This window comes from Microbacterium sp. EB106-03-03-XG65, assembly GCF_058791955.1.
Map to the genome: position 1 here is coordinate 478,465 of NZ_JBYTEB010000001.1, position 110,043 is coordinate 588,507.

Annotated in this window: 111 protein-coding genes, 1 tRNA gene and 2 pseudogenes (2 of these 114 cut by a window edge); 59 read left to right on the forward strand and 55 right to left on the reverse strand. The window is 68.1% G+C overall.

Going from position 1 to position 110,043, the window contains the following annotated elements; genetic code table 11:
- Positions 1–90 carry the end of a gamma-glutamyl-gamma-aminobutyrate hydrolase family protein gene (locus AC3WS6_RS02290; RefSeq protein ID WP_492499452.1) on the forward strand. Its footprint begins 651 nt before the window's first position, so only the last 90 of its 741 coding nucleotides appear in the window; its start codon lies off the left edge, out of view; it ends in the stop codon at positions 88–90.
- Positions 91–101: 11 nt separating this feature from the next.
- On the opposite strand, the gene AC3WS6_RS02295 is transcribed toward AC3WS6_RS02290, so the two are convergent.
- On the reverse strand, positions 102–626 hold the full coding sequence (locus AC3WS6_RS02295) for a DUF3253 domain-containing protein (protein WP_492499453.1): 525 nt from the start codon (positions 624–626) through the stop codon (positions 102–104).
- Positions 627–705: 79 nt separating this feature from the next.
- Complete coding sequence (locus AC3WS6_RS02300) at positions 706–1,179, reverse strand: DUF4383 domain-containing protein (RefSeq protein WP_492499454.1); 474 nt, start codon at positions 1,177–1,179, stop codon at positions 706–708.
- A gap of 335 nt (positions 1,180–1,514) precedes the next feature.
- Between AC3WS6_RS02300 and AC3WS6_RS02305 the strand changes: the two are divergent.
- Positions 1,515–2,159 (forward strand): annotated as a pseudogene (locus AC3WS6_RS02305) (cytochrome c oxidase subunit I); the annotation flags it as partial.
- Here the strand turns inward: AC3WS6_RS02305 and AC3WS6_RS02310 are convergent.
- Positions 2,125–3,240, reverse strand: a complete 1,116-nt coding sequence (locus AC3WS6_RS02310) for a M24 family metallopeptidase (protein WP_492499455.1) — start codon at positions 3,238–3,240, stop codon at positions 2,125–2,127. The pseudogene AC3WS6_RS02305 and the gene AC3WS6_RS02310 sit on opposite strands and share 35 nt — an antisense overlap.
- A 41-nt stretch (positions 3,241–3,281) precedes the next feature.
- Positions 3,282–3,731: a hypothetical protein gene (locus tag AC3WS6_RS02315; RefSeq protein WP_492499456.1), complete on the reverse strand. Its 450-nt coding sequence runs from the start codon at positions 3,729–3,731 to the stop codon at positions 3,282–3,284.
- Positions 3,732–4,081: 350 nt separating this feature from the next.
- Between AC3WS6_RS02315 and AC3WS6_RS02320 the strand changes: the two genes are divergently transcribed.
- The gene (locus tag AC3WS6_RS02320; RefSeq protein WP_492499457.1) at positions 4,082–4,504 is read left to right on the forward strand and encodes an NUDIX hydrolase; all 423 of its coding nucleotides are present in this window, start codon (positions 4,082–4,084) and stop codon (positions 4,502–4,504) included.
- 16 nt (positions 4,505–4,520) lie between these two features.
- Here the strand turns inward: AC3WS6_RS02320 and AC3WS6_RS02325 are convergent, their stop codons facing one another.
- Together AC3WS6_RS02325 and AC3WS6_RS02330 are read right to left on the reverse strand one after the other, a co-directional pair.
- Positions 4,521–4,982, reverse strand: coding sequence for an aminoacyl-tRNA deacylase (locus AC3WS6_RS02325; RefSeq protein ID WP_492501438.1), 462 nt, complete (start codon positions 4,980–4,982; stop codon positions 4,521–4,523).
- Positions 4,983–5,032: 50 nt separating this feature from the next.
- Positions 5,033–5,533, reverse strand: coding sequence for a DNA helicase (locus tag AC3WS6_RS02330; protein WP_492499458.1), 501 nt, complete (start codon positions 5,531–5,533; stop codon positions 5,033–5,035).
- 144 nt (positions 5,534–5,677) lie between these two features.
- Here AC3WS6_RS02330 and AC3WS6_RS02335 point away from each other — a divergent pair, with 144 nt between their 5' ends.
- A complete protein-coding gene (locus AC3WS6_RS02335) occupies positions 5,678–6,235 on the forward strand; it encodes a peptidylprolyl isomerase (protein WP_201470507.1) in 558 nt (185 codons plus the stop codon).
- A gap of 21 nt (positions 6,236–6,256) precedes the next feature.
- Entirely contained in the window at positions 6,257–7,153 is an 897-nt protein-coding gene (locus tag AC3WS6_RS02340) for a rhomboid family intramembrane serine protease (RefSeq protein WP_492499459.1), read from the forward strand.
- A 161-nt stretch (positions 7,154–7,314) separates the two neighbouring features.
- On the opposite strand, the gene AC3WS6_RS02345 is transcribed toward AC3WS6_RS02340, so the two are convergent.
- Positions 7,315–7,554 (reverse strand): cell division protein CrgA, encoded by a 240-nt coding sequence (locus AC3WS6_RS02345; protein ID WP_492499460.1) that lies wholly within the window; start codon positions 7,552–7,554, stop codon positions 7,315–7,317.
- Between the two features lie 85 nt (positions 7,555–7,639).
- On the opposite strand from AC3WS6_RS02345, the gene AC3WS6_RS02350 reads away from it, so the two are divergent.
- From AC3WS6_RS02350 to AC3WS6_RS02360, 3 genes are read left to right on the forward strand one after another with little or no spacing between them, the layout of a single operon-like run.
- Complete coding sequence (locus AC3WS6_RS02350) at positions 7,640–8,434, forward strand: class E sortase (RefSeq protein WP_492499461.1); 795 nt, start codon at positions 7,640–7,642, stop codon at positions 8,432–8,434.
- Between the two features lie 21 nt (positions 8,435–8,455).
- On the forward strand, positions 8,456–8,611 hold the full coding sequence (locus AC3WS6_RS02355; protein WP_201470503.1) for a hypothetical protein: 156 nt from the start codon (positions 8,456–8,458) through the stop codon (positions 8,609–8,611).
- Positions 8,608–9,240 (forward strand): anthranilate synthase component II, encoded by a 633-nt coding sequence (locus AC3WS6_RS02360; RefSeq protein WP_492499462.1) that lies wholly within the window; start codon positions 8,608–8,610, stop codon positions 9,238–9,240. Before AC3WS6_RS02355 ends, AC3WS6_RS02360 begins: the two co-directional genes overlap by 4 nt.
- 5 nt (positions 9,241–9,245) lie before the next feature.
- On the opposite strand, the gene pknB is transcribed toward AC3WS6_RS02360, so the two are convergent.
- Genes pknB through AC3WS6_RS02395 form a run of 7 tightly spaced genes read right to left on the reverse strand, consistent with a single transcriptional unit; the run spans position 9,246 to position 18,266 of the window.
- The gene (pknB, locus tag AC3WS6_RS02365) at positions 9,246–10,946 is read right to left on the reverse strand and encodes a Stk1 family PASTA domain-containing Ser/Thr kinase (protein ID WP_492499463.1); all 1,701 of its coding nucleotides are present in this window, start codon (positions 10,944–10,946) and stop codon (positions 9,246–9,248) included.
- Between the two features lie 55 nt (positions 10,947–11,001).
- A complete protein-coding gene (locus AC3WS6_RS02370) occupies positions 11,002–12,864 on the reverse strand; it encodes a protein kinase domain-containing protein (protein ID WP_492499464.1) in 1,863 nt (620 codons plus the stop codon).
- Positions 12,861–14,318, reverse strand: coding sequence for a peptidoglycan D,D-transpeptidase FtsI family protein (locus AC3WS6_RS02375; RefSeq protein WP_492499465.1), 1,458 nt, complete (start codon positions 14,316–14,318; stop codon positions 12,861–12,863). Before AC3WS6_RS02375 ends, AC3WS6_RS02370 begins: the two co-directional genes overlap by 4 nt.
- Before the next feature lies 1 nt (position 14,319).
- The gene (locus AC3WS6_RS02380) at positions 14,320–15,705 is read right to left on the reverse strand and encodes an FtsW/RodA/SpoVE family cell cycle protein (RefSeq protein ID WP_492499466.1); all 1,386 of its coding nucleotides are present in this window, start codon (positions 15,703–15,705) and stop codon (positions 14,320–14,322) included.
- Positions 15,702–17,006, reverse strand: a complete 1,305-nt coding sequence (locus AC3WS6_RS02385) for a PP2C family protein-serine/threonine phosphatase (protein ID WP_492499467.1) — start codon at positions 17,004–17,006, stop codon at positions 15,702–15,704. Before AC3WS6_RS02385 ends, AC3WS6_RS02380 begins: the two co-directional genes overlap by 4 nt.
- A 7-nt stretch (positions 17,007–17,013) precedes the next feature.
- Positions 17,014–17,541: an FHA domain-containing protein FhaB/FipA gene (locus tag AC3WS6_RS02390; RefSeq protein ID WP_492499468.1), complete on the reverse strand. Its 528-nt coding sequence runs from the start codon at positions 17,539–17,541 to the stop codon at positions 17,014–17,016.
- Positions 17,538–18,266 carry an FHA domain-containing protein gene (locus AC3WS6_RS02395; protein WP_492499469.1) on the reverse strand — a complete coding sequence of 243 codons (729 nt, stop codon included), beginning with the start codon at positions 18,264–18,266 and terminating at the stop codon, positions 17,538–17,540. Before AC3WS6_RS02395 ends, AC3WS6_RS02390 begins: the two co-directional genes overlap by 4 nt.
- 316 nt (positions 18,267–18,582) lie before the next feature.
- Here AC3WS6_RS02395 and AC3WS6_RS02400 point away from each other — a divergent pair.
- Positions 18,583–18,665: transfer RNA gene (locus AC3WS6_RS02400), tRNA-Leu, on the forward strand.
- 115 nt (positions 18,666–18,780) lie between these two features.
- Here the strand turns inward: AC3WS6_RS02400 and AC3WS6_RS02405 are convergent.
- Positions 18,781–19,191, reverse strand: a complete 411-nt coding sequence (locus AC3WS6_RS02405; RefSeq protein WP_492499470.1) for a ribosomal maturation YjgA family protein — start codon at positions 19,189–19,191, stop codon at positions 18,781–18,783.
- A 136-nt stretch (positions 19,192–19,327) separates the two neighbouring features.
- Between AC3WS6_RS02405 and AC3WS6_RS02410 the strand changes: the two genes are divergently transcribed.
- The 12 genes from AC3WS6_RS02410 (at position 19,328) to AC3WS6_RS02465 (ending at position 32,464) form a co-directional block, all read left to right on the forward strand.
- Positions 19,328–20,401: a LacI family DNA-binding transcriptional regulator gene (locus tag AC3WS6_RS02410; protein WP_492499471.1), complete on the forward strand. Its 1,074-nt coding sequence runs from the start codon at positions 19,328–19,330 to the stop codon at positions 20,399–20,401.
- On the forward strand, positions 20,398–21,345 hold the full coding sequence (locus AC3WS6_RS02415; protein WP_492499472.1) for a carbohydrate ABC transporter permease: 948 nt from the start codon (positions 20,398–20,400) through the stop codon (positions 21,343–21,345). Before AC3WS6_RS02410 ends, AC3WS6_RS02415 begins: the two co-directional genes overlap by 4 nt.
- Positions 21,342–22,181 (forward strand): carbohydrate ABC transporter permease, encoded by an 840-nt coding sequence (locus AC3WS6_RS02420; RefSeq protein ID WP_492499473.1) that lies wholly within the window; start codon positions 21,342–21,344, stop codon positions 22,179–22,181. The genes AC3WS6_RS02415 and AC3WS6_RS02420 overlap by 4 nt, the downstream gene beginning before the upstream one ends.
- A 52-nt stretch (positions 22,182–22,233) precedes the next feature.
- Positions 22,234–23,526 carry an ABC transporter substrate-binding protein gene (locus tag AC3WS6_RS02425; RefSeq protein WP_492499474.1) on the forward strand — a complete coding sequence of 431 codons (1,293 nt, stop codon included), beginning with the start codon at positions 22,234–22,236 and terminating at the stop codon, positions 23,524–23,526.
- A 64-nt stretch (positions 23,527–23,590) separates the two neighbouring features.
- Complete coding sequence (locus AC3WS6_RS02430; RefSeq protein WP_492499475.1) at positions 23,591–24,766, forward strand: ADP-ribosylglycohydrolase family protein; 1,176 nt, start codon at positions 23,591–23,593, stop codon at positions 24,764–24,766.
- Positions 24,763–26,142, forward strand: coding sequence for an ADP-ribosylglycohydrolase family protein (locus tag AC3WS6_RS02435; RefSeq protein ID WP_492499476.1), 1,380 nt, complete (start codon positions 24,763–24,765; stop codon positions 26,140–26,142). The genes AC3WS6_RS02430 and AC3WS6_RS02435 overlap by 4 nt, the downstream gene beginning before the upstream one ends.
- Complete coding sequence (locus AC3WS6_RS02440; protein ID WP_492499477.1) at positions 26,139–27,071, forward strand: ribokinase; 933 nt, start codon at positions 26,139–26,141, stop codon at positions 27,069–27,071. Before AC3WS6_RS02435 ends, AC3WS6_RS02440 begins: the two co-directional genes overlap by 4 nt.
- A complete protein-coding gene (locus AC3WS6_RS02445; protein ID WP_492499478.1) occupies positions 27,068–29,002 on the forward strand; it encodes an SUMF1/EgtB/PvdO family nonheme iron enzyme in 1,935 nt (644 codons plus the stop codon). Before AC3WS6_RS02440 ends, AC3WS6_RS02445 begins: the two co-directional genes overlap by 4 nt.
- Entirely contained in the window at positions 28,999–30,186 is a 1,188-nt protein-coding gene (locus AC3WS6_RS02450; protein WP_492499479.1) for a CaiB/BaiF CoA transferase family protein, read from the forward strand. Before AC3WS6_RS02445 ends, AC3WS6_RS02450 begins: the two co-directional genes overlap by 4 nt.
- Complete coding sequence (locus AC3WS6_RS02455) at positions 30,183–31,028, forward strand: HpcH/HpaI aldolase/citrate lyase family protein (RefSeq protein ID WP_492499480.1); 846 nt, start codon at positions 30,183–30,185, stop codon at positions 31,026–31,028. Before AC3WS6_RS02450 ends, AC3WS6_RS02455 begins: the two co-directional genes overlap by 4 nt.
- Positions 31,029–31,091: 63 nt before the next feature.
- A complete protein-coding gene (locus AC3WS6_RS02460; protein ID WP_492499481.1) occupies positions 31,092–31,619 on the forward strand; it encodes a hypothetical protein in 528 nt (175 codons plus the stop codon).
- 47 nt (positions 31,620–31,666) lie between these two features.
- A complete protein-coding gene (locus tag AC3WS6_RS02465) occupies positions 31,667–32,464 on the forward strand; it encodes a siderophore-interacting protein (protein WP_492499482.1) in 798 nt (265 codons plus the stop codon).
- Between the two features lie 9 nt (positions 32,465–32,473).
- Here the strand turns inward: AC3WS6_RS02465 and AC3WS6_RS02470 are convergent, their stop codons facing one another.
- Complete coding sequence (locus AC3WS6_RS02470) at positions 32,474–33,463, reverse strand: aldo/keto reductase (RefSeq protein WP_492499483.1); 990 nt, start codon at positions 33,461–33,463, stop codon at positions 32,474–32,476.
- A 377-nt stretch (positions 33,464–33,840) separates the two neighbouring features.
- Between AC3WS6_RS02470 and AC3WS6_RS02475 the strand changes: the two genes are divergently transcribed.
- From AC3WS6_RS02475 to arr, 3 genes are read left to right on the forward strand one after another with little or no spacing between them, the layout of a single operon-like run.
- Positions 33,841–34,074 carry a hypothetical protein gene (locus tag AC3WS6_RS02475; RefSeq protein ID WP_492499484.1) on the forward strand — a complete coding sequence of 78 codons (234 nt, stop codon included), beginning with the start codon at positions 33,841–33,843 and terminating at the stop codon, positions 34,072–34,074.
- Positions 34,071–34,319 carry a hypothetical protein gene (locus tag AC3WS6_RS02480; protein ID WP_492499485.1) on the forward strand — a complete coding sequence of 83 codons (249 nt, stop codon included), beginning with the start codon at positions 34,071–34,073 and terminating at the stop codon, positions 34,317–34,319. Before AC3WS6_RS02475 ends, AC3WS6_RS02480 begins: the two co-directional genes overlap by 4 nt.
- Before the next feature lie 48 nt (positions 34,320–34,367).
- Positions 34,368–34,775, forward strand: coding sequence for an NAD(+)--rifampin ADP-ribosyltransferase (gene arr / locus AC3WS6_RS02485; protein ID WP_492499486.1), 408 nt, complete (start codon positions 34,368–34,370; stop codon positions 34,773–34,775).
- Here arr and AC3WS6_RS02490 read toward each other — a convergent pair.
- The 7 genes from AC3WS6_RS02490 to AC3WS6_RS02520 all read right to left on the reverse strand — a co-directional run bounded on the left by AC3WS6_RS02490 (position 34,768) and on the right by AC3WS6_RS02520 (position 42,463).
- Complete coding sequence (locus AC3WS6_RS02490) at positions 34,768–35,535, reverse strand: Pr6Pr family membrane protein (RefSeq protein WP_492499487.1); 768 nt, start codon at positions 35,533–35,535, stop codon at positions 34,768–34,770. The two genes, arr and AC3WS6_RS02490, sit on opposite strands and share 8 nt — an antisense overlap.
- 40 nt (positions 35,536–35,575) lie before the next feature.
- Positions 35,576–36,535 carry a sugar kinase gene (locus AC3WS6_RS02495; RefSeq protein WP_492499488.1) on the reverse strand — a complete coding sequence of 320 codons (960 nt, stop codon included), beginning with the start codon at positions 36,533–36,535 and terminating at the stop codon, positions 35,576–35,578.
- Positions 36,532–37,185, reverse strand: coding sequence for a bifunctional 4-hydroxy-2-oxoglutarate aldolase/2-dehydro-3-deoxy-phosphogluconate aldolase (locus tag AC3WS6_RS02500; RefSeq protein ID WP_492499489.1), 654 nt, complete (start codon positions 37,183–37,185; stop codon positions 36,532–36,534). The genes AC3WS6_RS02495 and AC3WS6_RS02500 overlap by 4 nt, the downstream gene beginning before the upstream one ends.
- Positions 37,175–38,401: a D-mannonate dehydratase ManD gene (gene manD / locus AC3WS6_RS02505; protein WP_492499490.1), complete on the reverse strand. Its 1,227-nt coding sequence runs from the start codon at positions 38,399–38,401 to the stop codon at positions 37,175–37,177. Before manD ends, AC3WS6_RS02500 begins: the two co-directional genes overlap by 11 nt.
- Positions 38,402–38,486: 85 nt before the next feature.
- A complete protein-coding gene (locus tag AC3WS6_RS02510) occupies positions 38,487–39,878 on the reverse strand; it encodes an MFS transporter (protein ID WP_492499491.1) in 1,392 nt (463 codons plus the stop codon).
- 51 nt (positions 39,879–39,929) lie between these two features.
- Positions 39,930–40,934 carry an L-idonate 5-dehydrogenase gene (locus tag AC3WS6_RS02515; RefSeq protein ID WP_492499492.1) on the reverse strand — a complete coding sequence of 335 codons (1,005 nt, stop codon included), beginning with the start codon at positions 40,932–40,934 and terminating at the stop codon, positions 39,930–39,932.
- Positions 40,931–42,463, reverse strand: a complete 1,533-nt coding sequence (locus AC3WS6_RS02520; RefSeq protein ID WP_492499493.1) for a mannitol dehydrogenase family protein — start codon at positions 42,461–42,463, stop codon at positions 40,931–40,933. The genes AC3WS6_RS02515 and AC3WS6_RS02520 overlap by 4 nt, the downstream gene beginning before the upstream one ends.
- A 150-nt stretch (positions 42,464–42,613) precedes the next feature.
- Between AC3WS6_RS02520 and AC3WS6_RS02525 the strand changes: the two genes are divergently transcribed.
- The 4 genes from AC3WS6_RS02525 (at position 42,614) to AC3WS6_RS02540 (ending at position 45,841) form a co-directional block, all read left to right on the forward strand.
- The gene (locus AC3WS6_RS02525; RefSeq protein ID WP_492499494.1) at positions 42,614–43,576 is read left to right on the forward strand and encodes a LacI family DNA-binding transcriptional regulator; all 963 of its coding nucleotides are present in this window, start codon (positions 42,614–42,616) and stop codon (positions 43,574–43,576) included.
- Between the two features lie 196 nt (positions 43,577–43,772).
- Positions 43,773–45,023 (forward strand): MATE family efflux transporter, encoded by a 1,251-nt coding sequence (locus AC3WS6_RS02530; protein ID WP_492499495.1) that lies wholly within the window; start codon positions 43,773–43,775, stop codon positions 45,021–45,023.
- 297 nt (positions 45,024–45,320) lie between these two features.
- Complete coding sequence (locus AC3WS6_RS02535) at positions 45,321–45,581, forward strand: type II toxin-antitoxin system prevent-host-death family antitoxin (protein ID WP_492499496.1); 261 nt, start codon at positions 45,321–45,323, stop codon at positions 45,579–45,581.
- A complete protein-coding gene (locus tag AC3WS6_RS02540) occupies positions 45,578–45,841 on the forward strand; it encodes a type II toxin-antitoxin system RelE family toxin (protein WP_492499497.1) in 264 nt (87 codons plus the stop codon). The genes AC3WS6_RS02535 and AC3WS6_RS02540 overlap by 4 nt, the downstream gene beginning before the upstream one ends.
- Positions 45,842–45,865: 24 nt before the next feature.
- Here AC3WS6_RS02540 and AC3WS6_RS02545 read toward each other — a convergent pair whose 3' ends face one another.
- Together AC3WS6_RS02545 and AC3WS6_RS02550 are read right to left on the reverse strand one after the other, a co-directional pair.
- Positions 45,866–46,492, reverse strand: coding sequence for a response regulator transcription factor (locus AC3WS6_RS02545; RefSeq protein WP_492499498.1), 627 nt, complete (start codon positions 46,490–46,492; stop codon positions 45,866–45,868).
- Positions 46,489–47,673, reverse strand: coding sequence for a sensor histidine kinase (locus tag AC3WS6_RS02550; protein ID WP_492499499.1), 1,185 nt, complete (start codon positions 47,671–47,673; stop codon positions 46,489–46,491). Before AC3WS6_RS02550 ends, AC3WS6_RS02545 begins: the two co-directional genes overlap by 4 nt.
- Positions 47,674–47,836: 163 nt before the next feature.
- On the opposite strand from AC3WS6_RS02550, the gene AC3WS6_RS02555 reads away from it, so the two are divergent.
- Positions 47,837–48,907, forward strand: a complete 1,071-nt coding sequence (locus AC3WS6_RS02555; protein ID WP_492499500.1) for an ABC transporter permease — start codon at positions 47,837–47,839, stop codon at positions 48,905–48,907.
- Complete coding sequence (locus AC3WS6_RS02560) at positions 48,904–49,599, forward strand: ABC transporter ATP-binding protein (protein ID WP_492499501.1); 696 nt, start codon at positions 48,904–48,906, stop codon at positions 49,597–49,599. The genes AC3WS6_RS02555 and AC3WS6_RS02560 overlap by 4 nt, the downstream gene beginning before the upstream one ends.
- A gap of 7 nt (positions 49,600–49,606) precedes the next feature.
- Here AC3WS6_RS02560 and AC3WS6_RS02565 read toward each other — a convergent pair whose 3' ends face one another.
- Together AC3WS6_RS02565 and AC3WS6_RS02570 are read right to left on the reverse strand one after the other, a co-directional pair.
- Positions 49,607–50,608: a hypothetical protein gene (locus tag AC3WS6_RS02565; RefSeq protein WP_492499502.1), complete on the reverse strand. Its 1,002-nt coding sequence runs from the start codon at positions 50,606–50,608 to the stop codon at positions 49,607–49,609.
- A gap of 9 nt (positions 50,609–50,617) precedes the next feature.
- Positions 50,618–52,447 (reverse strand): substrate-binding and vWA domain-containing protein, encoded by a 1,830-nt coding sequence (locus AC3WS6_RS02570; RefSeq protein ID WP_492499503.1) that lies wholly within the window; start codon positions 52,445–52,447, stop codon positions 50,618–50,620.
- A 77-nt stretch (positions 52,448–52,524) separates the two neighbouring features.
- Between AC3WS6_RS02570 and fdhD the strand changes: the two genes are divergently transcribed.
- Both fdhD and AC3WS6_RS02580 read left to right on the forward strand, forming a co-directional pair.
- A complete protein-coding gene (fdhD, locus tag AC3WS6_RS02575; protein ID WP_492499504.1) occupies positions 52,525–53,409 on the forward strand; it encodes a formate dehydrogenase accessory sulfurtransferase FdhD in 885 nt (294 codons plus the stop codon).
- Positions 53,399–55,753, forward strand: coding sequence for an FdhF/YdeP family oxidoreductase (locus tag AC3WS6_RS02580; RefSeq protein ID WP_492499505.1), 2,355 nt, complete (start codon positions 53,399–53,401; stop codon positions 55,751–55,753). The genes fdhD and AC3WS6_RS02580 overlap by 11 nt, the downstream gene beginning before the upstream one ends.
- A gap of 25 nt (positions 55,754–55,778) precedes the next feature.
- On the opposite strand, the gene AC3WS6_RS02585 is transcribed toward AC3WS6_RS02580, so the two are convergent.
- The gene (locus AC3WS6_RS02585; RefSeq protein WP_492499506.1) at positions 55,779–56,225 is read right to left on the reverse strand and encodes a MarR family winged helix-turn-helix transcriptional regulator; all 447 of its coding nucleotides are present in this window, start codon (positions 56,223–56,225) and stop codon (positions 55,779–55,781) included.
- 127 nt (positions 56,226–56,352) lie between these two features.
- On the opposite strand from AC3WS6_RS02585, the gene AC3WS6_RS02590 reads away from it, so the two are divergent.
- Positions 56,353–57,534 carry an MFS transporter gene (locus tag AC3WS6_RS02590; protein ID WP_492499508.1) on the forward strand — a complete coding sequence of 394 codons (1,182 nt, stop codon included), beginning with the start codon at positions 56,353–56,355 and terminating at the stop codon, positions 57,532–57,534.
- 160 nt (positions 57,535–57,694) lie between these two features.
- Here AC3WS6_RS02590 and AC3WS6_RS02595 read toward each other — a convergent pair whose 3' ends face one another.
- On the reverse strand, positions 57,695–58,513 hold the full coding sequence (locus tag AC3WS6_RS02595; RefSeq protein ID WP_492499509.1) for a shikimate 5-dehydrogenase: 819 nt from the start codon (positions 58,511–58,513) through the stop codon (positions 57,695–57,697).
- A 558-nt stretch (positions 58,514–59,071) separates the two neighbouring features.
- On the opposite strand from AC3WS6_RS02595, the gene AC3WS6_RS02600 reads away from it, so the two are divergent.
- Positions 59,072–59,278, forward strand: coding sequence for a cold-shock protein (locus AC3WS6_RS02600; protein ID WP_017203899.1), 207 nt, complete (start codon positions 59,072–59,074; stop codon positions 59,276–59,278).
- Between the two features lie 105 nt (positions 59,279–59,383).
- Here AC3WS6_RS02600 and AC3WS6_RS02605 read toward each other — a convergent pair whose 3' ends face one another.
- Complete coding sequence (locus AC3WS6_RS02605; RefSeq protein ID WP_492499510.1) at positions 59,384–60,049, reverse strand: HAD hydrolase-like protein; 666 nt, start codon at positions 60,047–60,049, stop codon at positions 59,384–59,386.
- Between the two features lie 27 nt (positions 60,050–60,076).
- On the reverse strand, positions 60,077–60,772 hold the full coding sequence (gene nucS, locus AC3WS6_RS02610; RefSeq protein WP_492499511.1) for an endonuclease NucS: 696 nt from the start codon (positions 60,770–60,772) through the stop codon (positions 60,077–60,079).
- 147 nt (positions 60,773–60,919) lie between these two features.
- Between nucS and AC3WS6_RS02615 the strand changes: the two genes are divergently transcribed.
- Positions 60,920–61,189 (forward strand): response regulator, encoded by a 270-nt coding sequence (locus AC3WS6_RS02615; protein ID WP_492499512.1) that lies wholly within the window; start codon positions 60,920–60,922, stop codon positions 61,187–61,189.
- 3 nt (positions 61,190–61,192) lie between these two features.
- On the opposite strand, the gene AC3WS6_RS02620 is transcribed toward AC3WS6_RS02615, so the two are convergent.
- Entirely contained in the window at positions 61,193–62,443 is a 1,251-nt protein-coding gene (locus AC3WS6_RS02620; RefSeq protein ID WP_492499513.1) for an MFS transporter, read from the reverse strand.
- A 58-nt stretch (positions 62,444–62,501) separates the two neighbouring features.
- Between AC3WS6_RS02620 and AC3WS6_RS02625 the strand changes: the two genes are divergently transcribed.
- From AC3WS6_RS02625 to AC3WS6_RS02660, 8 genes and pseudogenes are all read left to right on the forward strand, one after another.
- Positions 62,502–63,563 (forward strand): LacI family DNA-binding transcriptional regulator, encoded by a 1,062-nt coding sequence (locus tag AC3WS6_RS02625; protein ID WP_492499514.1) that lies wholly within the window; start codon positions 62,502–62,504, stop codon positions 63,561–63,563.
- 139 nt (positions 63,564–63,702) lie between these two features.
- On the forward strand, positions 63,703–66,645 hold the full coding sequence (locus tag AC3WS6_RS02630) for a Na+/H+ antiporter subunit A (protein WP_492499515.1): 2,943 nt from the start codon (positions 63,703–63,705) through the stop codon (positions 66,643–66,645).
- Positions 66,645–67,202, forward strand: a pseudogene (locus tag AC3WS6_RS02635) (Na(+)/H(+) antiporter subunit C); the annotation flags it as partial. The gene AC3WS6_RS02630 and the pseudogene AC3WS6_RS02635, both read left to right, overlap by 1 nt.
- A 224-nt stretch (positions 67,203–67,426) precedes the next feature.
- Positions 67,427–68,980 (forward strand): Na+/H+ antiporter subunit D, encoded by a 1,554-nt coding sequence (locus AC3WS6_RS02640; protein WP_492499516.1) that lies wholly within the window; start codon positions 67,427–67,429, stop codon positions 68,978–68,980.
- Positions 68,977–69,573, forward strand: coding sequence for a Na+/H+ antiporter subunit E (locus tag AC3WS6_RS02645; RefSeq protein WP_492499517.1), 597 nt, complete (start codon positions 68,977–68,979; stop codon positions 69,571–69,573). The genes AC3WS6_RS02640 and AC3WS6_RS02645 overlap by 4 nt, the downstream gene beginning before the upstream one ends.
- Positions 69,570–69,839: an MrpF/PhaF family protein gene (locus AC3WS6_RS02650; protein WP_492499519.1), complete on the forward strand. Its 270-nt coding sequence runs from the start codon at positions 69,570–69,572 to the stop codon at positions 69,837–69,839. The genes AC3WS6_RS02645 and AC3WS6_RS02650 overlap by 4 nt, the downstream gene beginning before the upstream one ends.
- Positions 69,836–70,225, forward strand: coding sequence for a monovalent cation/H(+) antiporter subunit G (gene mnhG / locus AC3WS6_RS02655; RefSeq protein ID WP_492499520.1), 390 nt, complete (start codon positions 69,836–69,838; stop codon positions 70,223–70,225). The genes AC3WS6_RS02650 and mnhG overlap by 4 nt, the downstream gene beginning before the upstream one ends.
- Before the next feature lie 17 nt (positions 70,226–70,242).
- Positions 70,243–71,058 (forward strand): DUF2510 domain-containing protein, encoded by an 816-nt coding sequence (locus AC3WS6_RS02660; RefSeq protein ID WP_492499521.1) that lies wholly within the window; start codon positions 70,243–70,245, stop codon positions 71,056–71,058.
- 167 nt (positions 71,059–71,225) lie between these two features.
- Here the strand turns inward: AC3WS6_RS02660 and AC3WS6_RS02665 are convergent, their stop codons facing one another.
- A complete protein-coding gene (locus tag AC3WS6_RS02665; RefSeq protein ID WP_492499522.1) occupies positions 71,226–71,987 on the reverse strand; it encodes an alpha/beta fold hydrolase in 762 nt (253 codons plus the stop codon).
- 105 nt (positions 71,988–72,092) lie between these two features.
- Here AC3WS6_RS02665 and AC3WS6_RS02670 point away from each other — a divergent pair, with 105 nt between their 5' ends.
- Positions 72,093–73,454, forward strand: a complete 1,362-nt coding sequence (locus AC3WS6_RS02670; protein ID WP_492499523.1) for an MFS transporter — start codon at positions 72,093–72,095, stop codon at positions 73,452–73,454.
- A gap of 14 nt (positions 73,455–73,468) precedes the next feature.
- On the opposite strand, the gene AC3WS6_RS02675 is transcribed toward AC3WS6_RS02670, so the two are convergent.
- From AC3WS6_RS02675 to AC3WS6_RS02690, 4 genes are all read right to left on the reverse strand, one after another.
- On the reverse strand, positions 73,469–76,138 hold the full coding sequence (locus tag AC3WS6_RS02675) for a penicillin acylase family protein (RefSeq protein ID WP_492499524.1): 2,670 nt from the start codon (positions 76,136–76,138) through the stop codon (positions 73,469–73,471).
- A 135-nt stretch (positions 76,139–76,273) separates the two neighbouring features.
- Positions 76,274–78,109 (reverse strand): YhgE/Pip family protein, encoded by a 1,836-nt coding sequence (locus AC3WS6_RS02680; RefSeq protein WP_492499525.1) that lies wholly within the window; start codon positions 78,107–78,109, stop codon positions 76,274–76,276.
- Entirely contained in the window at positions 78,106–78,855 is a 750-nt protein-coding gene (locus AC3WS6_RS02685; protein WP_492499526.1) for a hypothetical protein, read from the reverse strand. Before AC3WS6_RS02685 ends, AC3WS6_RS02680 begins: the two co-directional genes overlap by 4 nt.
- Complete coding sequence (locus tag AC3WS6_RS02690; protein ID WP_492499527.1) at positions 78,852–79,469, reverse strand: TetR/AcrR family transcriptional regulator; 618 nt, start codon at positions 79,467–79,469, stop codon at positions 78,852–78,854. The genes AC3WS6_RS02685 and AC3WS6_RS02690 overlap by 4 nt, the downstream gene beginning before the upstream one ends.
- A 152-nt stretch (positions 79,470–79,621) precedes the next feature.
- On the opposite strand from AC3WS6_RS02690, the gene AC3WS6_RS02695 reads away from it, so the two are divergent.
- On the forward strand, positions 79,622–80,251 hold the full coding sequence (locus tag AC3WS6_RS02695; protein WP_492499528.1) for a GntR family transcriptional regulator: 630 nt from the start codon (positions 79,622–79,624) through the stop codon (positions 80,249–80,251).
- A 73-nt stretch (positions 80,252–80,324) separates the two neighbouring features.
- On the opposite strand, the gene argG is transcribed toward AC3WS6_RS02695, so the two are convergent.
- Together argG and AC3WS6_RS02705 are read right to left on the reverse strand one after the other, a co-directional pair.
- Positions 80,325–81,758: an argininosuccinate synthase gene (gene argG, locus AC3WS6_RS02700; RefSeq protein ID WP_492499529.1), complete on the reverse strand. Its 1,434-nt coding sequence runs from the start codon at positions 81,756–81,758 to the stop codon at positions 80,325–80,327.
- Between the two features lie 50 nt (positions 81,759–81,808).
- Positions 81,809–82,213 (reverse strand): winged helix-turn-helix transcriptional regulator, encoded by a 405-nt coding sequence (locus AC3WS6_RS02705; protein WP_492499530.1) that lies wholly within the window; start codon positions 82,211–82,213, stop codon positions 81,809–81,811.
- Positions 82,214–82,311: 98 nt separating this feature from the next.
- On the opposite strand from AC3WS6_RS02705, the gene AC3WS6_RS02710 reads away from it, so the two are divergent.
- From AC3WS6_RS02710 to AC3WS6_RS02720, 3 genes are all read left to right on the forward strand, one after another.
- Entirely contained in the window at positions 82,312–83,694 is a 1,383-nt protein-coding gene (locus AC3WS6_RS02710) for an MFS transporter (RefSeq protein ID WP_492499531.1), read from the forward strand.
- 13 nt (positions 83,695–83,707) lie between these two features.
- Entirely contained in the window at positions 83,708–84,499 is a 792-nt protein-coding gene (locus tag AC3WS6_RS02715) for an NAD(P)H-dependent oxidoreductase (protein ID WP_492499532.1), read from the forward strand.
- 685 nt (positions 84,500–85,184) lie between these two features.
- On the forward strand, positions 85,185–85,889 hold the full coding sequence (locus tag AC3WS6_RS02720) for a ZIP family metal transporter (RefSeq protein ID WP_492499533.1): 705 nt from the start codon (positions 85,185–85,187) through the stop codon (positions 85,887–85,889).
- Positions 85,890–85,922: 33 nt separating this feature from the next.
- On the opposite strand, the gene AC3WS6_RS02725 is transcribed toward AC3WS6_RS02720, so the two are convergent.
- From AC3WS6_RS02725 to AC3WS6_RS02780, 12 genes are all read right to left on the reverse strand, one after another.
- Positions 85,923–86,603 carry a hypothetical protein gene (locus AC3WS6_RS02725; protein WP_492499534.1) on the reverse strand — a complete coding sequence of 227 codons (681 nt, stop codon included), beginning with the start codon at positions 86,601–86,603 and terminating at the stop codon, positions 85,923–85,925.
- Between the two features lie 7 nt (positions 86,604–86,610).
- Positions 86,611–87,414, reverse strand: a complete 804-nt coding sequence (locus tag AC3WS6_RS02730; protein WP_492499535.1) for a hypothetical protein — start codon at positions 87,412–87,414, stop codon at positions 86,611–86,613.
- Positions 87,411–87,734 (reverse strand): hypothetical protein, encoded by a 324-nt coding sequence (locus tag AC3WS6_RS02735; RefSeq protein WP_492499536.1) that lies wholly within the window; start codon positions 87,732–87,734, stop codon positions 87,411–87,413. Before AC3WS6_RS02735 ends, AC3WS6_RS02730 begins: the two co-directional genes overlap by 4 nt.
- An 8-nt stretch (positions 87,735–87,742) precedes the next feature.
- The gene (locus AC3WS6_RS02740; protein ID WP_492499537.1) at positions 87,743–88,267 is read right to left on the reverse strand and encodes a hypothetical protein; all 525 of its coding nucleotides are present in this window, start codon (positions 88,265–88,267) and stop codon (positions 87,743–87,745) included.
- Entirely contained in the window at positions 88,264–88,554 is a 291-nt protein-coding gene (locus AC3WS6_RS02745) for a WXG100 family type VII secretion target (protein ID WP_377533241.1), read from the reverse strand. Before AC3WS6_RS02745 ends, AC3WS6_RS02740 begins: the two co-directional genes overlap by 4 nt.
- A gap of 67 nt (positions 88,555–88,621) precedes the next feature.
- Complete coding sequence (locus AC3WS6_RS02750) at positions 88,622–89,731, reverse strand: hypothetical protein (RefSeq protein ID WP_492499538.1); 1,110 nt, start codon at positions 89,729–89,731, stop codon at positions 88,622–88,624.
- Positions 89,731–90,576 (reverse strand): hypothetical protein, encoded by an 846-nt coding sequence (locus tag AC3WS6_RS02755; protein ID WP_492499539.1) that lies wholly within the window; start codon positions 90,574–90,576, stop codon positions 89,731–89,733. The genes AC3WS6_RS02750 and AC3WS6_RS02755 overlap by 1 nt, the downstream gene beginning before the upstream one ends.
- On the reverse strand, positions 90,573–91,610 hold the full coding sequence (locus AC3WS6_RS02760) for a VWA domain-containing protein (RefSeq protein ID WP_492499540.1): 1,038 nt from the start codon (positions 91,608–91,610) through the stop codon (positions 90,573–90,575). The genes AC3WS6_RS02755 and AC3WS6_RS02760 overlap by 4 nt, the downstream gene beginning before the upstream one ends.
- Complete coding sequence (locus AC3WS6_RS02765) at positions 91,607–92,593, reverse strand: VWA domain-containing protein (protein WP_492499541.1); 987 nt, start codon at positions 92,591–92,593, stop codon at positions 91,607–91,609. Before AC3WS6_RS02765 ends, AC3WS6_RS02760 begins: the two co-directional genes overlap by 4 nt.
- Positions 92,584–93,075 carry a hypothetical protein gene (locus AC3WS6_RS02770; RefSeq protein ID WP_492499542.1) on the reverse strand — a complete coding sequence of 164 codons (492 nt, stop codon included), beginning with the start codon at positions 93,073–93,075 and terminating at the stop codon, positions 92,584–92,586. Before AC3WS6_RS02770 ends, AC3WS6_RS02765 begins: the two co-directional genes overlap by 10 nt.
- The gene (locus AC3WS6_RS02775; protein WP_492499543.1) at positions 93,062–93,949 is read right to left on the reverse strand and encodes a DUF58 domain-containing protein; all 888 of its coding nucleotides are present in this window, start codon (positions 93,947–93,949) and stop codon (positions 93,062–93,064) included. Before AC3WS6_RS02775 ends, AC3WS6_RS02770 begins: the two co-directional genes overlap by 14 nt.
- Positions 93,950–93,956: 7 nt before the next feature.
- Positions 93,957–94,922: an AAA family ATPase gene (locus AC3WS6_RS02780; RefSeq protein ID WP_201471665.1), complete on the reverse strand. Its 966-nt coding sequence runs from the start codon at positions 94,920–94,922 to the stop codon at positions 93,957–93,959.
- A 474-nt stretch (positions 94,923–95,396) separates the two neighbouring features.
- Between AC3WS6_RS02780 and AC3WS6_RS02785 the strand changes: the two genes are divergently transcribed.
- Positions 95,397–96,275, forward strand: a complete 879-nt coding sequence (locus AC3WS6_RS02785; RefSeq protein WP_492499544.1) for a hypothetical protein — start codon at positions 95,397–95,399, stop codon at positions 96,273–96,275.
- 120 nt (positions 96,276–96,395) lie between these two features.
- Here the strand turns inward: AC3WS6_RS02785 and AC3WS6_RS02790 are convergent, their stop codons facing one another.
- Entirely contained in the window at positions 96,396–97,106 is a 711-nt protein-coding gene (locus tag AC3WS6_RS02790) for a Pr6Pr family membrane protein (protein ID WP_492499545.1), read from the reverse strand.
- Positions 97,107–97,171: 65 nt separating this feature from the next.
- On the reverse strand, positions 97,172–98,107 hold the full coding sequence (locus tag AC3WS6_RS02795; RefSeq protein ID WP_492499546.1) for a DMT family transporter: 936 nt from the start codon (positions 98,105–98,107) through the stop codon (positions 97,172–97,174).
- Between the two features lie 209 nt (positions 98,108–98,316).
- Between AC3WS6_RS02795 and AC3WS6_RS02800 the strand changes: the two genes are divergently transcribed.
- The 8 genes from AC3WS6_RS02800 to AC3WS6_RS02835 all read left to right on the forward strand — a co-directional run bounded on the left by AC3WS6_RS02800 (position 98,317) and on the right by AC3WS6_RS02835 (position 106,150).
- Entirely contained in the window at positions 98,317–99,603 is a 1,287-nt protein-coding gene (locus AC3WS6_RS02800) for an adenylosuccinate synthase (protein ID WP_492499547.1), read from the forward strand.
- Between the two features lie 7 nt (positions 99,604–99,610).
- Entirely contained in the window at positions 99,611–100,720 is a 1,110-nt protein-coding gene (locus tag AC3WS6_RS02805; RefSeq protein WP_492499548.1) for a lactonase family protein, read from the forward strand.
- Between the two features lie 110 nt (positions 100,721–100,830).
- A complete protein-coding gene (locus tag AC3WS6_RS02810) occupies positions 100,831–102,264 on the forward strand; it encodes a dihydrolipoyl dehydrogenase family protein (protein WP_492499549.1) in 1,434 nt (477 codons plus the stop codon).
- A 199-nt stretch (positions 102,265–102,463) separates the two neighbouring features.
- On the forward strand, positions 102,464–102,766 hold the full coding sequence (locus AC3WS6_RS02815; protein WP_492499550.1) for a DUF427 domain-containing protein: 303 nt from the start codon (positions 102,464–102,466) through the stop codon (positions 102,764–102,766).
- A gap of 64 nt (positions 102,767–102,830) precedes the next feature.
- Positions 102,831–103,718 carry an ABC transporter ATP-binding protein gene (locus tag AC3WS6_RS02820; RefSeq protein ID WP_492499551.1) on the forward strand — a complete coding sequence of 296 codons (888 nt, stop codon included), beginning with the start codon at positions 102,831–102,833 and terminating at the stop codon, positions 103,716–103,718.
- A complete protein-coding gene (locus AC3WS6_RS02825) occupies positions 103,715–104,395 on the forward strand; it encodes an ABC transporter permease (protein ID WP_492499552.1) in 681 nt (226 codons plus the stop codon). The genes AC3WS6_RS02820 and AC3WS6_RS02825 overlap by 4 nt, the downstream gene beginning before the upstream one ends.
- Positions 104,392–105,180, forward strand: a complete 789-nt coding sequence (locus tag AC3WS6_RS02830) for an ABC transporter permease (protein WP_492499553.1) — start codon at positions 104,392–104,394, stop codon at positions 105,178–105,180. Before AC3WS6_RS02825 ends, AC3WS6_RS02830 begins: the two co-directional genes overlap by 4 nt.
- A 49-nt stretch (positions 105,181–105,229) precedes the next feature.
- Positions 105,230–106,150, forward strand: a complete 921-nt coding sequence (locus AC3WS6_RS02835; RefSeq protein ID WP_492499554.1) for an ABC transporter substrate-binding protein — start codon at positions 105,230–105,232, stop codon at positions 106,148–106,150.
- A gap of 309 nt (positions 106,151–106,459) precedes the next feature.
- Here the strand turns inward: AC3WS6_RS02835 and AC3WS6_RS02840 are convergent, their stop codons facing one another.
- On the reverse strand, positions 106,460–107,773 hold the full coding sequence (locus tag AC3WS6_RS02840) for an AI-2E family transporter (protein ID WP_492499555.1): 1,314 nt from the start codon (positions 107,771–107,773) through the stop codon (positions 106,460–106,462).
- 95 nt (positions 107,774–107,868) lie between these two features.
- Between AC3WS6_RS02840 and AC3WS6_RS02845 the strand changes: the two genes are divergently transcribed.
- Together AC3WS6_RS02845 and AC3WS6_RS02850 are read left to right on the forward strand one after the other, a co-directional pair.
- Positions 107,869–108,168, forward strand: a complete 300-nt coding sequence (locus AC3WS6_RS02845) for a chorismate mutase (protein ID WP_201470426.1) — start codon at positions 107,869–107,871, stop codon at positions 108,166–108,168.
- 138 nt (positions 108,169–108,306) lie between these two features.
- On the forward strand, positions 108,307–109,485 hold the full coding sequence (locus AC3WS6_RS02850; RefSeq protein ID WP_492499556.1) for an ROK family protein: 1,179 nt from the start codon (positions 108,307–108,309) through the stop codon (positions 109,483–109,485).
- A gap of 103 nt (positions 109,486–109,588) precedes the next feature.
- Here the strand turns inward: AC3WS6_RS02850 and AC3WS6_RS02855 are convergent, their stop codons facing one another.
- On the reverse strand, positions 109,589–110,043 hold the final stretch of the coding sequence (locus AC3WS6_RS02855; protein ID WP_492499557.1) for a carbohydrate ABC transporter permease. It continues 466 nt past the right edge of the window; 455 of the gene's 921 nt are visible here — the last part of the coding sequence; the start codon falls outside the window, past its right edge; the stop codon is at positions 109,589–109,591.

Sequence of the window (110,043 nt, forward strand, 5' to 3'; positions counted from 1 at the left end):
CTCCCGGCCCTCCTGCGCGTCGTACACGGCATGGGCAGAGCCCTGCCGGCCGCTGACGATCGGCGTCCAATGGTGCAGGGTGCGAGGTGAGCGAACCGTCGTCAGAGTCGAGGACCGCGCACGATGCGCACAGGGCCGCGGGCGTCTCGGATGCTCACGGCTTCGCCCTTCTGGGTGACGATGACCTCTTCTCGGTCGGCCAGCTCGGCGGCGACCCTGCGGACGTCAGGCATCAGCGCGCGCCATGATTCCCCGCCCACCGTGCGGGCCACATCGCTCGGGCAGATCGACGACTGGTTGCGCTTGCGCGTCAGCGAGCGCACGGCCGCAGCGATGCGCTCGTCGAACGCGGGGCCTGTGCGCTCCTCCCACCACGGGGCACCGCGTTCGCCGAGCGCTGTCTTCGCATCGTGCACACGGCGTCGCGCGCCGCCTTCCGACGCGTCGTCGTCCGACGATCTCACGGCCCTCCGCGCCGCCATGAGCTCGTCCACCAGCTCTTGACGGAAGCCTTCGGGGATCGACGGGTCGGTGGCACGCCAGCGCCTCCCGTCGATGACGACGTGGTGGCCGTCGTCGGTGAGCTGCGGCCGCCGTTCGGCGTCTGCGGTGCTGTCGGATCCCATGAGCACAGTCAACTCGCGGGGTGCGCGACCGCCAAGGCCCTTGACCTCAGGCGAGCATCCGTTCGTCACGACCTCTCGGTCAGACGCGCAGGGTGCTGTCGTGGGTGCGGGTCACTCGCGGACTGCGGTTGATGAAGACACCGAGGAGAATCATGCCGACACCGAGTCCGAGGTGCAGCCAGTTGTCGGCATCGTTGACCGGAATGAAGTTGAGCTGGTCGTTGCCCACCGCGATCAGCCCGTAGAGCCACACCACCAGGTAGAGGGCTCCCCCGACGATGAGGTACAGCCGCGACGCGCGAGCACGGGCGGCGAGAGCGATGCCGCCGATCGCGAAGGCGAGGTGCACGAAGTTGTGCAGCACGGACACCTGGAACACGCCGAGCAGATGAGCCTCGGATCCGGCGCCCGCACCATGGAGGTGTTCAGCGGAGTGGGTGAGTCCGGGGATGAATCCTGCGATCCCCACGAGCAGGAACACGATTCCCACGATGAGAGCCGTCTTCTGGATCGGGGATCCTGCGTAGCGTTCGGTGCGGGCGGTGTCGCTCATGATGTCCTCCGGATCGATGCGATGGTCGGTGTGCCAGAGAACGTAGCGAGGCTCGCGTGCGCAGAAAGAGACTCTTGACTCGTCGGTTCGACTCGTCGTACTCTGCCGGTTCGTTCCGCCCGATCGCGCAGACGATTCCCGCGCTCCGGATGATCGAGCAGCCTCTCGGTTTTGTCAATCCCCTCCAGTGCGTTTCGGCGCCTCCCTACCGTCATCGCAGGATCTGCGGGACGAACGAGAATTGGGACTGATGTCGAGCGCACCCCCACAGTCGACGGCGCGCCGGGCGGCTCTGATGAGCTCGTCGCGTGTGGACCAGAAGGGCAACATCGTCGGGATTTCTGGTCACCTTCGTCTTCGGGGGCCTCACCGGAGTGATCCTGGCCTCTCCGCCGCTGGACTTCCCGCTGCACGACACGTACTTCGTGGTCGCGCACTTCCACTATGTGGTGTTCGGCACTGTGGTGTTCGCGATGTTCGCGGGCTTCTACTTCTGGTGGCCGAAGTGGACGGGGAGGATGCTGAACGAACGCCTCGGCTACGTGCACTTCTGGATGCTTTTCGTGGGCTTCCACATGACATTCCTGATCCACCACTGGCTCGGGGCCGACGGCATGCCGCGTCGGTACGCCGACTACGCCGAGCAGGACCAGTTCACGTGGGCAAACCAGGTGTCGACGATCGGGGCGATGATCCTCGGAGCATCGATGCTGCCGTTCTTCCTCAACGTGTGGATGACCGCGCGCAAGGCTCCGAAGGTCACGGTCGATGACCCGTGGGGCTACGGTTCGTCGCTTGAGTGGGCGACGACCTGCCCGCCGCCGCGCCACAACCTCACGTCGATGCCGCGAATCCGCAGCGAACGGCCGGCCTTCGACATGCACCACGATGCGGTTGTCGAGCGGCCGGTCGCGGCAGCCCACGACGAGTCGTCGGAACCAGACGTCACACCGAGCGAAGTTCGTGCGGAGCCACGTTGAGTCGCTCGCATCCGTCGGCGGTCACGACCACGATGTCTTCGATGCGTGCACCCCACTCGCCCGGGAAGTAGATGCCGGGCTCGATGCTGAAGGCCATACCCTCGCGCAGCACCAGATCGTTGCCGGGCGCGATGTAGGGCTCTTCGTGCACCGAGACGCCGATGCCGTGACCGGTGCGGTGCAGGAACGCGTCTCCCAGCCCCGCCTCAGCGAGCACGGATCGCGCTGCGGCGTCGACCTGCTCGGCCGTCGCTCCGGGGCGCACGGCGTCGACCGCGGCCTGCTGGGCACGCACGAGCACGGCGATGCGATCAGCGGCCTCGCTCTGGGGCGCTCCCACGACGTAGGTGCGGGTGCTGTCGGAGTTGTAGCCGCTCGACACGGCACCCCCGATGTCGACGACCACCACCTCGCCGTCGCGGATCACCCGGTCGGACACCTCATGATGCGGGTCGGCGCCGTGGGGGCCCGACCCGACGATGACGAACTCGACGGTGCGATGCCCCTCGGCGACGATGGCCTCGGCGATGTCGGCTGCCACCTCGCGCTCGGTGCGTCCCGCGCGCAGCCACTCGGGCACACGACGATGCACCGCATCGATCGCCGAGCCGGCACGGCGCAGCTCGGCCACCTCGACGTCATCCTTGATCATGCGGCTCTCGCGCAGCACCGGCGTCGCCAGCTCGACGCGCACGCCGATCCGGTCGGCGAGCGGAATGACATGAAGTGCCGGCAGGGCATCGGAGACGCCCAGTCTCGTGACGCCGCCGATGGCCTCGGCCACGAGATCGTAGGGGTTCTCGCCGTCCACCCAGTCGGAGACGGCCAGCTCGAGCGCACCGACCGCGGTGCTCCTGACCTTCGCCAGTTCCATGCGCGGCACGACGACCGTGGGCGCGAGACCGGGCCCGAGCACGAGCGCGGTGAGTCGTTCGATCGTGTCGCCTTCGACGCCGACCAGGTACTGCAGATCGGGCCCGGGGCCGACCACGATCGCGTCGAGTCCCGCCTCGGCGGCGAGAGAGGCCGCCCGATCGAGTCGAGCGGCGTACACGGATGCGGGGAACGGCAATGTGCTCACGGCATCCACGCTACTGCGCGCGCTGCCGCCCGCATATGGCCTCAGCTCACGGCGAGGCGGATGCGATTGGCGAGAACCTCGCGGTTCGCGGCTGAGAGATCGAGCAGCGCGTAGGCGGTCGGCCACATCGTTCCGTCGTCGAGGTTCGAGAGCGGTTCGAATCCGAAGGTGCCGTAGCGCACCTTGAACTTGCTGGCCGGCTGGAAGAAGCAGAGCACCTTCCCGTCCTTGCCCCACGCCGGCATGCCGTAGTACGTGCGCGGCATGACTTCGGGGGCGACCTCGGTCACGAGCTCGTGCAGCGCCTTCGACAGCTCGCGGTCCTTGTCGTCGGGAAGCTTGGCGATCGCCGCCTCGAGGTCGGCGACACCCTCGGCACGCACCTCTTCGGGCGTCTTCTTCGCGCGCGACCTCGACTTGCGCTTGTCGGCCGCCGCCTCTTTCATCGCCTCGCGCTCTTCGGCGCTGAAGTTCTTCTCGTTGTCAGCCATGGCCGACTCCTTTCACTGTGTGAGTGCGATGAGACTCACCCTACGGATGCCGGGGCGCGTCGCGCTTCTCGATTCCTGATCGATTCCCGGCACTCGTGTGAGCCCCAGTGCCACACTCCCTCAACCCTCAGTTGGCACCTGTTGTCCCTGTGTGGGACGCGAAGCGACATGAGGTGCCAACTGAACTGGGAGCCTCAACCCTCAGTTGGCACCTGTTGTCGCTGTGTGGGACGCGAAGCGACATGAGGTGCCAACTGAACTGGGAGGCTCAACTGACAGGGAGGTGAAGTGCAGCTCGGGCGCACTGTCATCGACTCGGAGACCCTTCGTGCGCGCAGTATGGTGAACGCATGGATATGCGGGTCGCGGCATACGCGGTCGTCACCGATGACGACGGGCGCATCCTGCTGGCGCGGTGGACCGAAGGTCGACGGGTCGCGTGGACCATGCCCGGCGGGGGACTGGAAGCGGGCGAGGCGCCCGAAGACGCCGTTCGGCGCGAGCTCCGCGAAGAGACCGGGTACACGGTGAAGGTCGGTGAGCTCCTCGGCATCCACTCCCGCGTGATCCCCGCGGGTCAGCGCGTCAACGAGTCCGACGAGCCCCTGCACACCCTGCGCATCGTGTACCGCGCGGTCGTGAGCGGGGGGAAGCTGCGTTTCGAGACCGACGGATCGACAGATATGGCGGGGTGGTTCAGCCTCAAGTCCGTCTCCGAGCTGCAGAGGGTGAAGCTCGTCGACATCGCCCTGAAGATGGCCGGCATCCTCTGACGACTCGGAGTGCGCGTCAGTCGCGCGGCTCTTCGGGCACCGAGATGTCGGCGACCGTCGCCCCGTATGCCGAGATCAGGTCATCGGCCTCGACGAACAGACTGTAGCCGTGCGCACCGGCGCCCATTGCGATCCGCTGGCCGACGATCGATTCGTCGGCGTAGACGGGCCACTCGGTGCTGCTGCCGATGGGCACGATGGTTCCGCGCTCGTACCCGGTGGCTGCGAGAGCCAGCTCAGGCTCGGGAAGGCGGAGCTTGTTCACGCCGACGATCGCACGCAGCTTGGGCCAGGAGATCGACCGACCGCCCGGCACGAGCGCGAAGAGGTACGTGTCGTCGGATCTTTTGACGACCAGCGTCTTCACGATTCCGGACGGCAGGATGCCGAGCAGTTCGGCGGCTTCCGTCAGAGTGCGCGCAGCGGGCCGCTCGCGGATCTCGATATCGAGGCCACGAGCGGCAGCGGCTGTGCGCACGCGCTCATGCAGATCCCCCGGCGCAGAGGCCGAGGGATCAGTGCTCGAGGTCACGCGTCGGGAGCGGAGAGCGGGTCGTCGGCGACCCAGAGCTCGTCGTCGGCGCGCAGTGCCTGCCATGCCGCGTACAGCACTCCGGCGGCGGCGGCGACTCCGAGGATCAGTGCGACGACCGAGCCGATGCCAGGACCCTTGGGCTCAGGCTTCGTGGCCTTCTTGACCTTCTTCACGACGCCCTCGCGCTTGGCGTTCGCCACGTCCCACGCGGTGAGCGCGGTGCCGACGACACCGCCGACGATCGGAACGACCTTGTCGTCGACCACGTGGTGACCGAAGCGGACGCCACGGTCCACGACGGGCTGCACGCGGCGGTTGTACGTGTCCTGCACGACGGGACCGACCTGCTCGCGACCGAAGTGACCGAGCTGACGTCCGGCCTCTCGTGCGACATCGGCGGCGTGGCCGACGAGTACCTGCTGGTTCTCCCAGAGCTGGTTGGCGTCGGCCTGAAGACGACGCAGTTCCTTCTTCCGCTTGCGGCTGATGCTCACGATGCTCTCCTGTCGATTGGAGTACGGATTCCCCATCTTGCCACGGGAGCCTGGATGGGGGGAGGGAATCGCCGACCCTTGCGCTGAGCGGTGAACAGCGCTAGTTCACGCCGCACACATCGGAAGCTCTGCGAGAATGAACGCATGGCTCACGCTTCTCATGTCGCAACCCTGCACACCAACCACGGTGACATCGTCATCAACCTCTTCGGCGACCACGCCCCGAAGACGGTCAAGAACTTCGTCGGCCTGGCCGACGGCACCCAGGAGTGGACGCACCCCGCCACCGGCAAGCCGGGCGAGGGCGCTCTCTACAAGGACGTCATCTTCCACCGCATCATCCCGAACTTCATGATCCAGGGCGGCGACCCGCTCGGACAGGGCGTCGGGGGCCCCGGCTACAACTTCGACGACGAGATCAACATGGAGCTCAACTTCAACGAGCCCTATATCCTCGCCATGGCCAACGCGGGCCTTCGTCGCAACGCCATCACCGGCAAGCCCGAGGGAACCAACGGATCGCAGTTCTTCATCACGACCGACCCGACGCCGTGGCTGCAGGGCAAGCACACGATCTTCGGCGAGGTCGCCGATGACGCCTCGAAGGCTGTCGTCGACAAGATCGCCGCTGTGCCGACCGCCGCGGGCGACCGTCCGATCGAGCCGGTCGTGCTGCAGTCGATCGACATCGTCGCGGCCTGACGACGACGCTGGCCGATCCGGATGACCACGCCTGAGTTCGCAGACAATCGCGACAACTTCTGCTATCGGCATCCGGATCGGCAGAGCTTCGTGCTCTGCCAGCGGTGCCTGCGCACCATCTGCCCCGAGTGCCAGACGCAGGCCGCCGTGGGGGTCATCTGCCCCGAGTGCATGGCCGCAGAGCGCAAGAACCGCACACCTGCTCAGAAGCGCGCCGAGCGCCGCTGGCGCAGTCGCCCCGCGATGGCTGCCTCGGGCGGCGGCAAGCCCGTCGTCACTTATGGGCTGCTGCTGATCACCTCGATCATCGGCCTGCTGCAGATGGTGCCCGGCATGGGCAACGCCATCACCCAGCAGCTGCTCTTCGCGGCGGCCTACCTCTACCCCGACCTCTCGCTCTATCCATTCGAGCCGTGGAGATTGCTCACTGCCGTCTTCGTGCACGGCGGGTTCATCCATCTCGCACTGAACATGCTGGCGCTGTGGATGCTGGGGCAGAACCTCGAACCCATGCTGGGTCGGGTTCGCTACCTCGCGCTCTACCTCATCAGCGGTATCGGTGGCTCAGTGGCCGTCGCGCTCATCGCGCCGGGTACCGCCACGGTCGGTGCCTCCGGAGCGATCTTCGGCCTCATGGCCGCCCTGCTCATCATCGGCAGGCACCTGGGCGCGAACGTCACCGGGATCCTCGTGATCCTGGGCATCAACTTCGTCATCGGATTCTTCATCGGCGGCATCGCCTGGCAGGCGCACCTCGGCGGCGCGATCGTGGGCGCACTGGTCGCCTTCATCCTGACCCGCACCCGTCGACGAGACCAGCGCACGTTGCAGATCGTGCTGCTCTCGGCGGTCGTCGTGGCGCTGCTCGTGATCGTCGCCTTCGTGCCGCCGCTGCTCATCACCTCGGTTTACGCCTGATCGGGAGTTGTTAACAGGGTTGTTAACGGGTGTGAATAACATCTGTGTAATTCTCCCCATGTTGGGGATAACCTGTGGATAACTCCGGATGTAGGGGTCCGCGACGCAGAAGGCCCCTCTCGCAATCGCGAGAGGGGCCTTCTGTACGTGAGGGGGCGGCGTCAGCGCCAGCGGGTGGTCATCAGGAAGCCGATGAGGGCGATGCCCAGGCCGATACCCAGATTCCAGTTGCCGAGGCCCGGGATCGGGAACTGCATGCCGGAGATGTAGAAGACGAGGATCCACGCGAGACCGAGGAGCATGAAGCCGACCATCACCGGCTTGAACCACACCGCGTTGGGGGCGGTGTCGCCTTCGCTGCGGGGTGCGTCCGGTTCTTCGATCTTGCGCTCACGTGCCATTCCGACATTGTACCCAAGACTTCTTTCCAAGATGAGACCGGGTTCCACGGGCCGTTCGTTCAGTCGAGCGGGATAAGATCGCGCCATGACTGCATCCGTCGTCTCGGGGGAGCGACGCGCACGCCACCGCCGCCCTCGATCGCGAGCCACGTTCACGAGCGTCCTCGGCGAGCTCCTGCTCACCGCGGGCGTGGTCGTGCTGCTGTTCGTCGCGTGGCAGATGTGGATCGGCGACATCATCATCAGCGCGCAGAAGAACGACGAGGGCGCGCAGATGTCGCAGCAGCTGGCTGAAGCACCTGCGCCCGAGCCGCCTCCGCTCGTCGAGGCGGAGGACGGCACGACCTACTACGAACCCGTCATCCCGGCGCCGCCCGCCGACGCACAGTGGTTCGCCCAGATGCACGTGCCGCGGTTCGGCTCGGAGTACAACGTCGGTGTGTACGGCGGCACGAGCCGTGCTCGTACCCTCGATGACCTGGGTATCGGCGTCTACACCGATTCGAAGATGCCGGGAGAGGTCGGCAACTTCGCGATGGCCGGCCACCGCACCACGTGGGGGAAGCCGTTCAATCAGCTCGACAAGCTGCAGCTCGGTGACGCGATCGTCGTCGAGACGCCTGACGGATGGTTCACGTACCGGTTCCGCACGCTCGAGTACGTCAAGCCCTCGCAGACCGAGGTGCTGCTGGACGTGCCTCAGATGCCGGGCGTCGAGACGGGGGAGCGGTACATCACGCTGACTGCATGCTCTCCTCTGTACTCGCTCGCAGAGCGCATCGTGGCGTACGGCGTCTTCGAGAGCTTCCAACCCCGTGCCGAGGGACCCCCTGCGGCGCTCACCGACCCGCCGCCTCCGCCGGCTGCTCCGTCGATCTAGCCGAAGGGAACGAGCACACCCATGTATGCCGCACTCTGGCGCATCCTGCCCGGCCCCTGGTGGCTGCGACTCTTCATCGTGCTCGCGCTCGTCGCGGCCGTTCTCTACGCGCTCTTCTGGTTCGTATTCCCCTGGGTGAGTCCTCTCATCACCCCGGGCGAAGTCGACCTCGAATGACTCGCGTGCTGGTCGTGGACAATCACGACAGCTTCGTGCACACCCTCGTCGGATACTTGCGTGAGCTCGGCGCCGAGACGGTCATCGTCGAGTCCGACGCCATGGACTCGGCTCGACTCGCCGACATGCTCCCCGGGTTCGACGGCGTGATGATCTCGCCGGGGCCGGGCACCCCTCGGGGCGCGGGAGTCACGGTCGATGCCGTGCAGCACGCCGCCCGACTGCACATGCCGTTGATCGGCGTGTGCCTCGGGCATCAGGCCATCGGCGAGGCGTTCGGGGCACCGGTGAGCGAAGCACCCGAGCTCATGCACGGAATGGTGTCGACGGTCGTGCACGACGGCTCAGCGCTGTTCGACGGCATCCCCTCGCCCTTCGACGTCGGACGCTACCACTCGCTGGCGCTCGCCGAGAGCGAGCTGCCGGCCGTGCTGCGGGTGACGGCGCGCACCGACAGCGGCACCGTCATGGCCCTCGAGCACATCGAGCTGCCCATCGTCGGAGTGCAGTTCCACCCCGAGAGCGTGCTCACGCAGGGCGGATACCGGCTGCTGGCCAACTGGCTCGCGCAGTGCGGAGATGCGGATGCCGTGGCGCGCTCAGCAGAGTTGCAACCGCTGCAGCGCTGAGGCGATCAGTCCGCCGGGGCGACGCAGAAACGCAGCTCGACGGTCGAACCGACCGGGACATCACCGGGAGCCGCCGACATCGACGCCACCGTCGGCGGTGTGACCGGAGTGCAGTCGTTGAGTTCTACGGGCTGTGCCACCAGGCCGAGACTCTCCAGCTCTTCTGTCGCGGACTCGACCGTCCATCCGACCATGTTCCTGATCGTCACCCGTCCACTGGCGACCACGAGATTCACGACCGTGTTCGGTGCGACCTCGGCGTCGGCGTCTTCGCTCGCCTCGATGACCGTATCGGCGGCGAGCCCCTCGTCGTTGCGCGGGATCACGGTGCCGAGCTGAAGGCCGGCTTCTGCCAATGCCTCTTTCGCCGCCGTCAGCGACAGGCCGCTCAGAGTCGGCACGACGACCGTCTCTTTGCCCGAAGACACGTAGACCGTCACGGAGTCGCCCTCGCTCACGGCTGTGCCGGAGGTCGGATCGGTGCGCGTGACGTTTCCCTCGACGATGTCGGTGCTCGACTCGAGAACGAGTTTGGCGGTGAGGTCGAGCTCGCTGAGGTCTTCTTGAGCGCGCTCCGACGACACGTTCACGAGATCGGGCACCGTGCGCGAACTGGTCGGCACGTCGCTCGGGCGCATGCTGATGGTCCAGACCCAGAACAGCACGGAGGCGAGCAGCACGGCGAGCAGCGCCACCCCCGCCCAGATCCAGGCGACCGGCGGCCCGGACTGCGTGCGGGTCATCGTGTTGTCGGTGCTGAGCTGACGCAGAGAGCGCGCCGTCTCCTGCGCCTGGCGCGGGCTGGGGCCATACAGCTCGCTCGTCAGCGCGCCGAGTTCCTTGCGGCTCGGGGCGCGACCGGCGACGGCCGAGTCGAGGGCCGCGCGGAAGTGCGCGGCATCCGGATACCGCTGGTACGGATCCTTCGCGAGGGCGCGCAGAACGATCGGGTCGAGTGCACCCGGCGAATCCTCATTGACCTCTGTCGGAGGCACGGGGGTCTCGCTGACGTGCTGATAGGCGACAGCCACGGGCGACTCGCCGCGGAACGGCTGCCGTCCGGTGAGCAGCTCGTACAGCACGACCCCGGTGGAGTACAGATCGGCGCGCGCGTCGACGGGCTCGCCCTTCGCCTGCTCGGGCGAGAAGTACGCGGCGGTCCCGATGATCTGCGTCGTCTCGGCGACCGTCGACGAGGAGTCGGACACGGCTCGGGCGATGCCGAAGTCCATGACCTTGACCTGGCCCTTTTCGGTGACCATGACGTTGCCCGGCTTGATGTCGCGGTGCACGACGCCTGCGCGGTGGGAGTAGTCGAGTGCCTCGAGGATGCCGTCGACGTAGCGCACGGCGTCTTCGACCGGCACGGGTCCCTTGGCGATGATGTCTTTCAGCAGCGTGCCGCTGATGAGCTCCATCACGATGTAGGGCGGCTCGTCACCGGCGGCACCGCCGGCGGCTGAGGGGTCACCGGCGTCATAGACGCGAACGATCGACGGGTGCGACATGCGAGACGCGGACTGCGCCTCGAGCCGGAACCGCGTGCGGAACGCCGTGTCTCTCGCGAGTTCGGGATCGAGGATCTTGATGGCCACCTGGCGACCGAGCGTCAGATCGTAGCCCCGATACACCTTCGCCATGCCGCCATGCCCGATGAGCTCATCGACGCGGTAGCGTCCCGCGATGATGCGTGGCTCTGTCGACACGTACTGACCCCCTGATACGACCTGGTGAATGCTCTCAGACTACGGTGCCAACTTGCTAGTCGGCTGTGGCGGTGCCCGTGCCGTCCGCTCCGGTCGTGGTGGTCGCGGTTCCCGTGCCGCCGTTCGCCGTCCCGGTGCCGCCGTTCGCGGTGCCGGTGCCGCCGTTCGTCGTGCCGTTGCCGTTCGCCGTCGCCGTGCCGGCCGCCGCGTCGTCCTCTTCTTCGGCAGCGGTGATCTGCACCGCCATCTGCGGAGAGTTGCCCGAGGGACGGTCGCCGCAGAAGGCGCGGTACGTGGCGGTCACCTGCAGCGCGGGGTCATCGGCCGGAGTGATCTGGGAGTTCAGCTGGCCCTGGAAGCTCCGTGTCGTCTTGCCGTCGCTGAAGGTCGCATTCGTGATCGTGACCTCGTACGAGCTGAGCGCTGCCGCCCCGGACGGGCACGAGAACGCGGTCCAGTTCAGGGTGATCGGCTCACCCGCGACCGGCGTGCCCGAGAGCGTCGGAGCCGACGCCGGAGCGCCGATGTCGACGCGGGGGGCGTAGGCAGTCAGGGTGATCCCGTCGCCCTCCTCGAGGAGGCCGCGGGGCTCAACGGCTTCGACGACGTCGACGAGTTCGTCAGAGGGTGCAGGAGTGGTGCCCACGCGGCACTGCGGCACGAGGCCGGCCTCGGTGGCCACGGCCAGTGCCTCCTGGCAGGGGAGGCCGATCAGGCCCAGGGCGTCGACGTTGATCGGCGTCGCGGAAGGGGTGGGGGTCGCAGACGGCGTGGGCGTCTGCGACTGGGTGGTCGGCGGCGGCGTGGTCGCACCGGCATCGGGGTCGCCCTGATTCATGAGGGCGAACACGGTGCCTCCGAGCACGATGACCAGCAGTGCGATGAGCGCGACGAGAGGCCACGTCCACGGACTCCGCTTCTTCTTTTTCTCATCCTCCTGCTCGTCCTCCGCAGCGGCTCCCGTGGGGAGCTGCGCCGTGGTGGGGAGGATGCGCGTGGTGCCGTCGCCGGAGGAGGCCGTCAGCATGCGCGTCGCGTCGTCGCTGCCGGCGATCCCACCGGTGGCGATCGCGGGCACCGCGATCGCGGCCGAGTTGAGGTCGCCTCGGCGCAGGGCCTGCGCGGCACGGGCCACGGTCGCCGATGACGACGGACGGTCTGCCGGCTTCTTGGCGATCATCGCCATGACGAGGTTCTGCACCGGGATGGGAACCGTCGGCGGCAGCGGCGGGGGCTGCTCGTTGATCTGCGCCATCGCGATGGCCACCTGCGACTCGCCCGTGAACGGACGCTTGCCGGCGAGGCACTCGTACGCCACGATTCCCAGCGAGTACGTGTCGGTCGCGGGGGAGGCGGGATGGCCGGATGCCTGCTCCGGCGACAGGTACTGCACGGTGCCCATGACCTGACCGGTCGCGGTGAGCGGCACCTGATCGGCGATGCGGGCGATGCCGAAGTCGGTGATCTTGACGCGACCGTCGGGAGTGATCAGCAGGTTCCCGGGCTTGATGTCACGGTGCACGAGACCTGCCGCGTGGGCGGCCTGCAGCGCGGAAGCCGTCTGGGCGACGATGTCGAGCGTCTTGTCGGCGCTCAGCGAGCCGTCGCGCTCGATGATCGTCGAGAGCGCCTCACCGGGCACGAGCTCCATGACGAGGTAGGCGCTGCCGTTCTCCTCGCCGTAGTCGAAGACGCTGGCGATGCCCTCGTGGTTGACGAGCGCGGCGTGGCGCGCCTCGGCGCGGAAGCGCTCGAGGAACCCGGGGTCGCCCATGTACTCGTCTTTGAGGATCTTGATCGCGACGGTACGTCCGATGACGTGATCCGTCGCCTCCCACACCTCGCCCATGCCGCCGATCGCAATACGCGACTGCAGCTCGTAGCGACCACCGAACGACACACCCTGCGTCGGTCTCATCTGCCCAGCACCGCCTCTATGACCTTCTTTGCAATCGGAGCGGCGATGGTGTCGCCGGATCCTGACTGCCCTTGTCCGCCGCCGTCTTCGACGAGGACCGCTACTGCGACCGCCGGGTCGTCTGCCGGTGCGAATCCGGAGAACCACAGCGTGTACGGCTTGTTGTCGCCGTTCTCTGTCGTCCCGGTCTTACCGGCCACATCGACCCCGTCTATTCTTGCACCCTGCGCCGCGCCCGTTGAGACGCTCGCGACCATCGACGCGGTGATCTCGTCGGCGACCGTCTTGTCGAACGCGCGGCCGTACTCCGTGTCGTCGTACGAACGCACGACCGACAGGTCGTTGCCGATCACGGTGTCGACGAGCCGTGGGTTCATGACCACGCCGTCGTTCCCGATCCCTGCCGCCACCATCGCGACCTGCAGCGGCGTCGCCGTGACCTGACCCTGGCCGAATCCGGTGAGTGCCGTCTGCGGGTCGTTGAGGCCGCTCGGGTAGCTCGATGGCGTCGACTCGAGCGGGGTGGAGAAGCTCTGGTTCCACCCGAACTTCTCCGCCATCTCGCGGATCTTGTCGTCGCCCAGCTGCACGGCGAGTTCGGCCATGGGGATGTTGCAGCTCAGCCGGATCGCCTCGGCGATCGTCACGGTGTCACCCGGACCGCACGTTCCGCCCCACGCGTTCGCGACCGTGTTGTTCGACTGCGGCAGCTGGTAGCGAGCGGGGTTCGGGAGCGTCGAGTCCGGCGTGTAGTCGCCGCTCGCATAGGCCGCGGCGGCCACGACGAGCTTGAACGTCGACCCCGGGGGGTTCAGGTCGCCCGCGATCGCGCGGTTCGACAGCGGCTTCAGCGGGTCTTCGACCAACTGGTCGTAGGTCGCATTCGCGGCATCCGCATCATGTGTGGCGAGAGCGTTCGTGTCGAAACCGGGCGTCGAGACCATCGCGAGGATGCGTCCCGTCTTCGGCTCGATGGCCACGACCGCGCCGTTGAGTCCCTGCAGTGCGTCGTAGGCGGCACGCTGGGCCGGGGTGTCGAGCGACAGCTCCACGCCGAATCCGGTCTGCGGCTGGCCCGAGAGGATCCGCTCGATGTCGGAGAAGAACGCGCTGGAGCCCGTTCCCGAGAGATCGGCGTTGAGCGCCCGTTCGATTCCCGTCGCGGACTGCAGCGCCGGGTTGAAGTAGCCCGTGACCGGTTCCCACATCGCAGCGTCGAGGTAGACCCGCTGGAACTGGTACCGATCGTCGGAAGGCACGGACGACGCGATCGCGACGTCGTCGACGATGATCGAGCCGCGCTGGATCTCGTAGCTGTCGAGAAGGGTGCGGCGGTTGTTGCTGTTCTGAGCGAGGCCGTCGGCCTCGACGACCTGGATCCAGCTGGTCGCCACGAACAGCGACAGGAACATGAACAGCATCACGATGCTGAGGCGGCGCAGTTCTTTCGTCATGTCAGCCGATCACCGTCCTCGGTTGGCGGCGGACGCCATCGGAGATGCGCAGCAGGATCGCGACGATCAGCCAGTTCGCCACGAGTGACGATCCGCCGGCGGCGAGGAACGGGGTGGTGAGACCGGTCAGCGGGATCACCCGGGTGACGCCGCCGACCATGATGAACACCTGCAGCGCGATGGTGAACGACAGGCCGGTCGCCAGGAGCTTTCCGAAGTCGTCCTGCCCGGCGAGTCCGATGCGGATGCCGCGGCTGATGAACACCATGTACAGGCAGAGGATCGCGAACAGGCCGATCAGACCGATCTCCTCGCCGAGGCTGGTGATGATGTAGTCGCTGTGCGCGAGCGGCGTGACGTCGGGGCGGCCCTGACCCCAGCCGGTGCCCAGCAGACCGCCGTGCGCGAGCCCGAACAGGCCCTGCATCGGCTGGAATCCGGCAGCCTCGGGGTCGACCTGCGAGGGGTCGAACAGGAAGAGCCAGTTGATGAAGCGGCCGCGCACGTAGCTGAGGATCTGGGTCGCGACGGCGACACCCGCTGCGACCAGGGCGAGGCCGATGAGCACCCAGCTGGTCTTGCCGGTGGCCACGTAGAGCATTGCGACGAACATGCCGAAGATGAGCGTTCCGGTGCCGAGGTCGCGCTGGATGACGATGATGCCGAGCGAGATCGCCCATACGACGAGCACCGGACCGAGTTCGCGCATGCGCGGCCAGGTGATGCCGAGGAACCGCGTGCCCACCGAGGTGAGGCTCTCGCGCGTGCGCACCAGGTAGCCGGCGAAGAAGATCGCCAGGCAGATCTTCGCGAGCTCACCCGGCTGGAAGGCGAACATGCCGCCGAGCGAGACCCACACCTGGGCGTTGGCGTCGGGGATGCGCAGACCCGGAACGAAGGGCAGAAGGAGCAGCAGGATGCCGGAGAGGCCGAAGATGTAGGTGTAGCGGAACAGCACGCGATAGTTGCGCAGCAGGATCACCACGGTGATGGCGCCGGCGAGGGAGATGGCCGTCCACGCGAGCTGCTTGGTCGAGTACGCGTTCCACCCCGTGAGCGATTCCGCGATGTCGATGCGGTAGATCATCGAGATGCCGAGACCCGTCAGCAGCGTCGCGATCGGCAGCACGAACGGGTCGGCATCCGAGGCCACCGCGCGCAGCACGAAATGCAGCGCGAACGCGAGCACGGCGAGGCCGCCGCCGATCGCGAGGATCATCGGGTCGATCAGGCCGAGCGCGCCCAGCTGCACGAGCGTGAGCGAGGCCCCGCTGATCGCGACGGCGAAGAGCAGCAGCCAGAACTCGCGGTTGCGCTGCGTCTGCGGCATTCGCATCTTCTTGAGGGCCTTGATGACGCTGGTGTCGGCCGAGACATCGGTGCTCATCCCGCTCCCTCCGTCGGCTCGGGGGAAGGCGTCGGCACAGGTGTGGGCAACGGCGTCGGGTCGTCGCTGGGGAGTTCCTCTGCCGGCCGCAGTCGCGCCACGATCGCCTCGGCATCCGACAGCGAGCGGGCGGTGATCGTGCGCTCCACGGAATCGCGCTGGTACGGCGGAAGGTCGGCGAGCAGGATGTCGGTGTCCTGCAGCGGCGTCGAGAGCACGATCGGGCCGATGTTCTGCTGCACGCCCTGGTAGATCACGACGCTGTCCTCATCGGCGCCCACGAAATAGCGGGTCTGGGTCCAGCTGTACGCGGCGAAGGCGGCGAACGCGAGTGCTGCCAGTACCACCAGCATCCCGGCGATCCAGCCCAGTCGACGCCGACGGGCACGCCGCCGATCCTCTTCGATGAGCTCTTCGAGGTATTCGGGCGCGGGTTCGAAGTGGCTGGGCTCGTTCGCCGCCTGCCGCACCGGATGCAGCCAGCTGCTGCGCGGGGCGCGCACCGGCGGCACGGTGATGTTCTCGGGGTTCGAGGCGGATCCGACGATCGTCGCGGTGCCCGAGTGCATCGCGTGCTGACCACCGACGTCGACGAGCACGATCGTGACGTTGTCGGGGGCGCCGCCGTCGAGTGCCTGCTTGAGCAGGTTGTCGGCAGTGCGGCCGGGGGCCAGACCGAGGCGCATCGCCTTGAGGATGTGCGCCTCGTCGACGACACCCGAGAGCCCGTCCGAGCACAGCAGCCAGCGGTCGCCCGGCTGCGTGTGCATCACGAACATGTCGAGTTCGGGATCGGCGTCCATGTCGCTGAGAACGCGCATGAGCACGGAGCGGCGCGGGTGGTAGCGGGCCTCTTCGGGCGTGATGCGGCCCGAGTCGACGAGTCGCTGCACGAAGGTGTGGTCGGCGGTGATCTGCGTGACCGCGTCGTCGCGATAGAGATAGATGCGCGAGTCGCCGATGTGGCCGATCACGGCGTAGTCGTCGACCATGATGATCGCGCTGAGCGTGGTGCCCAGGCCGGCGAGTTCCGGGCGGTCCTTGGCGGCGCGGATCAGATCGCCGGCAGCGGTGGTGGCGGCCGCCTGCAGCGAGGCCTGCGCGTCGTCGACCGTCGAATACGGCTGGTCGAGCGGCTGCATCCGGTGGATCGCGATGCTCGAGGCGACATCTCCTCCGGCGTGCCCGCCCATGCCGTCGGCCACGACGAACAGGTTGGCTCCGGAGTATCCGGAGTCCTGGTTGTTGGAGCGGACCTTCCCGGTGTGGGAGATCGCGGCGCTCGAGCCCTCGAAGACCATGCCGGGGTCAGGCTCGCAGCTCGAAGGTCGTGGCGCCCACCTTGACGGGTGTGCCGAGCGAGAGGGAGACGGGGTTTCCGCTCACGCGCTGGCCGGCGACGAACGTGCCGTTGGTCGAGTCGAGGTCCTGAATCGCCCAGCTGTCTCCCCGCAGCAGCAGACGCGCATGGTGACTCGACGTGTAGTCGTCGCGGATCACGAGGGCGGAGTCGCTCGAGCGGCCGATCGTCAGCGTCTCCGAGCCGAGCGCCAGCTCGAGGCCGGCCTTGGGGCCCGAGGTGATGACCAGCCTCTTCGCGGTGGCGATGGTCGCGGGGCCCGTCGTCACGGGCTTGGAAGCCGCAGGACGCGCGGGGGCCGGGGGAGTGGACGGCGCAGGAGCTGCGGCGGCATCTCCGTCGGCGGGGACCTTGCGCACCTTCATGCCGAACAGGTCGGCGCGCAGCGAATAGACGACGGCGAAGACGAAGAACCACAGCAGCAGGAGGAACCCGATGCGCAGCAGGAGCAGGACGAGCTCACTGGGCGTGGTCACGAGATGGCTCCGAACGCACGGGTCGCGTCGTCGTCACGCGGACGCGGCGGGCGCGCCGGCGTGGGGACGGGGACGACGCGGAAGACGAGATCGGTGCGGCCGATCGTGATGGTCGTGTCGCTGGTGAGCGATGACTCGCGCACCTTCTCGCCGTTGACCTTCGTGCCGTTCGTGGAACCGAGATCGCGCATCATGGCGCGCTCGCCGTCCCACAGCACCTCGACGTGCTTGCGACTGGATCCGGCATCCGAGATCGTGATGTCGGCATCCGTGCCCCGGCCGATCACCGTGCGGGCGCGGGTGATGGGGTGGCGGCGTCCGTCGACGTCGATCACGGCCTGCCAGTTCACCCGCCCCTCGACGGTGCCAGAGGTCACGTTCACGGTGCCCGTGGCGATCTTGTCGTCGGCTTCGAGCGAGATCGAGAGGGGGCCGGCGAAGCTGTAGCCCTGGGATTTGCCGTGCTTCGTGAGCAGCGCGTGCAGCTCGTCCGTCAGGGCTCCGCCCAGACCGCGCATGCGCTCGGCATCGTCGGTGCTGAGGCGCACGACATAGCTGTTGGGCGCGATGATGCGGTCGCGGCTCACCACAGCCGCGTTGGTGTCGGCCTCGCGGCGCAAGGCCGAGGCGATCTCCACGGGCTGGATGCCGCTGCGGAAGGTCTTCGCGAAGGCGCTGTTCACAGCGCGCTCGAGACCCTTCTCAAAGCTGTCAAGTAGTCCCACTGGGCTCCTCTGGCATGCCGACCGGTAGGGACATCGTAGCCAGGTGTTCTGGGTATACGCCGTCGAGGGCCGTGTTTCCCGGCGTCTTGGCGGGGTTCGGGGGTGCGGCAGGGGTGTCGTGGGGGTGTCGGGCGGAGTGTCGGGCGTCGGGGGTGTTCACCGTGTCGGGCGGTGATCCACCCGTCGGGCGGAGTCATCGCGCGGCACCCGCCGCCCGACAGGGAGATCACCGCCCGTCACGGCATGGCGCCGGTTTCATCCCCGGGCGGAACGCGTGATATCCTCGCAAAGTTGACTTCTTCGGAACGAGACACTCGCGCGAGTGGCGGAATGGTAGACGCGCTGGCTTCAGGTGCCAGTGTTCGCAAGGACGTGGGGGTTCGAGTCCCCCCTCGCGCACAGAGGATTTGTCAGAAGGCCCGGTTCCGTTCAGGAGTCCGGGCCTTCTTCTTTATCTGCGGATGCCGCCGGGGATGTCTGCGGATGCCGCCGGATGCTGCGCTGCATGCGCGCATCAACCCCGCGAGCGGCGTCGACCGATGAGGAAGTCGGCCGCAGCGGCCGTGGCGCCTCCCACCGCATAGGCCACCAGGTCGCCTGGATCGAAGCCGACCCCCAGCACGAGTCGCACGGGCCAGAAGCTCTGTGCCCACAGCGCGGGCAGTCCCGTGAGCTGGAACATCTCGATCAGCGCGCAGAGAGCCACGGCGCTCATACCGACGGCGACGACGTTCGCCCGCGGGAGCACGACGGCGATCACGAGGTAGATCATGACGGCGTACAGGGCGTCACCGGCGCGGTCGGCGAAGGGCCCGGATCCCAGAAGATGCGTGGCCAGACCGGCTGCGATCACGAGGGCCGCAGCCACGAGCAGATGCCGTCGGCGAGCGGCGGCGCCTGAATCACGGGACGACGGAGGGTGCATCCGTTCACCCTAAGTCGGAAGGCTGCGACATCTGCGGCCCGGCATGGTCGCTGACATGATCGCTTGACAGTAAACGATTCCAGTGAGACAGTCGTACTGTCGTTGGAAACGTTTACAGCACTCAAGGGAGAGCGCTTTGGCTCGAGTCACCATCACGCAGGTCGCCGCCCAGGCCGGCGTCTCGGTCGCATCCGCGTCTCGTGCACTGAACGGCATGATCGCGAGTGCCGAGACGATCGCCAAGGTGAGGGAGGCGGCCGCCGAACTCGGATACGTGGCGGATGCCACCGCCCGATCGCTCAAGCTGGGGCGCACGAACCAGCTGGCATACGCCGTCGCCGACATCGGCAACCCCGTGTACGTCGAGATGATGACCGAGATCGAGCGGGTCGTCAGTTCTTCCGGGTATCGCCTGGTGCTCTCGTCGACCGGAACCACCTCGTCGTCGCTCGACGTCGTGCGCGATCTGAGTCGCGGGTACGTGGACGGCATGATCCTCTCGCCGCTCCGCGTCACGGATGAACTGATCGCCGCGCTGGAGGACACCCCTGTTCCCGTGGTCGTGCTCGGTCGCCTCCCGGGCGATGCACGGCTCGACACGGTTCGCGCCGACTCGATCACGGCAATGCGTCTGGTCGTCGACCACCTCGTCGCCGAAGGACGCCACGACATCGCCTTCCTGAACGGCCCTACGGACACGACACCGGGTGCGTTCCGTCGAGACGGATTCGCGGCTGCGGCCGGCGAGCACCCATCGGTGTCGACGCGCAACGTCGACACCGGCGACTTCACCATCGCCGCGGGTTACACCGCCGCGCGCGAACTCCTGCAGCACGGTCAGCGGCCCGACGCGATCGTGGCGGCCAACGACCTGATCGCCATCGGAGCGCTCCGTGCCGCCGAAGACCTCGGACTGACGATCCCGGGAGATATCGCTGTCACCGGCATCGACAACACGGAGCTGGCGAGCGTCGTGCGGCCGGGGCTCACGAGCGTCGACCTCGGAGCGGAAGAGCGTGGCCGTGTCGCGGCCGAACTGCTGCTCGCTCGGATCAACGAGCCCGCGCGCGCAGCGCACACCGTGACGGTCGCTCCGTCTCTCGTGATCAGGGGTTCCTCGTCACGGGGCCTTGCGCAGTCGCACCGCACTCCTGCGTTCGATCACGATCCGCAAGCCGACGCGTTCGAGGAAGGGAGGGCGGCCGGATGACGTCGACCGCGGCCAGAGAGAAGACGACGCCGGCTCCGGCGGCGACGAAGAAGGTCGGACATCGCACACGCGCTCAGCGGCGAGAGGCGATCGCACTCGTCATTCCGGCGCTTCTGCCCATCATCGTGTTCTCCGTCATCCCGCTGGTCAGCGGTGTGGCACTCGGATTCACGGACGCGACACTCAAGCGCAACGCAGAGATCAACTTCATCGGTCTGGGCAACTTCATCGAACTGCTCGGAGATCACCGCTTCTGGGGGTCATTCGGAATCGGGATCGTCTGGGCGGCATCCGTCGCGCTCCTGACCCTGATCTGTGCGATGGGTCTGGCACTGCTGCTCAACAGCGATCTCAGGCTCAAGGGTCTGACACGCGTTCTCGCCCTGATCCCCTGGGCGATGCCGCCGGTCGTCATCGCGATCGTGTGGCGCATGATCTACAACCCCAACTCCGGCCCACTGAACGGCGCCCTGGAAGCTGTCGGCATCCCCGGCGTGAACTGGCTGGGCGATTTCTCGACAGGCCTCCCCGCGGTCATCGTCGTCGGCGTCTGGGCGGGGATTCCGCAGACCACCGTGCTGCTGCTCGCCGGCATGCAGTCGATCTCGGCGGAGCAGCACGAGGCCGCCGCGGTCGACGGTGCGGGAGCCTTCCGTCGCTTCTGGCACATCACGCTTCCCGCACTGCGACCCGTTATCATCGCTGTCACCGCACTCGACTTCATCTGGCAGTTCAACTCCTTCGGCCTGATCTACGTGCTCACCGAGGGAGGTCCCGGCGGGCGAACCATGATCCCGCCGCTGTTCACCTACCTCGAAGCCTTCCGCAACCGCGAGATCGGCTACGCGTCGGCGATGGGCGACGTGCTCGTGATCGCGATCATGTTGATCCTCTCCCTGTACCTGATCAACCAGTTCCGCCAGAACAAGGGAGCCCGCGCATGACCGCCCGGCGCCCCTGGTACGCGACACTGCTCATGTACGTCGCGCTCGCCGCCTTCCTGCTGTTCCTCGGTTTCCCGTTGCTGTGGCTGCTGTCGGCGTCGTTCAAGTCGTCGAGCGAGCTGAACTCGCTCGCGGTGAACCTGCTGCCGTCCACCTGGGACTTCAGCAACTACGCCTCCGCCCTCGAACGGCAGAATCTGCTGTCGGCGGCGGGGAACTCGCTCATGGTCTCGATCGCGACCATGGTGATCACCGTCCTGCTGTCGATGCCGATGGCGTACGCGCTCGCGCGCCTCAAGGGCAAGCTGCGTGCCACAGGAACCGTCTGGATCCTCACGAGTCAGGTGTTCCCGTCGATCCTGATCATCATCCCGCTGTTCCTCGTGCTCCGTTCGATCAACCTGAACGACACGCTCTTCGGTCTGATCCTCGTGTACGTCACCTTCACGCTGCCGTTCACGCTCTGGATGCTGCAGGGGTATGTCGCGGCGATTCCGACGGAGCTCGAAGAAGCGGGTGAGATGGACGGCGCCTCCCGCTTCACGATCCTGCGCACGATCATCCTTCCGCTCCTCGCCCCGGGACTCGTCGCGACGGCGATGTTCACCTTCGTCTCGGCGTGGAACGAGTTCTTCCTCGCCCTGGTGCTGCTGCAGAGCCCTGAGCTCTACACGCTTCCGATCGCGTTGCGCTCGTTCCTCGGAGCCGAGGGTCAGACCCAGCTCGGCCCGCTGGCGGCCGGCGCGATCCTGGCGACGATCCCGTCGCTCATCATCTTCAGCATCCTGCAGAAGAAGCTCACCGGCGGAATGCTCGCCGGCGCAGTCAAGGGCTGATCCAGTCCCTTCACACCCACCGAGAACAGATCACAGGAGAAAGGCGAGCAACATGAACAGCATCCGAGGCATCGGCGCCATCGCTTTCGCGGGCGTCGCCATCCTCGCCCTGAGCGGCTGTCAGCAAGGCAGCGCGAGCAACGGGTCGAACAGCGAAGACGGCGTCGTCACGCTGCAGTTCCAGTCTCTGTCGGACCAGCCCGCGACGCAGGCTGCGGTGAAGTCGATCGTCGACGACTGGAACACCGAGAACGAAGACGTTCAGGTCGAGATCGTGCAGGCGGGCTGGGACGGCACGTTTGACAAGCTCATCACGCAGTTCACCGGCGGGACGGCGCCGGACATCATCCACTACGAGGCGAGCTCGATCGTCTCGTTCGCCGCCGACGGCTACCTCGCCGATCTCAGCGACTACATCGATGATGACCTCAAGTCCGACATCTCCGAGGGCATCTGGGACTCCGTGACCCAGGACGGTGAGATCATCGCCTACCCCTCGACGCTGCAGTCCTACATGGTGTTCGCCAATGCCGATCTGCTCAAGGCCGCAGGGGTTGAGATCCCCAGCGGCGACACGATGACCTGGGAGCAGCTGCAGGAGATCGCCGCCGTGACCACTGCCGGCGACACGTACGGGCTGGGATGGGGTCTCGCCTCGCCGACCGCCACGATGATGAGCCTTTCGCTGGGCTTCGACGGCGGGTTCTTCGAGGGAGAGGGCTCCGACGCATCCATCGAGGTCGGAGACGACGAGCTCGCGGTCCCCGAGCTGATCCATGAGATGGCCTACACCGACAAGTCGATTCAGCCGACGTCGCTCACGCAGTCGGGCTCCGACGTGCTGGCGTCGTTCTACGGCGGGAAGCTGGCAATGACCGTTCAAGGCTCGTTCCAGGCGACGAACATCGCCAACGACGCTCCGGACGGGTTCAACTGGGTCGCGCTGCCTCCGCTCGAGGGATCGGAAGGCGCGATCCAGGCCGCGAATCCTCAGACCTACTCGGTGAACGTCGATTCGGAGCATGTCGAGGAGTCCGCGGACTTCCTCAACTTCTTCATGGAAGCCGACAACCTCGCGGCGATCGCGTACGCCGACGCACTGATCCCCTCGTCGGAGAGTGCCAGAGCCGAGGTCGAGAAGCTCGCCGCCGACAACCCGGCGTGGACTCAGGTGTTGGCATCCGGCGAAGGACTCGTCGGACCCCCCTTCCTCAAGGTGGAGAAGTACACCGAATGGAAGGACACGATCGCCACCCCGGCGTTCCAGCAGTATCTGGCCGACCAGATCACGAGCGAGCAGCTCGCGACGCAGCTCTCCGACGGCTGGGCGGACATCGCCGGCTGATCACCCCGACGGGGGCGGACCAGCGGTGCGCCCCCGTCGCAATCCGACAACCGAGAAGTAAGGAATGGGAATGTTCGTGTTGCACGACCGAGTGGCCGGAGTGCTTGCCGGCGCCGCCGTAGGAGACGCTCTGGGCGGAGCCACCGAGGGGTGGACTCCCGAGCAGATCGAAGAGCGTCACGGCGGCCGGGTCGAAGGAATCGTCGGCCCGTTCCTCTCCGATTGGAAGACGGCCCGACCGATAGCGCCGTATCACAAGGGTGATGGCCACGTGACGGATGACACCCTCATGACGCATGCGCTGGTGGAGGTCTACACCAAGCGGCGCCGGCACCTCGACGCCTACGACGTGGCCGGTGACCTCGTGCCGCTGATGATCGGCGAACGGCGCTGGGTGCCGGAGCTCGAGGACCACGCGCTGATCCTTCAGCGAGTGTTCCTGGCCGAGAAGTGGATCGTGGCGAAGCTCCACTACGGGCACGCGGATCCGCGTGAGGCCGGCGTCGGCAACATCGTGAACTGCGGGGCGACCATGTACATGGCCCCGGTGGGACTCGTGCACATCGGAGACCCGCGCGGGGCCTACGACGAGGCGATCGACATCGCGGGTGCGCATCAGTCGTCCTACGGCCGTGAGGCGGCTGGCGTGTTCGCCGCTGCTGTCGCCGCCGCTGCCGCTCCTTCTGCGACCCTCGCCGACGTGCGCGCCGCCGTGCTCGAGGTCGCCCATGACGGTACAGCCGCAGCGATCCGGGCCGTCTTCGACGCGGTCGACGCGTTCACCGCGGCCGGCGGCTCGGATGACCCGCGGGACCTCGCTCGCGTGGTGCGAGCTGCCGTCGCGCCCTTCGACACCGTGGGCGATCATTACCGCGCGCCCGCCATGGATGCTCGGCTGCCATCGCGCACCAAGTCGATCGAAGAGCTTCCGGTGGCACTCGGATTCGTCATGGCTCGTGAGGGCGACCTGCGCGCGGCAGTGCTCGATGCGGTCAACTACGGTCGGGACTCGGATTCGATCGCGACGATGGCGGGGGCGATCTGCGGCGGTCTGCACGGCATCACAGCCGTACCGAGCGAGTGGGTCGAGGGCGTGACGAGCGCGAGCAGGCTCGACCTCGACGGAGTCGTCTCAGCGATGACGGATGCGGTTCGCGACATCACCCATGACGATGCGGAGCGGGCAGCACGGCGGGCCGCTGCACTCACCGAGATGCTGGCTCGGGAGGACGCGGCGTGAGACTCACCTGGTCGCAGCCGGAGGACCTCGTGGCCGCCGAGTTCGCCGCCTTGCGTGAGCAGGGCGTGGAGGAGCGCGTGCTCGCCCCGATCGAGCAGCGCTGGGCCGAAGCAGGAGGCTCGACCGTGTTGGCGCCGTCGGGCGCGAGTGCCGAATCAGCGTCGCCTGAGGTGCGTGCGCTGGCGCGCACGGTGCTGGACGAGCTGCAGAGCCTGCAGGTTCCGAGCGCCGAGGAACCGGACGAGTGGGAGCGGATTCTGGCGCTGCTTCCTCCGGCGAGCTCTCCATCCGGAACCGCCGCGACCTTCGAACGCGTGCACGGCGCGTGGCTCGGCAGGTCTGCCGGCTGCCTTCTCGGCAAACCTGTCGAGAAGATCCCTCGGGAGGGCATCGAGGAGATCGCACGATCGACAGGGAACTGGCCGATCCGACGGTACTTCACGGCGGTCGGACTCGCTGACGAGGTCGCCGATCGGTGGCCCTGGAACAGACGATCGGCCCCGACCTCGCTCCTCGAGAACATCGACGGGATGCCGGAGGACGACGATCTCAACTTCCCGATCCTCGCGCTCGACCTGATCGAGACGCACGGATCGGCTCTGACGACGGACGACGTCGCGCAGGCGTGGCTCGCAGCCCTCCCGGCGGGACGGGTGTTCACCGCCGAGCGCGCCGCGTACCGGAACATCCTCGAGGCACGCCCCGTGCCAGAGACGGCGACGCACGGGAACCCCTTCCGCGAATGGATCGGAGCCCTGATCCGCGCCGACGTGCACGGATGGGCGCACCCCGGCGATGTGCGTGCCGCAGCGGCGTCGGCGTGGATCGATGCCCGGCTCAGCCACTCGCGCAACGGCATCTACGGCGAGATGTGGGCCGCGGCGCTCTGTTCGGCGTCGCTTGTCGCGGCATCCCTCGACGAGGTTCTCGATGCCGCGGATGCGGTCGTACCGCCCCGATCGCGGCTCGCCGCCGCCGTGGAGGTGGGGCGTGCCCTCGGCCGCGGGATCGCGGACGGCACCCTCACCGAGGCGGCGGCGCTCGATCGCCTGCACGCCGAGTTCGAGGGCATGCACTGGGTGCACACCCTCAACAACGCCGCGCTCGCCGCCTGCGCTCTGCAGGCGTATGGCGACGATTTCGGAGCTGCTGTGGCGCTGGCCGTCGCCGGCGGCTGGGACACCGATTCGGTCGGAGCCACCGTCGGGTCGGTCGTCGGCGGGCTCGTGGGGGCGGGTGGCATCGGTGAAGCCTGGACCGCTCCGCTGCGCGACCGGATCTCGACCTCGATGCCCGGCGGCGCCGACAGATCGATCACCGAGCTCGCTGAGCGCACGCTGCGGCTCGCGAAGCCCACCGCAGGAGGCAGCAGATGAGTGTCGTCATCGTCGGCAGCGTCAATCAGGACGTCGTCGCTCACGTCGAGCGCATCCCCGCTCCTGGCGAGACGGTGCTGGCCTCGACGCTGTCGCGCTCGGGGGGCGGTAAAGGCGCCAATCAGGCCGTGGCCGCCCGACGCGCAGGCTCCGCCGAGGTGGCCTTCGTCGGAGCCGTGGGCGGAGATTCCGATGGCGCGAACCTTCGGGCGGGCCTCGTGGCCGACGGCATCGACGTCTCGGGCATGCTGCAGGTCGACGGCCCGAGCGGCATCGCGCTGATCTCAGTCGATGCCCACGCCGAAAACGCGATCGTGGTCGTGCCAGGAGCGAACGCGGCGAGGATCACGCTCACGGATGTGCAGCGTTCGGTGGTCGCGCGATCTCGTGTGCTGCTCACGCAGCTGGAGGTTCCGCTCTCGCTCGTCGAGGAGGCGGCAGCCGCACGACATGCGGATGCGTGGCACCTGCTCAATGCGGCACCGTCGGCCCCGCTGGTGGCAGCGCGCGGCGACCTGCTCGGCACCGCCGATGTGCTCATCGTCAACGAACACGAGGCGGTCGACATCGCGGGAGGCGGCGACCTGGACGCCGTCGTCGCCGACCTGTCCGAACGTGTGCGGGCGCTGGTGATCACCCGCGGTCGCCACGGTGCGACCGTCGTGTGCGCGGGGGACCGGGCGGAGGTCCCCGCTTTCGTCGCGGAGGCTGTCGACACGACCGGCGCCGGCGACACGTTCTGCGGCGTGTTCGCCGCGACCCTCGATGCTTCGGGCCGCATCCCCGATGAGGTCGACATCGCACTGCTCGTTCACGCCGCGCGGGCCGGTGCCGCCGCGGCCGCACTGGCCGTCACACGTCGCGGCGCACAGGAAGCGGTCCCCACCGCCGCCGAGGTGTCGGCCTTTCTCAAGAAGGAGAACGCATGAGCTCCGGATTCGATCCGCTGCACCCGCGCGAGCTCGATCTGCCCGCACCGGTGCCTCTTGACGTGGATCTGACCGACGGCGAAGCCGCCCGAGCCCTCGACGATGCGAAGATCTTCGCGGCACCGACCGATCCCACCGACATCCCGCAGTGGCGCGCCCAGCTCGAGGCCTGGCGCAGCGGAGCACGAAACCGTCATGGCGAACCCCGTCGATACGAAGATCCCGCCTCGCAGTGGGCGAGCAGATGCTTCACGGTCGCGCAGGTCTGGCTGTGGGATGAGCTCTTCTTCGATTTCGCCGCGCAGCGATTCACCCCCGAAGTATTCGTGGAGGACGCCAGGAAGCGATTCGGCGGCCTGGACGGCATCGTGCTCTGGCATGCGTACCCGGTGATCGGCATCGACGATCGCAATCAGTGGGACTTCTACGACGTACCGGAACTCGCCGCGGCAGCGGCCGCCGTGCGGGCGATGGGGATCGCCGTCTTCGTCGACTACAACCCCTGGGACACCGGCACTCGACGGTCGGGGGAGGATGCGGTCGAGCTGGCCGAGACTGTTCGTCGTCTCGGCGCTGACGGGGTGTTCCTCGACACTCTGAAGAAGGCGGATCCCGAACTCGTCGCAGCCCTCGACGACGTGCGCCCGGGGATCGGGCTCGAGGGTGAGTCGAAGCTGGCGACCGAGCGGATCGCGGATCACACGCTCTCCTGGGCGCAGTGGTTCGCGGACTCCGAGATCCCGGGAGTGCTGCGGGCCCACTGGTTCGAAAGACGCCACATGCAGCACCACATTCGACGATGGCACCGGGATCATGCAGCGGAGCTCCGCTCTTCCTGGCTCAACGGCGTGGGAGTCATGGTGTGGGAGGTGGTCTTCGGCGCCTGGGTGGGCTGGAACGCTCGGGATGCGGCGACTCTGCGCCGGATGCTCCCGGTGCAACGCGGCCTGCATCGCTGGCTCGTCGACGGGGAGTGGACTCCGCTGGCGGTCGTCGACGGCCCCCTCGCCGGGTCGACCTTCGAGCTCGACGGCGTCACGCTGCTCGTGCTCGCGAACACGTCGGACGCCGATGTCGCCTTCGAGGGAGACGGTGAGTGGACGCCGCTTCATGCTCAGGAGATGTCCGCACAGATCGTGGTTCCCGCAGGGGGAATCGCGGCCGCGGTGAGGGAGGCACCCGGGGCTGCTTCCTGCGAGGAGATCGACGCGGTGCGGGCCGCGCTCGTCGGGCAGGCGGCGGAGCGCGACGCGTCGTTCCCGCATCGGCGCGTGCGTCGACTCGCGGCGCCGCAGAACTCCACGGCATCGGCATCCGCGAGTGCGGCGCCTGGTCCGTTCGTCATGGTGCCGGCAGGCGAGCACACCCTGACCGTGCGGTACCGCATGCGTGAGACGGGCATGTACGACGGCGCCCCGTATGTCGACGAATGGAAGCCCCTCCCTCCGCGGCTGCACGATCAACGGACCCTCGAGCGTTCGGTGTCGCTGACCGCATCCGTGCAGGTGGCGGCGGCCGAGGTGAGCGAGGCCGAGTACGCCCTGTTCCTCGACGCCATCGGGGAGAGTACCGATGACCGCGATCCCGAGCGCCCCGCGACGAATGTGACCTTCTCTCGTGCACGCGAGTACGCGGCGTGGTCAGGCGGCCGACTGCCCAGCGAAGACGAATGGCAGCTCGCCGCGTCCTTGCCCGGGTTCGTTCGGCGTGTTCCCGAGGTGTGGAACTGGACCGAATCGGAGCATTCCGACGGCCGCACGCGTTTCGTCATGCTGAAAGGCGGCAGTGCGCATCGCAGCGAGGGGTCGGACTGGTACTTCGACGGCGGCGTGAAGCCTGCCGAGTTCAGCGCGAAACTGCTGCTTCCCGGCCTCGGGCACGACGCATCGCCGTCGATCGGATTCCGTGTCTGCCGCGAGGTCGGCGGATGAGTCCGCTGGAGGGCGTGAAGGTCGTGGATGCGTCGACGTTGTTCGCCGGTCCGATGGCGGCGATGCACCTGGGCGACATGGGCGCCGACGTCGTGAAGGTCGAGCACCCGAATCGTCCGGATCCGGCACGTGGCCACGGCCCGAGCAAGGACGGCCAGAACCTCTGGTGGAAGACTCTCGGGCGCAACAAGAGAACCGTCGCCATCGATCTGCACACCGATGGCGGACGAGAGGCCTTCCTGCGACTGACACGCACGGCAGATGTCGTGATCGAGAACTTCCGCCCCGGAACTCTCGAGCGCTGGGGTCTCGACTACGCGACCCTCTCGGCGCAGAATCCAGGACTCGTGCTTGCTCGCGTGACCGGGTTCGGACAGATCGGCCCCTATCGGCGACGACCCGGTTTCGGCACTCTCGCTGAGGCGATGAGCGGGTTCGCGTCGTCGACGGGCGAACCCGACGGGCCACCGACGCTGCCTCCGTTCGGCCTCGCCGACGGCGTCGCCTCTCTCGCGACGGCGTATGCGATCATGGTCGCCCTGCACTCGCGGGAGCGCGAGGGTGTGGGCCAAGAGGTCGATGTCGCGATCATCGAACCGATACTGGCCATGCTGGGCCCGCAGATCACGCGCTGGGATCAGCTCGGCACCGCGCAGCCTCGCACAGGCAATCGATCCGTCAACAACGCGCCTCGCAATGCCTATCGCACGGCGGATGGATCCTGGGTGGCGGTCTCGACGAGCGCCCAGTCGATCGCAGAGCGCGTCGTCACGCTGGTCGGGCGCCCGGAGTTGGCGGAGGAGCCATGGTTCTCATCCGGCGCCGCTCGGGCGGAGCATGCCGATCTGCTCGACGATGCGGTCGGCGGATGGATCGCTCGACACTCCCGCGAGGAGGTCGTGGCGGCGTTCGAGGCGGCGGAGGCCGCGGTCGCCCCCATCTACGACCCCGCTGACATCGTCGCCGATCCGCAGTTCAACGCGCTCGGCACGATACATCGCATCCACGACGAGGATCTCGGGGAGATCGCCATGCAGGGCCCGTTGTTCCGTCTGTCGCGGGATGATGCGAGCATCGCCTTCACGGGACGCGCGCATGGCGCGGACACGGATGCGGTACTGCGCGACCTCGGCTATACGGCGGAGGAGACCGCGGCCCTTCGCGAGAACGGGAGCATCGGATGAGCGCCACGATCATCACCGCACTCTACGCGCCGGCCGATCGTCCGGAGCGATTCGAGAAGGCGCTCGACGCGGGCGCAGATGCGATCATCGTCGACCTCGAGGATGCCGTGGCGACGTCACGCAAGGCCGAGGCTCGGGCGGCGCTGGCCGACTTCGCTGCGATCTGGGAGGGTCGCGGCGAGGGAGCACCTGCCGTGCAGGTGCGCATCAACGCCCGGGGCTCTTCGGAGCATGCGGCAGACCTCGACGCAGTGGCGTCTCTGCCGGTGGAGTTCGGTGTGCGTGTCGCTAAGATCCAGTCACCCGAGGACGTCGCCGCCGTGCGCGCTGCTCTGCCCGGTCGCGACGTGCACGCGCTCCTCGAATCGGCGATCTCGATTGAGCGTGCATTCGACATCGCCGGGTCGGGTGTGGCCGCGATCGCCACCGGCGAAGCCGATCTGCGAGCCGAGCTCGGCGTGCCGGCCGGGCCGGAGGGCGAACCCGGCCTCGCCTGGTCGCGCAGTCGGATCGTCAACGCGGCCGCGGCCGCCGGGCTGCCCGCCCCGCTCATGGCGGTGTATGCCGATATCGCTGACCTCGAGGGATTGGAAGCGAGTTGTCGGGCCGGTCGAGCGCTGGGATTCTCCGGGAGGACCGCGGTCCATCCTCGACAGCTCCCGGTGATCCGTGGTGTCTTCACTCCGGATGCCGACGAGATCGCCCGAGCTCGGCGGATCATCGAGCGGGTGAGCTCCGCAGCTGCCGACGGCACCGGTGCCTTCGCGCTCGAAGACGGCACGTTCATCGACGTGGCGATGGTGCGAGCCGCCGAACGGATCATCGCCGCCGGCGACCGCTGACAGCCCACGGTCACTCCAGGATGGCCTAGCATCGACCTGTTCGACGAGAGGGGCGGTGCGCGCATGAACGAGTCGGTCGGCGCGGCGGGTTCCGCCCATATCTTCCGCGAACGGAGCGTCGGCCCGAGGTGGATGGTCGTCCTCGGCATCGTCACTCTCGCGCTGCTGACCTTCGTCATGTGGTTGGCGATCCCCGAGCTGATCGCGCAACCCGACAAGCTGAACGCCGGCATCGTGGTGCTGTTGCTGGTGTCGACCGTCATGGTCGTGATCGCGGTGGTCCTGCTCCTCACGCGTCGAGCGACCGTGGTGGTCACTGACACCCATGTCGATGCGTATCTCGATCCATTCCGCATCATGCATATATCCCTGGACGTGATCGAGGGCGTCGACATCATCGACGTCGACTTCAGCGATTCGCGCGGGTGGGGCTGGCGGCTCGTCGGCACGGAGCAGTATCTGCTCTGGTCCGCGGGGCCCGCGGTGCGGCTGACTCTGACCAAGGGCCGGTTGCGTGTGCTCCGCAGCGATCGCGCTGCAGAGATGGTGAGGGCGATCGCGCACGTCAGAACCGACCCCTCCCGAAGCTGACCACGGCAGACTGGACGGGACGCCATTCCCCCACGTCAGGAGACGCGATGACAGACCAGCCCCGCACGGCGCCCAGCCAGGCAGTACTCACTGTGCAGGAGGTCGAGCAGATCAGCCCCGACCTGATCCGCATCACCGCGGGCGGAGACGGCTACACGGCGTTCACCGACAACACCTCGACCGACAAGTACGTGAAGGTCCTGTTCGCCGACCCGAGTCACGGCCTCACGCCGCCGTACGACCTCGCGCAGCTGCGCGCCGAGAGCCCCGAGAAGCTCCCGACCCGGCGCACGTACACGGTGCGAGCCGCGGATGCCGCGCGGCAGCGACTGGTGATCGACTTCGTGGTGCATGGCGATGAGGGGGTGGCAGGGCCCTGGGCGCGCAGCGCGCAGCCCGGGGACACTCTCGTCGTCAGTGGAGCGGGTGGCGGCTACGCCCCTGATCCGTCGGCTCCGTGGCATCTGCTGATCGGCGACCACACCGCTCTGCCCGCGATCTCGTCGGCCGTCGAAGCCTTCTCCCCGGACGCCATCGGGCACATCGTGCTGTCGATCATGGATCCTGCCGACCGCATCCTGCCCGAGGTTCCGGCGGGTGTGCTGGTGCACTGGACGCAGACGGACGACGAGCTCCTGTCGATCGTCGCGAGCCTCGAGTGGAGAGAGGGCCACCCGGGTGTCTTCGCTCACGGAGAGCGCGGAACGATCAAGGCGGTCCGTGCACTGCTCGAGGAGCACGACGTGCCGCGCGAGCGCCTCTCGATCTCGGCGTACTGGGCGCGCGGGCGCGCAGAGGATCAGTTCCAGGCCGAGAAGCGGGAGCCGATCGGGCAGATCGAGTAGGGGCCGGCCTCAGAAGCCTTCGGGCTCTCGCGGCGTGTATGCGCTCTCGAGCGCGGCGATCTCGGATTCCTCGAGGCGGATGCCGGCGGATGCGACGGCGTCGTCGATGTGCGCCGCCTTCGTCGCACCGACGATCGGAGCGGTGACGGCCGACTGGTGAGCCACCCAGGCGAGAGCGATCTGCGCCCGGGAGACCCCGCGGTCCGCAGCGACATGCGCGACGGCATCGACGATCGCCCGGTTCGAATCCTCCTCGCGACGGTAGAGCGTCTTGCCGAAAGCATCCGTCTCGGTGCGCGCCGTCGTCTCGTCCCAGTCGCGCGTGAGCCTGCCGCGGGCCAGAGGCGACCAGGGCAGCACGCCGACACCCGAGTCGAGGCAGAAGGGGTGCATCTCTCGCTCCTCCTCGCGCTGCAGCAGGTTGTACTGGTCCTGCATCGAGACGAAGGGAGTCCATCCGTTCTGCGCGGCCACATGCTGCGCCTTCGCGAACTGCCAGGCCCACATCGACGATGCTCCGATGTACCGGGCCTTGCCGGATCGCACGACGTCGTGCAGCGCCTCCATGGTCTCTTCGATGGGCGTCTCGGGGTCCCATCGATGGATCTGATAGAGATCGACGTGATCGGTGCCGAGGCGCCTCAGGCTCGCCTCGATGCCGGACAGGATGTGCGCACGACTGAGCCCGGCCTGATTGGCGCCGGGGCCCATACGTCCGTGCACCTTGGTCGCGATGACGATCTCATCGCGCCGCGCGAAGTCGGCGAGTGCACGCCCGACGAACTCCTCGCTGGTTCCGTCGGAGTACACGTCGGCGGTGTCGAACGTGGTGATCCCGGCCTCGAGGGCCCGTCTGATGAGAGGACGACTCGCGTCCTCGTCGAGGGTCCATCCGTGCGCCCCGCGATCGGAGGCGCCGAAGCTCATGCATCCGAGCACGATCTTCGAGATCTTCAGCCCGGAGCGGCCGAGCCGCACGCTGTCGTCGATGTCGAGCATCCGTTGTCTCCTCATGTAGCGGGGTGTGAGCGTCGAGGCGCGTCATGTCGATGCTCTCACGCGGTCAGGGCGCGTCTGCGAGTCCTTTCGTCGTGCGCGTCATGAAAGGCGCGAATCCACGTCCTGATCAATGGCGATGAGAGATCGGGCTCGTGACCTGCTCTCGAGTCGCCGTGTGAACGGCACGGGTGCTCCGGGGGGAGCCCCGAGCGGTCGCGTATCGAGGTGGCGGAGTCGTGGGGACTCCGTCACCTCGTTCCTCCGTGACCGAGCCGAGCGCCGTGATCCTGCACCGGTTGAACGGAGCTGTCAACCACCCTGCGTTCGGCGTGGATCCGGAGGATCATGAGGGCCTCGGACACGAATGAGGAGGCACCATGACGAACATCGATGCATTCGCGAACAGCCTGCCGCCGGAGGTGCCGGGCGTTCCGCCCGTCGACGACTTCACGGACGGCACGTTTCCCACCGACACGGATGAGCCCGAGACGCAGGGCGAAGATCCGCTCGAGGCCGAGCTGGGCGAAGACGGCCAGGGCGACCTCGATCTGGCAGACGAGTCGGGCGCATCCGGTGACGCACCTCGCGACCTGAGGGACGGCACCGAGTGAGTGGCGGCGTCGGACCCGACACGAGCGATGCCCAGGAACGCATCGCCGAGCAGATGAAGGAACGGGGGGCGGAGGATCCGCATCTGGTGCAGGACATCCCGGCCGGTGGTGGCGGTGCCGATTCCGGGCCCGCCGAAGCGGTACGGGTGGAGCCGGATTCGTGGGATGAGAACACCGAGGGAGTCGACACCGAACAGTCGGTCCACAACGACGAGCCGGGTGTGGGGCCGCGCCGCGCGGACTGACGCCACGGTGCTGGAGCGCCGCGAGCGGGCCGGCGTAGGATGCTGCGCGTGAGCGATGCACTCGACGCCGGCCCGTTCTTCCACGGCACGAAGGCTGATCTGGGCCCCGGCGATCTGCTCACGCCGGGATTCGCGTCGAACTATCGACCCGAGATCGTGATGAACCACATCTATTTCACGGCCCTGGTCGATGGCGCAGGCCTCGCGGCGGAGCTCGCCCCGGGCGATCGCGAGCCGCGTGTCTACGAGGTCGAGGCGACGGGCGAGTTCGAGAACGATCCGAATGTCACCGACAAGAAGTTCCCCGGAAACCCGACCCGTTCCTACCGCAGCAGTGCACCCGTGCGCGTGGTGCGCGAGGTGCAGGACTGGACTCGCCTCGCGCCTGAAGCGCTCGCCGCGTGGCAGGAGCGCCTGGCGGTGATCCGCGAAGAACGCGGAGAGATCATCAACTGACGGCGTGCGTCCTGCGGCGCGAGAGTGCGCCGAGCGCACGGTCGATCGAGACGAAGATCAGGCCGACGGCGATGAGCGCCACGGTGAGGGCCACGACCCACTGGGTGACTCCGAGGACGCCCAATGCATCGACGTCCATGAACGGATACGGGTACCGCTGGCCGGGCGTGAACTCACCGCCGAGAGAGCCGTACACGAACGCCCACACCAGGTAGGTATAGGGCAGGAGCGTCCACAGTACGGGGTCGATCCACCGGAACGCGCCCTTGGGCACGAAGAGCAGCCAGTCGACGATCATCAGCACGGGAGTGATGATGTGGATGAGGTTGTCGGTGAGCGAGAAGATGTCGGCGTCACCGTCGGCGAAGCGCGCCGGCACGAGCACGATCAGGTAGATGAGCATCGTCACGGTGATCGCCATCATCACCGCGCCACTGAGCCGTGCGCTCGGCGTCGATGTGCCTGACCGGCCGCGATGCCGCAGATCGCGGGTGGTTCGGACGACGAGGATCAGCATCCAGGCGAGACAGAGCAGGTTGCTGAGCATCGTGTAGAACAGCAGCGTCGTCCATGACGGGTGTCCGGTCAGGATGTCGGAATGGCGCACGATGCCGGTGAGGATGATCCCGAGCGCGATGACACGGTAGGCGAGCGCGATCGGTCGCGCGTCGATGGCGGCGTGCGCGAACAGTGATGCGCGCGGCGTCTCGGGGGGAGTGAGGGTGGAAGCCGCGGACGGCGATACAGCGGCTTTCGACATACTTCGAGGCTACGCGTCCTGAGGTGGCGTCCGCGCCGGATCAGCGACGGACAGGATCGGAATCCCGGTTCATGAACAGATCGAGCTCGCGGCGAGTGGGGGCCGCCTCCCAGTCGCCGGGAACGAGGCACGCCATGGCCCCGCAGGCGTTCGCCCGCTGCAGGATCGCCTCGGTCTCGAGCCCCGCGAGGAGCCCGCTGAGGTAACCGCCCACGAACGCATCGCCCGCCCCCACCGTGTCGACCGGATCGATCGCGAAACCGGATGCCTCGACCACGGAGTCGGCGGTGATCACGGCAGCTCCCGCCGCACCGAGCTTGACGACGGTCGTCGCGCACCCGGCGTCACGCAGTCGTGCCGCCGCATCCGCGATGGAGGTGCGCGGATAGAGGATCGCGAACTCCTCCTCGCCGCCGAACACGATGTCCGCACGCTCGGCGAGCTGCCGCAGCACCGGCTCGGCGGCCGATGCGGGAGCGAGCGCCGACCGGTAGTTGATGTCGAAGCTGACGATCACGCCGGATGCGCGCGCTCGATCGACGGCGGAGTGCACAGCATCCCGCGCGGTCGCCGAGAGCAGGGGGGTGATGCCCGTGATGTGCAGCAGGGAAGCCGACTCGACCCACCCCTGCGGAAGATCGTCCGGATGCAGTCGTGAGCCGGCCGACCCCGCGCGGTAGTAGTGCACGGCCGTGGATGCCGTCGACGGGCGCTCCTTGACCATCAGACCCGTGCGGGCTTGGGCATCGATCACGGCATGTGCCTGCACGCCGTCGCCGCGGATCTCTCGGGCGATGCGCTCGCCGAGGGAGTCGTCGCCGACGCGACCCAGCCACGAGGCCGCGACGCCGAGGCGCGCCAGCCCGATCGCGACGTTGCTCTCGGCGCCGCCGATGCCGAACGCCAGCGAATTCGCGTGGCGCAGCGAGCCGATCTCGGTTGTGCGCACGAGCGCCATCGTCTCTCCGAGCGTGACGACGGACGGCGACGAGGTGGTCACTCGGCGCTCCGCGCGCAGACGTCGACGAATGACGCGGCGCGCTCCCGCAGGGCATGCAGGTCACCGCCGGCGAACGCGTCGCCGAGCAGCGGTCCTCCCACGCTCACCGCGACCGCACCGGCACGCAGCCAGGCTTCGGCACCGGCCAGGTCGACGCCGCCCGAGGGCACAGCGACGAGATCGGGGAACGGTCCGCGCAGATCCTTGAGGTACGACGGACCCACCTGACCTGCGGGGAACACCTTGACCGCTGAGGCGCCCGCAGCCCACGAGGCGAACAGCTCGGTCGGGGTGAGTCCGCCCGGGACGATCGGCACACCGGCATCCGTCGCCTGCGCCACGAAGTCGGTCGAGGTGATCGGGGTCACGATGTAGGCCGCGCCCACCTCGATCGCCCGTGCCAGGTCGACCGTGTTCGTGACCGTGCCGATGCCGAGGTCGATCGTGTCGCCGAACCGTGCGGCCAGGTGGGGGAAGTGCTCGAACGTGCCGGGCGTGGTCAGCGTCAGCTCGACGCTGCGGATGCCGGCATCCACCAGCACGTCGAGCACGGCGTCATAGTCCTCCGCCCGCTTCGCGCGGGCGACGACGATCAGACGCGAGTCGACCGTGCGCTGCGGCAGGGCGACCCGGCGTGCCTCACCAGTCATGGACGGTCCCGTCGAGCAGACGGTTCACCGGCAGATACGCCTTGGTGTACTCGTGGCCGGCCGCGGCATCCTCATCGAGGTCGACGCCGAGTCCGGGCTTGTCGCCGGGGTGCAGGAAGCCCTTGTCGAACGTGAAGGACGTCTGGAACACCTCGAGCGTCTGCTCGTTGTGCGGCATGTACTCCTGGATGCCGAAGTTGTGGATCGCCAGGTCGAGGTGCAGCGCCGCGGCCATTCCGACCGGCGAGATGTCGGTCGGCCCGTGGATGCCGGACTTGATGCCGTAGATCGCGGCGAAGTCGAGCAGCTTCTTCATGGCCGTGATCCCACCGGTGTGGGTGACCGCCGAGCGCACGTAGTCGATCAGGCGCTCGGTGATGAGGGTCTGGTAGTCGAACACCGAGTTGAAGACCTCGCCGATCGCGAGCGGGGTCGTCGAGTGCTGACGCACGAGCCGCAGCGCGGTCTGATCTTCTCCGGGGGTGCAGTCCTCGAGCCAGAACAGGTCGTAGGGCTCGATGTCCTTCGCGAAGCGCGCGGCCTCGATCGGCGACATCCGGTGGTGTCCGTCGTGCAGGATGCGGAGGTCGGTGCCGAAGTCCTCGCGGATCTGCGAGAAGATCCCGGGCATGTGGTTGAGGTAGTTGCGGGTGTCCCAGGTCTCTTCGCTGGGGCGGTCACCCGAGCGCTTGGCGGGCTCGTAGTCGTAGCGCACGCCCGGGCCTGCAGCCGAGACGCCGTAGATCTGGCCGAGTCCCGGAACGCCGGTCTGCACGCGGACGGCGGTGAAGCCGAGCTCTTCGTAGCCGGTGATCGCGTTCTTCAGGGCGGCGTAGTCGGTGCCCGAGGCATGCGCGTAGACGCGGACGCCTTCGCGGCTGGCACCGCCGAGCAGCTGGTACAGCGGCATCCCGGCCTTCTTGGCCTTGATGTCCCACAGCGCCATGTCGACCGCGGCGATCGCGGCCATGGTGACGGGACCGCGACGCCAGTACGGGCCGCGGTAGAGGTACTGCCAGGTGTCTTCGATGCGGTCCTCATCGCGACCGATCAGCATCGAGGCGACGTGGTCGGAGAGGTACGACGCGACGGCGAGCTCGCGCCCGTTCAGCGTGGCGTCGCCCAGGCCGACGATGCCGTCGGAGGTCGTGATCTTGAGCGTGACGAAGTTGCGTCCCGGGCTGGTGATGTTGACGTCGACGATCTCGATGGTCATGTCGTTCTCTCCTGGAGGTGCGGAATGAGGTGTGGGGGTGCGGACGTTCGGGCGTCCGCACCCCGGGTCGTGATGTGCGGGGCGATCAGATCGCGTCGCGCGGGTCGGTCAGGTCGCGACCGGCGACCTCCGGCATCCAGATCGAGGCGATGAGCGCGCACAGCGTGAACACGAACAGCATGATGATGATCGGGATGAACGAGCCGGTGACGGCCGACACCCAGGCTGCGGCGATGACGGGGCCGGCGCCGGTCGCGACGATCGCCGCGATCTCGCGAGCCATGGCCGTGAACGTGTAACGGTTGCGCGATCCGAACAGCTCGGGGAGCGTGAGGTTCTCGAGCGAGGCGAAGCTCATCACCGCGAGGTTGTGCAGCACCACGTAGCCGACGAAGACCTGCAGGGTGTCCTTGCTGCTGATCATGAGCATCGTCGGGACGATGACGATGAGCGCGATGACCGCCCACACCATGTACATGCGCTTGCGGCCGAAGCGGTCGCCGAGCCAGCCCGAGAGCGGCACGGTGATGAAGGCGACGAGAGACGAGACGATCACGGCGTTGACGCCGATCGAGCGGTCGAGCAGCAGCACGACGGTGATGTAGCTGATCAGGTAGGTCTGGATCATCCCCGAGTTGCCGGCCTGGCCGAAGCGCAGCAGGAGCGCGATCGAGAACGCCTTCCAGGGCTTGCGGTTCATCGCCTCGAGCGTGCGGATGTCGTTGGTCTCGGTGGCGAGCTTCACGACCTCTTCACGCGAGAGCGCCTTGCCGTCGACGACGTCGTCGCGCTCTTCGAAGACCGGGGTCTCCTTGAGGTTGAAGCGCACCCAGATCGCGAAGAGCATGATGACGGCGCTGGCGATGAACGGGATGCGCCACGCCCAGGCGATGACCTCGTCTTCGCTGTACGCGACGAGCAGGATCGCCCAGATGCCCGAGGCGAGCAGGGTTCCGCAGTTCGTGCCCAGTGCGACGAGCGAGGCGATGATGCCTCGGCGCTTGGCGGGGGCGTACTCGGCGAGCATGACGCCCGCACCCGAGATCTCGGCTCCTGCGCCGAAGCCCTGTGCGATGCGCAGCAGCACGAGCAGGATCGGCGCGAGCACGCCCACCTGGTCGTACGTGGGCAGGAATCCGATGAGGGTGGTCGCGAGACCCATCAGCAGGATCGTGTAGAACAGCACCTTCGTGCGGCCGGTCTTGTCACCCAGGCGGGCGAAGAAGAAGGCGCCCACCGGACGGGCGACATAGCCGACGCCGTAGGTGGCCATCGCGGCGACCACGGCCACGGCCGGGTTCTCGGACGAGAAGAACAGGTCGGCGAACACCAGGGCGGCCGCCAGCGAGTAGAGCTGGTAGTCCATGAACTCGAGCGCCGTGCCGAGCCATCCCGAGATGGCGGCGCGCACGAGGTCTTTCACCGACCTCTTCGCGGTGGGATCGGCGGCCGTGGCCGTCGTCTGCGGTTCTGACATGGGAGGTACTCCTTCGGACCAGGAACAGTGGGGTGTCGGGCGGGGGTGTCGCTAGAGGGAGAGCAGGACCTTCGCCGAAGCCGACGAGTCGCGAGCGAGCTCGAAGGCCTGAACGGCGTCGGATGCCGGAAGGACGTGCGAGATGACGGAGTCGAGGGCGTCGGACTCGGCCAGCAGGGCGACCGCGTCATCGATCTCGGTCGAGAAACGGAAGGCGCCGCGGATCGTGAGCTCCTTGGCGAGCATCGGGGCGAGGTTCACGCCGATGTCGGCGTTGGGCAGCATCCCGACCTGCACGATCGTGCCGGCGCGGCGAGCGGCGCGCACCGCCTGGGTGAGCGCGACTCCGACGCCGGAGCACTCGAAGACGACGTCGTACGACTCGTTCTCGATCGTGTCGCGGCCGACCAGCGAGACCTCGGTCGCGCCGAGGGCCCGCGCACGGTCGAGGGGCTCTTCGCGCACATCGCTGGCGCCGACCACGGATGCTCCGGCCTTGACCGCGGCGGCCACGACGAGGAGGCCGATGGGTCCGGCGCCGATCACGAGCACCCGCTTGCCGGTGATGTCTCCCGCCAGGCTCACGGCGTGGATCGCGACGGCGAGCGGCTCGGCGAGGGCCGCGCGCTCGAGCGGGAGGGATGCCGGGAGCACCCGGACCATGTGGTCTTCGACGATCAGCAGCTCGGATGCCCCACCCTGACGGTGCGGGTTCGCCGCGGCGCTGCCGAAGTAGTCGCCGCCGGGGCGCAGGTGCGGGTGGTTCTCGAGCCCGGCGACCTCGGGGCCGTAGCGAGCGGGGTGAACCGTGACCGGGGTGCCGGGAGCCAGGCGACCCGACGGGTCGAGATCGACGACGCCGGAGAGCTCGTGACCGGGGGTCAGGGGCTCGCGGATCGTGTACTCGCCGTTGGCGCCGTGGAAGTAGTAGTGCAGGTCGGAGCCGCAGATGCCGACGTAGTTCACACGGAGGCGCACCTCGCCGTCACCGGGGGTCGGGACCTCGTGGTCCTCCCAGCGGATGTCTTCCTTGCCGTGGATGGCGAGAGCCTTCATGGCTGCATCTCCTCTGCGCTGATGAGTGATGGTGTGGGGGTCTGTGATGCCGAGACGGCATCGATGATCGCGGCGCCGACGCCCTGCCGACGGATGATGTCGATCAGGTCTCCGACTCGTGCGATGAAAGCATCCTCTGCCCCGAGCTCCGCGCCGAACAGGTGCAGCTCGGCGATCACGCGCTTCGCGAGCTCGCGACCGTCTCGGGCGGTCGCCGCCAAGCCGGCCAGGCGCTCGCGGGAGGCGTCGGTCATCGCCGCGGCGTGCAGGCCGGGATCGAACCCCGGAAGCGGCGCGATGCACGACAGGTAGCCGGCGACCGTCAGTGCGATCAGGTGCGGCATGTCGCCGTGGCCGAGGGCGAGGAGTGCGGGTTCGGGGATGCGCTGACGCAGCTTGACCGAGCCGTCGGTGCCGACCTGGCTGGTGCGGTGGCCGAGCGCGGTGTTCTCCCAGCGCTCGAAGAGCTCGCTCTCGTAGGCGCGGATGTCGACGCCGGTCGGCACCTCGATCGACGGCTCGTACTCGTCGTTCAGCACGGCGCGGGCTGCCGTCGCGATGCCGTCCACGCGGATGGCCTCGGGGATCGTGCCGACACCGGTCAGGGCACCGAGGTAGGCGATGAGGGAATGCGTGCCGTTCAGCAGCCGCACCTTCATCTGCTCGTAGAGCGCGACCTCGCTGGTGAAGACGGCGCCGCCCGCCTCCCACGCCGGACGACCGGCCGCGAAGGCGTCTTCGATGGCCCACATGGTGAACGGTTCGGCGGGCACGGGGATGTCATCCTGAGCGCCGAGCAATGCGCTGACCCGGGTTCGGAGTTCCGGCGTGGTCGACGGCACGATCCGGTCGACCATGCTCGACGGGAACGTCACGCCGCGGTCGAGGAAGGCGAGTGCGTCCCCGCCCTCAGAACCCGGGAGCTCCTGCAGGAACTCCCGCACGAGCTTCTCGGTGTGCTTGCCGTTGGCCGCGAGGTTGTCGCCGCTGAGGATCGAGATCGGTGCGCCGCCGGCTGCGGCGCGCGCCTGGAGTCCGCGGGCGAGCTGGCCGATCGTCGAGCGCGGGGCACCGCCGCGGAGGTCGGCGCGCACGGCGTCGTCGTCGAGATCGAGGTGCTGGGTGGCCGGCGAGTAGCTGTAGCCGTTCTCGGTGACGGTGAGCGTCACGATGCGGATGCCGGGGTCGGTGATCTGGGCGACCACGCGCTCGGGCTGTTCCGCACCGACGAAGGCGTCGGTGTGTACTCCGGGGATCGAGAGCGAGGTGCTGTCCGGCGCAATGGTCGCGACCGAGTAGAGCATGTCCTGGGCGTGCATCGCATCGACGATCGAACGAGAATGCGAAGCGACGCCCACGATGCCCCAGTCGCCACCGGCGGACTGCAGGGCAGCAGCGGTGTAGACGGCCTGGTGCGCGCGGTGGAAGCTGCCGAGCCCGAGGTGCAGGATGCCTGCGGTGGAGGGTGCGGCTCCGGGGGTGGCGCTCGCGGGGGTGGTGCGGCGCAGGACCGGTGTCTCGATGCTCACGCGTCGGCTCCTTCGCTCTGGGCCGCGCACCCTGATGGGTGATCGGCGATGATCGTCCTGCAAACAGTGTGAATGAGTTGTACAAACTTGTCAAGCCATCTTTCATCCCGTCGCGGGACCGTAGGATGACGGAGAGGGTGGGAGCAGAAGATGGCGGCGACACTGACGGATGTGGCACGGCACGCAGGCGTGTCGATCGCCACCGCGTCGCGCGCGTTCGGGGAGCCCGACCGCCTCGCCCCGGGCACCCTCGGCCGTGTCCTCGAAGCGGCGACCGAGTTGGGCTACGCCGCCCCGCAGTCCGTCACCGCGACCCGCACGTTCGGTGTCGTCGTACCCGATGTGTCGAACCCCGTCTATGCCACGCTGCTGAAGGCGATCCAGGGCCAGGCATGGCATGGGCACCACCGAATCGTGCTGTTCGACGCCGACGAGGACCTGCGCCGCGAGCGCGAGCAGATCGAGCAGGCCCGCAAGCTCGACGGCATGCTGCTGTGCTCGCCGCGACTGCCCGACGACGAGGTGCTCGCCCTCGTGGGCGACACCCCCTACGTCGTGGTCAACCGCCAGATCGACGGCGCGCCCTGCGTGCTCATGGACACCGAGAACGGGCCGGGCCAGGCGATCGAGCACCTCGCCGCGCTCGGCCACACCCACATCGCCTACGCCTCAGGACCGCGCGGTTCCTGGGCCGACATCCGCCGAGCCGACACCGTCGCACGGGCGTGCGAGAGCCACGCCATCCGTCTCACCCGCCTCAGCCACCACGCCGCATCCATCCAGGGAGGTCGCGCGGCTGCCGCGCTCGCCGCGGCGAGTGGGGCGACCGCCGTCGTGGCGTACAACGACCTCGTGGCACTGGGTCTCGAGGCCGGAATGCTCGAGCTCGGCAAGCGATGCCCCGCCGACATCAGCATCGTCGGAATCGACGACATCGACCTGGCGGGCGCGGTCACGCCGGCGCTCACGACGGTGCGGATGCCGATCGAGCGCAGCGGAGCCCTCGCCGTCGACCTGCTGCTGCAGGCGATGAATGGCACCGCGATCGACGACGTCGTGACCCTCGGCTCGCAGCTGATCGTGCGTGCGTCGACCGCCGCTCCCGCCGTCTGAACCGACGGGTTCCGACCTCGGAGAAACGAGGGCAGGATCGTATATTGCTTTTGTTTAGGATCCTTCCTATCTTGGCGTCATCGATGGTTATGACCCAGGGGGGGTACGTTTTGCTCGACTTTGACGGTGCCGCGACGTCGATGCCGGAGGCTGGCTTCTCGCACCTGGGCGCCAGCGTCCGTCCTCGCTCTCGCCGATGAGTGAGGTGCGCGCGCGTGCCCGTGCTCGGGCTCTGTTGGAAGGCCCGCCCTGGAGGGCGATCCTTCGCTTCATCGTCCCGATCTGGATCGGCAACGTGATCCAACAATCGCACTACACGGTGGATGCGTTGATACTCGGCAGGTTCGTCGGCGAGCACGGACTCGCTGCGGTGGGGTCGTCATTCGGTCTCGTCTCGCTGCTCTTCGGCACAGTCTTCGCATTCACGGCCGGCCTCACGATTCACATCGCGCAGGCGCACGGCGCCGGCGATGCGATCGCGGTAGGTCGTCGGTTCTGGACGGGGTCTGTCATCGCTGTCGGGGGTGCCGTGCTCATCGGGGCGCTCCTCGCGGCGACAGCACCGATCGTGATGACTCTCATCGGAGTTCCGATGGACATTCGCTCGGATGCAACGACCTTCTACCTCATCTTCTGCGTCGGTTTGCCACTCACCGCGTTCGGGAACTTCTGCACCCACACCATCCGTGGGTTGGGTGAGAGTACGTCTCCGACCGTGATCATGCTCATCAGCGGCATGGTGAACGCACTTCTCGCATTGTGGCTTGTCGGAGGTGCGCACCTGGGGGTGCTGGGTGCGGGGCTCGCGACACAGGGCGCGGGTCTGTGCACAGCGCTGGTGAGCTTCCTGATTCTCCTGCGATCCCATCCCCACTTGCGTGTGCGGACATCGCTTGCTCCGGTAGCCGGTGGGACACAGGGTCGCCAGGGTGCGGCGATGGCGTTCCAGTCCGCGGGCATCGGGGCGGGAAACGTCCTACTGCAGGCAGCCGCGAACTCCCTCGGCGCAGCCGCGATCGCTGGTGTGTCGATCGGGATGCGCGTGGAGGGATTTGCTCTCGCGCCTCTCGCAGCGTTCGGAATCTGCATGGTGGTCTACTGTGCTCAGAACGCTGGGGCTGAGGACATGGGTCGAGTCCGTCGTGGCGTCAGGCAGGCGGGCGTGATGTGTACTGCTCTCGCGGCGATCGAGAGCATCGTCGTCATCCTGCTGGCCGATCGGATCGCACAGGCGTTCCTGTCGAGCGGTGACCCGGCGGTGACCGCGACCGCGACGACGTACCTGCAGTTGTCTGCGGTTCTCTATCCGGTGGTAGCGTCCGTGTTTCTTCTCCGCGCATCGCTCCAGGGTGCGTCGATCACCCGTCCCGCAGTCATGTCCGGCCTGGGTGAACTGGTTGCTAAGTCCCTGTGCGCGGGGCTCACTGTCCTGGGAGGGGGGTCCTGACCATTGCGCTCAGCGGGCCCGCGTCCTGGCTGGTGGCATTGATTCCTCTTGCCATCTCATGGTGTGGGTGGCGTCGGGCGTCGCTACGCGGCGCACCCTCGGGCGGCCATCCGCGCGGATGAACTGCTGCGCGCAGTCGGCCTTGCCAAGCACTGACACAAGAGGCCGCACCGTCTCTCCGGTGGACCTCGTCAAGATGGCCGCGCGCGCAAGGCGCGGAGAGTTGCAGAGGAGCCCCGGGCGTGAGCTAGCGACGTACAATATCGGCATTATGTACATAAGTGATATTCTTGACGCATGAACACGATCACCCGCAGCGTGCCCTCGAAGGATCTGCGTGACAGCCTTGCCGATGTCCTCGGCGGGGTCGCCTACGGATCAGAGCGCGTGGGCGTCACGCGCCATGGCAAGCTGACGGCCGTGGTGATCAGTGTCGATGATCTCGAGCTGCTCGAAGAACTCGAGGCGGCCCGAGACGCCGCCGAGTTCGCCGCCGCGCGAGCGACCGATGACGGTGAGCGTGTGTCCTTGGATGAGCTGCGCGCGGAAGTCGCGTGACGCGCTTTCGCATCGAGTTCACCACTGCCGCTGCCAGAGAGATCCGCAAGCTCGACCCGCAGATCCGCCGACGGATACTTGCCGGGGTGACCGACCTCGAGCGCGACCCGCGTCCGCACGGATGCCGCACGCTGGCCGGGTACGACAACGCCTGGAGAATACGAGTCGGCGACTATCGAGTGCTGTACGAGGTCCTCGACGAGCAGGTACTCGTGACAGTCGTCCGTGTCGCGCATCGACGCGCCGCGTACGAGATCTGAGCACCGCGCTCGGTGCTCCAAGTCTCAGCGGAGGATGCCCTTCTGACGGGCTGCCGAGACCGCGGCGGTGCGTGAGCTGACGTCGAGCTTCGAGAAGATGTGCGCGAGGTGCGACTTCACGGTCGTCTCGCTGACGAACAGCTGCTCTGCCACCTCGCTGTTCGAGCGCCCGGCGGCGACGAGCTCGAGCACTTCGATCTCACGGCTGCTGAGACTGACGCGTGGTGCGCGCATGCGATCGAGCAGACGGGAGGCGATCACGGGTGCGAGCGCGCTCTCGCCCGCAGCCGCCGCGCGTACGGCGGCGGTCAGCTCATGCGGTGGGGCGTCTTTCAGCAGGTAGCCGCTCGCTCCCGCCTCGACGGCGCCGAGGATGTCGGCATCCGAGTCGTAGTTCGTGAGCACGAGCACGTAGGGCGGAGCCTCGAGCGCGCGGATGCGTCGAGTCGCATCGACTCCCGTGGCCTTGGACTGGGAGCCGAACTGCAGGTCCATCAGCACGACGTCGGGGTTCTCACGCTCGGCGCAGGTGACGGCCTCGTCGGGTGTCGATGCCTCGGCGACCACCTCGAGATCCGGCTCGAGGCTGAACAGGGCGGTGAGGCCCGCGCGGACGATGGGATGGTCGTCGGCGATGACGAGGCGGATCATGCGAACTCCGTGAGAGGGAGGTCGACGGTGAGTGTCGTTCCCCGGCCGGGTGCCGCATCGATCTCGAGCCGCCCGCCCAGCTGCTGCACCCGCTCGGCGGTGGCGCGCAGACCGAACGAGTCCGACTTCTCGGCGATGCTCGCCTCGGGGCGCTCTGCATCGAATCCGGTTCCGTCATCCTCGACCGTGAAGTGGAGGCGGTCGCCGTCGAGGCTGATCGTGACCGTCGCCGTCGTGGCGTGAGCGTGCTGGATGACGTTGGCGATCGCGCCCTGCGTGATGCGCAGCAGCGCCGTCTGCAGGTGCATGGGCAGGGCGATCGTGTCGGACACCCGCACCTGCACGTCGAGCCCCTGGGTCGCCCACTGCGTTCGCGCCAGTCGGCGCAGCGCCCCACCGAGGGTCTGGTCGTCGAGCTGGGGAGGCGTCAGCTCGCGGATGAACCGCCGCGCCTCGACGAGGTTCGCCGCGGCCGTCTCACGCGCGAGCCGGATGTGCTCGATCCCCGGGCGCGCGTCGTCGGCGCGCTCTGCGGCATGCAGCAGCATCTGGATGCTGGAGAGTCCCTGCGCCAGCGTGTCGTGGATCTCGCGGGCGAGCCGTGCACGTTCGGCGAGTACACCGGACTCATGCTCCCGCGCGGCGAGCTGTCCGCGGGTCGCGAGCAGCTCGTCGACCAGCGCCTCGCGCTGCTGCGCCTCACTCGCCAGGGCCTGGTAGCCGAGCCCGATCAGGAGAGCGACGCCGGCGCCGACGAAAGGGCCGACGACCCCGCCGACGCTCCACCCGCCGTGGATGCCGAGGGCGCACACCGCGACGATCGTCGACGCGAGTATCGCGGCCGATCCCGCCCAGCGCCCCAGCAGATGCAGGAACAGGAAGAAGAGAGGGAACACGAGGTAGGCGGCATCGGCGCTCAGCCAGAGCAGCCCCAGCCACTCCGCCGCGAGCAGGGCCAACCAGATCAGTGAGATCGGCCGCCGTCCATGGGAGAGCCGGGTGAGCAGCAGCCCGGACCCGTACGTCGCGACGACGATCAGTGCGAGGACGATCGCCGGAACGCTCGACTCCGAAGGGTCGAGCACGGCACGGATGATGACGAGCCCGGTCAGAGCGAAGAACAGAACGTGGAGGCCCGTCCGCAGACCCACGAACACCGGGGTCAGAGCGGTATGCGCCATGGATCGAACTCTACGCCGACGCACCGAGCAGCCGCATCGTCCGAAAGGACGATCGAGGCCTCCTCATACCGGGTGCGAAAGCCGGTCCCCGTGGCCGATGACCACGACGATGCCGACGGCGAAAGTGGAATGGTCACCGCATCGGAGACAGGAAAGGCTCACCATGTTCGTCGCGTTACGCGATCTTCGTTTCGCCAAGGGGCGATTCATCCTCATCGGCTCCGTCGTCGCCCTCATCACCCTTCTCGTGGGATTCCTCAGCGGGCTCACCGGTGGCCTCGCCATTCAGAACGTCTCGGGCGTGCTCGCGCTCCCCGCAGACCGCATCGTGTTCTCCACACCCTCGGAGGGCGAGGATGCGGCCAGCTTCGCGGACTCCGCGATCACCGAGCGGCAGGCGAACGACTGGGCGACGACGACCGGCGTGACCGACGCGCGCCCTCTCGGCATCAGCCAGACCCGCGCCGAGAGCGACGACGCCCGCGCCACGATCGCGGTGTTCGGTGTCGAGCCCGGCTTCGACGCCGGTGCGCCCTCTGCAGACGGCCGGTTGCGTCTGTCGGTGCCCGCCGCGGATGCGCTCGGAGTCGAGGTCGGCGATCAGATCGAGATCGCCGGCGTCTCGTACGACGTCGAGACCGTCGACGGAGATGCCTGGTACAGCCATACGCCTGTCGTGCAGATGACCCTCCATGACTGGCAGGCGTATTCGGCATCCACCGGCAACCCTGATGCCTACGCCACGGTCCTCGCCGTCTCCGGCGCTCCCGACTGGGATGCGGCGGATGCGGCGAACGACACGGTCTCCGAGACGACCCTCGGCTCTCTGACGGCGCTGAGCGCCTTCCGCTCCGAGATCGGATCGCTCCTGCTCATGGTGGCCATGCTGTTCGGCATCTCGGGACTCGTCATCGGGGCCTTCTTCACCGTCTGGACCATGCAGCGAAAGGGCGACGTCGCTGTGCTCAAGGCGCTCGGCGCGAGCACTCGGTCCCTGATCCGAGACGCGTTGGGTCAGGCGCTGATCGTGCTGCTGGTGGGCATCGGCATTGGTCTGGGGCTGGTCACGGTGCTCGGCCTGCTCGCGGGAACCGCCCTCCCGTTCCTGCTGAGTCCTGTCACGACCGTCCTCCCGGGCGCCATCATGATCACCCTCGGCCTCGCAGGGGCTGCGTTCGCCCTGCGATCCGTCACCTCCGCCGACCCTCTCACCGCACTCGGGAGCAACCGATGATCCGACTGAATGACATCACCCTGACCTTCCCCGACGGCGACTCGCGGGTGACCGCCGTGGACGGCGTCTCGCTCACCGCTCACCCGGGAACCGTCACCGGCATCACCGGACCCAGCGGCTCGGGCAAGTCGAGCCTGCTCGCCGTCGCCGGAACCCTGCTGCGTCCGGATTCCGGTGAGATCCTCATCGACGGCAGCGACGTGACCGCGCTCGGCCCGGCCGAGGCGACGCGTCTGCGGCGGGACCGGATCGGGATCGTCTTCCAGCAGTCCAACCTGCTTCCCTCCCTGACGGCCCGCGAGCAGCTGAGCGTGATGAACGAGCTGGGTGCGCCGCACAGCCGCCGCACCCGCGCGACAGCAACGGCTCGTGCGGATGAGCTGCTGGCCGCAGTCGGCCTCGCCGAACACGGTCACAAGAGGCCGCACCAGCTCTCCGGTGGTCAGCGACAGCGGGTCAACATCGCGCGAGCATTGATGAACGATCCGAGTGTGCTCCTGGTCGACGAGCCCACCAGCGCTCTCGATCAGGAACGCGGGGCCGCCATCATCGACCTCATCCTGAGGCTCACGGATGAGCGGAACACATCGACGCTCCTGGTGACCCATGACCTCGTGCATCTCCCGCGCATGCACGGGGTGCTGCACCTCGTCGACGGTCGCGTCGTCGACGCCGCCGTACCCAGTCGCTGAGCGACGGTCAGTCCCCGGAGCTCTGCTTGAACTGACGCTCCCAGTCGCGCAGCTCGCTGCGACCGATGAGCGAGTCGAGCGACACCTGGAACAGCAGGCCCTTGCGGGCATTGACCTGCTTGATGTTGTCGAGGATCTGGGTGGTCACCGACGACAGCGCTTCGCGCACCTCGGCGATGCGCTCGTCGGGGGTGTCCCAGAGGTCGGGCCGGGTGAGCAGGTCGAGCAGATAGTCGCGGTCCAGCGCCGCGACCAGGCGGGCGAGCTTGTCGGAGTACTCGGCTTCGGCGAGCACGCTCTGGTCCTCGCCGGCCTTCGCGTCGAGGCGGATGAACAGCTGCTCGACGTGCGAGGCGAGGGCGTCGATGCCTGCGGCGGTCTCGGCGGCCACCGGGCTGCCCGGTACAGCGGCGTAGTCGGCTCGGAGTTCGCGCAGACGATTCACCCGCAGACGTATGCCGGCGGGCACCGGATCCGTCGTCACCGGGGCCGCGCGACGTCGCCGTCGGGCGATGAGCCCGACCGCGGTCACGACGGCCGCGACGAGCACGACACCGCCGATCACCAGCGGGATCGCCGCCCCGCTCGATTCGACGTCTCCGCCGCCCGGCGACGTCGGCGTCTCTGCGGAGATCTCCTGCACCGTCTCGACGAGCTTGTCTGCCAGGCTCCCTCCGGAGGACTCGTTCTCGTTCGCGATGCGCAGCGCGTCGTCGCCGATCCCCGCAGACGCCGCCTGGAGATCGTCGCCGATCGCGACGATCACGGTCTGCTGACTCGACCCTGCCGTGAGCTGTTCGAGGATGTAGGTGTTGTACGGGGTGTTCTTGCCGGCATCCGCGGGCAGCACGACCACCGCGATCGATCCGTCGCCGGGCACCACGCCGGAGAGCGCGTCCGTCAGTCCTTGGCCACCGGAGACGTCAGGATCGACGTAGATGTTCTGGCCGGATATGCCTGCGACGGCATCATCGATCCAGGGGTTGTTCGACGCGGAGACGGACGGCATTGTGGGGCCTCAGAAGTTGTTGATCACTGAGGCGAAGACGAGGTCGATGCGCTCGGCATCCGAGGCGTCGAAGAGCTGCCCGCCGGTGACATCCGCGATCCGCTGCAGCGCTGAAGTGTCGGCACCCTCTCCATACGCGATCGGGAATATACGCACGGGGGCGTCGTCGCCACCCTCCTTGGTGCTCTTGCCGATCTTCGCGATGAGCGAGTCGAGCGAGGTGCTCGAGTCGGTGTCCTCACCATCTGACAGTACGACGATCGCGTTGATGCGACCGGGCTCGGCCCGCTCGCTCATAGCCTCGTACGCCAGCAGGATCGAGTCGTAGAGAGGTGTGCCGTTGCGCTGGGCGTAGCGCAGGTCGTCGAGAGACGAATCGAGCTTCTCTCCGTCGGATCCGAGAGCCGACACGTCGCGCAGCACCTGGATTCCCTCACCCTGGGCGGACGAGATCCCTGTGGTGAACGCCCACACGCCGATCTCATCGGTCGAGCGGAAGTGGTCGAGCGTCGACTGCGCGCCCTCGATCGCTCCGTCGAGGCGCGAGCGCCCGTCGCCGATCGGGTCATCCATCGATCCCGAGATGTCGATGAGCTCGAGCACCGACGAGGGCTTGCGCACCTGCGTCCACTGGTCGATCGCCGTCGAGATCACATCGACGTCGGGTTTCGGCAGAGTGACCGCGGGCTGTGCGGGGTCCACGCCGTACTTCGCGGTGAACAGGTCGCCGAGCGGCACCGACTCGTCGAGGGGACGGAAGCCGTAATCGGGAAGGACCTTCTGGGCTGCGGTGGTCTGCACGAACTCGGCGAACGCCTCACCGGCGGTGCGCTGCTCGGCGGTGACCCAGTCGGCACCGAGCACGGTGATCGGGTTGTCCGACCACAGGGAGCCGCCCTCGGGATAGACCGCGACGAGCTTGGTCTTCGGCGGCGTCAGGGTCTCGCCGGGCTGCACGGTGTGCGAGTCGGGGTTGCCCTGGTTGTAGTTGAGCAGCGAGGTCTCCTCCAGCGCGACGGCCGAGACGTACGCCGAGCCGTTCGCACCGTTCTGCGTCTCGTCGTAGAGCGTCGAGAGCACGTTGCCGGTCGTGTCGCCGTAGTGGATGACGCACTCCTCGAACACACGGGAGAAGTCCGCCGAGGCCTCGACATCTGCCGAGGTGAGCCCCTCGGCCTTGCCCGTCGCCTCATAGGACTGCATGAGGATCGTCGAGAGGCCCGTGGTCGAGGTGTTCGGATTGGTCTTCGAGATCTTGAACGCGCCCCAGATGTCCTTGCCGACGCTGCCCCAGCCGTCGGGGTCCTGGCAGAGGTTCTCGAGGTCGGTGATGCTGATCGGACTGTTCGGCCACCCGAGCGCCGTGGCCATCGGCTCGGGCATGCCGAAGACGACCGGCGTGCGGGTGAACGACTTCGGCTCGCCCACGAGGCCGGATGACGCGGCGGCGGCGACGCGGTCGGTCCAGACGGTGGATGCCGGCGACCACAGTGTGGGCCAGAGCGACGTGTCGTCGCTCGGCCAGTCCTCACCGGAGGTGAGGAAGCGCGTCGCGTTGCCGGAAGACACATTGGTCGGGCGCACGGTCGCGCACGTCTCGAGAGCCTCGTGCTCGGGCGACTCCTTGAACGCCTTCGCCAGTTCGTCGAGCATGTTCACCTTCTCCGACGAGGTGGCGACCGCGATGTGCGTGCAGCCGTCGTCGGGGAAGCCCTGGCTGCCCTCGCTCGTCGTGCCCTGCTCGCCGCCACCGCCCGTGCAGGCGGTCAATACCAGGGCGACGATCGCCGCCATGGCGAGGGCTGCGGGTGTCCGACGTGCGGTTCGAGGCGCGCTCATGGGCTTAGGCTACCCAGGTATCGGCCGACGGATCACGCATCTGCCCGATCGGATGGCCGCGGAGTACGCTCGCTGATGTGGGGCGGATCACGACGCGGAGACCGGTACTGAAGCTCACTCTCGGTGAGGGGGCCACTCGGCGAGCCGACACGCTCGCGGTCGAGGAGCCCCTGGAGATCAGGGTCGCAGGCATGCCGCTCGCGGTCACGATGCGCACTCCAGGCCACGACGTCGAACTCGCGGCGGGGTTCCTTGTGTCGGAGGGGATCATCTCGCGCACCGAGGACTTCCACTCCGCGATCCACTGCGGCGGCCCTGGCACCGGGGGCCAGGAGAACACGTACAACGTCCTCGACATCAGCCTCTCCCATGGTGTGGATCTTCCGGATCCCGACGCCGCGCGCCGCTTCTACACGACCAGTTCGTGCGGGGTGTGCGGCAAGGCCAGCATCGACGCCGTGCGCACCGTGTCACAGCATCCGGTCTCCGGCGACGAGTTCCAGGTCACTGCCGAGCAGATCGCCGCCTTGCCCGATCGGCTGCGCGCCGAGCAGGCGGCGTTCGACAAGACCGGCGGCCTGCATGCGGCCGCGCTGTTCGATGTCGACACCGGAGAGATGCTGGTGCTGCGCGAAGACGTCGGCCGGCACAACGCGGTCGACAAGGTCGTGGGCTGGGCGCTGCTGAACGATCGGCTTCCTCTGCGCAGGCAGGTGCTGCAGGTCTCGGGGCGGGCGAGCTTCGAGCTGGTGCAGAAGGCGGCGATGGTCGGCATCCCGGTGCTCAGCGCGGTCTCGGCTCCGTCTTCTCTGGCCGCCGAGCTCGCCGAGGAATCGGGCCTCACCCTGATCGGATTCGTGCGCGGACGGTCGATGAACATCTACACCCACGCGCACCGCGTGCGCATCGACGGGCGCGCCTCGCCCGAGCGCGTCGAGGAGGGAGCGGTTCATGCTCGATAGTCACGAGGAGTCGGGGACGTCGGGCACCGCCTTCGGTCTCATGCCCACCGAGCCACGTCAGGGCGGCTATGGTCCGCGCACCGACCGGCCCTGGTCGCGCAAGCCCTATGAGCACCCCGCCGCCGGCTGGGGGGCCGCGGTGTCGGTGGGGCGGGTGGTGCTCGAGCAGCGGGAGCCGATCGCGGGTCCGCTCGCGATGCTGCAGATGAATCACCCCGTCTCCGGCTACGACTGCCCCGGATGCGCGTGGCCGGACGACCCGGGCAACCTGAAGCTCGACATCTGCGAGAACGGCGTCAAGCACGTCACGTGGGAGATGACCCGCAAACGCGTCGACCGCCGGTTCTTCGCCGAACACTCGGTCACCGAGCTCGCCACCTGGCCCGACTTCGACCTCGAGGATCAGGGGCGCCTCACCGAGCCGATGGTCTACGACGCCGCGACCGATCACTATGTGCCGATCTCGTGGGACGATGCCTTCGCGCTCGTCGGCGACGAGCTGCAGGCGCTCGACAGCCCCGACGAGGCCGCGTTCTACACGTCGGGGCGCCTGAGCAACGAGGCGACCTTCCTCTATCAGCTCATGGTGCGCGAGTACGGCACGAACAACCTCCCCGACTGCTCGAACATGTGTCACGAGGCGTCGGGTCGGGCTCTCAAGGCGTCGATCGCGACGGGCAAGGGCACGGTCGACATGCACGACTGGGATGACTGCGACGCCCTCTTCGTGCTCGGCGTGAACGCGGCATCCAATGCTCCCCGCATGCTCACAGCCCTCTCGGATGCCGTGAAGCGCGGCGCTCAGGTCGTGCACGTCAACCCGCTCGTCGAGGCCGGAGCCACCCGCACGATCGTGCCGCACGACTTCGTCGACATGGCGAGGTTCGCTGCGACGGACACGAGCACCATGAATCTGCAGGTGCGTCCCGGCGGGGATCTGGCGCTGATCCGCGGCGTGTCGAAGGTCGTGTTCGAGGCGGCCGCCGCCGATCCGTCGGTGCTGGACAGCGAGTTCCTCGGGACTCTGACGAACGGCGTCGACGAGTACCGCGCGCTGGTCGACGCCACGACCTGGGCAGACCTCGTGCGTCAGTCGGGTCTGACCGAGGAGCAGATCCGCGCCGCCGCGGCGGTCTACCTGGCGTCAGAGCGTACGATCATCAGCTGGTGCCTCGGCGTGAGTCAGCACGAGCACGGCGTCGACACCGTGCGCGAGATCGTCAACCTGCTGCTCCTGCGGGGCAACATCGGCCGCAAGGGCGCCGGGCCTTCGCCGATCCGCGGGCACAGCAACGTGCAGGGAAACCGCACGTGCGGCATCGACCACCACCCGACGGATGCCTGGCTCGACCGTCTCGCCGAGGTGTGCCGTATCGACCCGCCGCGGCATCCGGGGCTCGACACCGTGCGCACGATCGAGGCGATGCACGACCGACGCGTGAAGGTGTTCGTCGGCATGGGTGGGAACTTCGTGCTCGCGGCTCCCGATACCCCCTTCACTGCACAGGGACTGGAGAAGTGCCGCCTGACGGTGCAGGTGAGCACCAAGTTGAACCGCAGCCACCTCGTGCACGGCGAGAAGGCGCTCATCCTGCCGTGTCTCGGCCGCACCGAGCGCGACCATCAGGCGCAGGGTCCGCAGGGCGTGACCGTCGAAGACGCGATGAGCATGGTGCACCTGTCGAGGGGGCGCAAGCAGCCGGCATCCGCCTATCTCAAGTCTGAGCCGGCGATCATCGCCGGCATCGCGAAGGCGACGCTTCCGCACACCGCGACGCCCTGGGACTGGTACGTCGGCGACTACGACAACATCCGCGACGTGATGGCGAAGGTGCTTCCCGGATTCGAGGGGTTCAACGACCTCATCCGCGACCGCCACGGATTCCGGATCCCGCAGCCGGCCAGGGAGCGCGTGTTCGAGACGCCCTCGGGCCGTGCGGAGTTCTCGCACGCTCCGCTGCCGGACGTCATTCCCGAGTCTGCCGACACCCTGGTGCTGCAGACGGTGCGTTCGCACGATCAGTGGAACACCACGATCTACTCGAACGACGACCGGTACCGAGGCGTCAAGAACCTGCGCGAGCTGATCTTCCTCCACAAGGAGGACATGCGCGACCGCGGTCTCGCCGAGGGTGATCCGGTCGACATCGTGTCGACCTCGAAAGACGGTTCCACCCGGATGCTGAGGGCTTTCCGCGCGGTGCCCTACGACCTGCCGCGCGGCAGCGCCGCCGGATACATGCCCGAGATGAACGTGCTGATCGGCCGCAAGGACTTCAGCGTGCAGAGTGATCAGCCGCTCATGAAGAGCATCCAGGTGAGGGTCTCGCGCTCGGAGTCTTAGGCGGTGCGAGAAGACGGGCGGATGCCTACGCGACCGTGACGCCCTGCAGTGCGTGCACGACGGGTGCGAGTTCGGGTTGCGTGACCGCATCGCCGAGCGCGCGCTCGAGCGTCTCGTCATGGATCGGGTGCGCCTTCTCGTACAGGTCAAGGCCCGCAGGGGTCAGCTCGGTGTAGATCCCTCGACGGTCGTCGGCGCACAGGATGCGCGTGAGCAGCCCGCGGTCTTCGAGTCGCGTCACGAGCCGCGTCGTGGCGCTCGGACTCAGCGCAGACGCGCGAGCGAGCTGCTGCATCCTCATGTGCCAGCCGTCCTGCCTGCTGAGCGCGTCGAGCACCGTGTACTCGACGACCGACAGCCCGGCCGCGGCGCCGAGGGCCTTCTCGAGCTCGGTCTCGATGATCCCGTGCAGAGCGGCGAGGGTGCGCCAACCGCGCGCTCTGATCTCGACGGCGTCGTCAGAGATGCCCATGGATGACCTCCAGTATCGAAGCGCAAATTAGTTGTTTGCGCGGGATAGTTGCGTGTGCAATGATTATCCCTCGTGACGCAATATCCCGCGTCTGCAACTACTTTAGCAGGGGACCACGGAGCACACCATGCCACTCGGACTCATCGCGCTCGCCATCGGCGCCTTCGGAATCGGACTCACGGAGTTCGTCATCATGGGCCTTCTTCCCGACGTCGCGGGCGACTTCGGTGTCAGTGAGGCCACCGCGGGCTGGCTCATCTCGGGATATGCCCTGAGCGTCGTGGTCGGTGCCCTGGGTCTCACCGCGGCCACGACCCGCCTGCCCCGCAAGCCGGTGCTGCTCGGACTCGTCGTGCTCTTCATCGTCGGCAACGTGCTGACGGCGCTCGCGCCCGACTACTCGGTGGCGATGGCCGGCCGCGTCATCGCCGCGCTCTGCCACGGTGCGTTCTTCGGCATCGGCTCGGTCGTCGCGGCCGACCTCGTCGCGCCCGAGAAGAAGGCGCGGGCGATCGCGATTATGTTCACCGGGCTCACGGCCGCCAACGTGTTCGGCGTGCCGTTCGGCACGTTCCTCGGTCAGCAGTTCGGGTGGCGCTCGACGTTCTGGGTCATCTCGGGCATCGGCGTGATCGCGTTCGTCGGCATCGCGGTGCTCGTCACGGCACCGACCGTGACCGCGCAGGTCAGCCTGCGCAGCGAGCTCCGCGCGTTCCGTTCCGGTCAGGTGTGGCTCTCGCTCGTCGTCACGGCGCTCGCGTTCGGCGGAATGTTCGGCGCCTTCACCTACATCGCGTACACGCTCACGGGTGTGACCGGGTTCGCCGACGCATCCGTGCCCTGGCTGCTCGTGCTCTTCGGCGCGGGGCTCGTCGCCGGCAACTGGATCGGCGGACGCCTGGCCGACCGCTCGATCGACCGCACGCTGTTGATCTTCATCGCCGCCCTCGTCGTCGTGCTGGTGCTGTTCGGATTCCTCGTCTCGTCGCAGCCGGCGACCATGGCGATCCTGGTGCTCATGGGTGCCTTCGGGTTCGGCACGGTCCCCGCGCTGCAGAGCCGCGTCATGTACTACGCGGGCGGTGCACCGACCCTCGCATCGGGAGCGAACATCGGTGCGTTCAACGTCGGCAACGCGCTCGGCGCCTGGGCCGGCGGCCTCGGCATCGCCGCGGGCTTCGGCTACACCTCTCCCATCTGGATCGGCGCCGCGATCACGGCATCCGCGCTGGTGGTCCTGGTGATCGCCGTCATCGCCGCGCGACGGCCGCAGCCCGTCAGCACCGGCACGCTGACCGTCGTAGCCTGACGCCCGAGGTCTTCCGCGGGGCCCCGCGCGGGGTCTCGCGCTACGAAACCCACACGGCGGCGTGAGACCCGTGTCCCCGCCAGCGGTCTCGTACCCGAAGGTGGGTTTCGTACCCGAAGGCGGGTCTCGCCTCGCGGGGTGGGTCTCGCGGGCGCGGCGGCTATTGCGCCCGCATGAACTCCTCGGCCGCCTGCACCTGCGCGGGGGTAGGGCGGATGCCGGTGTAGAGCACGAACTGCTCGAGCGCCTGCAGGGTCGCCACCTCGGCACCCGTGATCACCGTCTTCCCCGCTGCTCGACCCGCGGCGATCAGCGGAGTCTCGGCGGGCAGCGCGACGACGTCGAACACGACCGATGCCGCGGCGATCTGCTCCTGTGAGAACGACAGCGAGTCCTCGTCGGGGCCTCCGGCCATGCCGATCGGCGTGATGTTCACGATGATGTCGGCGTTCGTGTCGCCGGCATCCGCCTGCCAGGCGTACCCGTAGAGGTCGGCGAGCGCCCGACCGCGCTGCTCGTTGCGGGCGACGATCGTGACGCTGCCGAAGCCGGCATCGCGGAATGCCGCCGCCGTGGCCTTCGCCATGCCGCCCGAGCCACGCAGCAGCACGGAGGCCGCCGTGTCGAGGCCGTTCCGCTCGATCAACTGCGCGATCGCGCTGTAGTCGGTGTTGTAGGCCGTGAGTCGGCCCTCGTCGTTGACGATCGTGTTGACCGATTCGATCGCCGTCGCGGAGGTATCCATCTCATCGACGAGCGCGATCACGTCTTCCTTGAAGGGCATCGAGATCGCGCAGCCGCGAATGCCGAGGCCGCGCACACCTGCGATGGCCTGAGCGAGGTCCGTCGGCGCGAAGGCCTCGTAGATCCAGTTGAGGCCCAGCTCTTCGTAGAGGAAGTTGTGGAACCGCGTGCCGTTGTTGCTGGGCCGAGCCGACAGCGAGATGCACAGGGTCATGTCTTTGTTGAGCATGGTCACCGACCCAGGCTACTCGCGAGACCGCAGGCCCCGAGACCCGCCGCCGCTCAGATTCATTCGTCAACCCCCATGGCGCGAGCGGCCACCCTCCCATAGGGTTGTGGTGCACGCAAAGGGGAATGATCGTCTCCGTCAACCCCAGACGACGGGCTGCCTTCCCCAGAGGCAAGGACGATCCGGTGCGTGCGATTGGGCCCTCTCGAGTGGTTCTGTCCCCAACGGGCCGCTCGAGAGGGCCGCTGTCTGCCCATTGCGCAAAGTTTTTTCGCTTTTGTCCCCCAAATGGGGGACAAAAGCATCGCGGAGGGGTTACGCTGGAATCTGACGCACCCTCCGGTCGTCTTCGGCCCTCATCGCTCCCCCCGCGGTGAGGGCCACACCATTTCTTCGGCCCGTTCACACAGTCGTGGCGCGGCCTGTATGACGTGAGATGACCACTCATGCAACATTTGGGTTACGGGCTGCCCCCGCCTCTTCCCCTCTGAGCGTGCTCCACTAGCGTGGGTCTCGTCGGCGCATCCTGCATCGGCTTCTTTCCCGCAGCAGAACAGGCAGTACATGAGCACCCAGGGCACGGTCAAGTGGTTCAACTCGGAGAAGGGCTTCGGCTTCATCTCCCCCGACGACGGCGGCGCTGACGTCTTCGCGCACTATTCCGCCATCCAGTCATCCGGCTACCGGTCTCTCGAAGAGAACCAGCGAGTCGAGTTCGATGTCGCGCAGGGCCCCAAGGGCCTGCAGGCTGAGAACATCCGTCCGGTCTGACCGGACGATTTCAGAACTCCCCGACCGGACGGTCCGCCACCAGGCGCGACCCTCCGGCGGGGAGTTCTGTGTCTGTGGGGCGGTGCCAGGGCACTTCCAGGGGTCTCAGGAGAGAAGCAGTGCGCGCAACTCGTCGACGGATGCGGCGCGCTTCGCGGCCTCGTCGCCTTCGTCGGGGTTGCTGAAGCCCCACTCGACGAAGATCACGGGCACACCGTTGGCGTTTCCGCCGGCGACGTCGTGGTGGCGGTCGCCGATGAGCACCGGACGCGAGATGTCCGCCCCGCGGTCGGACAGACGGCGAAGCGCCTCGGCGACGATGTCGGTCTTCGACGCGAGCGTCGACTCGTCAGGCGTGGCCCCGACGGTCGTGAGGAAGTACGGGCGCAGTTCGAAGAAGTCGACGAGCGCGTCGACCTGGATCTCGGGCTTCGAGCTCGCGGTGGCCTGAGGGACGCCGGCCTCGTGCAGGTCGCGGATGATCTCCGAGACGCCGGGGTAGGTGCGCACGTCGGTGGTGTAGCCGTCGGCCTTTCCGAGGGTGCGGTAGAACGCCACGGCCTCGGCGGACTGCTCGGGCGTCATGCCCGCCTGCACCTGGAACGACTGGAACATGGGCGGTCCGATCCAGTGCACCAGTTCCTCGCGCGTGGGGGCCGGGTGGCCGAAGTGGGTGAGCGCGATGTCGAGACGGCGCAGGATGCCGACGGAGGCGTCGACGATCGTGCCGTCGACATCCCACAGCACGCAGGAGTAGGGGGAGGAAGCCATGCCTTCCAGCCTATGGGCTTCCCTGACTCAGAAGAGCCGGGGGATGCCCGACTCGATGCCCTTCATGTCGTCGTAGTCGAGCACGAGGCAGCGGATGCCGCGGTCCTCGGCGAGCACGCGCGCCTGCGGCTTGATCTCCTGCGCGGCGAAGACCCCCTGCACCGGCGCGAGGTGGGGGTCGCGTCCGAGCAGCTCGAGGTACCGAGTCAGCTGCTCGACGCCGTCGATGTCGCCTCGACGCTTGATCTCGACGGCGATCGCGGCGCCGTTCGCATCACGCACGAGCAGGTCGACGGGACCGATGGCGGTCGGGTACTCGCGGCGCACGAGTGTCGCGCCCTCGGCCACGCGGTCCACCTGCTCGGCGAGCAGCCGCTGCAGGTCGGCCTCGACCCCGTCTTTCTGCAGACCGGGGTCGATTCCGAGGTCGTGGTTCGTGTCGTGGATGATCTCGTAGATCTGTACACGCAGCGCGTCGCCGGTCTTCTTGTGCGTGACACGCCAGACCTCGGTGACCCCCGCGATGGACTCCTCCTCGCCGGGCGCCTCGGTCGCGAGGGTGCACGGCGGGCTCATCCAGTTCAACGGCTTGTAGCTGCCGCCGTCGGAGTGCACGAGCAGACTCCCGTCGCCCTTGTGCACGAGAAGACGCGTGGCGAGCGGGAGGTGGGCATTGAGCCGGCCGGTGTAGTCCACCGAGCAGCGGGCGATGACGAGACGCACCCGTCGAGCCTACTTCGTCGGATGCTCTGCTCCTGCGGAGTCGACTGACCGCGACGATGTTCCCACAACCGTCGGGGCCGGGAGCCATCGGGAAATCACCGCGGACTGGATCCTGACATTCTGGGCGCGTAGGTCGAGGATGAGGAGATGTTGGTGTCGATTGAACTGGTGACGACGATCGTGACGGTCGCGATGATGCTCCTGGGGCTCGCTGCGGGGTTCGGATGGATCATCACGCGGATGGATGCCCGGTTCGAGGGCTTCGAGCAGCGGATGGATGCGCGGTTCGAGAAGGTCGACTCCAGGTTCGATCGTTTGGAGAGCGACGTCGCGGGGGTGAAGGCCGAGCTCGGCGAGGTGAAGATCGCGATCGCTCGACTCGAGGGGCCCGTGCCGCGTCTTTCGCTCTCCCGGTGACTTCTACCGTGTGCGGTCCATCGACGTGGGCTGCTCCGACATCTCGTCCTTGCGCAAAGGGCGCGCCGCCCCCGAGAACAGGCCCGAGAGCACGACGAGGCCGACCAGGATGAAGAGCGTGTTGAGCAGGCCGATGTGCTCGCTGATGAACCCGAGCACGGGAGGTCCGCCGAGGAACGAGATGTAGCCGATCGTCGCCGCAGCGCTCACTCGAGCTGCGGCTTTGGTCGGGTCGTCGGCGGCGGCCGACATGCCGAGGGGGAAGCCGAGCGATGCGCCGACGCCCCAGAGCGCGGCTCCGACGAACACGAGCGGCAGGCTCGGCGCGAGGATGAACAGCAGGATGCCGGAGGCCGCCGCGACCGCGAGCACCCTCAGCACGGCGACACGACCGAAGCGGTCGACGAGTGGCCCGCCGAAGATGCGGACGGCGGTCATCGCGACCGAGAAGGTCGCGAGCGCGGCGGCGCCGAGCGCGGTTCCCCCGCCGTGATCCTCAGCCACTCCCAGCGCGAGCCAGTCGTTCGCTCCACCCTCGGCGAAGGACATTCCGAGCATCACGACGCCCAGCGCATACGTCCGCGGCTCGCGCCAGGCCTCGAGAGCGACGTGCACACGCTGACGCCAGTGCGGCTTCTCGGCATCCGAAGCGCTGGGGTCGAGAGTCTCGGTGCGGGAGGGGACGTTCGCGATGCTGATGATGCCGATCACCACGATGACGATGGCGATCGCCAGCGTGTGAGCGAAGACGTCGATGCGGAGCTGCGCGGCGAGAGCGCCGAGTGCTGCTCCGATCACCGTTCCGAAGCTGAAGAACGCGTGGAACAGCGGGAGGATCGTCTTGCCCGAATGCTGTTCGATGGCTGTCGCCTCGACGTTCATCATGACGTCGACGCAGCCGTTCCCGAGTCCGAACAGCACCAGTCCGATCAGCACGACCGTGAAAGAGCCGAGCACGTTCGTGCCGATGCCGATCAGTGCCACGCCCGCGGCGAAGGTGAAGATCGAGACGATCATCCCGAGGCGCGCTCCGGTGCGGGCCATGATCGCAGGGCTCGTCGATATGCCGATGATCGAGGCGATGCCCGCGCCGAGCAGCAGCATGCCGATCTGCGCCTTGTCGACCTCGAGCGCCGCCTTGATCGACGGCACGCGGGATGCCCAGGTCGCGATCGATAGTCCGCTGGCGAAGAAGATCGCGAAGATCGCGGTGCGCCAACGGACGTACTGCGAACGGGTGAGGGCTTCAGGCATGGAGACAGCGTATCGAATCGATTCGACGGTGCGAAACCCCGCGGGCTATCCTCAAGACATGACCAGTCATGACGCTCCGCGTCGCGCGACCATCGCCGATGTCGCCCGCGCTGCCGGCGTCGCCACGTCCACGGCATCCGTGGTGTTCAGCGGCAAAGCCAATGCGGCCCCCGCGACGCGCGAGCGCGTGCTCGCCGCCGCCGCCGAGCTGGGCTACTCCGGTCCGGATCCGCGCGCGGCGTCACTGCGCCGCGGACGCAGCGGCATCGTCGCCGTGGTTCTCGAAGGACATCTGCGTACGGCCTTCCTCGACCCGGTGACGACCGCGATGATGGACGGTCTCACCGACGGGCTCGCCGACCTCAGCGCCGGCATCCTGCTGATGCGCGACGAGCCGGGAGACGACGGGTCCTCTCTCGCCAACGCCCCCGTCGACGCGGTCGTGCTGATCGGATGCTCGGGCCGCACCCGCGCATCGCTCGACATCGTGCGGGCGCGCGGACTCCCGGTCGTGGTGATCGAAGGCGATGCGGGCGAAGGCATCCCGCGCATCACACTCGACAACACCGCCGCGGCGGCAGACGTCGCGCGCCATCTGTTCGATCTCGGCCATCGCGACGTGGCACTGGTCACTCTGTCTCTCGACAGCGAGCGCGAGCGCGGCCCTGTCACGCAGAGCCGGCTCGCGACAGCCACCGTCGACGTCACGCTCGATCGGCTCGCCGGGATGCGCGAGGTCTTCCCCGGCGCTCCCGCGATCTCGGTCGCGGCGAGCCTCATCGACGAGGGGCTGCTCGCCGGACGCACGCTCCTCGCCGACGCGTCGACGCGACCGACCGCGATCTTCGCGCAGAGCGACCTGCTGGCTGTCGGCATCATCCGCGCGGCGGAGGAGCTCGGCCTTCGGGTGCCCGAGGACCTCTCGGTGGCCGGTTTCGACGGCATCGCGGCCGATGGTCTGGGCGATCTGGTGCTGACGACGAGCGTGCAGCCCGCCGTCGAGAAGGGCCGTGCCGCTGGAGAGCAGGTGGCACGGATGCTGCGCGGCGAAGCCGCCGAGACCCTGCATCTGACCTGCCGCTTCCGCGCCGGGACGACCACCGCGCCACCCTCCCGATGAGGCTCCTGTCGGTCGTCTGAGGAGGGCAATCCGCACGAGTGGCCTTACGACTTCCTTACGGCGGGTAAACTGGTCTGAGACACCTGCCCGCCCGCCTGCGCCGACCCCCCCGGCCGACGAGCCCTGAGGAGCCGCGTATATGCTGACGCTCCTCGCCGTGTTCCTCCTCGGGTCCATCCTGATGCCCGTTCTGGTGCGCTGGCTGGGGTCTCAGGCATTCGCGATCGCCGCTCTCATTCCCGCAGCGGCATTCATCCACGCTCTGGTGCTCACACCCCAGGTGCTCGACGGGCCTGCACCGTTCGTCTCGGTGGAGTGGATCCCGCAGCTCGGTCTCAACCTCTCGATGCACATGGACGTGCTGGGGTGGGTGCTGACGCTGATCGTCACGGGCGTCGGGGCGCTCGTGCTGCTCTACTGCCGCTGGTACTTCCACGATGACTCGGCGGGCATCGGCCAGTTCGCCGCCGTGCTGCTCGGGTTCGCGGGTGCGATGTACGGCCTCGTCCTCACCGACGACCTGGTGATGCTCGTCATGTTCTGGGAGGTGACGAGCATCCTCTCGTACCTCCTCATCGGCCACTACCGGCGGCGTGCCGCCAGCCGTCGAGCCGCCCTTCAAGCACTGCTCGTGACGACTCTCGGCGGGCTCGTCATGTTCGTCGGCGTCGTGCTGCTGGTGGTCGACGCGGGCACGTCGAGCATCCGCGAGATCCTCGAGATCGCGCCGACCGGTGCGATCGTCGATGCCGCGGTCGTCATGCTGCTGATCGGCGCCATCAGCAAGTCGGCTCTGTTCCCCTTCCACTTCTGGCTGCCCGGTGCCATGGCTGCGCCCACCCCGGTGAGCGCCTACCTGCACGCTGCCGCCATGGTCAAGGCGGGCATCTACCTCATCGCCCGCTTCGCCCCGATCTTCGCCTTCACCGGGCCGTGGCGTCCGATCATCATCACGGTCGGCGTGATCACCATGCTGCTCGGCGGCATTCAGGCACTGCGCGAGACCGACCTCAAGCGCATCCTGGCGTTCGGCACGGTCAGCCAGCTCGGCTTCTTCTCGATCGTCGTGGGCTACGGCACACAGGCCACGGCGTTGGCGGGTGTGGCGCTGGTCATCGGACACGCCCTGTTCAAGTCGGCGCTGTTCCTCATCGTCGGCGTGATCGACCGTCAGCTGTCGACGCGTGACATCACCGAGTTGAGCGGGGTCGGGCGTCAGGCACCGGTCATGGCCACCGCTGCGTTCATCTCCATCGCCTCGATGGCCGGCGTCGCGCCGACCCTCGGGTTCGTGGCGAAGGAATCGACCCTCACGGCGCTTCTCGACGATGCGCTGCATGGATCGCCCTGGGGTCTCGTGGCCATCATCGGCGTGAGCCTCGGGTCTATGCTCACCGCGGCATATGGCATCCGCTTCCTCTGGGGTGCGTTCTGGACCAAGCGCGACGCGATGGGCGATCGTCTGCCGGACACCGCCTGGCCCGACCCGCCGGTCGGCTTCCTCTCGGCGCCGATCATTCTGGCCGGCCTCACACTCGCAGCCGGGATCGGCGCCCCCGCCCTCGACAAGGCGCTGCAGGGCTACGCGCTCACGGCGACCCCCGGTCTGGATGCCGAGGGCGTCGCAGCCGAAGGGCCCGGTCATCTCGCGCTCTGGCACGGACTCGAGCCGGCGCTGGGAATCTCGATCCTCACGATCCTGCTCGGCGCCGGGCTGTTCCTCCTCACGATCCGCACCGGCTGGGATCGCAAGGCGCGCATGATCCCGTTCACGGCGGCCGACGTCTACTACCTCGTCGTGCGCGGCGTCGACCGTCTCTCGGTGCTCAGCACGACCCTGACCCAGCGCGGTTCGCTGCCCGTCTACGTCGGCACGATCTTCGTGGTGTTCGTCGCGGCCGAGATCACGGCGCTGCTCGCGAGCGACATCGACAGGTATCAGCTCTCGGCGTGGCACACGCCCGTGCAGATCGTCGTCGCACCGCTGATGGCGGTCGCAGGCGTGCTCGCGGTGCGTGCGCAGAAGAGGTACACGGGCGTCGTGCTCGTGTCGATCACCGGCCTCGGCATGGTGGTGCTCTTCGCCACGAGCGGCGCGCCAGACCTCGCCCTCACCCAGATCCTGGTCGAGACGGTCACCATGGTGACGTTCGCGCTCGTGCTGCGTCGACTGCCCGCGCGCATGGGCGAGCACAACGCCTCGGTCGGTCGCATTCCCCGTGCTCTGCTCGGGCTCGGTGTGGGCCTCACCATGGCACTCGTCGCGATCGTGGCGACCCAGTCCCGCGTCGCGGATCCGATCTCCGCCCTGTTCCCGAAGCTCGCCTACGAGATCGGCCACGGCAAGAACGTCGTCAACGTGGCACTGGTCGACCTGCGTGGCTGGGACACGATGGGCGAGCTCTCGGTGCTCGTGCTCGCCGCCACCGGTGTCGCGTCGCTCGTCTTCGTGACGCACCGCGCCGACATGCTCTCGGCCACGAAGACGCTGCCCAAGGCGCGACGTCGTCGCACGCTGAGCCGACCCCTGGTCGAGACCACCGAGGGCGTGCGCTTCCAGACCGACGCGAACGAGAGCAGCCCCCGCGCCTGGCTCGTCGGGGGTCCGAAGATGAAGCCCGAGAACAGGTCGATCCTGCTCGAGGTGATCGTCCGCGTGCTCTTCCACACGATCATCGTGGTGTCGATCTTCCTGCTCTTCTCCGGCCACAACCTGCCGGGCGGAGGCTTCGCCGGAGGTCTCGTGGCGGGCATGGCCCTCGTCATGCGCTACGTCGCCGGCGGGCGCTGGGAGCTCGGCGCGGCGGCGCCCACGGATGCCGGACGACTTCTCGGCGCCGGTCTGATCCTCGCGGTCGGCACGGCCGTCGTGCCGCTGTTCTTCGGCATGGCTCCGCTCACCAGCAACTTCTGGGAGTGGGAGATCCCCGGCATCGGACACATGGAGTTCGTCACCTCGACGATCTTCGACGTCGGCGTCTACCTGGTCGTGATCGGGCTTGTGCTCGACGTGCTGCGCAGCCTCGGTGCCGAGGTCGATCGCCAGGCGCAGGAGTTCCGTGAGCGGGGGGTGACCCTCTGATGGATGTCTCGCTCACTCTGATCGTGATCATGGCGGTGCTGTTCGGCTGCGGCGTCTACGCGATGCTCGAGCGCAGCCTGACCCGCGTGCTCATCGGCTTCCTGCTGCTGGGGAACGCCACGAACCTGCTGCTCCTCATCGTGATGGGAGTGCCGGGCAACGCGCCGTTCTACGGCACCGAGGGCGAACTCAGCGACCCGCTGCCCCAAGCGCTCACCCTGACCGCGATCGTCATCACGTTCGCCGTCTCGGCGTTCCTGCTCGCACTGATCTACCGCTCCTGGCAGCTGGGCCAGGCCGACACCGTCGAGGACGACGAGGCCGACATCGCGCTCCGCGAGCGCACCGATGCCGACGAGGACCTCATGGACGACGAGGCCGACGCCGCCGACGACGACGCCACCACCGACTTCGTCGGCGTGCAGACGGCACCCATCACCGTGCTCCACATGCGCGATCACGCGGCCATCAACGACGATGCTCCGACCGATCGGCCCACCGCATCCTGGAACGCGCGACCGGGCGCGGATGCTGCCGAGGACGCGGACGAGAATGCGGATGCCGATGAGCGCTCCGCCGTGCTCGCGGGCGAATCCGCCCCTCCCGATGCCGACGGCGAATCGAGCGATTCCGCGCCGTCCGACGACTTCCGCACGGATGCCGACACGCACGCGTCGGACGCTCATGAGACCGACGCCGCAGACGCCGCCCGAGACACGGCGGCCGACACGGCATCCGATGACAGTGCACCCGAGCACACCGACGAGGGGGAGGACCGCCGATGAGCGCACTGGTTCCCCTGCTCGTGGCCCTGCCGCTGCTCGGCGCTGCGGTGACCCTGATCTTCGGGCGCAATCCGCGGCTGCAGGCCTTCGTCACGGTGGCGACGCTCGCGGTCGTCTCGGTGATCGCGGCCGTGCTGCTGGTCGTCGTCGACGCCGGCGAGCCGCTCGCCGTCTCGGTGGGCGGGTGGCCCGTACCGTTCGGCATCGTGCTCTACGTCGACCGGCTGGCTGCCCTGCTCGTGCTCATCTCGAGCATCGTGCTGCTCGCCGTGCTGCTCTTCTCGATCGGCCAGGGCGCTGCCGACGGCACCGACGAGACGCCGATCTCGATCTTCAACCCTTCGTACCTGATCCTCGCCGCCGGGATCTTCAACGCGTTCATCGCGGGCGACCTCTTCAACCTGTACGTCGGATTCGAGATCCTGCTCGTGGCGTCGTATGTGCTGATAACGCTCGGCAGCACCGAATCCCGCATCCGCACCGGCGCGGTGTACATCGTCGTGTCGCTCGTCTCGTCGATCCTCTTCCTCGCCTCGATCGCGATGATCTACGGCGCACTCGGCACCGTGAACATGGCGCAGATCGCCGAGCGCATGACCGAGCTGCCGCAAGAGACGCAGCTCGTGCTGCACCTCATGCTCGTGATCGCGTTCGGCATCAAGGCCGCGATCTTCCCGGTGTCGTTCTGGCTTCCCGACTCGTACCCGACCGCGCCCGCTCCCGTCACGGCGGTCTTCGCGGGTCTGTTGACCAAGGTCGGCGTCTACGCGCTGATCCGCACCGAGACGCAGCTGTTCGCCGAGAACAGCATCGACACCGTGCTGCTGATCATCGCGTTGGCGACCATGATCGTGGGAGTTCTCGGCGCCGTGGCGCAGGCCGAGCTGAAGCGGATCCTGTCGTTCACGCTCGTGAGTCACGTCGGATACATGATCTTCGGCCTCGCGATAGCCACTCCGGCGGCCATCGGCGCGACGGTGTATTACATCGTGCACCACATCGTCGTGCAGACGACGCTGTTCCTCGCGGTCGGACTCATCGAGCGCAGAGCGGGAAGCACGTCGATCCTGCGGGTGAAGGGACTGCTGAAAGTCGCCCCCGTGATCGCGGTGCTCTACTTCATCCCCGCGATCAACCTGGGCGGACTCCCGCCGTTCTCCGGATTCATCGGAAAGTTCGCGCTGTTCGAGGCCGCGGCATCCGTGGGAACGCCCCTCATGATCGTGCTGATCTTCGGTGGCATCGTCACCTCGCTCCTCACGCTCTACGCCCTGATGCGCGCCTGGAACCTCGCCTTCTGGCGCGAGGAGGACGACTCGAGCGAGACCGAGGGGCGCATCTCGTACCTCGGCAACGCGCCGGCCGCCGATGAGCAGCAGGAGCGTCGCCGGATCCCCCGCATCATGACCGTCGCCACGGCGGGGATGGTCGCCGTCACGGTCGCCCTCACCGTGTTCGCCGGTCCGCTCTACGCCCTGTGCGACCGCATCGGCGCGGCACTTCTCGACCCGGTCACGCTCGTGCAGCTGGAAGACGAGGTCGACGGATGAGCCCCTCCGAGACCGGGCGTCACTTCTGGCGCGACATCCGCGTGCAGCTGCCGTTCCTGGCATGGCTCGTGGTGCTCTGGATGCTGCTGTGGGGACAGTTCACGGTGCTGGCGTTCATCTCGGGCCTCGTGGTCGCGGTCTTCGTCACGCGCGTCTTCCGACTGCCCACCGTCGAGCTCTCCGGCCGCATCAACATCTGGTACGCGGCGCTGTTCGTGGTGCAGTTCCTCTTCGCGATGCTGCGCGGAGCCATCTCGGTCACGGCGCAGGTCTTCGACTTCCGCAGCCAACCGGGTGCGGCGATCATCGCGGTGCCGTTGAAGTACGGCGACGACCTCATCATGACCCACGTCTCGGTCGTCTCCTCCCTCGTGCCCGGCTCGCTGATCGTCGAAGCCGACCGCGACCGCCAGGTGCTCTATCTGCATGTGATCGGGGTGCGCACCTTGGCCGACGTCGAGGCGCAGCGCGAGAACGTGCTGCGCTGGGAGCGCCGGGTCGTCCGTGCGCTCGGCGCCCCAGCGCAGTACCGTGCACTCAAGGCGGATCAGCGTGCAGAGCGCGGGGCCGCGACGAAGGGCGGTGTGCGGTGAACATCCTGCTGCTCGTGATCATGGTGGTCTTCGGCATCGCCGCGATCCTCACGATCATCCGTATCGTGAAAGGGCCGTCGATCCTCGACCGCGCCGTCGCGTCGGATGTGCTCCTCACCGAGGTGATGTGCGTGCTGGGAGCCGAGATGGCCATCAACGGCCACACCCGCAGCATCCCGGTCATGCTGATCATCGCCGCGGTGGGAGTCTTCGGATCGATCTCGGTCGCCCGGTTCGTCGCGAGAAGGGACAACACGACGCCATGAACGTGTTCGGCCTGACCATTCCCGACGGTGTCGTCGACGTCGCGGTGCTGGTACTGATCCTGCTCGGCGCGCTGCTCTGCCTGTCTGCTGCGGTCGGACTCCTGCGGTTCCGCGATGTGCCGTCTCGCCTGCACGCCGCGACCAAGCCTCAGGTTCTCGGCCTCGTCTTCATCTGTCTCGCCATCGCGCTCGCGCAGCGCACCGTCGGCGGCATCCTCTTCGGACTCGCCATCGTCGCACCCGTCGTCCTCATGCAGTTCGCGACCGCACCGCTGTCGGCGCACATCGTCGGGCGTCAGGCGTATCGCAACGGGACGACCGACGAGCGGAGCCTGATCGTCGATGAGCTCGCGGAGTCGAAGCAGACGCCACCCGCCGCAGGCTGAGAAGGGGACGCGCAGAGATGTCAGCACCGCAGGGATGGTACGACGCAGGCACGCCGGGGCGGCAGCGCTGGTGGGACGGAACCCAGTGGGGTCCGCAGGAGCGTCCGACGCCGACGGCGACCCCGCCGATGGGGTGGTATCCGGTGCCGGGAACAGACGACATCCGCTGGTGGGATGGAGTGATGTGGGCGCCGTTCCGCGTGCGCGACGGCAAGCCGAGACCCGACCTGCTCGCCGTGGAGCCGCAGTCGATGGGGTTCTTCCTCGGCATCTTCTTCTTCGTGCTCGCCATGCTGCAGCTCTCCGCCGCGGTGATCACTCAGAGCCCGGCCAACTTCATTCTCCCCGTGCTGCTGCTCGCGGTCGCCGTGCTCTGGATCGTCGGCGCCTGGTATTCGCGGAGCGTGAGCAGATTGCCCGCACCGCAGTCCGCGCCGTTCGTCGACGCCGCGGTGCAGCCGCTGCCCGATCTCGTCGAGGGCCCAGACGCCGGATGGTATCCGATGACCTCGCAGGTCACGCGATGGTGGACCGGCGCGCGATGGACCTGGTACATCGGCACGAAGCATGGCGCGCGACCGGGACACGCGGGTCCGCGCGGTTACCTCGTGTCGATGATCCTCGGCTGGGTCGTCGCGGCGATCGCTGCGTTGGCACTGGTCTTCGCGGTGGTCGGCGGCATCGTGGCGCAGAGTCCGTGGACCGGATTCGTGCTCGTGCTCGGCATCATCATCGCCCTGATCTTCGGCGGTCTCGCGGCCTTCACCCTTCTGATCACGCGGTCTCGCCGGAACGCGATGCTCCTGCCGCGCACTCCGCCTCCGCTGCGCTGAAGCCCGGAAGGTACGGACCGCGCGAGATCCGGTTGACCGCTCCGGATGCGGACGCTGGTGCAGCATCCGTCCGCACCTCGCGCGGTTGACCGGATCTGGGCGAGGTCTGGGAGCGGCATCTCGCGTGGTTGACCGGATCTGAGCGCGGCGACCGACGGGAGTGCGCGTCAGAGGCGGTCGGCGAAGTCCTGGATCAGCGCCGCCGCGGGGGCGGAGTCGCTGATCAGCGTGCCGTGGCCGTGGTCGGGGATCACCCGCAGGTCGGCGCCGGGGATCTCGTCGATGATCTCGCGGCACCAGCTCATCGGAGCGAGCGGATCACTCGCGCCGCGCAGCACCAGCACGGGGCAGTCGATGCGGGCGAAGGCCTTCTCGGGCTGGTGGGCGATCGTGGCCTTGATCTTGCGGATCAGGTGCGGGCCGCCGCGCAGATACTCACGCGCTCCACGCCAGATCACGAGCGGCCGCTCGCCGACGAGGTCGGTCAGCAGGTAGCTGGCCTGGGCCGCGACGTTGCGCGCCGCCTTGTTCACGGTCGGTCCTGCGAGCACGACGGCTTCGACGAGCGACGGATGCCGGGCGGCGAGCTCGGCCGCGATCTGGCTGCCCATCGAGTGCCCGATCACGACGACCGGGCCTTCACCTGTGTGCCGCAGGTAAGCGGCGACGAGGTCGGCGTGACGTTCCATCGTGAGGGTGCGGGTCGGTTCGGGAGCCTCGCCGAAGCCGGGAAGATCCAGCGCGACGACGCGGCCCCGCAACCGCTGCACCACGTCGAGGTACACGCTGCGGCCCATTCCGATGCCGTGCAGCAGCAGGAAGGTGGGCGGCCCCTCGCCGAACGACTCCGCGATCAGAGTCGCCCCCGCGTGCTCGAACTCCAGCAGCGTGACGGGGGTGCCCTTGGGAGCGAGGTAACTGGAGGCCACCTACCCACGCTAACGGAGTGGCGGCCCCCTGCCGAATCCCCGGCGACGCGATCCGCATGCCGATACGCCGAGAATTCGGCCTCGCATCGCGTGCGAGGATGAAGGGTGACCTCGCACGACCCCGACGCCGATCAGACCGCGCCGGGAGACGGCACGCGAGATGTGAAGCCGCGGTTCCTCGCTCGCCTACGGGCGGGCCTCAGCGATCCGGTGCTGCGGGCGCTCTTCACCGCGACGGCGGTGTCGCGCGTGGGCCGTGGGGTCTTCCTCGCCGTCACAGTGCTGTTCTTCACCCAGATCATCGGATTGTCGGCGGCTCAGGCGGCCGTCGTGCTCGCTGTGTCGAGCGGATGCGGCGTCGTGGCCTCGTTCCTCGGCGGCTGGCTCGCCGACAGGTGGAGCGCCCGACGCCTCGCCTTCTCGTTCGAACTGCTCGGGGGACTCCTGCTGGCGGCATACGCCTTCGCGGGCGACTTCACCTCGGCACTCGTGCTCGCGAGCCTCGGCGGCTTCTTCGACTCGGTCGGGCACTCGGCGCGCTCCGCGATCATCGCGCGGGGCTTCGCGGCCGACAGGCGCGTGCATGCGCGCGCGGTGCTGCGTACCGTCACGAATCTCTCGATCGCCGCGGGCTCGGGCTTCGGCGCCATCGCGCTCGCGCTCGGCACTCCTGAGGCGTACCGCGTCGTGATCGCGAGCGCCGGCATCGTCTGCGCGCTGGGCTCTCTGCCTCTGCTCCGGCTCACGGCGGCGGTCGATGCCCCGGCCCGCGCGCGCATCGGGCACCTGCGCACCGAGACGGGATCGATCGACACGGATGCAGCCGCGGCCGCCCTTTCGGAGCGCCAGGACTGGAACCGACGTTCACCCTGGCGGGATCCGCGATACCTGCTCCTGACGGTGCTGTCGGCGGTCTTCGGGATGCAGTTCGGGGTGGCCGAGCTGGGCATGCCGCTCTGGGTGACCCAGAACACGAATGCGCCCGAGGTCACGGTGGCGCTGCTGCTGATCGTGAACACCACGCTGGTCGTGTTGTTCCAGGTGCGAGCCTCGCGCGGCACTCACGAGCTCCGCGTCGCCGGCCGGGTCACGATGATCGCGGGATGGCTGATGGTCGCCGCCTGCCTGATCTACGCGCTGGCGGCCGGTCTCCCGGCCTGGGCGGCGATCATCGTGCTGGTGCTGGCCATGGTGGCGCACACGTTCGCCGAGATCCTGTCGCAGGCGGGAGCGTGGGGGCTCAGCTTCGAGCTCGCCGATCAGGTGCGCGCCGGTGCCTATCAGGGCGTGTTCGGCATGGGCTTCTCGCTCGGCGCGCTCGCATCGCCGATCGTCGTGAATGCCACGGCCATCACCTTCGGATTCGCCGGATGGATGATGCTCGCCGCGATCTTCCTCGCCGCGGCTGCGGGTATCTGGGTCATCGCACGTCGTGCGGCGGCAGCATCCGCGCCTCTCATCGCCTGAACGGAGCTGCCGGGCTATCCGGCCGGCGTGAGCAGCAGCGTCTCCCGGGTCGCGGCGTCGACGGCCTTCGCCGACGAGGCCCACGGACGCTGCACGCCGGCCGCCCAATCGGCGGTCTGGTCGGTGTAGTGCTCGTGGAACGCGTGGCCCGAGGCGCCCGTGAGGTGGATCCAGCTCGAGTCGTCGAAGTCGGCCAGATCGACCACCATGCGCATCGACGGCACGGTGGTCGTCGCATACGAGGTTCCCAGCTGCCAGCCGGTCGCGTTGACGACCGAGGCGCCGCCGCCGACCGCATACGGTCCGCGGTTGAACAGTGCTTCGACCGGAGCGATCCCCGACGAGCCGAACGTGTCGCTCGTGAGGGTGATCGCGTGCAGGTCGCCCCACCTCCACGCGTCGACGTTCGTGCCCTGCACTGCCGACAGCTCGTCGTACGCCTCTTCGGCCGAGAGAGCGAGCATGCCGTCCATGCTCGTGACGCCGAGCTTCGGATTCGCCCACAGGCGATTCGAGGGATCCTCGAGCAACGCCGACACGACGGTGAAGAGCCGTCCCTGGCCGTCGATGGGCAGTGGTTCGTCGCGCTCGGCGAAGAGGTTCTGCACGAGGTTCGACCACAGCACGTTCGCATACGCGGCCGGTGCCGATGACGGCGCGTTCTGGGCGTCCCACGTGCGCAGCAGGTCGATGGCCTCCTCGACTCCGGCCCCGTCCACCTGCACGCCGTCGAGGACAGTCGTGAGTCGCTTCCCGATCCACATCTCGCTGTCCATCTGGATGTCGCGCATGTCCTGCGCGGTCAGCGGTGCGACGGCGGCCCGTCGTTCGATCAGGTCGACGATGCGCGCAGCACGATAGCCGTGGTCCCAGTCCTTCGTCAGGAAGTAGCCGTAGTCGTCGGTCACGATCGCATTGTTCGCGGTCACGATGTATCCCGAGGCGGGGTTGTACGACACCGGCAGCTCCTCGAACGGGATGAAACCGGTCCAGTCGTACGTGCTGTCCCAGCCGGGCTGCGGCAGCCATCCGTCTCCGGCTCCGCGCACGGGGAGACGGCCCGGCGCCTGGTACCCGATGTTGCCCTCGACGTCGGCGTAGATCAGGTTCTGTGCAGGCACGTCGAACAGCGAGGCGGCCAGGCGGAAGTCGTCGAAGTCCTGTGCGGTGGACAGCGCGAAGATCGCGGTGGCACTCGTGCCGGGGTCGAGCGCGGTCCACCGCAGGCTCAGCGCGTACTCCGACGTCTCGCCGCCGACCGGTGCGCCGCCCGCACCTCCCGCGGCGAGGCCCGGCTCGGGGTCTTCGGCGATCGCGGTGAAGTCGTCGGTGAGGCCCGAGATGATGGGCCCGTGCACGGTCGATCTGATCGTGAGCTCGATGTCGTCACCGCCGGCGACCTTGATGGTCTCGGTGCTCGTCTCGAGCGGCACCAGCGCACCGTCGCGCCAGTACTGGTCTCCTTCGATGCGCTCGACGTAGAGGTCGGTGACATCGGTCGTGAGGTTGGTGAATCCCCACGCCACCTGCTGGTTGTGGCCGATCACGATTCCGGGCAGGCCCGAGAACGAGAAGCCTCCCACGTCGAACGGGCACTCGGCGGTGACCTCGGAGCACTTCAGCTGCACCTGGTACCAGACCGAGGGGAGCGACGCACCGAGGTGCGGGTCGTTGGCGAGCAGGGGTGCGCCGGTCTCCGTGAGATCTCCCGACACCACCCACGAGTTCGAGCCGATCCCCTCGCCCACGTCGCCGATCAGCAGGCTGGCAGCCTCGATGACCCCGGATGCCTCCTGCCAGTCGATCGTGGTGACCGCGTGCTGCATCTCGGTGCCCTCGTCGTCGGGCGTGAACGCTACGGGCTCGGCCGTTCCGGCGGCCGGGACGGTGGAGATCTCGGGCACGATGACCGGATTCTCGTCGAAGGGGTACCCGGGGTACAGCTCGTCGAGCGTCGCTCGCGTCTGGGCGGCATCCGACCCCTCGGCGAGCTGCGCGGCCAGGAGGGCACGCTCGGTCTCGTCTTCGATGTTCGTGCGCAGATCCCAGGCCATGGCCTTCAGCCAGGCGACCGAATCGGCCGGCTCCCACGGCTCGGGAGAGTAGTCGGCGTTCTGCATGCCGAGAACGGCATACTCGAGCGAGAGCTCGGCCGCCGACCGCGACGACAGATAGGCGTTGACGCCCGCGGCGTAAGCCTCGTAGTACCCGAGCGCCACCTCGTCCATCGCCGCGACCTCGGCCTCGGCGACCGTGCGCCAGCCGAGAGTGCGCAGGAACGCATCGGTGCCCGCCTGGGACTCGCCGAACATCTCGGCGACACGACCCGATGTCACGTGCCTGCGGAAGTCCATCTCGAAGAAGCGGTCCTGAGCGTGCACGAAGCCCTGGGCGTAGAAGAGGTCGTCGGTCGAATCGGCCGTGATGGTCGGGACTCCGAGCGCATCGCGCTGCACGGAGACCGTGCTCTGAAGACCGTCGAGAGCGATCTCTCCATCGGTCTGCGGGAACGAGCGCTGAATGGTCCAGGTCACGAAGAAGGCGGCGGCGACAGCCACCACGACCAGGGCCGCGACGACGAGGAACGCGATGCGGCCGATGCGGGCTGCGAGCGAGCGCTGCGGTGAATCGCGCGTCGACGGGCGCGGAGCGTCGACGATCCTCGTCGAATCGGCATTCTTCATCGAGAACTCTTTCGGAGTGGAGGAGTGGGACCCAGTCCCAGAGGGGCCCAGAGTGCGTGTCACGACTGCACTCCAGGCATCCTATCCACAGCGAACGACAGGCGGGACCCCGCGTGCGGGGTGCCGCCCGCCGGGTCACCCGATCAGGCTCGGCTGCAGATCGCGCAGAGTGCGTCGATGCGTCATGCGCGTCACGCCGATGGCCGCGAGTGTCAATGCGCCGATGAGCCACATGCCCAACACGGCAAGGTCCCAGCCCGCACGAGACAGATCGCCGCCGTACATCAGCTGCCGCATCGCATCGACGACGTAGCCCAGCGGCAGCACGTGATGCAGGGCTGCGAGCGGTGCCGGCAGCGTCTGCCAGGGGAACGTGCCTCCTGCCGTCACCAGCTGCAGCACCATGAGCACGAGTCCGAGGAACTGCCCGACCGAGCCCAGCCACACGTTGAGAGCGAGGATGATCGCTGCGAACGTCGCGGAAGCCACGATCATCACACCGAGGGTGCCGACCGGGTTGTCGAAGGTGAAGCCCAGCGTGATGGCGAGGATGCCCATGAGCCCCAGCATCTGCACGGCGCCCAGCATTGCAGGCGTCAACCAGCCCGCGAGCGTGACCCGGATCGGCGAGTGCAAGGCCGTCACGGCGCGTCGCGAGATCGGCTTCACGATGAGAAACAGCGCGTAGATGCCGATCCAGGCCGACAGCGCGGCGAAGAACGGGGCGAGCCCTGCTCCGTAGTCCTCTGCCGACGCGACCTTGTCGCTCGAGACCTTGACGGGGTCGGCGATCGTGTCGGCCTGCTGGGAGCGGAGCTCGGGAGTGGATTCCGGGATCGCGGTGACGCCGTTCGACAGGCCGTCGCGCAGTTCGGCGGTGCCGCTGGCGAGTGTGCCGAGGCCGTCGCGCAGCTGCGCTGCGCCGTCGTTCGCCGAGGCCGCACCCGCCGCGACCGCGCCCGCACCGGATGCCAGTTGCGAGGCCCCGGATGCCAGGGCGGCGGCGCCGTCGGCGAGCTGGTCGACCTTGCCCACCGCTTCCTGCACCGTGGCGTTGCCGTTCTGCAGACGGGTGGCGAGGGGGTCCAGCGTCGCGAGCACCTCGTCGATCTGCTCGGGCGTGAGCCCGCGCTCGGTGAGCACGGACGAGATGTCTGTGCGCACCTGCGGCAGAGCATCCGTCGCCTCCTGCACGACCGACCCCGCGCGATCCGCGACATCGGCGAGCTGTCTGTTGCCGTCGCTCACCTGCTGCGCGCCGGAGGCGAGCGTGTTCGCGCCCTCGACGAGCTGCGCGGTGCCGGCGGCCAGCTGTGCGGTGCCGTCGGCGAGCGTCGTGCTGCCCGACGAGGCGGTGTTCGCTCCGTCGGTGAGCTGTGTCGCACCGTCGGTGGCCTCGATCAGCTTGTCGCGCACATCGCTGAGGCCGGTGAGCAGACGTTCCGCCGCCTGCGTTCCCACGGTCTGCGCGACGGAGCTGCGGATCTTCTCGACTGCCTGCGTGCCCATCGAAGAGGCGAGGTAGTTGTTCGCGTCGTTGGTCTCGAGTTCGATGCGTGCCTGGTGCGGATCATCGCCTGCGGCCGAGGTGAGCGCCGTCGAGAAGTCTGCGGGAATCGTCACCGTGAAGTCGACGGTGCCCTGGCGCAGAGCATCCGCTGCCTCGTCGACGCTCATGCGCTGCCAGTCGAAGGCGTTGCCCTCGATCAGGTTGTCGGCCACATCTTCGCCGTAGTTCACGGTCTCGCCGGTCGGGGCCTCGGCGCCCGTGGTGGGTTCGGGCGCGCCCTGATCGTCGACGACCAGGGCGACCGGCACCTCGGGGAACTTGGCGTACGGGTCTTGGTTGGCCCACAGGTACAGGCCGCCGTAGAGGATCGGGACGCACACCAGCGCGATGAGCGCGATCACGCCCATCTTGCTGGCGGTGAGGCGCCGCAGCTCGGCGGCGATCATCGCGGGAACCTTCATCGGTCGGCTCCGTTCTCTGTCTCGTCCGTGTCGGGCGTTTCGTCCGAATCGGCTTCCGGGTCCGGGTCGTGGTCGGGATCGGGGTCCGGCGCCGGGTCGGATTGGGCCAGCACGAGCGGTTCGATCGGGCCCGAGGCGTTGATCGCCTCGAGCTCGTGCATGCGCTCGAGGGCGACTGCGGCCGACCCGCCGACGATGACGAGCATGGCGTAGCCCCGGTCGGCGAACTCCGACGCGATGCGCCACCAGCCGTCGGGACTGCCTCCGTGGCGATCGGGGGCGACCAGCACCACGGCCTGTGTTCCCTCGCGCAGGATGGCCAGCTCGCACATGATGCGCACGCGCGCGGCCGGATCGACGTTGCCGATCGGCACGCCGGCGAGCTCACCGAACCCGAGCCGGCCGAGCCACCGACGTGCATGCAGAGGCGTGGCGCCGACGCCCGCGAACATGAGCTCCTCGCCCACGACCCCGGCGAGGGTGATGTCGGGATGCGGATCGCTGACGTCGGGCGCATCGACGAGTGCGACGGTGCGGCGCAGCATCCGGTTGTCCTGCGTGCCGTCGATCGTCACGCGTCCTGTGTCGGGCTTCATGCGCCCGCTCGCGACGAGGCCGAGCACGGTGGGGCGCTGCTCGGTCTCGGCGATCGCGAAGCGTACGGCGCCGGTGTGGAACTCGAGGCTCATGGTCGGCAGCGCCTGGCCGCCCTTGCCCTTGCTGACCTCGTGCAGGGTGATCTTCATTCGCTGACCTCCTCGATCAGCTCGGGGTTGTCGGCGAGCAGGGCGTCGGCCTCGCGCCACGAGAGTCCTGCGACGCTGAGCAGGGTGCGCACCGCGAGGTTCGCGGCTCCCGTGCTCGACGCGTCGGTGCGCGAGACCACGGTGCGTGCGACCTCCTCGATGAGACGCGCGAGGGTGGGCGCCGCGAGATCGGTGCGGAAGCTGCCGTCGTCCTGTCCGCGACGCACGAGGGCGGCCACGCTGCGGCGCAGAGGAGCGAGCGCGTCGGCCGTGTGCTCGACATGCGCTTCGTCGAGCGCGATCGCCGCCGCGACCTGCACGTGCGCGGCCTCCTGCCAGAGGCGGGCGGCGAGGCGGGCGAGGGCCATTCGTGAGTCGGCGTCGGTGACCGACTCGGCGATCGCATTGAACCGCTGCGCGCCGCTCACGATGAGTTCGCGGATCAGCGCATCGCGGTCGTCGAAGTGCCCGTAGAGAGTGCGACGGGAAAGACCTGCGCTGCGTGCGATGACGTCGATCGAGGCGCGGGGGTCGGCGGCCAGAGTCGCGCGGGCCGCGTCGAGGATGCCGGCGCGATTCTCGACGGAGTCGCGGCGCGGTGCACGGGTTGTCATGCATACATCATACGTAATGTGCACACTAGTGTGCAAGATAAATCGAGATCGCCTGATTTCTTGCATCCGCCGCGTCATATATCGGTTCGGCAGGGGTCTTGATGGGTGGACGAGCATCTGCGCTCGAGACGTTTCAGAAGGGGACGCAGTCAATGAGGTTCCAGAGCTTGCAGAAGACCCCGCCGCCGTCGCTCGCGGGCATCGTGTTCCAGCACGTGGGGCAGCAGATCGTCGACGGGGAGCTGGCTCCCGGCGACTCGATCAGCGACAACGCCCTCGCCGCGGCGCTCGGGGTCTCCCGCACCCCCGTTCGCGAGGCGCTGCAGCGTCTGGAGCGGATCGGCATGATCGAGTTCGCTCCGAGCCGGTTCACGCGCGTGACCTCACTCACCCCCGAAGACATCTCGCACTGGCGCGAGTACGTCGGCCATCAGCTGTCCTCGCTGGTGAGGATGGCAGCCGCGCGGTTCACGGAGGAGGCTCGATCAGAGGCTGCAGACAGGGTCGACGAGATCGCCGCCGCCGACGCAGACTCCGAGCGCCGGGCCCGTGCGTCCACCGAGCTGTATGCGCATCTCGCGGCGCACTCGCTGAACGACGTGCACCGGATGATGCTGCGTGAGACGTCGTTCGCGATGACCCGGGCCCTGGGGGCGTGGGTCATCGACGCGGAGCTGTCGGAACAGGTCGCGCGATCGCTCGGTCGCCTCAGTGCCGCCCTGCGAGCCGCAGACGGTGACGCCGCCGAGCGCAGCGTGCGGGCGGCCTATCTGATCGATTGACGCCGCCGACCGCCGGACGCCGACCGCCGACCGCCGCGAGGCGGCTCGGCGATCGGGCGGACCCGTTCGCGTGTCAGTCGGTGCCGGAGTCGAAGGCCGCACCCTCGGATGCGGTGTCGACCGCGTCGGCGAAGTTCTCGTCGACCTCTTCGACGGATCCCGTGATCTCGCCCGACTCGCCGGCCGTGACGCGTCCGACGAGCTCGCCCGTCGCGCCGCCGATGAGGCCGAGACCCGCATACTGCTCGAGACGCGAACGCGAGTCCGCGATGTCGAGGTTGCGCATCGTGAGCTGTCCGATGCGGTCGACCGGGCCGAACGCGGCGTCGCCGACGCGCTCCATCGAGAGCTTCTCGGGGCCGTACGACAGGTTCGGCGAGGTGGTGTCGAGGATCGTCCAGTCGTCGCCGCGGCGCAGGCGGATCGTGACCGTGCCCGAGATCGTCAGGCCGACCCAGCGCTGGATCGACTCGCGCAGCATGAGCGACTGCGGCTCGAGCCAGCGGCCCTCGTACATCAGGCGACCGAGTCGGCGACCCTGCTCGTGGTACGTCGCGAGGGTGTCTTCGTTCAGGATGCCGTTGACGAGGCGCTCGTAGGCGATGAAGAGCAGCGCCATGGCCGGCGCCTCGTAGATGCCGCGCGACTTCGCCTCGATGATGCGGTTCTCGATCTGGTCGCTCATGCCGAGGCCGTGGCGTCCGCCGATCGTGTTCGCCTCCATGACCAGGGCCACCGGGTCGGTGTACTCGACACCGTTGATGGCGACCGGGCGGCCGGCCTCGAACGTGACGGAGACGTCTTCGGTCTCGATCGCGACCGACGGGTCCCAGAACTTCACGCCCATGATGGGGTCGACGGTCTCGAGCGAGACGTCGAGGTGCTCGAGCGTCTTGGCCTCATGCGTGGCGCCCCAGATGTTGGCGTCGGTGGAGTACGCCTTCTCGACCGAGTCGCGGTAGGGGAAGTCGTGGGCGACGAGCCATTCGCTCATCTCCTTGCGGCCGCCGAGCTCGGTGACGAAGTCGGCGTCGAGCCACGGCTTGTAGACACGCAGGCGCGGGTTGGCGAGCAGTCCGTAGCGGTAGAACCGCTCGATGTCGTTGCCCTTGTAGGTCGAGCCGTCGCCCCAGATGTCGACGCCGTCTTCCTTCATGGCGCGCACCAGCAGCGTGCCGGTGACGGCGCGGCCGAGGGGCGTGGTGTTGAAGTACGTGCGTCCGCCGGAGCGGATGTGGAAGGCGCCGCACGAGAGGGCGACGAGTCCCTCTTCGACCAGGGCGGTCTTGCAGTCGACCAGGCGCGAGGCTTCGGCGCCGTACTCGAGCGCACGGCCCGGGATCGACTCGATGTCGTCTTCGTCGTACTGTCCGAGATCACCGGTGTACGTGAAGGGGACGGCACCCTTGTCGCGCATCCACGCGACGGCGACGGAGGTGTCGAGTCCTCCGGAGAAGGCGATGCCGACGCGCTCGCCGACGGGAAGTGACTGGAGGACCTTGGACATGCTTCCCAGTCTATCGGCGGCGTGTCGGCTGTTTCGGACGGGGGCGGCCGTCAGCGGGCGACGACGGAGTCGAGGGGCTCGGGCTCGGAGTCGAGGCGCGCCAGCTCGCTGCGTTGATGAGCTGCGTAGCCGGCGCCCCAGGTCGTGAGCACCTCGACGAGCGGCATGGATCCGCGACCGAGGTCGCTCAGCCGGTACTCGACCTTGGGAGGGACCTGCCGATAGACGGTTCGTATCAGCAGGCCGTCGTCTTCCAGTTCGCGCAGCTGCCGGGTGAGCACGCGCGCGGTGGGTTCCGCGAGGAGCCGGCTCAGCTCGCCGAATCGCAGCACCTCGTGCTCGCCGAGGAGGCTGAGGATGCTGGGCTTCCAGGCCCCGCCGATCACCGCGATCGAGATCTCCGCGTCGCACGCGTCGCCCCACTCCCGCATGATCCGCTCGGTCTTCTCCCTCATCGGATTCGCCTCCTGGTCGTCATGGTATCCGTTCGGTCACTATGTACCCCGGATGACAGTACTTGTCTGAAGTGTACTCAGACCGGGAGACTGATGCGGTGACCTCCTCGATCTCCACGGCATCCGCGCGGCCGCGCGCGACCCTGCATCCGTGGCTCGCCATGATCCCGCTGCTTCTCGGCATCCTGATCGGGGCTCTCGCGATCAGCAGCATGTCGACCGCTCTGCCGGCGATACGCGGAGATCTGGTCCTGTCGGACAGCGGCGCGCTGTGGCTCGTCGACGTCTACGCGCTGTCTCTGGCCGCGACCCTGATCATCGCCGCGAGGATCGGCGACGCGTTCGGTCGCAAGCGCATCGTCCTCGGTGGTCTCGCCGGTTTCGCCGTGCTCAATCTCGTCGGCGGGTTCGCTCAGGACGGGATCCTGCTCATCGTCGTCCGAGCGCTTCTCGGCGTCGCCGAGGCCTTCGTGGTGGCGGGCGTCGTCGCGACGATCGGAGCGCACTATCACGCCAGGCAGCGCGTGCTCGCCTATGGGCTGTGGACGGCGACCTTCGGCGCCGGCAGCGCACTCGGACCTGTACTCGGCGGGCTGGTGACCGAGGGGCCCGGGTGGCGCTGGCTGCTTCTCGGAAGCGTGCCCCTCGCGGTCGTCGCCGGAGCGCTCGCGATCTGGCTCGTGCCGGATTCCCGCAGCTCCCGTCGCCCGTCGTGGGACATGCTCAGCATCGTGTCGTCGATCGTCGCGCTGGGGGCTCTCGTCTTCGCCCTGCACGAGGTGCTCGCGGCTCCCATCGCAGCGACCATCGCGGGTGTCATCGCCGTCGCGACGCTCGTCTTCTTCATCCGCCGTCAGCGCATATTGACGGAACCTCTCATCGACATGCGACTCTTCGCGGTGCCCGGCTTCAGCCCGGCCATCGTGCGCATCGTGGCGAGCAGCGGGGTGTCGACGGCATCCGTGCTCCTGGTGAGCCTGCACCTGCAGGATGCTCGCGGATTCAGCGCGGCCGAAGCCGGCATCGCGATCCTCCCGCAGGCGGTGGCCATCGCCCTGGGCGGTGTGCTCGCACCGCTGTTCCTGCGCTGGCTCACCTCGCCCACGCTCACGGTACTCGCGCTGGTCGTGCAGGGCGCGGGGCTCGCGTGGCTGTCGACGGGCGTCGAGCTGGTCGCGGTCCCTCTCGTGCTCGTCGGCGTGGGCTTCGGAGTCGCGGCGACGCTCGCTGCCACCACCCTCTTCGACGTCACGACCGAAGACGACGCCGGCCAGGTGGGCGCGGTGCAGGAGGTGGGGTTCGCCCTCGGCGGCGGTCTCGGCATCGCGGTGCTCGGCACGATCGCCTCGATCGTCGGGTCTCGCGGCTTCCTCGTCGCCCTGCTGGTCGCGACGGTCGTGGTCGTCGCCGCCGCGCTCGTGCCGCTGTCGAGACGCTCGACGCCGCGCACCACCGCGAACCCGGCCAACGATGCCCCCTGAAGAACGGACACCCATGTCAGCATCCCGCCCGACGATCCACTGGATCTACGCCCACCCCCAAACGAGCTCGTTCAACGCGCGACTGTTCCGAGACGGCGTCGAGGCTCTCGCGCGCGACCACGATGTCGAGGTCACCGACCTGTACGCGCAGGGCTTCGATCCCGTTCTCGCAGCGCCGGATCTGGGCGAGCCCCTCGGGCGTGCGGGCAACGTCGTCGACCTGATGGGAGAGGCGTACGCGGCAGGACAGCTGCCGGACGACGTGACCGAAGAGCAGCGCAAGCTCGCGGCCGCCGACCTCGTCGTGCTGCAGTTCCCGCTGTGGTGGTACGGACCGCCCGCGATCCTCAAGGGATGGCTCGATCGGGTGCTCACGAGCGGCTTCGCCTACGGTCCCTCGGATGCCGAGACCGGTCTGCCGCTGCGGTACGGCGAGGGCCCGCTCGCGGGGCGGCGAGCCCTGGTGATCGTGACGGCGGGGGAGGACGAGCGCTCGATCGGAGAACGCGGCGTCAGCGGCGACCTGGACTCGCTGCTGTTCCCGCTGACCCATGGAACGCTCTGGTACACCGGCATCGAGCCCCTCGACCTGCACGTCGTCCACGACGCCGATGGGCTGGATGCCGACGGCATCGACCTCGAGAGTGCGCGCCTCGTCGAGCGGCTCGTCGGAGTGATCGATGAATCGCCGAGCCACCGCTATCGCCGACTGCGCGACGGCGACTATCACGGCACCAGGGCGCTGCGATCCGACCTCCTTCCCGGACGCACCGACTTCGGCATCCATCGCGTGGCGGTCGACTGAGCGCAGGTGTCGGGTGTCGGGTGTCGGGTGTCGGGTGCCGGCGGGGTGCCCGCGTGCGACCCGGTGAACCGCGCGAGACGCGGTCGACCGCGCGAGAAGCGGATGCCGGTGGCATCGGTTTCCGGATCTGGCGCGGTTCTCCGGATTTCGGGTCCCGGGTTCCCGCGCCAGACCTGGCACCGCGTGAGACCCGGTTAGCCGCGCGAGAAGCGGATGCCGCTGGCATCCGTTTCCGGATCTGGCGCCGTTATCCGGATTCCAGTTCCTGGCACCGCGCGAGACGCGGTCAACCGCGTGAGAAGCGGATGCCGGGGGCATCGGTTTCCGGATCTGGCGCGGTTCTCCGGATTTCGGGCCCGGCACTCGCCCGAGACCCGGCACCCGCGCTCGACCCGCCTGCGTGTGACCCTCGCACCACGCGAGACCCAGGCACCGCGCGAGACGCGGTCGACCGCGTGAGAAGCGGATGCCGGGGGCATCGGTTTCCGGATCTGGCGCGGTTGTCCGGATTTCGGGTCCAGGCGCCGAGGGTCCAGGCGCCGAGGGTCCCAGGCGCCGAGGGTCCCCGGCGCCGAGGGTCCCGACGCCGACGCATCCGGTCCGCCGACGCATCCGGTCCGGTGAGGCAGTGATGCGGGCGCGACGCGTCCCTGCGTGGCAGAGTGGCACCGGAGGAGGCCGGCACATGGGTGGAGCGATTCTGTGGGGCGTGGTCGCCGCGTCGCCCCTGATCGTCGGCGCCGTCCTGGCGCTGCTGCGCACCTGGCCGCCTCGGTGGCTGGGCATCGTGCTGGGTTTCGGTGCCGGCGCGCTCATGGCCTCGATCGCGTTCGAGCTCTGGGAGGAGGGGCTCGACCTCGCCGGCCCTGTTCCGCTCGTCGCGGGTGTGGTCGTGGGGGCCCTCGCCTACTTCCTCGCGGATCGGGTGCTCGATGCTCGTGCGGCGAAGTCGAAGAACCAGGGAGCCGGTGCGCCGCTCGCCCTCGGTGCGCTGCTCGACGGCATCCCCGAGCAGCTGGTGCTCGGCATCGGGCTGGCGTCGGGCGAGCCGGTGAGCATCGCACTCGTCGTGGCGATCGTGGTGTCGAACCTGCCGGAGTCGATCGGCTCTGCCGCCGACCTGCTCGAGGGCGGCATGGCGAAGTCGCGAGTGCTCTTGCTGTGGGCCGGGATCGCAGTGATCTGCGCGCTGGCGACGATCGCCGGGTTCGCGCTCGCGAGTGTCACCGGTGACGCGTTCCGCTCGGCGGCGAGCGGCTTCGCCGCCGGTGCGCTGCTTGTGATGCTGGTCGATTCGATGGTGCCGGATGCTCAGCAGAAGGCGAAGAACCTCACGGGCCTCGCGACCGTGCTCGGGTTCGCGCTCGCCGCAGGGCTGTCGCTCGCCTGACCGCTTCTCCGAGTGGCCTCGGCGACGCGGGTCTCACTTCGAGGGCAGCTCGCTCACGTCGAACTGCACGAACACGTCGCCGGGCATCGCGGCCACCACGGTCTGCGCGGTGTCGGTGCCCGGCACCAGCAGCTCCTTCGGGATCTCGGAGGTGATGCGGTACACGCCGGGATAGACGAGATACAGCAGCGGGGCCGCTGCGGCATCCGTTGCGAGGACACCCTCGACGCCGCCGATGCGGAACGGCGCGGGCTCGAGCGACACCTTGCTCTGCACCGCCTCGATCGACATCGACAGTGTGAGCGACTGCGTGAGCTCCCAGGTCGACGACGACTCGTCCCATCTCACCTGCAGCGAAGAGCTCGTCTCCTCTCCGTCGAGCTCGTACGTGAAGAGCACGCGGCGCACATCCTGATCGCCGCCCACCGCCGCCGAGCGCGGTTCGACCGACACGCTCTCGATCCGCTGCTCCGCCCCCTGCAGCACCGCATCCGTGCGCAGCGTCTCGAAGTCACCGATCTCCTCGGTCGTCGAACCCTCGTGCTGTGCCGCGACCGCGTCGGCATCGAGTGCCGTCGCGGTCGCGGCGTCGCCCGATGCGATCGCACTCAGGTACTGCGTGACGACCTCGGTCGGCTCCGGCCTGGCGGAGCCACCCACGCATCCCGTCAACATGAGCGGCAGCAGTGCGAGCAGACCGGATGCCGCCAGCACACCCGCTCTACTCGATCTGCGCAAAGGAGGGCTTATCCCATGTGAGCGCATCGATCTGCACGGCGTCCAGCTTGTTGGACGTGGCCTGCGTCGACTGTACGAAGAGCTGCACGGCGCCGATGCCCGACGCCACCACCCCGAGCATGGCCGTCACCAGCGACAGGCAAGCCGCGATGATGCCGAGCACCGGCCCGACGCCGGTCTCGAAGGTGAGCGCACCGGCGATGACGCTGAGGATGGCGCCGACGACCCCGAGGATCGCAGCGACCGCACCTGTGACCAGGGCGAGCAGTGCCAGGTAGTAGTTCTCGATGTCGTCGGCGTGCGTGCGGAGCACGTCTTTCAGGCCGTCCAACGCGGGGGCTACCTTGCCGAGGTCGCGCTGCTGATTCTCGACAGCGACCTCATAGCGGCGGGTCGGCTCGCCGTCGTTCCACGACATGAGTCCGTCGAGGTCGTCTTTGTTCACATCGATGGCTGCGGATGCACCGCCGATGTCGCCGAGCGTCTCGGCGACGGCACGGAGCTCGTCAGGGCTTCCGAGGTAGGCCGCCGCCTCACGCAGAACCGCGATGCGCACGAGGCAGTCTCGCAGGGCAGCCAGCGCGGCGTCGGTGATCTGGTCGGCGACCCACTCGACGACCGGATCCGGGATCAGCACGGCGATGGTGCCGAAGTAGTGGTTCGCGGCCGCCTCGACAGCCTGGCGGATGAGCCCGGGCGCGACCTGGATCGCGTTCTGGACGCGCGTCTCCGCGTCGTCGAGCTGGAGGATGATCTGCTGGCGCAGTATGTCGACGTAGCTGCTCACAGCGCTTCCATCTCCCTCTCGACGCGGGCGATCTCATCGGCCGCGTAGCCGTCCATCTCCATGTACTCGATGGCGGAGTCGAGCAGCGCGCGGGCGATGCCCTCGAAGACCTCTTCGCCGCCGTGCAGGTACGAGCCGACGACCTTCAGCGATCTGTTGAACGCGCCGAACAGCTCCTCGGATCCCGGGGCGACGGAGAACGCCTGCCGGTCGAGCGCTATCCCCTCGATGGTCTCTCGCCACCCTTGCAGCTCCAGACTCCACGGTTGCCAGGAGTCGTTCGCATCCGCGCGCAATGCTTCCTCGTCGTAATCGCCCATGGTTCCCCCTACTCGAATCGGTGGAAGGCGTCCGACGCCTTCGCCGCATGCTGTGCGACGCGGAGGATCTCCTCCGCGATGAGCTCGTCGGTGCAGGACTGCACCCACTGATCCTTCACGTCGACCCCGCGCACAGATCCGAAGGACGCCGTCACCGAGAACTGTCCGAAGTCGTCCGAGATGGTGGTCGCGGGAAGTTCCTGGCCCGAGGTGATCGCATCGATGATCGTGGTCGATGCCTCGACCGGCAGCGCAGGCCCGGTCGCCTGAGCGAGCTGGAAGGCGGAGCTGATGGCCGACGCGTAGATCGCGGCGGTGCGGTCCTGCTCGGGGCCTACGACCTCGAGTCCGACCGGGAATCCCGTCTCGCTGAGCGACACCGTCACATGCACCGGGTTCGGCGGGATGTACTTCGCGAGTTCGTTCTCCACGTCTTTCTGCGTCTGGCGCAGCTGGTCCTGCAGGGCTGCGCTCTGCGCCTGCAGCAGCTGCATCCGCTCGAGGAGCGAGGGCTGCTGGTCGGCGCCGGTCATGCCCACCTCGCCTCGATCTTCGATCGGCCCTGGGCATAGCGCTCGGCGCTGCTCGCGGCGGCTCCGGCAGCGAGGCCGAGGATGCGGTTCATCTCAGCGAGACGCGCCGACCACTGGGCCTGGGCCTGGTCGTAGGCGTCGGATGCTTCACCGCTCCACGCCGCTCGGAGTGTGGACACTTCTGCGTCGAGCGCATCCAAGGCGTCAGCGATACCGCGATTGGCTTCCCCCACCGCGGCTGCTGCCCCCCGTATGCGCCCCGGATCGTAAGACTTCACGGGACTCATGCGCCCGAGTTTATCGAGGCTGTCGAATATCGCCAGGGGCAATTGGATTCGAAGATGGATCTGTCCCTCAGAAACCGGGGTATTCCTGCAGCCGCTGCTCGAACTCGGCGCGGTCGGCGTCGCTGAGAAGACCGCTCGCGATGACGACCATCTGCAGACCTTCCAACGGCTCGCCGGTGCGGGCGTTCTGCGCCTCTCGCGCCGTGCGGAAGTCTCCGGTCGCATCATTCGCGAGGTCGAAGATGTTCGTGTAGAAGCGCATCGGTTGCGGGAAGTTGTCGGCGGCGTACTCCCAGGTGTGCTGCAGGCGAGGGTCTTCACTGCCGTAGAGCTTCTGCTTCATCGCCGGCTCGAGTCCCGAGTACTCGCCGTTGAAGGAGTAGAGGTACGAGAACCCCTGCTCGGCGATCACGTCGTCGATCAGATCCATGACCGCGAGCTTCACGCCGTAGTCGTGAATGGGCTCTGTGGTGGCCCACCCGACCGACGTGTACTCGATGAGCATCGATTCGCCGCCATAGCCGTTGCGCTCGGGACGAAGATCCTCCTCGCCGACCTGCACCCATTCGTAGCCGAACTCGTCTGTGATGCGCTCGCGAACTTCGGCGAACAGCGCGTCCGACGCAGCGCGCACCTCTTCGAGGGACTGCTGGTCGAGGGCGTCGCGAGGGTTCTGGTCCTTGATGCCGGGGTAGGCCTCTTCGTGCTTCTGCTCGTCGCTCTTCATGCCGTCGTAGCTGCCGGTCGCCGACGTGCGCACGGCGCCGATGCCGCCGACGGTCGCGACGTTGAACACCACCGTGATCGCGAGCGCGATCGCGGCGAACTTCCGCGCGCGCGCCGAGAACAGGGCACCCGCGATGACGGCGACCACGACGAGCTGCAGCGTCAGCATCGTGACGCCGTAGAGCGCGTCCGTGCCGCCCGCGGCGAGGGTGATCAGCAGCACGAGGGCGAACAGTATGCCGACGGTGAGCGCCACCCACCCGAGGGGGCCCGCGGACTTCCCCGACGGCTCGGCGGTGGCGGTGGCGGTGGCGGTGAGGCCGGGAACGGCGGGCGAGGGCAGATCGGGGCCGGAGGGCCGGCGCGCATTGCGGTAGCCGCCGGGCGGCGGCAGGGGTGGTGCGCCCTCGCTGCCCGCGACGTATCGCGCCCGCTGCTTCTCGTGATCCATCACCATGGCTTGTCCGTCCCCGAGCCTCCGCCGTCGTCATCGTCGCGCTCGTCGCGCTCCTGCGTGCCCTGCTCGAGCTGCTTCTGGAGGTCCTCGATCTTCTCGTCCGAGGGCTGCTCCTGCTGCTGCTCCTCCTCCGGCTCCTGCGGCTGCTCGGGCGGCGTCTGCTCCTCCTGCTGCTGCTTCTGCTTCAGGCGGTCCTCGAGGTCCTCCCGGCTCTGCTGCATGTCGCGGTCGGGGTCCGACGACTGCTCCTGCGCCTCTTCGCTGTTGCACTCCTCGGGCATCTCGGTCGTCACGGTGAGCGCCTCGCCATAGAGTTCGGCGGCTCCCACGCCGTCTCCGTCGCTGCGGGCGGCGTCACCCATCCGCTCGATCACGATCGCGAGGTTGATGCGCACGCTGCACACCTCGAGGCCGGTCGCGAGACTCAGGGACTCCTCGAACTTCGCGCGCGACTCGGGGAGCTTCTCCGACCCGGCCAGAGCGGTGCCCACATTGAAGGGAGCCTTGTACGGCTCGAACCAGTTGAGGAACTCCTGCCCTCTCGCAGCGGATTCCGCCCCGGCGTAGTCGTCGACAACATAGGAGCTGATCGACTGATGCGCGAAGGCGTACATGCTCAGCAGCTTGCCGACGAACAGCAGCGCCGCGAGCGTGAGCGGCAGGGTCCCCAGCGCGACCCACAGACGGATGCGCCGTCGGCGCCGGTTCGATGCCAGCAGCGCTGCCGCGGCGGAGGCGCGGAGTTCGGCGGGGGTCTGCGGAGCGTCGTTCTGCACCTCGAGAAGGACCGGTTCCTCGGGCGGCGTCGGAGCGCCGGGAGGAAGCTGCGACGTGGTCATGCTGCGCCTCCTGATTTCGCGCTCGCGGCCGTGCCGGTGCGCAGACGGCGCAGTCGCGCCACGAGCATGGTCGCTCGCGCGAGCTCTACGCCGAGCAGGGCGGCCATGACGAGAGCTGCGATCCAGTAGAGCTCGGTGACATTGCCGACTTCTCCGGATTCGGAGTAGGCGACCGTCGTCGACGGGGCCTCGGGCAGCGTCGGTTCGGAGTCGGCGGTGCGGTGCTGGTACTCGACACCGAGCTCGCCGGCGATCGTCTGCAGGTTCGCCTCGTCGATCACCGACAGCGCGTTCGAACCCTGGTACTCGATGTATCCCTCGCCCTCCGACGGATCGAGCGATCCCGTGGTCAGCTTCATCGGGCCGCCCTCGGCGGTGCCGTAGCCGAACACCGCGCCGGCGTCGGTGAAAGGCGCACTGTCGTCGAAGGACTCCGGCGGAGACAGGGCCGTCTGCTCGCCGTCGCCGAAGTAGAACACCATGCGCGAGCGATCCTCCGAGTTGGCCGCGGCGTTCGACAGCGTCTCGTGCAGCTGATCGGCGGCGATGCCGATCGAGCTGCCGCGTGAGCGGCTCGTGACCTCGGGGCGAAGCACCTCGAGCGACGAGACCAGCGAAGTGGTGTCGGTGGTCAGCGGCATCCGCACGTCGGCCGATGCGTCGAAGGTGATCAGGGCGAACCGTGCGCCCGGATACTCGTCGACGATCTTCTGCACGTCTGCCCGCACGCCGTCGAGTCGCGGTTCGCCGTCGGCCCAGTCCTCGGCGACGATGCTCGCGGTGGTGTCGACGACGAGCACGATGTCGGTGTCGGTCGCGAGAGTCTGCGTCGTACCGCCGGGGATGCCGGGCCTGAGCAGCATCACGAAGCACGCCAGCAGCATCACGAGCCGCATGGCCCAGAGCGCTCGTGCACCGGCTCTGGTGCCCGAGCCGGTGGTCGGCGCCTTGACGAGCGCCAGCACCGCCAGCGCCGCGACCGGTGCGAAGAGCAGCAGCAGGAGGAAGACGTTGAGCACGGGCTGGAAGATCACAGTCTCACCCTCCACAGCACCACGACGAATGCCAGGGCCGAGACCATCAGCACGACGATCCAGAGGTTGGGGCTGTCGGTCCAGACGACCTGGGCCTGGCCCTTGAGCGCCGTGGCCTCCTGCTCCTGCACCTGCGTGACGATGTCTGCGACGGTCGTCGTGTCGCGCAGGCCGTAGGCGGTGCCGCCGGTGCTCTCCGCCGCCTCGGTGAGTTCGGCGCTGACCTCGGCGTCCTTGCCCTGCACGGGGTTCAGGCTGAAGACGCGCACGCCGACCGACTTCGCGTAGGCGGCAGCCTCTTGCAGCGTCACGATCGACGCGCCGTTGATCTCGTTGTCGGTCGCGAAGATGATCGATCGCGAGCGCTCGTCGTCGGGGTGGTCGAAGGCGAGTGCACACGCCGCGAGGCCGTCGCCGATGAGCGAGGCGCCGTTGCCGTTCATCGTGCCCACCCAGTGCTCGGGGGTCTGCTCCTCGAAGTCGAAGCTCTCCCTGATGCTCTCCATGTGCTCACGGATGAACGGGTAGTCGTCGGTGAGGGGGAAGATCTGCACGGGCGAGCTGTTGAAGATGGTCAGCCCGATGCGTTCGCCCTCGAACTCCTTCAGGAGCTCCTCGAACACCGTGAGCACCTCGACATCGACCTCGGTCATCGACCCCGAGACGTCGAGACACAGCATGATGTCACGGCTGGTGTTGACGGGCTGGATCGTCTGCGACGACATCGGCCGCGCCGCGACGACACCCGCCGACGCGGTGGCGATCACGCCGAGCAGCAGGATGCCGCACAGCGCGACGATCCGACGCTTGAGCGCCGTGCGGAACGCGGGGAGCGCGCGCACCCGCTCGGCGCGCGCGATGCGCGCCTGGTCGTGGGTGTCGGACCGGCCGGTGCGACGCAGTCCCAGCACCAGGCCGATCGTCACCGCGACGACCACGATGCCGGCGGCGACGAGGAGCATCCACCCGTTCGCTAGTGCCATGAGCGCACCACCGCTCTGGCGGCTTCGGCTCCGGCGAGCGGATCGATCGCGGGCCCCTGGCGGAAGATGCTCGGGTAGTAGTGCCGCTGTATGGCGTCGATGAGCGCGGGGTGCACGCCTCGCGCGACGAGATCGTCGAGCGCCAGCACCGGGGCTTCGAGGCCGCTGTACTCGTTGACGAACGTGCGCACGACACGACTCAGCTCGAGATTGGCGTTGCGTGCCGAGAGTGTGCGAGCGCGGTAGTCGTCTTCGATGCGCTGGATGCTCTGCAGGTACTCCACGCGCAGCTGCGAGAGCACATCGGTCGTCTGCAGCACCGGCTGCTGCTGTCCTGCGGTGAGCGTGAGGTCGCGGCGGGGGCGTGTCAGCAGGCTCACGACCCAGGCGCCGACGATCAGGAGCAGCAGTATGCCGATCGCCAACAGGATCCAGCCCCAGCCGTACTGGCCGGGGGGATAGAGCTCATCAGAGCCGGGCATGCGACCTCCGGTTCAGCAGCTGCAGCAGCTGCGAGACGGCGTCGTCCTGCCCGGTGAGCACACCGTGGCTGATCTCCATGCGTGTGAGCAGCTCGGCGAGGCGCGCGGCATCCGTCTGCGCCTGAGCCACGAGCTCTCCGACGATGTCGAGGTCGCCCTGGGCGAAGTCGGGCACCTCCCACCGACTGTCGACGTCGGCGCGGATCGTCCTCGTCGTGTGGTCGAGCACCGGATCCGCGTCGCGCAGCGTGAGCCACAGCACGTCATGCTGCACGCGCAGTCGGCGCAGCATCCGCTCGGTCTCCGTCGTGATCGGGGCCTCGTCGGTCACGACGACGACGATCATGCGTCGCGAGATCGTGCGGGTGACATACGACAGCAGGGCGTCGCGGTCGCTGGGTGCCGTGCTCGTGTCGATCGACTGGTCGATCGTGCGCAGCGCGTGCTCGAGCGCGCCCTCGCTGCGGCCCGGTGCGCGGCGGCGGATGCGGTCGGAGTCGCCGTACACGAGTGAGAAGTCGTCGCCGTGCCGCAGTGCCAGCACGCCGAGCACGCCGGTGGCGAGGATCGCGAGATCCTTCTTCGACTTCTCGTCGTGCGCGAGGGCGCCCATCGCCCTGCCCGTGTCGACCACGAACAGGATCGTGTGCATCCGCATCGCGCGGTGCCTCTTGACCAACGGGGTGCCGAGCCGTGCTGTCGCCCGCCAATCGATGTCGCGCACCTGGTCGCCGTACTCGTACTTGCGCAGGTCCTCGAAGTCGAGGCTGCGCCCGTGCAGCAGCGACGCATAGGCGCCGTCGAGCGCATGCAGCGACTTGCGCGACGAGTGGATGAAGAGCTTGCTCTTCACCTGGGCGATCAGGCTGGGCATCCGAGGTTCACGGGGTGGGGACGGAGGCGAAGATCTGGTCGATGATCTCTTCGCTGCGGATGCCCTCGGCGTCGGCCTCGAACGTCAGCAGCACGCGGTGCCGCAGCACGAGGTGGCGGAGCGAGCGGATGTCCTCTGGAAGCACGTGCGCGCGGCCGTTCAGCAGCGCGAGTGCCCGCGACGCCTGCAGGAACGCGATGCTCGCGCGCGGGCTCGCGCCGTACTTGATGTAGCGGGCGCGCTCGTCGCCGATGTACGGCGCGGGGTTCCTCGTGACGTACGCGATCGACACGATGTAGTTGCGGATCGCGGGGTCGACGTAGACCCGGCTCGCCACATCCTGCAGCAGGTGCACATCGTCGAGTGTGATGGCGCTCGAGACGTGACGGTCGGGATCCAGCACGCCCGAGTCGATGCGACCGAGGATCTCGAACTCCTCGGCCGGACTCGGATACTCGACGATCTCCTTGAGCAGGAAGCGGTCCATCTGCGCCTCGGGCAGCTCGTAGGTGCCCTCCTGCTCGATCGGGTTCTGCGTCGCGATCACGAGGAAGGGCTTCGGCAGGTGGTGCACCTCGCCGCCGATCGTGGTCTGGTGCTCCTGCATCGCCTCGAGCATGGCGCTCTGGGTCTTGGCGCTCGAGCGGTTGATCTCGTCGAGCAGCACGAAGTTGGCGTGCACCGGACCGAGCACGGTGCGGAACGAGCCGGTCGCGGCGTCGTAGATCTGGTTGCCCGTGATGTCGCTGGGCAGCAGATCGGGGGTGCACTGGATGCGCTTGAACTGCGCCTTGACGGTGTCGGCGAGGGTGCTCGCGGCGGTGGTCTTGGCGAGGCCCGGCACGCTCTCGAGCAGGATGTGGCCGCCCGCGATCAGCGAGATCAGCAGGCTGGTGCGCAGTCGCTCCTGGCCCACCATCTTTGCCGAGTACGCGTCGGAGACGGTCTTCAGAACCTCGGCCGCGCGACGCATCTCGGCGTCGGTGGGAGCTGCGGAATTCTTGGTCGCGGGCGTCGGGCTCGAGGAGCCGGCGGATGCCTCGGCGCGGGTCGACGGGGCGGGAGGAGCCGGCGGGGCGGCTTGTACAGACGGTGAGGGCGCGGCCTGCGGTGCCTGTGCGGGAGGTGCGGGCGGAGGCGGCGTCGCACCTGCGGAGGGGTCGGGCGCGTAGGGCTCGTTCATCGATGTGTCTCCTCGTTGCCACGGGGACGCGTCGACGATCCCCCGAGGATCAGCGTAACCGCATCCGGTGACAGTGCCCCGAGAACGTCGGCGCCTGGCCCCACCTCTCGCGTTCCGGGCCCCTCCCGCTCTCGTCCGAATCGCGCACTTGGCAGATTTACGGTCGCCGATTCTGCAAAGTGCGCTACTCGAAAGGCGGGGTGGGTGGCATCCGGACCAGGCATACCGGTGAGTGAGGCGGACGCGTGGTTAGCTGTGGGTTCGATGAAGACCTCCCGAACGATGCCGCGCACTGCGCTCGAATACGCGATCGGACGCCCGCTGTGGGTGGGGGTCGTCGTGCTGAACGTCATCCTTGCGGCCGCCGCGACCCTGGTGAGCGTCCGGGCGTACCTGCAGGATGCCGCATCCATGCAGTCGATCCTCCCCGTGCTGGTCGCCGTCGCCGCGCTGTGGTGGGTCTTCGCGGTGACGCTGTGGCTCACCACGCTCCCTCGCCGGCGCGTCACCGCCCACGACATCCGTCGTTCGAGCGCGACCGTCTCGGGCGGCATCCTCCTCTCCGGATCTAAGCTGGTGCCGACCATGACGGTGGTCTCGGCGCTCGCCGCGGCGGCGACCTGCGCTGTCGTGGCCGTGACGGTCAGCGGTGGATGGCGCCTCCTCTGGGCAGTCCTCGCCGTTCTCCTGCTCGGCCCGGTCATCAGCCACCTGATCTCGCTCAGACAGCCACGCCGACTGTTCCTGCATCCACGGGGGCTCGGCTCCGCGACCTTCCACCTCGATGCCGAGGTGCAGTGGGGCGATGTCCAGAGCATCGACGTCGGGGTCGGCATGAACAACACCATGGTGCTCAAGGTCGTCGTGCGCCCCGGGGCACCCAGCTATCGGGAGAGGTGGCGGCATCCGCTCTGGCGTCGGCGCGGTGTGATCGACGTCGACCCGTCAGCGCTGGGCGTGGACGGAACGCTGCTGTGGCTCGCGCTCCGGCTCTACACGCTCGAGCCTTCGACGAGGGAGGAGCTCCGCGGCGACCGTGTGCCCGGCCGCCTTCTCGATGCAGGAGAGGCGCTGTCCACCACGCCGCAGCGCGTGAGCGCTCCAGTGCTCTCGGTGTTCGGCCCGGAGGGGGCGCGGCGCTAGCCGCACCTCTCATTCGAATCGCGCACCTGGCAGATCTACGGTCGCCAATTCTGCAAAGTGCGCTATTCGAAAGACGGGGTGGGTGGCCGGCCGGGGCCGGTGGCCGGTGGCCGGACGGGGTCAGGAGGGTGAAGCGGCAGCCGCATCGCGGCCGCGCCGGCGACCGATCCAGACGACGAGCGCCGCTACGCCGATGATCGCGACGGCGATGCCGATGATGTACCCCGCGACGCCGAGGTATTCGCCCGGCACCCGATGCGGGTTGAGGAACGGATACGGGTACCACCAGGCCTCGCCGGTCGCCGGGGCGGTGATGAGGTTCGCACGGATCATCGTGTAGATCGCCCACACGATCGGGAAGATCGCGGCGATGAACACGGTGTTCCAGGGCAGCGCGCGTCGACGGGGTGCGAAGAGCACGTCGAGGAGGAGGAACAGCGGGAAGACGACGTGCAGCACCTCGTTCGACCACGGCACCGTCGAGCCCTGCGGCAGCGCGAAGCCCCGCAGCAGGGTGTTGTACACGATGCCGGTCACGATCATGTAGGTGCTCGCGCACACGAGGAGCACGGCGAGCCAGTGCGGCTCGGGCTCGGAGTCGCCGCGGTGGCGCAACGCCCAGATCGCGCCGATCACGAGCACCACAGCCGCGAGCACGTTCGAGTCGATCGTGAAGAAGCTGAAGAAGTTCGTCCACACGGTCGGGATGTGGCTGCCCCACGGAGTGGGATCGGCGAACGCGATCTGAAGGGTGAGTGACAGCTGCGCGACCACAGCCGCGAGGCTGAGCGCTGCCGCCGCGAGTCGTGCGTAGGGCCACCAGGTCGTCATATTCGCCTCCGCGCACACCTTATCGGTCGGTACGCCCGTCGACGCTAGGCCGTTATTCCGTCATGTCACGTGGTGCGGCGGCCCCACCGCATCCGCGTCACAAGCACTCCGAGCAGACACAGCGCGCCGCCGACGAACATGAGCGGCGTCGGCACCTCGCCGAGGATCGCCCACGACAGGAGGATCGCGATCGCCGGCACGACGTAGGTGGTCGCCGAGGTCTGCCCTGCGGTGCTGCGCTGCAGCACGTAGGCCCAGGTCGTGAAGGCGATCGCTGTCGGGAAGATGCCGAGATACACGACCCACAGCGTCGAGCTGAGCGGGGCCGTCTGCAGCGCCCCGATCAGGCTGCCGACCCACGGGAGCAGCGCGACGGTGCCCGCCACCGCTCCCAGGAACGTCAGCGTCGTCGCATCGGACCCCGCGCTGAGCAGATGCTTCTGCAGCAGGGTGCACCCCGCGTACATGACGGCCGCGAGCAGCGCGAGCAGCAGCCCGGTGATGTCGGGGCCCTCGCTCGTCGAAGAGTTCATGCCGATCAGCACGACGCCGAGGAACGCGATCGGCGCCCCGATGATCAGCGGCTTCGGGAAGCCTTCTCGCAGGAACAGCCCGCTGAAGACGACGACCATGAGAGGGGCGAGGTTCACCACCATCGCGGCCGTGCCCGCGTCGAGCGTGCGCTCGGCCGCATTGAGCGCCAGGTTGTAGACGCAGAACCAGCCGACTCCCCACACCGCCACGAGCCACCAGTGACGACGGTCGGGAAGACGGATGCCGTGGCGAACCGCGATGATCGCGAGCACGGCGCTGCCGACCGCCATGCGCAGCAGCGCCAGCGCCCCGGGATCGAAGTGCGGCCCGGCGCCGCGGATGCCGATGAACGCCGACGCCCACAGCACCACCGTCACGACGGCGGCGACGAGCACGAGCGGCCCCTGCGGTCTGCGCTTCGTGGGGTTCAGGCTGTCGTCGCGCTGGACGCGACTCGTCTTCGGCATCCTTCGATCCTGGCACCGGGCACCGACATCGGCGATGCGCCGGAGAGACAGCATCCGTCGCTTTTCGGCCGACCTGCATCCGTGCGGCGCGCGCTCGCCCGTCCACAGCTCTGAAACGGCTGCGAAACAGCCCTTCGATAGGATGGTCACGCCCGACAAGGGCCAGCTCATCAGCCGGTGCAAACCCGGCGAAAGCAAGGGGGATACCCATGCCAGGAATCGTTATCGTCGGCGTCCAGTGGGGCGATGAGGGCAAGGGCAAGGCCACCGACCTGCTCGGCGAGCGCACCGACTGGGTCGTCAAGTTCAACGGCGGCAACAACGCCGGTCACACAGTGGTGGTCGGCAACGAGAAGTACGCGCTGCACCTGCTGCCCTCGGGCATCCTGTCGCCCGGCGTCACGCCGGTGATCGGCAACGGCGTCGTGATCGATCTCGAGGTGCTGTTCCACGAGCTCGAGGCTCTCGGCGCTCGCGGCATCGACGTGTCCCGTCTCAAGGTGAGCGCCAACGCGCACATCATCACCGCGTACCACCGCACGCTCGACAAGGTCACCGAGCGCTTCCTCGGCAAGCGCAACATCGGCACGACCGGCCGCGGAATCGGGCCGGCCTACGCCGACAAGATCAACCGCGTCGGCATCCGCGTGCAGGATCTTTTCGACGAGAACATCCTGCGCCAGAAGGTCGAGGGCGCGCTCGACCAGAAGAACCACCTGCTGGTGAAGGTCTTCAACCGCCGTGCCGTGACGGTCGACGAGATCGTCGAGGAGCTGCTCTCGTATGCCGAGCGTCTGCGTCCGATGGTCGCCGACACCGGATACCTGATCGCCGAGGCGCTCGACCGCGGCGAGGTCGTGGTGTTCGAGGGCGGTCAGGCGACCATGCTCGACATCGACCACGGCACCTACCCGTTCGTCACCTCGTCGACGGCGACGGCGGCCGGTGCGGCATCCGGCTCAGGCGTCGGCCCGGGCGCGCTCGACCGCATCGTCGGAATCGTCAAGGCCTACACGACCCGCGTGGGATCCGGTCCCTTCCCGACCGAGCTCTTCGACGAGAAGGGCGAATGGCTTCGCTCGCGCGGCTTCGAGTTCGGCACCACCACCGGTCGTCCGCGCCGCGTCGGCTGGTACGACGCTCCGATCACCCGCTACGCGACGCGGGTCAACGGGATCACCGACCTCGTGCTCACCAAGCTCGACATCCTCACGGGGCTCGAGCAGATCCCCGTGTGCGTCGCCTATGACGTCGACGGTCAGCGCTTCGACGAGGTGCCGGTCAACCAGACCGACTTCCACCACGCGACGCCGATCCTCGAGTACCTTCCCGGCTGGAGCGAGGACATCTCGACCGCGCGCACGTTCGACGACCTGCCCAAGAACGCGCAGGACTACGTGATCGCGCTCGAGGCGATGAGCAACACGCGCATCTCGGTGATCGGCGTGGGACCGGAGCGCGACCAGGTCGTCGTGCGCCACGACCTGCTCGACTGAGACCGCGATGACACGCTTCTGGGTCGGAGGCTACGGCCCGGCGATGCAGGGGCAGGCCGACGGAATCGGTCTGCTCGCGGGCGATGCCGACAGGCAGACTTCGCTCGCGTATCGCGGGGCGGTCGCCGAGGCCCCCTCGCCGTCGTGGCTCGCACAGCATCCGACGCTCGACGTCGTCTATGCGGCGCTCGAGGCGGATGCCGGCGTGCAGGCGTTCGTGCGCTCGGGCGAGTCGAGTCTGCAGCCGCTCGGCGCTCCGGTCGATGCCGGCGAGGGCGTGTGCCACGTGGCTGTCTCGCCGCGCGGCGACTTCCTGGTGGCGAGCTGCTACGGCGACGGACGCGTGGTGCGCATCGGCATCGACCCGCAGGGCAGGCTGATCCCGGATGCCGTGAACAAGGCCGCCGAGCTGCGGGCCGCTCTGCTCGGCGAACCGCTCGAGGCAGCGGCTCCGGCGGGCGTCGCCGTCTCGGCATCCGACCCCTACGCGGGAGCACGCACGGCCGCGGGTGACGACCGCGTCTCGCACGCGCATGCCGCCGGGTTCCTGGCCGATGGGCGCATCGCCACGACCGACCTCGGCTTCGACCTGGTGCGCATCTGGCGGCACGGGGCGCACGGCCTGATCCTCGACCACGAGGTGCCTCTGCCGATGGGCACGGGACCCCGCCACATGGTCGTGCATCCGAGCGGGCACCTGCATGTCGTGACCGAGTATTCGTGCGAGGTGTTCACCCTCGCCGCCGGTGTCGACGGCACCTGGGCGGTCGTCGGCTCCGTGCTCACGAGTCCGATCGCCGAGGTGGGCACCGACTTCCCCGCCGAGCTCGCGCGTACACGCGACGGCCGGTTCCTCTACACCGCGCTGCGCGGCAGCAACACGATCGCCGCCCTGCGGGTGCACGGCGCGGGCGAGAGCCTCGAGCCGTTCGCCATGGCGGACTCGGGCGTCGACTGGCCGCGTCATCACCTGGTGCACGAAGGCAAGCTTCTCGTCGCGGGACAGCGTTCCGACACGATCGCGCTGCTCGACCTCGATGAGCGCACGGGTGCTCCGCTGGGCATCCGTCATCAGGCGCAGGTCCCGACACCGACGAGCCTGCTCCTCGTGCGCTGACCTGCGGTCCCGACGCGCCCGGAACGCCCTTGCACGGCTCGTGCCGGAACACCACCCCGTGACTCGACGTTGGTTCTGAGCAAGACTGGGCGACGGAGAGGCGCACACCCATGACTGCTGACAAGACCGACGAATACGACCTGATCGTGCTGGGCGGAGGACCGGTCGGCGAGAACGTGGCCGACCGCGCCGTGCAGGGCGGGCTGACCGCGATCATCGTCGAGAGCGAGCTCGTGGGCGGTGAATGCTCGTACTGGGCATGCATGCCCTCGAAGGCGCTGCTGCGTTCTGCCCAGGCCCTGCGCGCGGCCCAGCACGTGGCGGGGTCGAAGGAGGCCGTGACCGGGAAGCTCGACGTGCGGGCGGTGTTCGACCGTCGCGACTCGTTCACGAGCAACTGGTCGGACGATGGCCAGGTGAAGTGGCTCGAATCGGCGGGTATCGACCTCGCTCGCGGCCACGGTCGCCTCACGGGCGAGCGCGAGGTCACGGTGACCGATGCCGACGGCGGCACGCGCGTGCTCCGCGCCCGCCACGCCGTCGCGATCAGCACGGGTTCGGATGCCGTGATCCCGCCGATCGACGGACTGCGCGAGTCGTCGCCCTGGACCAGCCGCGAGGCGACGAGCGCCGAGGAGCTCCCCGAGTCCCTGGCCGTGATCGGCGGCGGAGTCGTCGCGGTCGAGATGGCGACCGCCTACGCGGCGCTCGGCTCGACCGTGACGATCATCGCTCGCAGCGGGCTGCTGGGATCGATGGAGCCGTTCGCCGGCGAGCGGGTCGCCGCGGGGCTGAAGGAGCTCGGCGTCGATGTGCGCACCGAGACCGGGACGACCAGCGTCAACCGCGCCGATGACGGCGTCACGATCGTGCTCGACGACGGTACGACGATCACCGCGGCAGAGGTGCTCGCGGCGACGGGGCGCTCGCCGCGCAGCGGTGACATCGGCCTCGACGTGGTCGGCCTGGAGCCGGGCCGCTGGATCACGGTCGACGACACCATGCGCGTTCCGGGATCGGAGTGGCTGTACGCGGTCGGCGACGTGAACGGTCGTGTGCTGCTCACGCACCAGGGCAAGTACCAGGCGCGTGCGTCCGGAGACGTGATCGCCGCCCGCGCCAAGGGCGAGGATGTCGACGATGCGCCCTGGGGGCGTCACGTCGCCACGGCCGACAGCGCCGGCGCTCCTCAGGTGACGTTCTCGTTCCCCGAGGTCGCCTCGGTCGGGAAGACCGAGGCCGAGGCGCGCAAGGGCGGCACCGACGTGGCTGTCGTCGACTACGACCTGGGGTCGGTCGCCGGTGCGAGCCTCTATGAGGACGGCTTCGCGGGGCAGGCCCGACTCGTGATCGACAAGGAGCGCGACGTGATCGTCGGAGCGACCTTCGTCGGCCCCGAGGTCGCCGAGCTCGTGCAGGCGGCCACGGTCGCGATCGTCGCCGAGGTGCCGATCGCCCGGCTCTGGCACGCGGTTCCGGCGTATCCGACGGTCAGCGAGGTCTGGTTGCGGCTGCTCGAGGGCTACGGGCGGCAGTCGGCATGACTGCGTCGGGCGGATGCCGAGAAGGGATGCCGCGACGGCATCCGTTCCGGCATCCGCTCCGAACAGTCACCGGGAGACCTGGCGCGACCGGCGCGCCCGGAGCAGGATTGTTTCCCACATTGACGACCCCGGGCGCAACCCTCGGCTCAATGTCGCAGACCTCTTATACGCTCGAACTCACATCCGAGGAGGCAGGACCATGAAGGCTGTACTCGCAGGAACCGTCATCGCCGAAGCCGACGAGAGCGATCTCGCACGCATCGAGGGGAACTGGTACTTCCCGCCGGCGTCGATCACAGAGGGTGTGCTCGTCGAGAGCCCGACCCCCTACACGTGTCCGTGGAAGGGCGCTGCCCAGTACTACTCGGTGCAGGCCGGTGGCGAACTGCACACCGACTACGCCTGGTCGTACCCGACGCCGTACCCGAGCGCCTTCGACCGCGTGGGCAAGGACTTCTCGGGATTCGTGGCGTTCGACCCGCGGGTCGAAGTCTCCGCATGACCTCTGTATGCCGCAACCGGGGCGCTGACGCCCGTCTCGTCGATCGACCCCTCGGAGAGTAATCGTGATCGAGTTCCGCAACGTCACCAAGCAGTTCCCCGACGGCACGACCGCCGTGAAGGACTTCAGCCTGGTGCTGCCGTCTCGCAAGACGACGGTGTTCGTCGGATCCTCGGGATGCGGCAAGACCACTCTGCTGCGCATGATCAACCGCATGGTCGAGCCGACCTCGGGCGAGGTCGAGATCGACGGAGAGAGCGTGCTCGGCGGCGATCCGGTCGCCCTGCGCCGCCGCATCGGCTACGTCATGCAGAACTCCGGCCTCATGCCGCACTTCACGGTGATCGACAACGTCGCCACCGTCCTGCGTCTGACGGGCGTGAAGAAGGGCCCCGCGCACGAGCGCGCGCGCGAGCTGCTCACGACGGTCGGACTCGACCAGTCGCTCGCCGAGCGGTATCCCAGCCAGCTCTCGGGCGGTCAGCAGCAGCGCGTCGGCGTGGCGCGCGGGCTCGCGGCAGACCCCAACATCCTCTTGATGGATGAGCCCTTCGGCGCGGTCGACCCGATCGTGCGGGCCGACCTGCAGCAGGAGACGCTGCGGCTGCAGCACGAGCTCGACAAGACGGTCGTGTTCGTCACGCACGACATCGACGAGGCGTTCCTGCTCGGAGACCAGGTCGTGATCCTCGACAAGGGCGCGCGCATCGTGCAGGTGGGCAGTCCGAGCGAGATCATCGAGAACCCCGCAGACGACTTCGTGGCCTCCTTCATCGGAGCCGACCGCGGCCGTCGGGCGCTGCACCTCAAAGAGACGCCGCACGGCACGGTCGTGGTCGATTCCGAGGGGCGCACGCAGGGTGCGATCGTGGCCGACGTCGAGACGTCGGACGGTCCCCTGGCGGGGCCGGATGCCGCGGCGCTGGGCGTGAATCGGGGCGGGCTCACGTGAACTGGGTCTCGAACAACCTCGGGCTGATCCTCGAGCTGACGGGAGTCCATCTGCGACAGAGCATCATCCCGATCGTGCTCGGCTTCGTGCTGTCGCTGCCGCTGGGCTGGGTCGCCTGGCGGTTCAAGCTCGTGCGAGGGCCGATCATCCTGCTCACGGGTCTGCTCTACACGATTCCCTCGCTCGCCCTGCTGATCCTGCTGCCGTCGGTCGTCGGGTACTCTCCTCGCAGCGAGGCCAACCTCATCGTCGCGCTCACCATCTATGCGATCGCGATCCTCGTGCGCGGCGTCTCCGACGGTCTCGACTCGGTCGACGACGACATCCGTCAGGCCGCCACGGCCACGGGCTTCGGCTCCTTCCGGCGCTTCTGGGCGGTCGAGTTCCCGCTCGCGGGCCCCGTCATCCTGGCGAGTCTGCGGGTGACGGCCGTGAGCACCATCTCGCTGGCGACCGTCGGCATCCTGATCGGCATCAGGAACCTCGGGTATCTGTTCACGAACGGCCTCGACCGTCGGATCATCGCCGAGGTCTTCGCCGGGATCATCGCGGTCGTCGTCATCGCGCTCGTGATCGACCTGCTCCTGCTGCTGGCGGGTCGCGCTCTCATGCCGTGGACGCGCGCCGCGACGAAGACCGGCGCGGCGCGGCCCGTGGCTGTGGGGGCTCCCGCATGAACCTCTTCGTCGAAGCCTTCGCGTGGATGTTCGCTCCGGCCCAGTGGACTGGAAATTACGCGCTGCCGAAGCTGCTCGGCGAGCACCTGACCCTCACCGCGATCTCCGTGGTCATCGCGGCGGCGATCGCCGTCCCGCTCGGGTGGCTCATCGGCCACACGGGCAAGGGTCGCGAGATCGCCGTGGCGGTCTCCGGTGCGGCACGTGCGATCCCGGCCTTCGGCCTCATGATCCTGCTGGTGCTCCTGCTCGGCGTGCTCCGCATCCCCGAGGCGGCGATCACGACCTTCGTGCTGCTCGCGATCCCGTCTCTGCTGGCGGGCGCCTACACCGGCCTCGAGGCCATCGACCGCCGCGTGATCGACGCGGCGAAGGCGATGGGCATGACGGGCTGGCAGATCTTCTGGCGGGTCGAGGTGCCGCTCGGCCTTCCGCTGCTCGTCGGCGGCATCCGCGCAGCCCTACTGCAGGTCATCGCGACCGTCACGATCGCCGCGTACGTCGGCCTCGGCGGTCTCGGCTACCCGATCATCCAGGGCATTCCGCTGCAGCGCTTCGATCAGGTGGTCGCCGGCGCGATCCTGGTGGCTGCGCTCGCACTTCTGGTCGATCTGCTGCTCGCTACCGCGCAGCACCTCGCCGTTCCCAGAGGACTGCGCACCGGCGGGCGCCCGTCGCGCCGACGCGCGCGACCGCTCGCTCCCGCAGCCGAGCCCTCGACGTCCGAGCCGTCCCCCTCGGGCGAGGGATCGGCGCAGGGCGCCACCCAGCCCGCCACAGCCTGAATCCACAGCACAGCAGTTCCACAGCAGTCCCCCAGAGAAGAGGAAGTCCATGTTCACAGCACGAGGCAAGCGTTCTGTCTTCGCCATCGGCCTTGTCGCGTCGGCGGCACTCGCCCTCACCGCCTGCGGTTCGAGCGAAACGCTCGGCGAGCCGGCCGACTCCGGCGAAAGCTCGGGCGGCGACGCGATCGTCGTCGGCTCGCAGGCGTACTACTCCAACGAGATCGTGGCCGAGATCTACGCCCAGGCTCTCGAGGCGGCCGACTTCACGGTCGATCGCCAGTTCAGCATCGGCCAGCGCGACGCGTACATGCCTGACGTCGAGTCCGGCGAGATCGACGTCTTCCCCGAGTACACGGGCAGCCTGCTCGAGTACATCTCGGACGACGAGGTCGACGTGACCAGCCCCGACGACGTGTACGCCGCCCTGCAGGATGCGCTGCCGGAGAGCCTCACGGCCCTCGACTTCGCCGAGGCATCCGACCAGGACTCCTACACGGTGCTCAAGAGCTTCGCCGAGGAGAACGGTCTGACCACGATCGGCGACCTGTCGAAGGTCACCTCGCCGGTCACGATCGGTGCGGCGCCCGAGTTCGAGCAGCGCCCGTACAGCCCGGCCGCGGCGAAGGAGGTCTATGGCGTCGACCTGGCGTTCTCGGCCACCGGCCCCACGACCCTCGAGTCGCTGCTCGCCGGCGAGATCCAGGTCGCGGACATCTACACCGCCGACCCCGCCTTCGAGACGGAGGAGATCGTGGCTCTCGAAGACCCCGAGAACCTGATCATCTCGTCGAACGTCGTGCCGATCGTCTCCTCCGACATCGCCGATGACGTGTCCGATGTGCTCAACGCGATCAGCGCCAAGCTGACCGCAGAGGAGCTCGTCTCGCTGAACGTGCTGAGCACGGTCGACCAGCAGTCCTCGGAGGACATCGCCAAGAAGTGGCTCGCTGACAACGACCTCGTCTGATCGCGAACAGTTCTCAGAGAAGTGCCCGGCCCCTCAGGGGGTCGGGCACTTCTGTGTTTGCGGTGCGAGACCGTTTTCGCGGCGTGAGACCGTTTTCGCGGCGTGAAACCGTTCTTGCGGCGTGAGACCCGTGTGGGGGTCGTGGGTTTCGTGCGGGATGGTGGGTTTTGCGGGCGGGTGTGCCGGAGGGGTGGGAGTGCTGGGGCGAGACCGTTCTTGCGGCGTGAGACCCGTGTGGGGGACGTGGGTTTCGTGCGGGATGGTGGGTTTCGCGGGGCGGGAGCGCCGGTCGGGTGCGACCTCGCGACGCTAGATCCGGGCGTCCTGCCGGGGGATCAGAACCTGCTTGATGATGATGAGGATGGATGCCGCGACCGGCACGGCGACGAGCGCGCCGAGGAGGCCGAGCAGTGTGCCGCCGGCCAGGGCTCCGATGACCACGAGCGCGCCGGGAACGGCGACAGCCTTGTTCATGACGCGCGGGGTGATCACGTACGCCTCGATCTGCATGTACACGAGGTACACCAGCGCGAACACCAGAGCGGCGATCGGGTTGGTGAACAGCGCGAGACCGGTGCCGATGATCCAGAAGATGACCGAGCCGACGAGGGGGATCAGCGTGATGCAGAAAGCCACGGTCGCCATCAGGGGCGGGAACGGGAGTCCGAGGAACACGTAGAGCAGGAACGCGAGCACGGCGTTGCAGAACGCGAGCACGACCATTCCCATGACGTAGGCGCCCACCGAGTCGGTGATCTGATCGGTGATGTCGCTCGCGCGAGCGCGGTCCCGGGCGGGGGCGAGTCGCAGCATGCCCGCCTTGATCGACGGCAGTGTGGCGACGAAGTACAGCGTGAGCACGAGCACGACGATGATGCCCGAGATGGCGTTGGCGATCGAGGCGCCGACCTGCAGCGCCCCACCGCCGATCGCGGCGATGTTGCCGGGATCGGTGAGGAACTTCTGCACATCGGCGACGAGGCCCTGGAACTGATCGCCGAACTGAGCGTCGAGAGTGGCGTAGATGTCGCTGCGGGTGAACTCCTGGATCATCCCCGGCACCGACCTGACGAAGCTCGCGACCTGATCGATCACGACCGGCAGCACCATCCAGAGGATCAGGCCGATGGCGACGATGAGGGCGAGGATGGCGACGACCACCGAGATCGCCCGGGACAGTCCTCGCCGCTCGAGGAACCGCACGGTCGGGTCGAGTCCGAGGGCCGCGAACAGTGCGAGGGCGATGTAGATGAGCACGGTCGAGAGGTTCGCGATGGCGAGGCCGAGAACGATCGCCCCCAGTCCGCCGAGCGTCACGAGGAACCCGAACACGAAGGGACGATCGATCCGTGTCCAGAAGGAACGGCTCGAGGGGAGAGGGTCGACGACGGTGGGGCGGTGCGGGGGCGCCGCAGGGTGGTGCGGCGCATCGGCCGCGGCGGCGGTGGCGGTGGTGGCGGCGGGGTCGGAGGCCCCGCCTGCCGACGCGGTGGCACCCGCGGCATCCGTGGCATCCGTGGCATGTGCCGGCGGTGCGGTCGCATCCCGCCGCGAAGAGCCCGTCGGAGGTGCGGCGGAGTCGTCTGCGGCGCTCGACGAGGGTTCCTGCTCTTCTCGGCTCATGTGCTCACGATAGCGGCCGACGGCAACTGCATCCGGGAGGCATCCCCCCTTCAGGGTGGGGGTGGTTCGGGCCCAGGTTTCCGTAGAGTAGGGGCATGACCGCCGCCGAAGATCCCCGGGCTGAACTGCTCCGACTGCGCTCGAGCATCGACAACATCGATGCCGCCCTCATCTTCATGCTCGCGGAGCGCTTTCGCGCCACGCAGCAGGTCGGGCAGCTCAAGGCGGAGCACGAGATGCCGGCATCCGATCCGGGCCGCGAAGAGCAACAGGTCTCGCGGCTGCGCGCACTCGCCGAGCAGGCGCACCTCGACCCCGAGTTCGCCGAGAAGTGGTTCAACTTCGTCGTGGCAGAGGTGATCCGCCACCACACGGAAGCCGCCGAAGGGCGATGATCCGGTCGTCCGGGCGAGTGACAGTGTGTGCAGCACTCACCCGCCCGGGGACCGAACTAAGTTTATTGAATAAACTATGAACGAGGGTACGCAGGACGCCCTGGTCTGTCAATCGAATCCACTCACTGGATCGGGCCCATGCTGAACGGCGACGACGTGCTCGACACGCAGGCCTCCGTTCGTCGTACGAACCTGCGACGGGCTCTGCAGCTCGTGTTCGACGACCCCGGTGCGCAGACGCGCGCCGGCATCGCCCGAGCCACCGGACTCACGGCCGCGACGGCCTCGTCTCTCGTGGCCGAACTGATCGACCTCCGCCTCGTCGTCGACGGCGAGCAGGCCGTGAGCACCGGCGGCAAACGGCCGACGACGCTGAGCATCGACGCCGACCATCATCTGATCGTCGTGGTGGTCATCAGGCCGACCGATGCGCGCTTCGCCTTGATCGCTCTCGACGGCAGCGAGCTCGATTCGCGGACTGTCGTGTACTCCGAGGCGACACGCGATCGGATGCTTGACGAAACCGTCACGGAACTCGCTGCCTCGTTCGCCGGTCGTCTGCTCGTCGCAGGAGTGCAGCTGCCGGGCACGACCGACGGGCGCCGCGTCTTCGAGAGCGTGCAGCTGGGATGGACCGACGTTCCTCTCGCGGAGAGATTCGAGAAGGCACTGGGGATCCCCGTGCTCCTCGTGAACGATGTCGATGCCGAGGCGATCGCCGAGGCCGCGCGCGACGACGAGTCCCCGGGCTATCGGCTGTTCATCCACATCGGCACCGGCATCGGCGCGGCGGTCACCCTCGACGGCGAGCTCGCACCGGGACCCCGCGATCGCGCAGGAGAGATCGGCCACGTGCAGGTGCAGTTCGGCGACGGCGCGCGGGTATGCCGATGCGGGCGTCAGGGATGTCTCGAGTCGGTGGCGTCGATGACGGCCATGCTCGGCGACGAGTTCGACGATGCGATGGATGCCGAGACCATCGCCGCGCTCGCGTCCCGCACCGACGAGCGGCTGCTCGCGGAGGGGGCGCGGACGCTGGCGCGCACCGTGAAGCTCATCGCCGCCGTGCTCGACGCGGCAGAGGTCGTGATCGGGGGTCCGGCGCGGGAACTCGGCGATCGATTCCTCGCGCTCGTCCAGGACGAGATCGACTACACCGCGACGGGCGCCGTCGACGTTCCTGTGCGCTACGCCCACGCGGACGCATCGATCGCGACCGGCGTGGCGCAGGTGGCACTGTCGAGCGCTCTCGGGGTGCGCTGGAGTCCGGCGCAGCTGCGCGCAGCATCCGGTCCGGCATCCGCTCTCGCGGACTGACCCCACCCTCCCGCCCCTTCGAATCGCTCACTTTGCAGAAAACCTCGGTCGAAAACTGCAAAGCAAGCGATTCGAAAGGGGGAGGGGAGGGTCGGGTGGGGGCCTACTTCACCGAACCCGCGGTGAGGCCGCCGACGAGGCGCTTCTCGATGAGCATGAACAGGATGACGACGGGCAGGATCGCGACGATCGAGACGCCGAACACGTACTGCCAGCTCGTCTCGTACTGACCGACGAACTTGGTGAGCGCGACAGAGAGCGGCTGGTTCTTGTCGGTCGAGAGGATCACGAGCGATGCGGCGAACTCGTTCCAGCAGGCGACGAACGTGAAGACGATCGCGGTCACGATTCCCGGCCACACCAGCGGCAGGTTGATCTTGAACAGCACCGTGAAGCGGCCCGCTCCGTCGATCTGAGCGGCCTCGTCGATCTCCTTGGGGATGCCCGCGAAGAACGAGTGCATGATCCACACTGCGAACGACAAATTGAACGCCGCGTTGATGAAGATCATCGCGGCCCACGTGTCGCCGAGCCCGAGCACCGTGAACTGGCGGAACA

What these genes read in the sequence shown, in the direction of transcription:
- AC3WS6_RS02315 (WP_492499456.1), bottom strand. Translation starts at nt 3,731, where the DNA reads ATGGCTGACAACGAGAAGAACTTCAGCGCCGAAGAGCGCGAGGCGATG.
- AC3WS6_RS02630 (WP_492499515.1), top strand. Translation starts at nt 63,703, where the DNA reads ATGCTGACGCTCCTCGCCGTGTTCCTCCTCGGGTCCATCCTGATGCCC.
- AC3WS6_RS02455 (WP_492499480.1), top strand. Translation starts at nt 30,183, where the DNA reads ATGAGCGCCACGATCATCACCGCACTCTACGCGCCGGCCGATCGTCCG.
- AC3WS6_RS02720 (WP_492499533.1), top strand. Translation starts at nt 85,185, where the DNA reads ATGGGTGGAGCGATTCTGTGGGGCGTGGTCGCCGCGTCGCCCCTGATC.
- AC3WS6_RS02755 (WP_492499539.1), bottom strand. Translation starts at nt 90,576, where the DNA reads ATGACCACGTCGCAGCTTCCTCCCGGCGCTCCGACGCCGCCCGAGGAA.
- AC3WS6_RS02620 (WP_492499513.1), bottom strand. Translation starts at nt 62,443, where the DNA reads ATGCCTGAAGCCCTCACCCGTTCGCAGTACGTCCGTTGGCGCACCGCG.
- AC3WS6_RS02405 (WP_492499470.1), bottom strand. Translation starts at nt 19,191, where the DNA reads ATGCACCCTCCGTCGTCCCGTGATTCAGGCGCCGCCGCTCGCCGACGG.
- AC3WS6_RS02715 (WP_492499532.1), top strand. Translation starts at nt 83,708, where the DNA reads ATGTCAGCATCCCGCCCGACGATCCACTGGATCTACGCCCACCCCCAA.
- AC3WS6_RS02420 (WP_492499473.1), top strand. Translation starts at nt 21,342, where the DNA reads ATGACCGCCCGGCGCCCCTGGTACGCGACACTGCTCATGTACGTCGCG.
- AC3WS6_RS02745 (WP_377533241.1), bottom strand. Translation starts at nt 88,554, where the DNA reads ATGAGTCCCGTGAAGTCTTACGATCCGGGGCGCATACGGGGGGCAGCA.
- AC3WS6_RS02320 (WP_492499457.1), top strand. Translation starts at nt 4,082, where the DNA reads ATGGATATGCGGGTCGCGGCATACGCGGTCGTCACCGATGACGACGGG.
- AC3WS6_RS02355 (WP_201470503.1), top strand. Translation starts at nt 8,456, where the DNA reads ATGTATGCCGCACTCTGGCGCATCCTGCCCGGCCCCTGGTGGCTGCGA.
- AC3WS6_RS02460 (WP_492499481.1), top strand. Translation starts at nt 31,092, where the DNA reads ATGAACGAGTCGGTCGGCGCGGCGGGTTCCGCCCATATCTTCCGCGAA.
- AC3WS6_RS02810 (WP_492499549.1), top strand. Translation starts at nt 100,831, where the DNA reads ATGACTGCTGACAAGACCGACGAATACGACCTGATCGTGCTGGGCGGA.
- AC3WS6_RS02840 (WP_492499555.1), bottom strand. Translation starts at nt 107,773, where the DNA reads ATGAGCCGAGAAGAGCAGGAACCCTCGTCGAGCGCCGCAGACGACTCC.
- AC3WS6_RS02545 (WP_492499498.1), bottom strand. Translation starts at nt 46,492, where the DNA reads ATGATCCGCCTCGTCATCGCCGACGACCATCCCATCGTCCGCGCGGGC.
- AC3WS6_RS02660 (WP_492499521.1), top strand. Translation starts at nt 70,243, where the DNA reads ATGTCAGCACCGCAGGGATGGTACGACGCAGGCACGCCGGGGCGGCAG.
- AC3WS6_RS02780 (WP_201471665.1), bottom strand. Translation starts at nt 94,922, where the DNA reads ATGCGTCGCGCGGCCGAGGTTCTGAAGACCGTCTCCGACGCGTACTCG.
- argG (WP_492499529.1), bottom strand. Translation starts at nt 81,758, where the DNA reads ATGTCCAAGGTCCTCCAGTCACTTCCCGTCGGCGAGCGCGTCGGCATC.
- AC3WS6_RS02550 (WP_492499499.1), bottom strand. Translation starts at nt 47,673, where the DNA reads ATGGCGCATACCGCTCTGACCCCGGTGTTCGTGGGTCTGCGGACGGGC.
- AC3WS6_RS02685 (WP_492499526.1), bottom strand. Translation starts at nt 78,855, where the DNA reads ATGAAGATCACCCTGCACGAGGTCAGCAAGGGCAAGGGCGGCCAGGCG.
- AC3WS6_RS02835 (WP_492499554.1), top strand. Translation starts at nt 105,230, where the DNA reads ATGTTCACAGCACGAGGCAAGCGTTCTGTCTTCGCCATCGGCCTTGTC.
- AC3WS6_RS02565 (WP_492499502.1), bottom strand. Translation starts at nt 50,608, where the DNA reads ATGCCGTCCGTCTCCGCGTCGAACAACCCCTGGATCGATGATGCCGTC.
- AC3WS6_RS02500 (WP_492499489.1), bottom strand. Translation starts at nt 37,185, where the DNA reads ATGACTGGTGAGGCACGCCGGGTCGCCCTGCCGCAGCGCACGGTCGAC.
- AC3WS6_RS02765 (WP_492499541.1), bottom strand. Translation starts at nt 92,593, where the DNA reads ATGGCACTAGCGAACGGGTGGATGCTCCTCGTCGCCGCCGGCATCGTG.
- AC3WS6_RS02370 (WP_492499464.1), bottom strand. Translation starts at nt 12,864, where the DNA reads ATGAGACCGACGCAGGGTGTGTCGTTCGGTGGTCGCTACGAGCTGCAG.
- AC3WS6_RS02645 (WP_492499517.1), top strand. Translation starts at nt 68,977, where the DNA reads ATGAGCCCCTCCGAGACCGGGCGTCACTTCTGGCGCGACATCCGCGTG.
- AC3WS6_RS02450 (WP_492499479.1), top strand. Translation starts at nt 28,999, where the DNA reads ATGAGTCCGCTGGAGGGCGTGAAGGTCGTGGATGCGTCGACGTTGTTC.
- AC3WS6_RS02360 (WP_492499462.1), top strand. Translation starts at nt 8,608, where the DNA reads ATGACTCGCGTGCTGGTCGTGGACAATCACGACAGCTTCGTGCACACC.
- AC3WS6_RS02680 (WP_492499525.1), bottom strand. Translation starts at nt 78,109, where the DNA reads ATGAAGGTTCCCGCGATGATCGCCGCCGAGCTGCGGCGCCTCACCGCC.
- AC3WS6_RS02695 (WP_492499528.1), top strand. Translation starts at nt 79,622, where the DNA reads ATGAGGTTCCAGAGCTTGCAGAAGACCCCGCCGCCGTCGCTCGCGGGC.
- AC3WS6_RS02490 (WP_492499487.1), bottom strand. Translation starts at nt 35,535, where the DNA reads ATGTCGAAAGCCGCTGTATCGCCGTCCGCGGCTTCCACCCTCACTCCC.
- AC3WS6_RS02510 (WP_492499491.1), bottom strand. Translation starts at nt 39,878, where the DNA reads ATGTCAGAACCGCAGACGACGGCCACGGCCGCCGATCCCACCGCGAAG.
- AC3WS6_RS02335 (WP_201470507.1), top strand. Translation starts at nt 5,678, where the DNA reads ATGGCTCACGCTTCTCATGTCGCAACCCTGCACACCAACCACGGTGAC.
- AC3WS6_RS02570 (WP_492499503.1), bottom strand. Translation starts at nt 52,447, where the DNA reads ATGAGCGCGCCTCGAACCGCACGTCGGACACCCGCAGCCCTCGCCATG.
- AC3WS6_RS02385 (WP_492499467.1), bottom strand. Translation starts at nt 17,006, where the DNA reads ATGGTCTTCGAGGGCTCGAGCGCCGCGATCTCCCACACCGGGAAGGTC.
- AC3WS6_RS02740 (WP_492499537.1), bottom strand. Translation starts at nt 88,267, where the DNA reads ATGACCGGCGCCGACCAGCAGCCCTCGCTCCTCGAGCGGATGCAGCTG.
- AC3WS6_RS02345 (WP_492499460.1), bottom strand. Translation starts at nt 7,554, where the DNA reads ATGGCACGTGAGCGCAAGATCGAAGAACCGGACGCACCCCGCAGCGAA.
- AC3WS6_RS02295 (WP_492499453.1), bottom strand. Translation starts at nt 626, where the DNA reads ATGGGATCCGACAGCACCGCAGACGCCGAACGGCGGCCGCAGCTCACC.
- AC3WS6_RS02795 (WP_492499546.1), bottom strand. Translation starts at nt 98,107, where the DNA reads ATGCCGAAGACGAGTCGCGTCCAGCGCGACGACAGCCTGAACCCCACG.
- AC3WS6_RS02805 (WP_492499548.1), top strand. Translation starts at nt 99,611, where the DNA reads ATGACACGCTTCTGGGTCGGAGGCTACGGCCCGGCGATGCAGGGGCAG.
- AC3WS6_RS02300 (WP_492499454.1), bottom strand. Translation starts at nt 1,179, where the DNA reads ATGAGCGACACCGCCCGCACCGAACGCTACGCAGGATCCCCGATCCAG.
- AC3WS6_RS02515 (WP_492499492.1), bottom strand. Translation starts at nt 40,934, where the DNA reads ATGAAGGCTCTCGCCATCCACGGCAAGGAAGACATCCGCTGGGAGGAC.
- AC3WS6_RS02555 (WP_492499500.1), top strand. Translation starts at nt 47,837, where the DNA reads ATGTTCGTCGCGTTACGCGATCTTCGTTTCGCCAAGGGGCGATTCATC.
- AC3WS6_RS02425 (WP_492499474.1), top strand. Translation starts at nt 22,234, where the DNA reads ATGAACAGCATCCGAGGCATCGGCGCCATCGCTTTCGCGGGCGTCGCC.
- AC3WS6_RS02590 (WP_492499508.1), top strand. Translation starts at nt 56,353, where the DNA reads ATGCCACTCGGACTCATCGCGCTCGCCATCGGCGCCTTCGGAATCGGA.
- AC3WS6_RS02350 (WP_492499461.1), top strand. Translation starts at nt 7,640, where the DNA reads ATGACTGCATCCGTCGTCTCGGGGGAGCGACGCGCACGCCACCGCCGC.
- AC3WS6_RS02525 (WP_492499494.1), top strand. Translation starts at nt 42,614, where the DNA reads ATGGCGGCGACACTGACGGATGTGGCACGGCACGCAGGCGTGTCGATC.
- AC3WS6_RS02800 (WP_492499547.1), top strand. Translation starts at nt 98,317, where the DNA reads ATGCCAGGAATCGTTATCGTCGGCGTCCAGTGGGGCGATGAGGGCAAG.
- AC3WS6_RS02790 (WP_492499545.1), bottom strand. Translation starts at nt 97,106, where the DNA reads ATGACGACCTGGTGGCCCTACGCACGACTCGCGGCGGCAGCGCTCAGC.
- AC3WS6_RS02615 (WP_492499512.1), top strand. Translation starts at nt 60,920, where the DNA reads ATGTTGGTGTCGATTGAACTGGTGACGACGATCGTGACGGTCGCGATG.
- AC3WS6_RS02705 (WP_492499530.1), bottom strand. Translation starts at nt 82,213, where the DNA reads ATGAGGGAGAAGACCGAGCGGATCATGCGGGAGTGGGGCGACGCGTGC.
- mnhG (WP_492499520.1), top strand. Translation starts at nt 69,836, where the DNA reads ATGAACGTGTTCGGCCTGACCATTCCCGACGGTGTCGTCGACGTCGCG.
- AC3WS6_RS02340 (WP_492499459.1), top strand. Translation starts at nt 6,257, where the DNA reads ATGACCACGCCTGAGTTCGCAGACAATCGCGACAACTTCTGCTATCGG.
- AC3WS6_RS02440 (WP_492499477.1), top strand. Translation starts at nt 26,139, where the DNA reads ATGAGTGTCGTCATCGTCGGCAGCGTCAATCAGGACGTCGTCGCTCAC.
- AC3WS6_RS02600 (WP_017203899.1), top strand. Translation starts at nt 59,072, where the DNA reads ATGAGCACCCAGGGCACGGTCAAGTGGTTCAACTCGGAGAAGGGCTTC.
- AC3WS6_RS02675 (WP_492499524.1), bottom strand. Translation starts at nt 76,138, where the DNA reads ATGAAGAATGCCGATTCGACGAGGATCGTCGACGCTCCGCGCCCGTCG.
- AC3WS6_RS02475 (WP_492499484.1), top strand. Translation starts at nt 33,841, where the DNA reads ATGACGAACATCGATGCATTCGCGAACAGCCTGCCGCCGGAGGTGCCG.
- AC3WS6_RS02845 (WP_201470426.1), top strand. Translation starts at nt 107,869, where the DNA reads ATGACCGCCGCCGAAGATCCCCGGGCTGAACTGCTCCGACTGCGCTCG.
- AC3WS6_RS02375 (WP_492499465.1), bottom strand. Translation starts at nt 14,318, where the DNA reads ATGACGAAAGAACTGCGCCGCCTCAGCATCGTGATGCTGTTCATGTTC.
- AC3WS6_RS02535 (WP_492499496.1), top strand. Translation starts at nt 45,321, where the DNA reads ATGAACACGATCACCCGCAGCGTGCCCTCGAAGGATCTGCGTGACAGC.
- AC3WS6_RS02690 (WP_492499527.1), bottom strand. Translation starts at nt 79,469, where the DNA reads ATGACAACCCGTGCACCGCGCCGCGACTCCGTCGAGAATCGCGCCGGC.
- AC3WS6_RS02530 (WP_492499495.1), top strand. Translation starts at nt 43,773, where the DNA reads ATGAGTGAGGTGCGCGCGCGTGCCCGTGCTCGGGCTCTGTTGGAAGGC.
- AC3WS6_RS02830 (WP_492499553.1), top strand. Translation starts at nt 104,392, where the DNA reads ATGAACCTCTTCGTCGAAGCCTTCGCGTGGATGTTCGCTCCGGCCCAG.
- AC3WS6_RS02430 (WP_492499475.1), top strand. Translation starts at nt 23,591, where the DNA reads ATGGGAATGTTCGTGTTGCACGACCGAGTGGCCGGAGTGCTTGCCGGC.
- AC3WS6_RS02560 (WP_492499501.1), top strand. Translation starts at nt 48,904, where the DNA reads ATGATCCGACTGAATGACATCACCCTGACCTTCCCCGACGGCGACTCG.
- AC3WS6_RS02640 (WP_492499516.1), top strand. Translation starts at nt 67,427, where the DNA reads ATGAGCGCACTGGTTCCCCTGCTCGTGGCCCTGCCGCTGCTCGGCGCT.
- AC3WS6_RS02605 (WP_492499510.1), bottom strand. Translation starts at nt 60,049, where the DNA reads ATGGCTTCCTCCCCCTACTCCTGCGTGCTGTGGGATGTCGACGGCACG.
- manD (WP_492499490.1), bottom strand. Translation starts at nt 38,401, where the DNA reads ATGACCATCGAGATCGTCGACGTCAACATCACCAGCCCGGGACGCAAC.
- AC3WS6_RS02775 (WP_492499543.1), bottom strand. Translation starts at nt 93,949, where the DNA reads ATGCCCAGCCTGATCGCCCAGGTGAAGAGCAAGCTCTTCATCCACTCG.
- AC3WS6_RS02785 (WP_492499544.1), top strand. Translation starts at nt 95,397, where the DNA reads ATGAAGACCTCCCGAACGATGCCGCGCACTGCGCTCGAATACGCGATC.
- AC3WS6_RS02735 (WP_492499536.1), bottom strand. Translation starts at nt 87,734, where the DNA reads ATGGGCGATTACGACGAGGAAGCATTGCGCGCGGATGCGAACGACTCC.
- AC3WS6_RS02585 (WP_492499506.1), bottom strand. Translation starts at nt 56,225, where the DNA reads ATGGGCATCTCTGACGACGCCGTCGAGATCAGAGCGCGCGGTTGGCGC.
- AC3WS6_RS02580 (WP_492499505.1), top strand. Translation starts at nt 53,399, where the DNA reads ATGCTCGATAGTCACGAGGAGTCGGGGACGTCGGGCACCGCCTTCGGT.
- AC3WS6_RS02770 (WP_492499542.1), bottom strand. Translation starts at nt 93,075, where the DNA reads ATGCCCGGCTCTGATGAGCTCTATCCCCCCGGCCAGTACGGCTGGGGC.
- AC3WS6_RS02625 (WP_492499514.1), top strand. Translation starts at nt 62,502, where the DNA reads ATGACCAGTCATGACGCTCCGCGTCGCGCGACCATCGCCGATGTCGCC.
- AC3WS6_RS02415 (WP_492499472.1), top strand. Translation starts at nt 20,398, where the DNA reads ATGACGTCGACCGCGGCCAGAGAGAAGACGACGCCGGCTCCGGCGGCG.
- AC3WS6_RS02465 (WP_492499482.1), top strand. Translation starts at nt 31,667, where the DNA reads ATGACAGACCAGCCCCGCACGGCGCCCAGCCAGGCAGTACTCACTGTG.
- AC3WS6_RS02445 (WP_492499478.1), top strand. Translation starts at nt 27,068, where the DNA reads ATGAGCTCCGGATTCGATCCGCTGCACCCGCGCGAGCTCGATCTGCCC.
- AC3WS6_RS02750 (WP_492499538.1), bottom strand. Translation starts at nt 89,731, where the DNA reads ATGGATCACGAGAAGCAGCGGGCGCGATACGTCGCGGGCAGCGAGGGC.
- AC3WS6_RS02380 (WP_492499466.1), bottom strand. Translation starts at nt 15,705, where the DNA reads ATGAGCACCGATGTCTCGGCCGACACCAGCGTCATCAAGGCCCTCAAG.
- AC3WS6_RS02815 (WP_492499550.1), top strand. Translation starts at nt 102,464, where the DNA reads ATGAAGGCTGTACTCGCAGGAACCGTCATCGCCGAAGCCGACGAGAGC.
- AC3WS6_RS02470 (WP_492499483.1), bottom strand. Translation starts at nt 33,463, where the DNA reads ATGCTCGACATCGACGACAGCGTGCGGCTCGGCCGCTCCGGGCTGAAG.
- AC3WS6_RS02850 (WP_492499556.1), top strand. Translation starts at nt 108,307, where the DNA reads ATGCTGAACGGCGACGACGTGCTCGACACGCAGGCCTCCGTTCGTCGT.